This window comes from Amycolatopsis sp. NPDC004625 (assembly GCF_040609695.1).
Lineage (GTDB): Bacteria > Actinomycetota > Actinomycetes > Mycobacteriales > Pseudonocardiaceae > Amycolatopsis.
Genome location: NZ_JBEXKX010000008.1, coordinates 102734 through 212126, shown reverse-complemented (window position 1 = coordinate 212126; position 109393 = coordinate 102734). Strand labels below are relative to the sequence as shown.

113 protein-coding genes, 2 tRNA genes and 1 riboswitch (1 of these 116 only partly in view) are annotated in these 109393 nt (G+C 71.6%); of the genes, 61 read left to right on the top strand and 54 right to left on the bottom strand.

Annotated elements, in window-relative coordinates; translation table 11 throughout:
- On the bottom strand, positions 1–672 hold the 5' portion of the coding sequence (locus ABZW17_RS12110; RefSeq protein ID WP_354812423.1) for a DUF2064 domain-containing protein. Its footprint begins 12 nt before the window's first position; the window shows 672 of its 684 coding nt (coding positions 1–672); it begins with the start codon at positions 670–672; its stop codon lies beyond the left edge, outside the window.
- Complete coding sequence (locus tag ABZW17_RS12105) at positions 669–1313, bottom strand: glycosyltransferase family 2 protein (protein WP_354812531.1); 645 nt, start codon at positions 1311–1313, stop codon at positions 669–671. The genes ABZW17_RS12110 and ABZW17_RS12105 overlap by 4 nt, the downstream gene beginning before the upstream one ends.
- Positions 1314–1472: 159 nt before the next feature.
- Here ABZW17_RS12105 and ABZW17_RS12100 point away from each other — a divergent pair, with 159 nt between their 5' ends.
- Genes ABZW17_RS12100 through ABZW17_RS12090 form a run of 3 tightly spaced genes read left to right on the top strand, consistent with a single transcriptional unit; the run spans position 1473 to position 4628 of the window.
- Positions 1473–2870 (top strand): hypothetical protein, encoded by a 1398-nt coding sequence (locus ABZW17_RS12100; protein WP_354812421.1) that lies wholly within the window; start codon positions 1473–1475, stop codon positions 2868–2870.
- 10 nt (positions 2871–2880) lie between these two features.
- Complete coding sequence (locus tag ABZW17_RS12095) at positions 2881–3582, top strand: response regulator transcription factor (RefSeq protein WP_354812419.1); 702 nt, start codon at positions 2881–2883, stop codon at positions 3580–3582.
- Complete coding sequence (locus ABZW17_RS12090) at positions 3579–4628, top strand: HAMP domain-containing sensor histidine kinase (RefSeq protein WP_354812418.1); 1050 nt, start codon at positions 3579–3581, stop codon at positions 4626–4628. The genes ABZW17_RS12095 and ABZW17_RS12090 overlap by 4 nt, the downstream gene beginning before the upstream one ends.
- On the opposite strand, the gene ABZW17_RS12085 is transcribed toward ABZW17_RS12090, so the two are convergent.
- Positions 4625–4924, bottom strand: coding sequence for a hypothetical protein (locus tag ABZW17_RS12085; protein WP_354812416.1), 300 nt, complete (start codon positions 4922–4924; stop codon positions 4625–4627). The two genes, ABZW17_RS12090 and ABZW17_RS12085, sit on opposite strands and share 4 nt — an antisense overlap.
- 32 nt (positions 4925–4956) lie before the next feature.
- Between ABZW17_RS12085 and ABZW17_RS12080 the strand changes: the two genes are divergently transcribed.
- On the top strand, positions 4957–5097 hold the full coding sequence (locus tag ABZW17_RS12080) for a hypothetical protein (protein ID WP_354812414.1): 141 nt from the start codon (positions 4957–4959) through the stop codon (positions 5095–5097).
- 172 nt (positions 5098–5269) lie between these two features.
- On the opposite strand, the gene ABZW17_RS12075 is transcribed toward ABZW17_RS12080, so the two are convergent.
- The gene (locus ABZW17_RS12075; RefSeq protein WP_354812412.1) at positions 5270–6331 is read right to left on the bottom strand and encodes an NAD-dependent epimerase/dehydratase family protein; all 1062 of its coding nucleotides are present in this window, start codon (positions 6329–6331) and stop codon (positions 5270–5272) included.
- Positions 6332–6454: 123 nt separating this feature from the next.
- Between ABZW17_RS12075 and ABZW17_RS12070 the strand changes: the two genes are divergently transcribed.
- Together ABZW17_RS12070 and ABZW17_RS12065 are read left to right on the top strand one after the other, a co-directional pair.
- On the top strand, positions 6455–6955 hold the full coding sequence (locus ABZW17_RS12070) for a MogA/MoaB family molybdenum cofactor biosynthesis protein (RefSeq protein ID WP_072476233.1): 501 nt from the start codon (positions 6455–6457) through the stop codon (positions 6953–6955).
- Between the two features lie 141 nt (positions 6956–7096).
- On the top strand, positions 7097–7267 hold the full coding sequence (locus tag ABZW17_RS12065; protein ID WP_354812410.1) for a hypothetical protein: 171 nt from the start codon (positions 7097–7099) through the stop codon (positions 7265–7267).
- A gap of 6 nt (positions 7268–7273) precedes the next feature.
- Here the strand turns inward: ABZW17_RS12065 and mscL are convergent, their stop codons facing one another.
- From mscL to ABZW17_RS12045, 4 genes are all read right to left on the bottom strand, one after another.
- Positions 7274–7687, bottom strand: coding sequence for a large-conductance mechanosensitive channel protein MscL (mscL, locus tag ABZW17_RS12060; RefSeq protein WP_354812408.1), 414 nt, complete (start codon positions 7685–7687; stop codon positions 7274–7276).
- Positions 7688–7744: 57 nt separating this feature from the next.
- Positions 7745–8362, bottom strand: coding sequence for an SAF domain-containing protein (locus ABZW17_RS12055; RefSeq protein ID WP_354812406.1), 618 nt, complete (start codon positions 8360–8362; stop codon positions 7745–7747).
- A 130-nt stretch (positions 8363–8492) separates the two neighbouring features.
- The gene (locus ABZW17_RS12050; protein WP_354812404.1) at positions 8493–8792 is read right to left on the bottom strand and encodes an FmdB family zinc ribbon protein; all 300 of its coding nucleotides are present in this window, start codon (positions 8790–8792) and stop codon (positions 8493–8495) included.
- A gap of 86 nt (positions 8793–8878) precedes the next feature.
- A complete protein-coding gene (locus tag ABZW17_RS12045) occupies positions 8879–9469 on the bottom strand; it encodes a 5-formyltetrahydrofolate cyclo-ligase (RefSeq protein ID WP_354812402.1) in 591 nt (196 codons plus the stop codon).
- 24 nt (positions 9470–9493) lie between these two features.
- Here ABZW17_RS12045 and ABZW17_RS12040 point away from each other — a divergent pair, with 24 nt between their 5' ends.
- The 8 genes from ABZW17_RS12040 (at position 9494) to vanX (ending at position 16324) form a co-directional block, all read left to right on the top strand.
- Positions 9494–10399 carry a UTP--glucose-1-phosphate uridylyltransferase gene (locus tag ABZW17_RS12040; RefSeq protein ID WP_354812400.1) on the top strand — a complete coding sequence of 302 codons (906 nt, stop codon included), beginning with the start codon at positions 9494–9496 and terminating at the stop codon, positions 10397–10399.
- The gene (gene glp, locus ABZW17_RS12035) at positions 10396–11673 is read left to right on the top strand and encodes a gephyrin-like molybdotransferase Glp (RefSeq protein ID WP_354812398.1); all 1278 of its coding nucleotides are present in this window, start codon (positions 10396–10398) and stop codon (positions 11671–11673) included. Before ABZW17_RS12040 ends, glp begins: the two co-directional genes overlap by 4 nt.
- On the top strand, positions 11673–12341 hold the full coding sequence (locus tag ABZW17_RS12030) for a GNAT family protein (RefSeq protein WP_354812396.1): 669 nt from the start codon (positions 11673–11675) through the stop codon (positions 12339–12341). The genes glp and ABZW17_RS12030 overlap by 1 nt, the downstream gene beginning before the upstream one ends.
- 163 nt (positions 12342–12504) lie before the next feature.
- Positions 12505–13329 carry a gephyrin-like molybdotransferase receptor GlpR gene (gene glpR / locus ABZW17_RS12025; protein ID WP_354812394.1) on the top strand — a complete coding sequence of 275 codons (825 nt, stop codon included), beginning with the start codon at positions 12505–12507 and terminating at the stop codon, positions 13327–13329.
- A 54-nt stretch (positions 13330–13383) separates the two neighbouring features.
- A tRNA-Ala gene (locus ABZW17_RS12020) sits at positions 13384–13456 on the top strand.
- A gap of 258 nt (positions 13457–13714) precedes the next feature.
- Entirely contained in the window at positions 13715–14719 is a 1005-nt protein-coding gene (locus ABZW17_RS12015) for an NAD(P)-dependent oxidoreductase (protein WP_354812392.1), read from the top strand.
- Positions 14712–15719 (top strand): D-alanine--(R)-lactate ligase, encoded by a 1008-nt coding sequence (gene vanA / locus ABZW17_RS12010; protein WP_354812390.1) that lies wholly within the window; start codon positions 14712–14714, stop codon positions 15717–15719. Before ABZW17_RS12015 ends, vanA begins: the two co-directional genes overlap by 8 nt.
- The gene (gene vanX, locus ABZW17_RS12005) at positions 15716–16324 is read left to right on the top strand and encodes a D-Ala-D-Ala dipeptidase VanX (RefSeq protein WP_354812388.1); all 609 of its coding nucleotides are present in this window, start codon (positions 15716–15718) and stop codon (positions 16322–16324) included. Before vanA ends, vanX begins: the two co-directional genes overlap by 4 nt.
- Here vanX and ABZW17_RS12000 read toward each other — a convergent pair.
- Complete coding sequence (locus ABZW17_RS12000; protein WP_354812386.1) at positions 16321–17394, bottom strand: HAMP domain-containing sensor histidine kinase; 1074 nt, start codon at positions 17392–17394, stop codon at positions 16321–16323. The genes vanX and ABZW17_RS12000 overlap by 4 nt on opposite strands.
- Positions 17387–18064, bottom strand: a complete 678-nt coding sequence (locus tag ABZW17_RS11995; RefSeq protein ID WP_354812384.1) for a response regulator transcription factor — start codon at positions 18062–18064, stop codon at positions 17387–17389. Before ABZW17_RS11995 ends, ABZW17_RS12000 begins: the two co-directional genes overlap by 8 nt.
- Positions 18065–18151: 87 nt before the next feature.
- Between ABZW17_RS11995 and ABZW17_RS11990 the strand changes: the two genes are divergently transcribed.
- On the top strand, positions 18152–18622 hold the full coding sequence (locus ABZW17_RS11990; protein ID WP_354812382.1) for a M15 family metallopeptidase: 471 nt from the start codon (positions 18152–18154) through the stop codon (positions 18620–18622).
- Between the two features lie 3 nt (positions 18623–18625).
- On the opposite strand, the gene ABZW17_RS11985 is transcribed toward ABZW17_RS11990, so the two are convergent.
- The 3 genes from ABZW17_RS11985 to ABZW17_RS11975 all read right to left on the bottom strand — a co-directional run bounded on the left by ABZW17_RS11985 (position 18626) and on the right by ABZW17_RS11975 (position 22054).
- Positions 18626–19618, bottom strand: a complete 993-nt coding sequence (locus ABZW17_RS11985; protein ID WP_354812380.1) for a LuxR C-terminal-related transcriptional regulator — start codon at positions 19616–19618, stop codon at positions 18626–18628.
- Between the two features lie 133 nt (positions 19619–19751).
- Positions 19752–20738 carry an alpha/beta hydrolase gene (locus ABZW17_RS11980; protein ID WP_354812378.1) on the bottom strand — a complete coding sequence of 329 codons (987 nt, stop codon included), beginning with the start codon at positions 20736–20738 and terminating at the stop codon, positions 19752–19754.
- A gap of 17 nt (positions 20739–20755) precedes the next feature.
- Entirely contained in the window at positions 20756–22054 is a 1299-nt protein-coding gene (locus ABZW17_RS11975) for a cytochrome P450 (RefSeq protein ID WP_354812376.1), read from the bottom strand.
- A gap of 254 nt (positions 22055–22308) precedes the next feature.
- Here ABZW17_RS11975 and ABZW17_RS11970 point away from each other — a divergent pair, with 254 nt between their 5' ends.
- The gene (locus ABZW17_RS11970; protein ID WP_354812529.1) at positions 22309–23052 is read left to right on the top strand and encodes an SAM-dependent methyltransferase; all 744 of its coding nucleotides are present in this window, start codon (positions 22309–22311) and stop codon (positions 23050–23052) included.
- A gap of 20 nt (positions 23053–23072) precedes the next feature.
- Positions 23073–25190 carry an EAL domain-containing protein gene (locus tag ABZW17_RS11965; protein ID WP_354812374.1) on the top strand — a complete coding sequence of 706 codons (2118 nt, stop codon included), beginning with the start codon at positions 23073–23075 and terminating at the stop codon, positions 25188–25190.
- Here the strand turns inward: ABZW17_RS11965 and ABZW17_RS11960 are convergent.
- The 5 genes from ABZW17_RS11960 to ABZW17_RS11940 form a co-directional block, all read right to left on the bottom strand.
- Positions 25133–26044 carry a DMT family transporter gene (locus tag ABZW17_RS11960; RefSeq protein ID WP_354812372.1) on the bottom strand — a complete coding sequence of 304 codons (912 nt, stop codon included), beginning with the start codon at positions 26042–26044 and terminating at the stop codon, positions 25133–25135. The two genes, ABZW17_RS11965 and ABZW17_RS11960, sit on opposite strands and share 58 nt — an antisense overlap.
- 68 nt (positions 26045–26112) lie before the next feature.
- Entirely contained in the window at positions 26113–26850 is a 738-nt protein-coding gene (locus ABZW17_RS11955) for a Long-chain-fatty-acid--CoA ligase (RefSeq protein ID WP_354812370.1), read from the bottom strand.
- A 53-nt stretch (positions 26851–26903) separates the two neighbouring features.
- Positions 26904–27623 (bottom strand): DUF2786 domain-containing protein, encoded by a 720-nt coding sequence (locus tag ABZW17_RS11950; protein ID WP_354812368.1) that lies wholly within the window; start codon positions 27621–27623, stop codon positions 26904–26906.
- A gap of 193 nt (positions 27624–27816) precedes the next feature.
- A complete protein-coding gene (locus ABZW17_RS11945; RefSeq protein ID WP_354812366.1) occupies positions 27817–28374 on the bottom strand; it encodes a TetR/AcrR family transcriptional regulator in 558 nt (185 codons plus the stop codon).
- Complete coding sequence (locus ABZW17_RS11940) at positions 28353–29150, bottom strand: SGNH/GDSL hydrolase family protein (RefSeq protein ID WP_354812364.1); 798 nt, start codon at positions 29148–29150, stop codon at positions 28353–28355. Before ABZW17_RS11940 ends, ABZW17_RS11945 begins: the two co-directional genes overlap by 22 nt.
- A gap of 141 nt (positions 29151–29291) precedes the next feature.
- Here ABZW17_RS11940 and ABZW17_RS11935 point away from each other — a divergent pair, with 141 nt between their 5' ends.
- The gene (locus tag ABZW17_RS11935) at positions 29292–30266 is read left to right on the top strand and encodes an NAD(P)H-dependent oxidoreductase (protein ID WP_354812362.1); all 975 of its coding nucleotides are present in this window, start codon (positions 29292–29294) and stop codon (positions 30264–30266) included.
- A 4-nt stretch (positions 30267–30270) separates the two neighbouring features.
- Here ABZW17_RS11935 and ABZW17_RS11930 read toward each other — a convergent pair whose 3' ends face one another.
- Positions 30271–31743: a GAF domain-containing protein gene (locus tag ABZW17_RS11930; RefSeq protein WP_354812360.1), complete on the bottom strand. Its 1473-nt coding sequence runs from the start codon at positions 31741–31743 to the stop codon at positions 30271–30273.
- A 105-nt stretch (positions 31744–31848) separates the two neighbouring features.
- On the opposite strand from ABZW17_RS11930, the gene ABZW17_RS11925 reads away from it, so the two are divergent.
- Both ABZW17_RS11925 and ABZW17_RS11920 read left to right on the top strand, forming a co-directional pair.
- Positions 31849–33372, top strand: a complete 1524-nt coding sequence (locus ABZW17_RS11925) for an aldehyde dehydrogenase family protein (protein WP_354812358.1) — start codon at positions 31849–31851, stop codon at positions 33370–33372.
- The gene (locus ABZW17_RS11920) at positions 33372–33740 is read left to right on the top strand and encodes a DUF779 domain-containing protein (protein ID WP_354812356.1); all 369 of its coding nucleotides are present in this window, start codon (positions 33372–33374) and stop codon (positions 33738–33740) included. The genes ABZW17_RS11925 and ABZW17_RS11920 overlap by 1 nt, the downstream gene beginning before the upstream one ends.
- Here the strand turns inward: ABZW17_RS11920 and ABZW17_RS11915 are convergent.
- Entirely contained in the window at positions 33709–35067 is a 1359-nt protein-coding gene (locus ABZW17_RS11915; RefSeq protein ID WP_354812354.1) for a M20 family metallopeptidase, read from the bottom strand. The two genes, ABZW17_RS11920 and ABZW17_RS11915, sit on opposite strands and share 32 nt — an antisense overlap.
- 54 nt (positions 35068–35121) lie before the next feature.
- Between ABZW17_RS11915 and ABZW17_RS11910 the strand changes: the two genes are divergently transcribed.
- Positions 35122–35805, top strand: coding sequence for an MOSC domain-containing protein (locus tag ABZW17_RS11910; RefSeq protein WP_354812352.1), 684 nt, complete (start codon positions 35122–35124; stop codon positions 35803–35805).
- On the top strand, positions 35795–36385 hold the full coding sequence (locus ABZW17_RS11905) for a TetR/AcrR family transcriptional regulator (RefSeq protein ID WP_354812350.1): 591 nt from the start codon (positions 35795–35797) through the stop codon (positions 36383–36385). Before ABZW17_RS11910 ends, ABZW17_RS11905 begins: the two co-directional genes overlap by 11 nt.
- Positions 36386–36428: 43 nt before the next feature.
- Here the strand turns inward: ABZW17_RS11905 and ABZW17_RS11900 are convergent, their stop codons facing one another.
- Both ABZW17_RS11900 and ABZW17_RS11895 read right to left on the bottom strand, forming a co-directional pair.
- Complete coding sequence (locus ABZW17_RS11900; RefSeq protein WP_354812348.1) at positions 36429–37994, bottom strand: beta-N-acetylhexosaminidase; 1566 nt, start codon at positions 37992–37994, stop codon at positions 36429–36431.
- Positions 37995–38059: 65 nt separating this feature from the next.
- The gene (locus ABZW17_RS11895; protein ID WP_354812346.1) at positions 38060–39928 is read right to left on the bottom strand and encodes a propionyl-CoA synthetase; all 1869 of its coding nucleotides are present in this window, start codon (positions 39926–39928) and stop codon (positions 38060–38062) included.
- Between the two features lie 184 nt (positions 39929–40112).
- Between ABZW17_RS11895 and ABZW17_RS11890 the strand changes: the two genes are divergently transcribed.
- On the top strand, positions 40113–41867 hold the full coding sequence (locus tag ABZW17_RS11890) for a serine/threonine-protein kinase (protein ID WP_354812344.1): 1755 nt from the start codon (positions 40113–40115) through the stop codon (positions 41865–41867).
- Here ABZW17_RS11890 and ABZW17_RS11885 read toward each other — a convergent pair.
- The gene (locus ABZW17_RS11885; RefSeq protein WP_354812342.1) at positions 41864–42433 is read right to left on the bottom strand and encodes a methyltransferase domain-containing protein; all 570 of its coding nucleotides are present in this window, start codon (positions 42431–42433) and stop codon (positions 41864–41866) included. The genes ABZW17_RS11890 and ABZW17_RS11885 overlap by 4 nt on opposite strands.
- A 76-nt stretch (positions 42434–42509) precedes the next feature.
- On the opposite strand from ABZW17_RS11885, the gene ABZW17_RS11880 reads away from it, so the two are divergent.
- Entirely contained in the window at positions 42510–43223 is a 714-nt protein-coding gene (locus ABZW17_RS11880) for a helix-turn-helix transcriptional regulator (protein ID WP_354812527.1), read from the top strand.
- Positions 43224–43356: 133 nt separating this feature from the next.
- Positions 43357–43683: a transposase gene (locus ABZW17_RS11875; RefSeq protein WP_354812340.1), complete on the top strand. Its 327-nt coding sequence runs from the start codon at positions 43357–43359 to the stop codon at positions 43681–43683.
- Positions 43684–43692: 9 nt separating this feature from the next.
- On the opposite strand, the gene ABZW17_RS11870 is transcribed toward ABZW17_RS11875, so the two are convergent.
- The gene (locus ABZW17_RS11870; RefSeq protein ID WP_354812338.1) at positions 43693–45261 is read right to left on the bottom strand and encodes a phospholipid carrier-dependent glycosyltransferase; all 1569 of its coding nucleotides are present in this window, start codon (positions 45259–45261) and stop codon (positions 43693–43695) included.
- A 67-nt stretch (positions 45262–45328) separates the two neighbouring features.
- Here ABZW17_RS11870 and rsmI point away from each other — a divergent pair, with 67 nt between their 5' ends.
- A complete protein-coding gene (gene rsmI, locus ABZW17_RS11865; RefSeq protein ID WP_354812336.1) occupies positions 45329–46165 on the top strand; it encodes a 16S rRNA (cytidine(1402)-2'-O)-methyltransferase in 837 nt (278 codons plus the stop codon).
- Here the strand turns inward: rsmI and ABZW17_RS11860 are convergent.
- Positions 46158–46691: a QsdR family transcriptional regulator gene (locus ABZW17_RS11860; protein WP_354812334.1), complete on the bottom strand. Its 534-nt coding sequence runs from the start codon at positions 46689–46691 to the stop codon at positions 46158–46160. The genes rsmI and ABZW17_RS11860 overlap by 8 nt on opposite strands.
- 42 nt (positions 46692–46733) lie before the next feature.
- On the opposite strand from ABZW17_RS11860, the gene ABZW17_RS11855 reads away from it, so the two are divergent.
- The gene (locus ABZW17_RS11855) at positions 46734–47690 is read left to right on the top strand and encodes a zinc-binding dehydrogenase (RefSeq protein ID WP_354812332.1); all 957 of its coding nucleotides are present in this window, start codon (positions 46734–46736) and stop codon (positions 47688–47690) included.
- 41 nt (positions 47691–47731) lie between these two features.
- Here ABZW17_RS11855 and ABZW17_RS11850 read toward each other — a convergent pair whose 3' ends face one another.
- From ABZW17_RS11850 to ABZW17_RS11830, 5 genes are all read right to left on the bottom strand, one after another.
- Positions 47732–48976 carry an aminodeoxychorismate synthase component I gene (locus ABZW17_RS11850; RefSeq protein WP_354812330.1) on the bottom strand — a complete coding sequence of 415 codons (1245 nt, stop codon included), beginning with the start codon at positions 48974–48976 and terminating at the stop codon, positions 47732–47734.
- Between the two features lie 19 nt (positions 48977–48995).
- Positions 48996–49610: a GH25 family lysozyme gene (locus ABZW17_RS11845; RefSeq protein ID WP_354812328.1), complete on the bottom strand. Its 615-nt coding sequence runs from the start codon at positions 49608–49610 to the stop codon at positions 48996–48998.
- Between the two features lie 79 nt (positions 49611–49689).
- Positions 49690–50454, bottom strand: a complete 765-nt coding sequence (locus ABZW17_RS11840; protein WP_354812326.1) for an ABC transporter permease — start codon at positions 50452–50454, stop codon at positions 49690–49692.
- Positions 50444–51421 carry an ATP-binding cassette domain-containing protein gene (locus tag ABZW17_RS11835; protein ID WP_354812324.1) on the bottom strand — a complete coding sequence of 326 codons (978 nt, stop codon included), beginning with the start codon at positions 51419–51421 and terminating at the stop codon, positions 50444–50446. Before ABZW17_RS11835 ends, ABZW17_RS11840 begins: the two co-directional genes overlap by 11 nt.
- A gap of 82 nt (positions 51422–51503) precedes the next feature.
- A complete protein-coding gene (locus ABZW17_RS11830) occupies positions 51504–52094 on the bottom strand; it encodes a PadR family transcriptional regulator (protein ID WP_354812322.1) in 591 nt (196 codons plus the stop codon).
- A 53-nt stretch (positions 52095–52147) separates the two neighbouring features.
- On the opposite strand from ABZW17_RS11830, the gene metG reads away from it, so the two are divergent.
- From metG to ABZW17_RS11785, 9 genes are all read left to right on the top strand, one after another.
- Positions 52148–53944, top strand: a complete 1797-nt coding sequence (metG, locus tag ABZW17_RS11825; protein ID WP_354812320.1) for a methionine--tRNA ligase — start codon at positions 52148–52150, stop codon at positions 53942–53944.
- 10 nt (positions 53945–53954) lie between these two features.
- Complete coding sequence (locus ABZW17_RS11820) at positions 53955–54791, top strand: TatD family hydrolase (protein ID WP_354812318.1); 837 nt, start codon at positions 53955–53957, stop codon at positions 54789–54791.
- 209 nt (positions 54792–55000) lie between these two features.
- Positions 55001–56425, top strand: coding sequence for a transglycosylase family protein (locus ABZW17_RS11815; protein ID WP_354812316.1), 1425 nt, complete (start codon positions 55001–55003; stop codon positions 56423–56425).
- Between the two features lie 166 nt (positions 56426–56591).
- Complete coding sequence (rsmA, locus tag ABZW17_RS11810) at positions 56592–57428, top strand: 16S rRNA (adenine(1518)-N(6)/adenine(1519)-N(6))-dimethyltransferase RsmA (protein ID WP_354812314.1); 837 nt, start codon at positions 56592–56594, stop codon at positions 57426–57428.
- Between the two features lie 125 nt (positions 57429–57553).
- Positions 57554–57644, top strand: a riboswitch (SAM riboswitch).
- Positions 57645–57853: 209 nt separating this feature from the next.
- Complete coding sequence (locus ABZW17_RS11805) at positions 57854–58867, top strand: ATP-binding cassette domain-containing protein (protein WP_354812312.1); 1014 nt, start codon at positions 57854–57856, stop codon at positions 58865–58867.
- Positions 58868–58937: 70 nt separating this feature from the next.
- Positions 58938–59900: a 4-(cytidine 5'-diphospho)-2-C-methyl-D-erythritol kinase gene (locus tag ABZW17_RS11800; protein ID WP_354812310.1), complete on the top strand. Its 963-nt coding sequence runs from the start codon at positions 58938–58940 to the stop codon at positions 59898–59900.
- Positions 59897–60304: an ASCH domain-containing protein gene (locus ABZW17_RS11795; RefSeq protein WP_354812308.1), complete on the top strand. Its 408-nt coding sequence runs from the start codon at positions 59897–59899 to the stop codon at positions 60302–60304. Before ABZW17_RS11800 ends, ABZW17_RS11795 begins: the two co-directional genes overlap by 4 nt.
- 4 nt (positions 60305–60308) lie before the next feature.
- Positions 60309–62072: an ABC-F family ATP-binding cassette domain-containing protein gene (locus ABZW17_RS11790; protein WP_354812306.1), complete on the top strand. Its 1764-nt coding sequence runs from the start codon at positions 60309–60311 to the stop codon at positions 62070–62072.
- 56 nt (positions 62073–62128) lie between these two features.
- The gene (locus ABZW17_RS11785; RefSeq protein ID WP_354812304.1) at positions 62129–63817 is read left to right on the top strand and encodes a fatty acyl-AMP ligase; all 1689 of its coding nucleotides are present in this window, start codon (positions 62129–62131) and stop codon (positions 63815–63817) included.
- Positions 63818–63857: 40 nt separating this feature from the next.
- Here the strand turns inward: ABZW17_RS11785 and ABZW17_RS11780 are convergent, their stop codons facing one another.
- From ABZW17_RS11780 to ABZW17_RS11765, 4 genes are all read right to left on the bottom strand, one after another.
- Positions 63858–64217, bottom strand: a complete 360-nt coding sequence (locus tag ABZW17_RS11780; protein WP_354812302.1) for a DivIVA domain-containing protein — start codon at positions 64215–64217, stop codon at positions 63858–63860.
- Between the two features lie 191 nt (positions 64218–64408).
- Positions 64409–64726, bottom strand: coding sequence for a DivIVA domain-containing protein (locus ABZW17_RS11775; RefSeq protein ID WP_354812300.1), 318 nt, complete (start codon positions 64724–64726; stop codon positions 64409–64411).
- 20 nt (positions 64727–64746) lie between these two features.
- Positions 64747–65340 (bottom strand): aminoacyl-tRNA hydrolase, encoded by a 594-nt coding sequence (gene pth / locus ABZW17_RS11770; protein ID WP_354812298.1) that lies wholly within the window; start codon positions 65338–65340, stop codon positions 64747–64749.
- A gap of 65 nt (positions 65341–65405) precedes the next feature.
- Complete coding sequence (locus tag ABZW17_RS11765) at positions 65406–66005, bottom strand: 50S ribosomal protein L25/general stress protein Ctc (RefSeq protein ID WP_354812296.1); 600 nt, start codon at positions 66003–66005, stop codon at positions 65406–65408.
- A gap of 331 nt (positions 66006–66336) precedes the next feature.
- On the opposite strand from ABZW17_RS11765, the gene ABZW17_RS11760 reads away from it, so the two are divergent.
- On the top strand, positions 66337–67455 hold the full coding sequence (locus tag ABZW17_RS11760) for a hypothetical protein (RefSeq protein WP_354812294.1): 1119 nt from the start codon (positions 66337–66339) through the stop codon (positions 67453–67455).
- 99 nt (positions 67456–67554) lie between these two features.
- A complete protein-coding gene (locus ABZW17_RS11755; protein WP_354812292.1) occupies positions 67555–68196 on the top strand; it encodes an NAD(P)H-binding protein in 642 nt (213 codons plus the stop codon).
- Here ABZW17_RS11755 and ABZW17_RS11750 read toward each other — a convergent pair.
- The 5 genes from ABZW17_RS11750 to ABZW17_RS11730 form a co-directional block, all read right to left on the bottom strand.
- The gene (locus ABZW17_RS11750; protein WP_354812291.1) at positions 68190–69056 is read right to left on the bottom strand and encodes a TIGR03621 family F420-dependent LLM class oxidoreductase; all 867 of its coding nucleotides are present in this window, start codon (positions 69054–69056) and stop codon (positions 68190–68192) included. The genes ABZW17_RS11755 and ABZW17_RS11750 overlap by 7 nt on opposite strands.
- Before the next feature lie 108 nt (positions 69057–69164).
- Positions 69165–70145 carry a ribose-phosphate diphosphokinase gene (locus ABZW17_RS11745; protein ID WP_354812290.1) on the bottom strand — a complete coding sequence of 327 codons (981 nt, stop codon included), beginning with the start codon at positions 70143–70145 and terminating at the stop codon, positions 69165–69167.
- Positions 70142–71614, bottom strand: a complete 1473-nt coding sequence (glmU, locus tag ABZW17_RS11740; RefSeq protein WP_354812289.1) for a bifunctional UDP-N-acetylglucosamine diphosphorylase/glucosamine-1-phosphate N-acetyltransferase GlmU — start codon at positions 71612–71614, stop codon at positions 70142–70144. The genes ABZW17_RS11745 and glmU overlap by 4 nt, the downstream gene beginning before the upstream one ends.
- Positions 71615–71662: 48 nt before the next feature.
- Positions 71663–73417: a GGDEF domain-containing protein gene (locus ABZW17_RS11735; RefSeq protein WP_354812287.1), complete on the bottom strand. Its 1755-nt coding sequence runs from the start codon at positions 73415–73417 to the stop codon at positions 71663–71665.
- 37 nt (positions 73418–73454) lie between these two features.
- Positions 73455–73526 (bottom strand) — tRNA-Gln (locus tag ABZW17_RS11730).
- Positions 73527–73732: 206 nt separating this feature from the next.
- Here ABZW17_RS11730 and ABZW17_RS11725 point away from each other — a divergent pair.
- The 3 genes from ABZW17_RS11725 to ABZW17_RS11715 all read left to right on the top strand — a co-directional run bounded on the left by ABZW17_RS11725 (position 73733) and on the right by ABZW17_RS11715 (position 76282).
- Complete coding sequence (locus tag ABZW17_RS11725) at positions 73733–74698, top strand: acyl-CoA desaturase (RefSeq protein ID WP_354812525.1); 966 nt, start codon at positions 73733–73735, stop codon at positions 74696–74698.
- A gap of 92 nt (positions 74699–74790) precedes the next feature.
- A complete protein-coding gene (locus ABZW17_RS11720) occupies positions 74791–75384 on the top strand; it encodes a TetR/AcrR family transcriptional regulator (protein ID WP_003062116.1) in 594 nt (197 codons plus the stop codon).
- Between the two features lie 4 nt (positions 75385–75388).
- On the top strand, positions 75389–76282 hold the full coding sequence (locus ABZW17_RS11715) for a GNAT family N-acetyltransferase (RefSeq protein ID WP_354812285.1): 894 nt from the start codon (positions 75389–75391) through the stop codon (positions 76280–76282).
- A 15-nt stretch (positions 76283–76297) separates the two neighbouring features.
- Here ABZW17_RS11715 and ABZW17_RS11710 read toward each other — a convergent pair whose 3' ends face one another.
- The 3 genes from ABZW17_RS11710 to ABZW17_RS11700 are packed head-to-tail and all read right to left on the bottom strand — an operon-like array spanning position 76298 to position 77626.
- Positions 76298–76690 (bottom strand): NUDIX domain-containing protein, encoded by a 393-nt coding sequence (locus ABZW17_RS11710; protein WP_354812283.1) that lies wholly within the window; start codon positions 76688–76690, stop codon positions 76298–76300.
- A 43-nt stretch (positions 76691–76733) separates the two neighbouring features.
- Complete coding sequence (locus ABZW17_RS11705; RefSeq protein WP_354812281.1) at positions 76734–77126, bottom strand: NUDIX domain-containing protein; 393 nt, start codon at positions 77124–77126, stop codon at positions 76734–76736.
- Positions 77123–77626, bottom strand: a complete 504-nt coding sequence (locus tag ABZW17_RS11700) for an isochorismatase family protein (protein WP_354812279.1) — start codon at positions 77624–77626, stop codon at positions 77123–77125. Before ABZW17_RS11700 ends, ABZW17_RS11705 begins: the two co-directional genes overlap by 4 nt.
- Before the next feature lie 30 nt (positions 77627–77656).
- Between ABZW17_RS11700 and ABZW17_RS11695 the strand changes: the two genes are divergently transcribed.
- Positions 77657–78385: an SDR family oxidoreductase gene (locus ABZW17_RS11695; RefSeq protein WP_354812277.1), complete on the top strand. Its 729-nt coding sequence runs from the start codon at positions 77657–77659 to the stop codon at positions 78383–78385.
- Between the two features lie 216 nt (positions 78386–78601).
- Here the strand turns inward: ABZW17_RS11695 and ABZW17_RS11690 are convergent, their stop codons facing one another.
- From ABZW17_RS11690 to ABZW17_RS11680, 3 genes are all read right to left on the bottom strand, one after another.
- Positions 78602–79783 carry a PQQ-dependent sugar dehydrogenase gene (locus tag ABZW17_RS11690; RefSeq protein ID WP_354812275.1) on the bottom strand — a complete coding sequence of 394 codons (1182 nt, stop codon included), beginning with the start codon at positions 79781–79783 and terminating at the stop codon, positions 78602–78604.
- A gap of 162 nt (positions 79784–79945) precedes the next feature.
- Positions 79946–80602 carry a response regulator transcription factor gene (locus ABZW17_RS11685; protein ID WP_354812273.1) on the bottom strand — a complete coding sequence of 219 codons (657 nt, stop codon included), beginning with the start codon at positions 80600–80602 and terminating at the stop codon, positions 79946–79948.
- Entirely contained in the window at positions 80599–81702 is a 1104-nt protein-coding gene (locus ABZW17_RS11680) for a histidine kinase (RefSeq protein WP_354812523.1), read from the bottom strand. The genes ABZW17_RS11685 and ABZW17_RS11680 overlap by 4 nt, the downstream gene beginning before the upstream one ends.
- 148 nt (positions 81703–81850) lie before the next feature.
- Here ABZW17_RS11680 and ABZW17_RS11675 point away from each other — a divergent pair, with 148 nt between their 5' ends.
- Together ABZW17_RS11675 and ABZW17_RS11670 are read left to right on the top strand one after the other, a co-directional pair.
- On the top strand, positions 81851–82447 hold the full coding sequence (locus ABZW17_RS11675; RefSeq protein WP_354812272.1) for a methyltransferase domain-containing protein: 597 nt from the start codon (positions 81851–81853) through the stop codon (positions 82445–82447).
- Positions 82419–82922, top strand: coding sequence for a DedA family protein (locus ABZW17_RS11670; RefSeq protein ID WP_354812270.1), 504 nt, complete (start codon positions 82419–82421; stop codon positions 82920–82922). The genes ABZW17_RS11675 and ABZW17_RS11670 overlap by 29 nt, the downstream gene beginning before the upstream one ends.
- Here ABZW17_RS11670 and ABZW17_RS11665 read toward each other — a convergent pair.
- Positions 82898–83671 (bottom strand): helix-turn-helix transcriptional regulator, encoded by a 774-nt coding sequence (locus ABZW17_RS11665; protein WP_354812268.1) that lies wholly within the window; start codon positions 83669–83671, stop codon positions 82898–82900. The two genes, ABZW17_RS11670 and ABZW17_RS11665, sit on opposite strands and share 25 nt — an antisense overlap.
- Positions 83672–83745: 74 nt before the next feature.
- Between ABZW17_RS11665 and ABZW17_RS11660 the strand changes: the two genes are divergently transcribed.
- Entirely contained in the window at positions 83746–84663 is a 918-nt protein-coding gene (locus ABZW17_RS11660) for an LLM class flavin-dependent oxidoreductase (protein WP_354812266.1), read from the top strand.
- Between the two features lie 121 nt (positions 84664–84784).
- Positions 84785–88339 (top strand): transcription-repair coupling factor, encoded by a 3555-nt coding sequence (mfd, locus tag ABZW17_RS11655; RefSeq protein WP_354812521.1) that lies wholly within the window; start codon positions 84785–84787, stop codon positions 88337–88339.
- 60 nt (positions 88340–88399) lie between these two features.
- Here mfd and ABZW17_RS11650 read toward each other — a convergent pair whose 3' ends face one another.
- Entirely contained in the window at positions 88400–88807 is a 408-nt protein-coding gene (locus tag ABZW17_RS11650) for a hypothetical protein (protein WP_354812264.1), read from the bottom strand.
- Between the two features lie 76 nt (positions 88808–88883).
- On the opposite strand from ABZW17_RS11650, the gene ABZW17_RS11645 reads away from it, so the two are divergent.
- The 7 genes from ABZW17_RS11645 to ABZW17_RS11615 are packed head-to-tail and all read left to right on the top strand — an operon-like array spanning position 88884 to position 94996.
- Positions 88884–89945: a SurA N-terminal domain-containing protein gene (locus ABZW17_RS11645; RefSeq protein WP_354812262.1), complete on the top strand. Its 1062-nt coding sequence runs from the start codon at positions 88884–88886 to the stop codon at positions 89943–89945.
- Positions 89942–90874: a MazG family protein gene (locus tag ABZW17_RS11640; protein ID WP_354812260.1), complete on the top strand. Its 933-nt coding sequence runs from the start codon at positions 89942–89944 to the stop codon at positions 90872–90874. The genes ABZW17_RS11645 and ABZW17_RS11640 overlap by 4 nt, the downstream gene beginning before the upstream one ends.
- A 54-nt stretch (positions 90875–90928) precedes the next feature.
- On the top strand, positions 90929–91486 hold the full coding sequence (locus ABZW17_RS11635) for an RNA polymerase sigma factor (protein WP_354812258.1): 558 nt from the start codon (positions 90929–90931) through the stop codon (positions 91484–91486).
- Positions 91483–92259 (top strand): zf-HC2 domain-containing protein, encoded by a 777-nt coding sequence (locus ABZW17_RS11630; protein ID WP_354812256.1) that lies wholly within the window; start codon positions 91483–91485, stop codon positions 92257–92259. The genes ABZW17_RS11635 and ABZW17_RS11630 overlap by 4 nt, the downstream gene beginning before the upstream one ends.
- Positions 92260–92277: 18 nt before the next feature.
- The gene (locus ABZW17_RS11625) at positions 92278–93081 is read left to right on the top strand and encodes an ABC transporter ATP-binding protein (RefSeq protein WP_354812254.1); all 804 of its coding nucleotides are present in this window, start codon (positions 92278–92280) and stop codon (positions 93079–93081) included.
- Complete coding sequence (locus ABZW17_RS11620) at positions 93078–94436, top strand: hypothetical protein (protein ID WP_354812252.1); 1359 nt, start codon at positions 93078–93080, stop codon at positions 94434–94436. Before ABZW17_RS11625 ends, ABZW17_RS11620 begins: the two co-directional genes overlap by 4 nt.
- Positions 94433–94996 carry a hypothetical protein gene (locus tag ABZW17_RS11615; protein ID WP_354812250.1) on the top strand — a complete coding sequence of 188 codons (564 nt, stop codon included), beginning with the start codon at positions 94433–94435 and terminating at the stop codon, positions 94994–94996. The genes ABZW17_RS11620 and ABZW17_RS11615 overlap by 4 nt, the downstream gene beginning before the upstream one ends.
- 7 nt (positions 94997–95003) lie before the next feature.
- Here the strand turns inward: ABZW17_RS11615 and ABZW17_RS11610 are convergent, their stop codons facing one another.
- The 6 genes from ABZW17_RS11610 to efeU form a co-directional block, all read right to left on the bottom strand.
- A complete protein-coding gene (locus tag ABZW17_RS11610; protein ID WP_354812248.1) occupies positions 95004–95438 on the bottom strand; it encodes a PPOX class F420-dependent oxidoreductase in 435 nt (144 codons plus the stop codon).
- 17 nt (positions 95439–95455) lie between these two features.
- Positions 95456–96538, bottom strand: coding sequence for an SGNH/GDSL hydrolase family protein (locus tag ABZW17_RS11605; protein ID WP_354812519.1), 1083 nt, complete (start codon positions 96536–96538; stop codon positions 95456–95458).
- Positions 96535–97104 carry a WHG domain-containing protein gene (locus ABZW17_RS11600; protein WP_354812246.1) on the bottom strand — a complete coding sequence of 190 codons (570 nt, stop codon included), beginning with the start codon at positions 97102–97104 and terminating at the stop codon, positions 96535–96537. Before ABZW17_RS11600 ends, ABZW17_RS11605 begins: the two co-directional genes overlap by 4 nt.
- A gap of 62 nt (positions 97105–97166) precedes the next feature.
- Complete coding sequence (gene efeB, locus ABZW17_RS11595) at positions 97167–98426, bottom strand: iron uptake transporter deferrochelatase/peroxidase subunit (protein ID WP_354812244.1); 1260 nt, start codon at positions 98424–98426, stop codon at positions 97167–97169.
- Positions 98423–99559, bottom strand: coding sequence for an iron uptake system protein EfeO (gene efeO / locus ABZW17_RS11590; RefSeq protein WP_354812242.1), 1137 nt, complete (start codon positions 99557–99559; stop codon positions 98423–98425). The genes efeB and efeO overlap by 4 nt, the downstream gene beginning before the upstream one ends.
- Positions 99556–100401 carry an iron uptake transporter permease EfeU gene (gene efeU, locus ABZW17_RS11585; protein ID WP_354812240.1) on the bottom strand — a complete coding sequence of 282 codons (846 nt, stop codon included), beginning with the start codon at positions 100399–100401 and terminating at the stop codon, positions 99556–99558. Before efeU ends, efeO begins: the two co-directional genes overlap by 4 nt.
- Before the next feature lie 370 nt (positions 100402–100771).
- Between efeU and ABZW17_RS11580 the strand changes: the two genes are divergently transcribed.
- Entirely contained in the window at positions 100772–101518 is a 747-nt protein-coding gene (locus ABZW17_RS11580; RefSeq protein WP_354812517.1) for a murein transglycosylase, read from the top strand.
- Between the two features lie 222 nt (positions 101519–101740).
- Here ABZW17_RS11580 and ABZW17_RS11575 read toward each other — a convergent pair whose 3' ends face one another.
- Positions 101741–102145, bottom strand: a complete 405-nt coding sequence (locus tag ABZW17_RS11575) for a tetratricopeptide repeat protein (RefSeq protein WP_354812238.1) — start codon at positions 102143–102145, stop codon at positions 101741–101743.
- 72 nt (positions 102146–102217) lie between these two features.
- Between ABZW17_RS11575 and ABZW17_RS11570 the strand changes: the two genes are divergently transcribed.
- The 7 genes from ABZW17_RS11570 (at position 102218) to ABZW17_RS11540 (ending at position 109331) form a co-directional block, all read left to right on the top strand.
- Positions 102218–102679 carry a VOC family protein gene (locus ABZW17_RS11570; protein ID WP_354812236.1) on the top strand — a complete coding sequence of 154 codons (462 nt, stop codon included), beginning with the start codon at positions 102218–102220 and terminating at the stop codon, positions 102677–102679.
- Positions 102680–102739: 60 nt separating this feature from the next.
- Positions 102740–104026, top strand: a complete 1287-nt coding sequence (gene eno / locus ABZW17_RS11565) for a phosphopyruvate hydratase (protein WP_354812234.1) — start codon at positions 102740–102742, stop codon at positions 104024–104026.
- Positions 104027–104268: 242 nt separating this feature from the next.
- Positions 104269–104631, top strand: coding sequence for a septum formation initiator family protein (locus ABZW17_RS11560; RefSeq protein ID WP_354812515.1), 363 nt, complete (start codon positions 104269–104271; stop codon positions 104629–104631).
- Positions 104632–104659: 28 nt separating this feature from the next.
- A complete protein-coding gene (locus ABZW17_RS11555) occupies positions 104660–105169 on the top strand; it encodes a DUF501 domain-containing protein (RefSeq protein ID WP_354812232.1) in 510 nt (169 codons plus the stop codon).
- Positions 105170–105311: 142 nt separating this feature from the next.
- Positions 105312–106478: a lytic transglycosylase domain-containing protein gene (locus ABZW17_RS11550; RefSeq protein WP_354812230.1), complete on the top strand. Its 1167-nt coding sequence runs from the start codon at positions 105312–105314 to the stop codon at positions 106476–106478.
- 9 nt (positions 106479–106487) lie between these two features.
- Positions 106488–107441: a Ppx/GppA phosphatase family protein gene (locus ABZW17_RS11545; RefSeq protein WP_354812228.1), complete on the top strand. Its 954-nt coding sequence runs from the start codon at positions 106488–106490 to the stop codon at positions 107439–107441.
- A gap of 264 nt (positions 107442–107705) precedes the next feature.
- The gene (locus ABZW17_RS11540) at positions 107706–109331 is read left to right on the top strand and encodes an ABC transporter substrate-binding protein (protein WP_354812226.1); all 1626 of its coding nucleotides are present in this window, start codon (positions 107706–107708) and stop codon (positions 109329–109331) included.
- Positions 109332–109393 lie beyond the last annotated feature (62 nt).

Genomic DNA, 109393 nt, shown 5'->3' with positions numbered 1-109393 from the left:
CCGTCCGCCGACCGCCGCAACGGCGTGCGCGAACCGGCCACCCGGGCACGCCGCCGCCACCGCACGGGCTTCGGCCATGGTGTCCACATCGGACAGACAAGCCGCCCGCTGTGGCCGCAACCCGCACGCGGTGAGGGCGGCGTGGGTGCGTTCGCCGGTGTCGTCGCGGGACATCGGGACGTCCGCGAGGACCTGCGCGTGCCGCGGATCCGCGAGGCCCAGGACCCACCAGCCGCCGTCCACGGCCGGTCCCAGCACCGAATCGTGGCTGCCGCGCAGGACAGGTGCGGCCGCCGCGGCGAGGGACACCGGCGTGACCTGCGGGGTGTCCATGCCGATCTGGAGGATCGGCAGGCCCGCGTGCAGCGCGGCGGCGTCCGCGTGGGCGTTCGCCAGCCGGGCGCCGAAGTCCCGGCCACGCTGCGGGACGACGTTGACCCGCTGCAGCGCCGTCCCGAGTTCGACCCCCCGGGCGGCGGCGCCGAGGTCGCCGGTCAGCGCGACGACGGGCACGGCGCCGGGGACCGCGCAGACGGCGTCGAGCGTGTCGAGCAGGGCGGCGGCGGCGATCTCGGCCGCCTCGGCCGGCGTCGCGGGCGGGCAGAGCCGGGTCTTGGCCAGCCCCGGGACCGGCGCCTTGGCCACCACGAGCAGGACGAAGGGAGAGGTCATCGGGCCAGCACCCGCCCGAAGTCGCGGACCGCGCGCAGCGTGCCCCGTGCCGACCCGGACACCTTCGACCTCGTGCCCTTGGCCCGCTCGCCGTAGCGGACGTCGAACTCGCGGACCTCCCAGCCGGCGCGCTGGGCCTTGATCAGCAGCTCCAAGGGGTAACCGAACGCCCGGTCGGCAACGCCCAGCCGGAGCAGCGCCCGCCGGTCCGCGGCACGCAGGGGCGCGATGTCGTGCACCGGCAGCCCACGGCTGCGCAACAGCAGCGCCAGCACGGCGTTGCCCGCTCGCGCGTGCCACGGCCACACCCCCGGGCTGGCCGGCACCCGGCGTCCGACGGCCAGGTCCGCGCAGTGCTCGACCGCGCTCACCAGCTGCGGCAGGTCGGCGAGGTCCAGGGACCCATCGGCGTCGGCGAAGCACACGATGTCCGCGGTGGCGGCCTCCAGGCCCGCGTGCACGGCTGCGCCGTAGCCACGACGCGGTTCGTGGACCACCTTCGCGCCGAGCGAGGCCGCCACTTCGGGTGAGCCGTCGGCCGAACCGTTGTCGACCACGATCGCGCGGTAGCCCGGCGGCAGCCCGGCCAGCACACCGGGGAGGGCGGCCGCTTCGTCGAGGCAGGGCAGGACGACGTCCACTTCTGAGTCAGTCACGGCGCCGACCGTAAGACCGCTCGTAATGCCACAGAACCCTTGTGGGGCTTACCGAATCATGACATCCGGCGAGTTCTTACCGCGTCGTTACGGCTCCCGTTCCGGGGGCGCGGGCCGCCGCCGGCGGACCTAGGGTGGGCGGCGATGAGCGAGCCGAACCCGGCAGCCCGGCTCGCCGAGCCGCCTGCCCGCGAACCAGCAGCCCCGGTCTCCGGCCGCCGCGCCGACCTCCTCGCCGTGGCGGCCGCCGCGGCGCTCGTCGCCGCGGCCACCGCCGTCGGGCTGTACTACAACCGGCCGAACTCCGGCGTGGTCATCTTCGTTTCCTCGCCGCCGTTGTTCGCCGACTGGCTGCCGCACGTCGGGCCAGGCTCGGTGTTCGCCGTGCTCGTCGCGATCGCGGTCGTGCTGCACGGTCCGACCCTGGCCGCGCGCCTGCCGTGGCGGGGCGCGCTCGCCGCCGGCTACCTCGCCTCGCTCACCTGGATCTTTTCGCTGGCCATGGTCGACGGCTGGGCCCGCGGGTTCGCCGGCCACCTCGCCATCCCGCAGGAGTACCTCCACGAGGTTCCCGGGATCACCGACATCCCGCGGATGCTGCGCGAGTTCTCCTCCCGCATCCTCGACTTCCAGCCGAACTCCTGGACGACGCACGTGTCCGGGCACCCGCCGGGCGCGACGCTCGTCTTCGTCTGGCTGGACCGGCTCGGCCTGCACGGCGGCGCGTGGGCGGCCACGGCCGTCGTGCTCGTCGGCAGCCTGGTCGCGGTGGCCGTGCCGGCCACGGTCGCCCTGCTCGGCCGGCCCGAGGTGGCGCGCGAGGTGCTGCCGTTCGCCGTCCTCACCCCCGGCGCGGTGTGGATCGGCGTGTCCGCGGACGGCCTGTTCGCCGGCGTGACCGCCACCGGGCTGGCCCTGCTCGCGCTGTCGGCAACGGGGTTCGCCCGCGGCCGCCGGTACGCCGTTCCGGCCGGGCTGGCCGCCGGCCTCCTGCTCGGCTTCGGCATCTTCCTGTCCTACGGCCTGGTGCTGCTGGGCGTGCTCGCGCTGGCCGTCGCCGTCCTCGGCAGGCAGTGGCGGGCGGCGGCGCTCGCAATCGCCGCGGCGCTGGCCGTCGTGGGCGTCTTCGCCCGGGCCGGTTTCTGGTGGCTCGACGGCTACCACCTGGTCGTCGAGCGCTACTACCAGGGCGTCGCGCTGGTCCGGCCGTACTCGTACTGGGTGTGGGCCGACCTCGCCGCGGTCACCGTCGCCCTCGGCCCCGCGGTGGTGGCCGCCGTCCGGCGGGGACTGGGCTCCTCCCCGCGCCGGGCCCTGCTCACCGACCCGGTGCTCCTGCTCGGCCTCGCCGCCCTGGCCGCCATTCTCTTCGCCGACGTCTCGGGCCTGTCGAAGGCCGAGACCGAACGGATCTGGCTACCGTTCGGGGCGTGGTTGCTGCCGATGACGGCGTTGCTGCCGCGGCCCGGGCGCCGGTGGTGGCTGGCCGCGCAAGCGGTGACGGCCCTGGCCGTCAACCACCTGCTGCTGACGGGCTGGTGAGGGAGACGTGATGGACGAACAGGCCGGGCGGGTGCTCGTGGTGGACGACGACGAGACGGTCCGCGACGTCGTCCGCCGCTACCTCGAGGTGGCCGGGTTCACCGTCGACATGGCCGGCGACGGCGGCGAAGGACTGGCGAAGTTCGCCGCCCACGAGCCCGACCTGGTCGTCCTCGACGTCATGATGCCGGGGATCAACGGCCTCGAGGTGTGCCGGCGGCTGCGCCAGGTGAGCCAGGTCCCGATCGTCATGCTGACCGCACTCGGCGAGGAGGAGAACCGCATCGCCGGGCTCCAGCTCGGCGCCGACGACTACGTGACGAAACCCTTCAGCCCCAAGGAACTCGCCCTCCGCGTGGCGTCGGTGCTGCGCCGCGCCCGGATGCCCCGCCCGGAGCCGGCCGCCGCGGAACTCGTGGACGGCACCCTGCGCCTGCAGATGAAGGCGCGGACCGCGACCCTCGGCGGCCGCGAACTGCCGCTCACCACGCGGGAGTTCGACCTGCTGGCGTTCTTCCTCGCCCACCCCGGCGTCGCCTACTCGCGCGCGGACCTGCTCGAGAAGGTGTGGAGCTGGGACTTCGGCGACCAGTCCACAGTGACCGTCCACGTGCGACGGCTCCGCGAGAAGATCGAGCGCAACCCGGCCAAGCCGACCCGGGTGGCGACCGTGTGGGGTGTCGGCTACCGCTACGACCGGGAGCAGTCGTGATCGGCTCTGGCGAACCCTTCGCGGAGATGCTGTCGCATCTCTGGCACATCCTGCCGCTGGCCCTGCTGTTCTCGCTGCCGGTCGCGGCACTGGGCGGCGTGTCGCTGTACTACCTGCGCCGCGGTTCGCTGGCCACCACGCTGACGGTGCTGGTGCTGATCCCGGTGCTCGCCACGCTGGTCGGCGTCCTGGGCATCAGCGGGTTCATGTTCACCCCGGCGCTGACCACGATGCTGCTGGTCTGCCTGCTCGTCGCGCTGGTCACCGTGCCCGCGGCCATCATCCTCGGCCGGGCCATCGCCCGCCGCAGCGTGTGGGAACGGGAGGCGCGCGAGCGGGAACGCGCCGCCGAGGCGTCGCGGCGCGAGCTGGTCGCCTGGATCAGCCACGACCTGCGCAGCCCCCTGGCCGGCATCCAGGCGATGGCCGAGGCACTGGCCGACGGCGTGGTGTCCGAACGCGCCGAGGTCGCGGACTACGCCCAGCGGATCAGCGGCGAGACCCAGCGCCTGTCCGCGATGGTCGGCGACCTGTTCGAACTCTCGCGGATCACCGCGGGCGCCTTGGAGCTCACGATGTCCGCGGTGCCGCTGCGGGACGTGGTGAGCGACGCCGTCGCCGCCCAGGCGCCGGTCGCCTACCGCAAGCGGGTGCGCGTGCTCGCCAGCGCGTCGACCTGGCCGGTGGTGACCGGCAGCGACCCGGAACTGGCCCGGATCGTGCGGAACCTGGTGTCCAACGCGATCCGCCACACCCCACCGGACGGGACGGTCGCCGTGCAGATCGGCGTGGACGGCGACGAGGCCCTGCTCGCCGTCGACGACTCCTGCGGCGGCATCCCGGACGACGAGATCACCCGGGTGTTCGACGTCGCCTTCCGGGGGACGCAGGCCCGGACACCGGAGCGCAGTGGGACGACCAGCGGTGGCGGGCTCGGGCTGGCCATCGCGAAGGGGCTGGTCGAGGCGCACCGGGGGCGGATCGGGGTGCACAACCACGGGCCGGGGTGCCGGTTCGAGGTGCGGCTGCCGCTCGCGATGCCCTAGGCGAGTGACCTCAAAGCCAGAGGAGCAGGGTGGTTGATCGTGCTTCGGTAGGAGGTGGCGGTCTTGTCGAAGCGGGTGGCGATGGCACGGAATTGCTCTAGTCGGTTGAAGCAGTGCTCGACGACGTTGCGGCGCCGGTAGGCGACACGGCCGAAGGCCGGTGGGCGGCCGCCGGCCCGGCCCCGGCGCAGCCGGTGGGCTCGTTGGTCCCGGCGTTCGGGAATCGTCGCCGGGATGTGCCGTCGGCACAGGTAGGAACCGATGGCCCGGCTGGAACAGCCCTTGTCCGCCAGCACCGGGACCGGGGTGGCGGAACTCGATACCCGCCATGACCGCGGTGAACTGGGTGCTGTCGTTGATGTTGCCGCCGGTCAGCACCACCGACAGCGGCCGTCCGTGGCCGTCCGTGGCCGTCGCAGGCCAGGTGGATCTTGGTGGTGAGTTCGCCGGGGACCGGCCGATGGCATGATCACCTGGCTCGCTGTGCCCGCGCGGCAGGATCTGTTCGCCCCCGGTGTGGGACGCGGTCCTGGGGCGGGCGCCGACGGCGTGCCGATGCGCCCGCACGATGCTGGAATCGACCGAGACCTCCCGGTGCTCACGGCGATCTGCGACCACGACGGCGCGTGCCGCCGGGGTGGTCAGGGTGAGACGGGTGCCCGGAGTTCGGCCGTGGCGAAGTCGGCGATGCCCTCTGCGAACCCGACCTGTGCGGTGAACCCGAGCAGGTTGCGGGCGCGGGCGGGGTCGGCCACCACGTGGCGGACGTCGGCCGGGCGGGCGCCGCCGATGATCTGGGGGGCCGGGCCTTGGCTGGCTCGGGACAGCTCCGCGGCCAGGTCGCCCACCGTGTGCGGGGTGCCGGAGCAGATGTTCACCGGGGTGATGTCGGCTTCCGGGCCTTCGGTGTGCAGGGCCAGGACGTTCGCCCGCGCCACGTCGTGGACGTGGATGAAGTCGCGCTGCTGGCGGCCGTCCTCCAGGACGCGGGGTGCCTCGCCTCGGGCCAGTGCCGAACGGAACAGGGATGCCACGCCGGCGTACGGCGTGTTCTGGGGCATCCGCGGGCCGTAGACGTTGTGGTAGCGCATCGCCCACACGCTGCCGCCCGTCTGCCGCGCCCAGGCGCCCGCCAGGTGTTCCTGGGCCAGCTTCGTCGCCGCGTACGTGCTGCGGGGGTTCAGCGGCGCGTCCTCCGGCACCAGCTGCCAGCTCAGCTCCGCCTCGCAGGACGGGCAGCGCGGCTCGAACCGGCCTGCGTCCACATCGGACCGGCGGCGGGGTGACGGCGCCACGACGCCGTCGTCCGGGCACGCGTACCGGCCTTCGCCGTAGACGACCATCGAGGACGCCAGTACCAGTTTGCGCACGCCGGCCGCGTGCATGCCGGCCAGGAGCACCGCCGTGCCGTAGTCGTTGTGCAGGGCGTACGACGGCGCGTCCGACGGGTCGACGCCGTGCCCGACCACCGCGGCCTGGTGGCAGACCGCGTCGGCGCCGTCCAGCAGCTCCGCGACGATCTCCGCGTCCGTGACGTCGCCGCGCAGGAATCGGTGCCTGCCGGTGTACGGCGGCGGGGTGCGGGACCCGTGGGCCGTCTGGAGGAGGTTGTCCAGCACCACGACCTCGTCGCCGCCGTCGGCCAGGAGATCGGCGATGTGGGACCCGATGAACCCGGCTCCGCCGGTGACCAGTACGCGCACACCGGCCACGCTAGGGGCGCCGGCCCGGGTCCGCTCACGGCCGGGACGGCACGTCACGGAATCGTCAGAACTCACCCGGCACCTCCCGGCGCCCGGCCGCCGAAACCGGCTACGGTGGGCGCCATGGAACGGAGTGCACAACGGCTGGGCCGGGCCCTCGTGGTCATCGTGGACGATCGCGTGGCGCACGGCGAGCACGAGGACACCAGCGGCCCGTTGGTCACGGAGCTGCTCGAAGAAGCGGGCTTCATCGTCGACGGTGTCGTGGTCGTCGAGGCCGAGACCGCGGGTATCCGCAACGCGCTCAACACCGCCGTGATCGGCGGCGCCGATCTGGTGATCACCGTCGGCGGGACCGGTGTGCTGCCGCGTGACCGCACGCCCGACGCCACCGCCGGTGTGCTCGACCGGCCCATCCCGGGCATCAGCGAGGCCATCCGCGCCTCCGGGCTGGCCGCCGGAGCCGTGGACGCGGGCATCTCGCGCGGGCTGGCCGGAGTGTCCGGCAGCACGCTCGTGGTCAACCTCGCCGGGTCGCGGTCGGCGGTGCGCGACGGGATGGCGACGCTGACGTCGCTGGTGCCGCACGTGATCGACGAGCTTTCGGGCCTCGAAGAGGTTTGATCTTCGTTTTGCCGGGCCGGGGTGGCGGATTTCGCCGCTCCCGGCCCGTGGCGTGCCTGGGACAATCCGAGGGGCCTTCGGATCGGGTTGTCGACGTTCACTGTGGAGTTGTCAAAGAACACGCCGTGGGACACTGGGGGCATGCCGGGCGAACAGCGCAAACCCCAGACCAGTGAGCAGCGCCGCCGGGCGGACGAGATCTTCGGGGACGTCCTGCCCGAGACGACCTCCGACGAACGCGATCCGGAGCGGCGCACCGGTCTCCCGGACGACTGGTACCGGGAGAACCGGCCACCGCACCACGACCGCTGACCGCCGTCAGCCGCGGTTTTCGTCGCGCTGGTTCTGGGCCCGCAGCAGGTCGCGGATCTCGATCAGCAGCTCGACGTCCGTCGGCTCCGACGGGCCCGGCTCCTGGCCGCGCTTGCGGCGGTCCTGCACCTTCTTGACCGGCAGCACGATCACGAAGTAGACCACCGCCGCGACCAGCACGAAGTTGATTGCCGCGTTGATGACGCCGCCGAAGTCCAGGAACGTCGCCTTGTTGTTGTCGAAGATCTGGTAACCCAGGCCGTTCGCCGCGTCCGTGCCGCCGATCGTGCTGATCAGGGGCTTGATCAGGCCATTGGTGAACGCCGTGACGATCGCCGTGAACGCCGAGCCGATGACCACCGCCACGGCGAGGTCGACGACGTTGCCGCGCATCAGGAAGTCCTTGAAACCTTTGAACACCTTGATCTCCTCACGAACCGGGAAGGGGACGCCGCTGCCCGTCTCGGCGGGCGCGGGCTAGCGGAGAGTAACCGTTACCGGACGCTCCAGTGAAATCGCCGCCACCCTCGTCGCGGTCGCTTCCGGCAGCCGCAGCAGCACCAACGCCCCTTTGGCCGTGGTCGGCTCCTGGTGCCCGACCCCCACCACCGTGGCCCCGCCGGCCAGCACCGACGCCGGCGCTCCCGGCTCCGGTGCGGCCACGACGTCGACGCGCCGGCCGGGGCCCAGCAGTTCGGCGACGCCCGCGTCGGCCAGCCGGACCGGCACGGTCGCCGTCCCGGGATCACCCGGCGCGGGGATGGCCGCCAGCCGGACGTCGGTCAGCGGTTCGCCGGCCCGGACGGCGCCCGCCAGCAGGCGCCCGTCGACGGCGTCGAGGGAGCTCAACACGCCCGTGGGACGTGCTTGATCGGGGAGGTCGGCCAGCCGGACGTCGGCAGCGCGCAGCGTCGCGCCGGAAGGGAGGTCGTGGGCCGCGAGGACGGTCGGGGCGCCTCGCGCGGAGCCGGGGTTGATGACCAGCACCGCACCGGTCAGCAGCAGGCAGGCGGCGAGCCAGCGGCGGATCAGCCGCGTCCGCCGGCCGTGCAGCCGGGTGAGATCGGGTAGGCGGAACTTCGCCAGGACGTCCACGGTGCCCCCTCGGTCGGATCGAGTGCGACGCCGCGCCGCACAAGATCGACGTTAGGGAAGCCGGACGGGCCGCCGGAAGGGCCTCGTCCGGCATCTGTGGACAACCGGGGTGTTGTGGATAACTCGGGCCTCAGGAGGCCGCGGCGGCCGTCTTCGTCGTGCTCGAGGAGGAAGATGCCGCGCTCGTGTCCGACTTCGACTCCGTCTTGGTCTCGGTCTTCGCCGGGGTCGCGGCGGTGCTCGACTTGCTCGAGTCGCGCGAGTCGGTGCGGTAGAACCCGCTTCCCTTGAAGACGACGCCGACCGAGCTGAAGACCTTGCGCAGCGCCCCGGAGCACTGCGGGCACACGGTCAGGCTGGGGTCCGAGAACGACTGCACGGCTTCGAACCGGTGGTCGCATTCTTTGCAGGCGTACTGGTACGTAGGCACTGACGGCTCCTTTGCTGGCACTCATCCGACTTGAGTGCCAACCCGATTGTGCGGGAAAACCTTCCCCGAAAGCAATTCCTGGTTGCTCACACCGGCAGTTCGACCACGCCTCGACCGGGCGTCAAGGCCCCGGTCATGCGCACGTCGTGCGCTTCCCCGGGCAGCCGTTCCACCAGTTCTTCGTCCCGGACGACCGCCACCAGCGCGGCGCCGGCCGAGGCGAAGACCAGCGAGCGATCGTAGTGACCCGCGCCGCGCCCGAGCCGGACGCCCCGGTGATCCACGGCCAGCGCGGGCACCAGCACCAGCTCCGCCGCGCCCACGGCGTCCGCACCCAGGCGTTTCCCACCCGGTTCGCGGATGCCGCGGAACCGGCTGGGCACCAGATCGGCCTCGCCCGCGTACTCGGCCCACTCGAGCGGATCCGTCCGCGAAAGGATCACGGGCAGCAGCACCCGCGCGCCGCCGGCCACCAGCGCGTCGACGAGCGCCGTCGTGCCCGGTTCCGTGCCGAACGGGAGGTAGGCGCACACGGTCTTCGCTGTGACCTTCGACACCGCCTCGACCAGCGCCGACGCCTCCCGCGCGTGGGATTCGGCAGCCTGGTCCGCCCGTGCGCGCAGCAGCCGGTCGCGCCACTCCGTCTTGCTCAGGTGCTCATTGCCCAGCGCATGCATGACCTCACGTTAGGCTTTGCGCCCATGACGGGCGCCGCAACCTCCCAGACGTTCAGAACCGCCATCGTGCCTGCCGCCGGCCTCGGGACACGGTTCCTCCCGGCGACGAAGGCCGTGCCCAAGGAGCTCCTGCCGGTGGTGGACACCCCCGGTATCGAGCTGGTCGCGGCCGAGGCCGCCGCCGCCGGCGCGGAACGCCTGGTCATCGTGACCTCACCGGGCAAGGACGCCGTCGTCCGCTACTTCGAGAAGCAGCCGGAGCTGGAGCAGAACCTCGAGGCCAAGGGCAAGACCGACCTGCTCGAGAAGGTTCGCCGCGGCTCCGATCTGCTCGCCGTCGAAACCGCCATCCAGGAGCAGGCCCTCGGCCTCGGCCACGCCGTCGCGCAGGCCGAACCGAACCTGCGCCCGGACGACGAAGCCGTCGCCGTGCTGCTCCCGGACGACCTGGTGCTCCCCACCGGCGTGCTCGAAAAGATGAGCGCGGTCCGCGCCGAGTTCGGCGGCAGCGTGCTCTGCGCCTTCGACATCCCGAAGGCCGAGATCTCGCCGTACGGCGTCTTCGACGTCAGCGACACCGAAGATGACGACGTCAAGCGCGTGCACGGGATGGTCGAGAAGCCGAAGCCGGAGGACGCGCCGTCGACCTACGCCGCGGCCGGCCGGTACCTGCTCGACCGGGCGATCTTCGACGCGCTCAAGCGCATCACCCCGGGCAGCGGCGGCGAGCTGCAGCTGACCGACGCGGTCGCGCTGCTGATCACCGAAGGACACCCGGTGCACGTCGTCGTCCACCGCGGTGGACGCCACGACCTGGGGAATCCGGGTGGTTTCCTGCGCGCCGCGGTCGATTTCGCGCTGGAAACGCCCGAGTACGGTCCATCTTTACGGGCGTGGCTGACGGAACGGATCGGGACAGAGCGCCCATGACGGAATCCCTCGACGCGGCGCGGCCCGAGGTGGCCGAGGAGGAGGCCGAGTTCCGCTCGGTCGACGCGCAGATCGCGATGACGCTGGACGCGGCCGTCCGGCCCCAGCCGGTGCGGGTGGCGATCTCCGAGGCCCAGGGCCTGCTCTGCGCCGAGGAGGTGGTCGCCGAGCACGCGCTGCCCGGGTTCGACCAGGCCGCGATCGACGGGTACGCCGTGCGCAGCGTCGACGTCCGCAACGCCGGGCAGGAGCCGGTGCAGCTGCCGGTCGTCGGGGAGATCGCGGCGGGTTCACGCCAGCCGCGGCGGCTCCAGCCCGGCCAGGCCGTGCGCGTCGACACCGGCGCGCCGCTGCCGACGCTGGCCGACGCCGTCGTCCCGCTCGCCTACACCGACGGGCACCAGGCCAAGGTCACCGTGCACCGGTCGGTGCCGTCGGCGGGGTACGTCCGGCGGGCGGGCGAGGACGTGCAGATCGGCGACGTCGCGGTGCGCCGCGGCGACACGATCGGCTCGGCCCAGGTGGGCCTGCTGGCCGCGGTCGGGCGGGCGAAGGTCCTCGTCTACCCGCGGCCGCGGGTGTCGATCGTGTCGGTCGGCGACGAGCTGGTCGACATCGACCGGACGCCGTCGGTCGGGCAGGTCTACGACGTCAACTCCTACGCGCTGTCCGCGGCCGCCCGGGACGCGGGCGCCGAGGTCAGCCGGGTCGGCATCGTGGCGAGCGAGCCGAAGCGGCTGCGGGAGGTCGTCGAGGGCCGCCTGCTGATGTCGGAGATCGTCGTGGTCGCGGGCGGCGCCGGGGGCGCCACCGGCGACGAGGTCCACGCCGCGCTGTCCGACCTCGGCCGGATCGACATGACGCGGGTGGCGATGCACCCCGGCTCGGTGCAGGGGTTCGGCCGGCTCGGCCCCGACTCGGTGCCGACGTTCCTCATCCCGGGCAATCCGATGAGCGCGCTGGTGGTGTTCGAGGTGCTGGTGCGGCCGCTGATCCGGGCGGCGCGCGGGACGCGCAACCCGCACCGGCGGATCGTCGGCGCGCGGCTGCTGTCGCCGATCACCTCGACCGAGGGCCGGCGCGGGTTCCTGCGCGGCCAGCTGCTGCGCGACGAGGCCAACGGCGAATACCTCGTCCAGCCGCTCGGCCAGTCCGGAGCGCACCTGCTCGCGTCGCTGGCCGAGGCGAACTGCCTGATCAACGTCCCGGAAGAACTGACCGAGGTGGCCGCGGGCGACCAGGTCCAGGTCACTTTCCTGGCCCAACGGGCCTGATGAACTCCGTGTCGGGCGTGTCCTACCCGGTCGAGAGCCGGCACCCGGGCTGGCCGGCGCGGCTCGGCCCGCTGCGCGTGCCCGCGGGCGAGGTCGCGGTCCGGCCGGTCTGGCTGCGCGACGCCGGCGAGTGGAGCCGGATCCGGCTCCGGGACCGCGCGCACCTCGAAATGTGGGAACCCACCGGCGTCGGCCCGTGGCCCGAACGCAACGCCTTCTGGTCGTGGCCGTCGCAGTGGGCGGCACTGCGCTCGCTCGCTCGGCGTGGTCAGTGCCTGCCGTTCACGATCACCCTGGACGGTCGTCTCGCGGGCCAGATCACTGTGGGTAACGTCATCCGGGCGTCGCTCCGGTCGGCCTGGATCGGCTACTGGGTGTCGTCCGACGTAGTCCGCGGCGGGGTGGCGACGGCCGCCGTCGCGCTCGTGACCGACCACGCCTTCACTTCGGGCGGGCTGCACCGGCTGGAGGCCACGGTGCGCCCGGAAAACGCCGCCAGCCTGCGGGTTCTCACCAAGGCGGGCTATCGGCAAGAGGGCTTGTTCGAGCGCTACCTGGACGTTGCGGGGGCCTGGCGCGACCACTACTGCTTCGCCGTCACGCGCGAAGAGACGGGCGCCGGGCTGGTGTCGCGGCTGGTGGCCGCGGGCCGAGCCGACTACGCCTGACCGTGATTACCCACCCGGGTCAGTAGCTGCGTTACCACATGCTGTGAGTTTCACCTAATCCGGTGAGCCTTTTCCGTGATCGAACCCGGCGAGTCTGCGCCCGATCTGTTACTCCTGTGACTAACGTGATTTCTGGTGGAAGGATCGGGGGAGGTGACGGGAGATGCCCAGCTCCGTGATCATCGTCGCGCTCGCCGCGGCATGGCTCGTCGTACTCGTGCCCATGGTCGCGCGACGGCGGCAGCAGGTCGCGAGAACGGCCGACTCGGCGCTCGCGGCCAGGGTCGTGCGCAGTGGACGCAACGAGGACCGGGAGGAATTCGCCATGTCCGACGACCTCGGGAAGTCCCGGCCTTCGGTCGAGGACGACCTGGCCGAGCTGGAGGCCGAGCTCGAACTCGACGACGACCACGGCGAACAGGAGCCTGACCCGGACCCGCTCCCGCAGCCGAAGCACGGCTCACGGGCCGAGCGCGACCGGCCCGGCTACCGGCCCGGCCGCGGCGGCTTCGACCCGGAAGCCGCCGAGATCGCGGCCCGCGCGAAGTACGGCTTCCGGCAGCGCATCGTGGTCATCCTGCTGGTCATCGCGGTGGCCACCGGCCTCATCGCCGGCTTCGTCGTCCCGATGGCCTGGTGGGGCCACGGCGTGGTCGACGTCGTCCTCGTCGGCTACCTCGTCTACCTGCGCCGCCAGGTGCGCATCGAAGAGGAGATCCGGCAGCGCCGGCTCGCCCGCTTCAACGGCACCCGCGCGCCTCGCCGCCCGTCCGCTCCCGCGCCCGCGGTGCCGGACGAGGACCACGAGCCGGAGGAAGAGGTCGACGTCGTCGAGCCGGTCCGCCGCGAGGTGGTCGAGCGCCGCCCGTCCCCGACATCCCGCGTCCGCCGCAGCGCGGTCGTCGTCGACCTGGACGACGAGGACCCGGCGTTCGAGGAACTCGACGAGCCCGGGACCGGCCCGTACCGCCGCGCGGTCGGCGAGTGACCCCCCGGTTCGATGTGCTCGTAGGGCACTGCTAAGCTCTACGAGCACAACCAAGGGGCTGTAGCGCAGTTGGTAGCGCGTCTCGTTCGCATCGAGAAGGTCAGGGGTTCGATTCCCCTCAGCTCCACTCGCTTCGCAGGAGAGCCCTGTTTGCCCTTCAGGCAAACGGGGCTCTTCTCGTTGTGTCTCTTGGGGGTCGGACCCCCAAGCCCCCGCCAGGGGGCTCCGCCCCCTGGACCCCCGATCGTGGTTGCGTTTTGGTTGGCCGTCCACTTTGGAGTGGGCGGCCTTTTTGGTGTCGCTGGGTTACTGGCGGGTAGCTTGTTGCTGGTGTATCGGGAACTTGATACGGGTGGGCAACGTCGTTCTCGGTTGGATCCCTGGCATGGTCCAAAGCGAACCTGTGGGAACCCTTGGTCGTCGTGGGGCTGTCTTGGCCGGTGTTGCTGTCTATGGGTGTGGGGGTGATGAGGCCGCCTTGGTTCGTGAGGTGGCTTCTCGGCTTGGGGTTCGGGTCACCGTTACCGAAGATGCCCTGTGTGAGGGCAATGTTGGGGCTGCCGGCTGGGCTCGGTGTGTCAGTGTTGGGCACAAGGCCTCTGTCTCCGCCGCTGTTCTTCGGGGGCTTGCCCGAGTTGGGGTTCGGTACCTCTCCACTCGGAGCGTGGGGGTTGATCACATTGATGTCGCCTGTGCTGCTCAGGTTGGGATCTCCGTGGGGAATGTTGCCTACTCTCCGGACAGCGTTGCCGACTACACCCTGATGTTGATGCTCATGGCCTTCCGGGATGTCAAGGCCGTGCTCCGGCGGGCTGAGGCCGGGGACTTTCGGCTTGGGGCTCGGGGGAAAGAACTGCGGGATCTTACCGTGGGGGTTGTCGGGACCGGGCGGATCGGGTCCGCTGTTGTGGAACGGTTGCGGGCCTTTGGAGGGCGCGTTGTTGCCTTTGACAGCTCTCCTCGGGCTGCCGTTGACTACGTGCCCCTTGATGAACTGCTTCGGGTCAGTGACATTGTCACGCTTCATGCGCCGCTCACCGATGAGACTTGGCATCTTCTTGATCGGCGGCGGCTTGGGCTTGTGAAGGCCGGTGCTTTTGTTGTCAACACCGGGCGTGGGGCGCTCATTGACACCGATGCTCTTGTCTCCGCGCTGGAGAGTGGGCGGTTGGGTGGGGCCGCCTTGGATGTTCTCGAGGGGGAAGAGGGCGTCTTCTACTCCGACTGCCGGGGTAAGGACCTGGGAAGCCGGCTAGGGCGGTTGCAAGGGCTCCCGAATGTTCTTGTCACTCCGCACATTGCCTACTACACCGATCGTGCCCTGCGGGACACCGTCGAAAACTCGATTCTCAACTGCCTTGACTTCGAAAGTGGGGCTCTGCATGGGTAAGCTCAAGGTCGGGATTCTGTTCGGGGGGCGCTCCGAGGAACATCCCGTCTCCGTGAAATCCGCGCAGGCGGTTGCGCGGCATCTTGACGCCGAACGGTACGAACCCGTCTGGGTCGGGGTCGCCCGGGATGGGGCCTGGAAACTCTGCGATGGGCCCGACGCCGGTTGGGAAGACGGCCGGGAGGTCGTTCTGGGGCGGCGGCTGCTCGTTCTTGATGATGGGAAGTACGAAAGCGTCGAGCTGGATGTTGTTCTGCCCGTTCTGCACGGCAAGCTCGGGGAAGATGGGGCCGTTCAGGGCCTGCTCGAACTGTCCGGGATTCCCTACGCCGGTTGTGATGTGCAGAGTTCCGCTCTGTGCATGGACAAATCTCTCGCGTACGTCGTCGCGCGGAGTGCGGGGATTGGGACGCCGGACTTCTGGGTTGTCGGGGAGGACGTCGATCCGAAGCAGTTCAGCTATCCCGTCTTCGTCAAGCCTGCTCGTTCGGGGTCGTCGTTCGGGGTCAGCAAGGTTTCCGGCGAGGAAGAACTGGTGGGCGCGGTGAGAGGCGCTGCGCATTATGACGACAAGGTTCTCGTCGAGGCGGCCGTCGTCGGGAGTGAGGTCGGGTGTGCCGTGCTCGGGAACGGCTCCGACCTCTTCGTCGGGGAGGTGGACCGGATCGCCCTGTCGCACGGGTTCTTCCGGATCCACCAGGAAGACTCGCCCGAAACCGGCTCGGAGAACTCGACGCCCATCGTTCCCGCCGACGTCCCGGCCGAGACACGGCTACTGGTCCAGGAAACCGCCAAGGCCATCTACCGCGCACTCGGGTGCCGGGGGCTCGCCCGGGTCGACATGTTCCTCAAGGACGATGGGACCGTGGCGCTCAACGAGGTCAACACGCTGCCCGGCCTCACCTCCTACAGCCGGTACCCCCGGATGATGGCCGCCGCCGGGGTGTCGCTGTCCGACCTGATCGACCGGGTCGTCTCGCTGGCCGTGAGGGGCCGATGAACGACGACTTCGCCTTCGTCGACGAGCTCGTCCCCCGGATCCGGTGGGACGCCAAGTACGCCACCTGGGACAACTTCACCGGGAAGCCCGTCGACGGCTACCTCGTCAACCGGATCGCCGGCACGACCACCCTGTGCGCCGCCCTCGCCGAAGCGCAGGAAAAGGCCGCCTCCCTCGGGTTCGGGCTGCTGCTCTGGGACGGCTACCGGCCGCGACGCGCCGTCGAGTGCTTCCTGCGGTGGGTGGACCAGCCCGAAGACGGCCGGACGAAGCTGTGGCACTACCCGAACCTCGATCGCGCCGCGATGTTCGCCAAGGGGTACGTCGCGATGAAGTCCGGGCACAGCCGCGGCAGCACCGTCGACCTCACCCTCTACCACCTCGTCACCGGCGAACTCGCCTCGATGGGCGGCGGCCACGACCTGATGGACCCGATCTCGCACCACGGCGCCCGCGGTGTCTCCGGGCTCGACGCCGGGAACCGCCGGTACCTGCGGTCCATCATGGAGGACTGCGGGTTCGCCGCCTACGAGCGCGAGTGGTGGCACTACCGCCTCGAGGACGAGCCCTACCCGGACACCTACTTCGACTTCCCCGTCGGCTAGCCCGCCGGCAGCCGGACGGTCACCCGGAGGCCGCCCGACGGGAGGGGCGTCAGCGTGAGCGTTCCGTCGTGCGCCTGCGTGATGCTCTGGACGATCGCCAGGCCGAGGCCCACCCCGGCGTGGTCCGCGCGGATGCGTTCGGTGCCGCGCTGGAACGGCTCCGTCAGGGTCGACACCAGCTGCGGCGGCAGCGGCTCGCCCGTGTTCTCCACCGTCAGCACGACCGACCTGCCGCGGACGGTCGTCGTCAGGTGCACCACCCCCGACGGGACGTTGTGGACGATCGCGTTGTGCAGCAGGTTCGTGGTCAGCTGCAGCAGGAGCGCCTCCGAACCGATGGCCGGGGCCAGCTCGCCGGACGTCTCGATCGTGACGCCGTGCTTCTCCGCCAGGGGCAGCAGCGTTTCGGCCGCTTCCTCCACGGTCAGGGACAGGTCGACGCGGTCGCGGCGGAACGACCGCTGGTCGGCCCGGCTGAGCAGCAGCAGCGCCTCGGTGAGGCGGATCGCCCGGGTGTTGACGACGTGCAGGCGTTCGTCGAGCTCGTCCGTCGGGCGGTTCGGGTCGTTGCGGGCGACGTCGAGGAGGCTCTGCGTGATCGCCAGCGGTGTGCGCAGCTCGTGGGACGCGTTGGCCGCGAAGCGCCGCTGCTCGGCGACGTGCGCTTCGAGGCGGGCGAGCATCGTGTCGAACGCGTCGGCCAGTTCGCGGAACTCGTCCGTGCGGCCCGGGAGGCGGACGCGGTGGGCGAGCGAGCCGGTCGCGGCCAGGCGGGTGGCGTCGGTGATCCGGGTCAGCGGGGCGAGCATCCGCCCCGCCAGCAGCCACCCGCCGAGCAGGCCGAACACCAGCAGGAAGACGATCACCGCGGCCATGAACGGCACGAAGGCGCGCACCAGGACCGACCGGTTGATCCAGAAGTTGCCGTCGGTGCGGATCCAGCCGCTGGGCAGGAAGTACAGGTAGAAGGCCAGCACGGCGCCCATGAGCAGGATGCCCGCGAGCATCACGAACCCGGCGTAGCTCAGGGTGAGCTTGAGCCGGGCGCTCGGCCCGGGCGCCCTATCCACGCCGCTCGCCGCCGGTGTCGATGCGGTAGCCGACGCCCGGCACGGTCGCGATGATGCCGGGCTCACCGAGGCGCTTGCGCAGGACCGAGACCGTGATGCGCACGGCGTTGGTGAACGGGTCCGCGTTCTCGTCCCACGCCCGCTCCAGCAGCTCCTCGGCGCTGATCACCCCGCCTTCGGCCGCGACGAGCACCTCGAGCACGGCGAACTGCTTCCTGGTCAGCGCCACGTACCGGCCGTCGCGGTAGACCTCGCGGCGGAACGGGTCCAGGCGCAGGCCCGCGAGCTCGCGCACCGGCGGCCGGCTGTGGGCGCGCCGGCGGTCGAGGGCCCGCAGCCGGAGCACCAGTTCCCGCAGCTCGAACGGCTTCGTCAGGTAGTCGTCGGCGCCGAGCTCGAAGCCGGACGCCTTGTCGTCGAGCCGGTCGGCCGCGGTGAGCATCAGGATCGGCGTGCCGCGGCCGGAGGCGACGATGCGGGCGGCGACCTCGTCGCCGGACGGGCCGGGGATGTCCCGGTCGAGGACGGCGATGTCGTAGCTGGTGACGCTCAGCAGCTCCAGTGCGGTGTCGCCGTCGCCGGCGATGTCCGCCGCGATCGCCTCCAGCCGGAGGCCGTCGCGGATGGCGTCGGCCAGGTAGGGCTCGTCCTCGACGATCAGCACACGCACGCTCCCGATGCTACGAGCCGCGCCCTATCGCCGGCGTATCGGAAAGCGCAGACGAGGGGGCAACACCGCGCGGCCTTGACTGCCGCTATGAGCATGACCGTCCTCGGCCCGGAACACGGCGCGCTGCCGGACGGCGCCTCGGTTTCCGACGACGCCTGCCCCGCCGTGGCCCGCCTCGATCCCGCCCTGCTCGGCGCCCTCCGCCGGGCCGCCGCGGACGCCGCGGCCGACGGCGTCCGGTTCGTCGTCAACGGCGGCTGGCGATCCCGCGCCTACCAGGAGCACCTGCGCCGCCGAGCGGTCGCGAAGTACGGCTCCGAGCAGGAAGCGGCCCGCTGGGTGACGACGCCCGACACGTCCGCGCACGTGCAGGGGAAGGCCGTCGACGTCGGGCCCGCCGAGGCGCGGGCGTGGCTTTCCGAGCACGGCGCAAGGTACGGGTTGTGCCGGATCTACCGCAACGAACCCTGGCACTACGAGCTGCGTCCGGACGCCGTCGAGCACGGCTGCCCGCCCATGTACGCCGACCCCTCGCACGACCCGCGGACGCGGCGGTGAGCGTCACCGGGCCAGGTGCTTGCGGACGTCCTCGGCCACGGCGGCCCGTCCGCTCATCCGGTACTTGGCCAGGATGCCGCGGACGTGGCTCTTCACCGTGTGCAGGCTGACGCCGAGTTCGCGCGCGATCTGGTCGTTCGGCAGGTCGTTGCCGAGCAGCACGGCGACACCCTGCTCGGCCGCGGTGAGCGACCGGAAGCGTTCCTCCGGGCCGTTGTCGATGTTGAGGGTCAGCTCCATGAGGTCGGACTGCAGCTGCTGGCAGTCGGTGACGATGCGCTGCAGAGCCTCCCTCAGCGTCGCCGGATCGGGTGAGGGCAGCGCGTCCTGCGCTCGCTGTCGCACGTCCGCCACGCGCGAGGACAGGAACTCGACGATGTGGTCGGCGGTCACCAGCTGCGGTGTTCCGGCGACGCCGGCCGGCAACCGGCGGAGCGCGTCCAGGTCCTCCGCCTCCTTGGTCAGCACGCGGGCGACCAGGTCGGCCAGCCATTCGAACGCGCGCACGGAGTTGTCGTCGAACGTGTCCGCCTCGTAGCTCTGCATCGACATCATGCCGAACACCACCGGCTCGCCGTCGGGCCCGCGGCGGAACAGCGGGGTGGTGACGGCGTCGGCGGACGCCCGGCGCGTGTCCCCGGCGGGGACGCCGGCGTGCAGGGCGGCGCCGCTGTCGTACTGCATCCGGTAGGTCTGGCGGTGCTTGAGCAGCCAGGCGGCCTGGCCGTGCGGCCCGTAGATGTGCGACTCCGGGTCGGTGAACAGGCCGCTGTCGTAGCCGTAGGGGTAGCGGACCCGGTTGGCGCCGTGGAAGAAGCCGACGTAGAAGTGGTCGAGCGGCACGATCTTGCTCATCACCGCGCGGGCGTAGTCGTAGAGCCCGTAGTGGTCGGTGCGGTAGTTGGCGTCGATCTTGTGGAACGCCTCCCGCAGGATCAGCGTCGTCTCGGCGTCCACCCGGAGCCGGGCGGGCGGTCCCGATTCGGCCGGCGGCATCCCCACCTCATCCTCCGGCGCACGGGCCGCGGCGGCCGGCTCGCTCCGCGAGCGATGGAGGAACCCGCCCTCCCGCTGTCAGTGTTGACGGGCGAGAGGACGGGGAGGAGCGGCCATGGAGACCCATTGACAGTCAGGAAAGCGTCTTCAGCCAGCTGGTCACCACCGCGTAGTACGTCGGCGCGTTGGGGGCGTAGTTGATCGCGTGGCCGTAGCCGTTGAGGATGTACGTCTGCAGCGGCCCGCCGAAGAACGGGGCTTCCGACGCGCGCAGGGCCTCCGGGGACGAGCAGTCGCTGCCCAGCGTTCCGCAGAAGTGCGGGTCGTTGCCGACCACCAGCAGCACCGGGACCGTGATCTGCTGGGACGCCGGGGTGACCACCGTGGTCAGGGTCAGGCTGTCCACGGCTTCGGTGGCCGCGAAGACGTCCTTTGTGGACTCGTCGTAGGCGATCGCGCCCGCGTCGTAGGGACCCGGGGTGTGGAAGGCGGTGTAGCGCGTTCCCGGGTCCGTCGTCAGGTAGCCCGCGTCGAGGCCGCGGGGGGCCAGGGCCGGGTCCAGCGGGGCCGGGATCATCTGGGCCAGCACCGGGATCACCGTGATCAGGTTCATCCGGTGCGTCATGCCGGTGACCAGGACGCCGTCGACGTCGTGGTAGCGGCCCGCTTCGATCATCGCCATCGCCGCCCCGATCGAGTGGCCGCCGACGACCACCTTCGCGAAGCGGGCGTGGATCGACTGGATCACCTGGTGCGCCGCCACCGCCTGGGCGGACGCGCTCAGCAGCGTGCTCAGCGGCTTCGAGCTGCTGCCCGTGCCGAGCCGGTCCAGGGCCAGCGTCGCGATGCCCGCCTGGTTCGCGGCCAGGCGGAACGACCGGATCTCCGGCGTGTAGCCGATGTCCCAGTAGGTCGCGTTGTACGTGCCGCCGGGGATCAGCACCACCACCGTCGACGCGCCGGGCGGGGCGCACAGGCGGCCGTGCATCGTCTGCGGGAGCAGGGCCACCGTGACCGGGACGGAGAGGTCCTCGCACGTCGTCGCCGCGACGGCCGGGACCGGATTCAGGAACGCCGCCAGCAGCAGGAAAACGGCAGCACAAAGACGGAGACGGAACACGGGGGAAGGACCTCCAGCTAGCGGGGGACTGCCGTCATCGGCAGGCGGTCGGGGTAGGCGGCGGAGGTGAACTTCACGCGCACCGGCCGGCCCGGGACGGGGACCAGCCGCCACCGCGCGGCCACCGTGGCCACCGTGATGACGATTTCGTTCTGGGCGAAGCGGTTTCCGATGCACTGCCGGGTGCCCGCCCCGAACGGGACGAACGCGCCCTTCGGCACCGCGGCCGCCCGGTCCGGCGCCCAGCGGCCGGGATCGAACCGGTCCGGGTCGGGGAACGACGCGGGGTCGTGGTGCAGCGCGTGCGGGCTGACGATCACCTCGGCACCCGCCGGCAGCCGCACGCCACCGAGGTCGACCTCGGTCAGGGTCCGGCGCATCAGCATCCAGAGCGGGTACAGCCGCAGCACCTCGTCGACCACCTGCCGGACGTAGGTGAGCCGGGTGAGGTCGTCGACGGTGACCGGGCGGCCGCCCAGCACCTCGTCGACCTCGGCGTGCACCCGCGCCTCGACGTCCGGGTGCCGGCCGAGCTCGTGGAACGTCCAGGCCAGGGCCAGTGCGGTCGTCTCGATGCCCGCGGTGAGCAGGGTGAGCACCTCGTCCCGCGCCTGCTCGTCGGTCATGCCGGCCAGCAGCAACGTCGAAAGCAGGTCGCCGTGGTCGATGCCCTCGCGCCGCCAGTCGCGGATCACCTCGAGCACGATTCCCTGCATCCGGCCGATCGCCTCGTCGAACCGGCGGTTCCCGGGCACCGGAAGCTTTTCGACGAACTTCGGCGACAACGCGCGAATCATTCCCTGCTGGATGATGACGTAAATCGACCGGCGGGCTTCTTCGATCGCCGCCTTTCCCAGGTCGGTGGAAAACAGCGCCTCGCCGACGATCGTCACGGCCAGGCTCTGCATGTCCTCGTCGATCTCCCGCACCTCGCCGGCCTGCCACGCGCCGGCCAGGTCCGCCGCCGCGCGCCGCATGATGTCCGCGTAGGCGGCCAGGCGGTCGCGGTGGAACGCCGGCTGCATCAGCCGCCGTTGCCGAAGGTGGAAATCGCCGTTCGAAAGCACCAAGCCATTTCCGACGAACGGCCGGAACTTGTCGAACATCGCCCCCTTGCGGAACTTCGGCCCCTCCGTGACCAGCACTTCGTGGGCCAGCCGCGGGCTGGCGACGAAGTGGACGGGCGCCGGGCCGAGCCGGAGTTCGACGATCTCGCCGTGCTCGTGCAATGCGTCGGTGAATGCGAAGCGTTGCCGCAGCAGTGCCGGAGTGTGCCCGAGAAAAGGCCACCGGCCCGGTGCGACCGGGACGCTCATGCGGACTCCTCGTTGCGCCATTGTGTGGATTTCCCAAGGAGACGGCCCACGGTAGGCGCGTTCAGTCGAACGGGACAGTGCCCGATCGGGTGGTGTGCACTCACGCGGATGGCGCAGTAGCCGGACCGCGGGGAATCGCTAAGCTCTTTCCGATCCGACGTAACGAGAAGGTGTTCTTCGTGACCCGATCACCGGAATGGGTTCCACCGGGTGTCGATATCTCCGTGCCGAGTATCGCGCGCACTTACGACTTCATGCTCGGCGGCGGCCACAACTTCGCCGTCGATCGCGCGGTCGGCGAGCAGATCGAGCGCGTGATGCCCGGCCTGCGCGACTCCGCGCGCGTGAACCGGGCGTTCCTCGGGCGGGCGGTGCGGTACATGACGGCCCACGGGATCCGGCAGTTCCTCGACATCGGGTCCGGCATCCCGACGGTGGCGAACGTCCACGAGGTGGCCCAGGCGCAGGACCCGGGGTGCCGGGTGGTGTACGTCGACCGCGACCCGGTGGCGGTCGCGCACAGCGAACTGATGCTCGCGGGCAACGACCGCGCGGCCGTCGTGCAGGCCGACATGCGGGACCCGGAGAAGATCCTGGACGCCCCGCAGGTGCACGGGCTGCTCGACCTCGACGAACCGATCGGGTTGCTGATGCTGCTGATGCTGCACTGGGTTCCGGACGAGTCCGAACCGCTCGAGCTCGTCGGCCGCTACCGCGCGGCGCTGGCGCCCGGCAGTTTCCTCGCGCTCACCCACGTCACCGGGGACCACCAGGGCGAAAACCTCGGCGAAGCCACCGAAGTGATCAAGGAAAGCCGCAGTCCGGATCAGGTGACCCTGCGGACGCACGCCGAGATTTCGACGTTGTTCACCGGTTTCGAACTCGTCGAACCCGGCCTGGTCGGCTGCGGGGAATGGCGGCCGGCCGGCCCGGCGGACATCGCCGACGCCGCGGCGATGAACATGCTGGTTTACGCCGGAATCGGCCGCAAGAACTGAGCGGGCACCCCGAAATGCCGATGACCGACCACCAGCCGGAACAGTCCGCCGTTCCCGATCCGGAACGCGGGCGGTCCCTGCTCGCCCGGAAATGGGCGTACCTGCTCAGCGGCGTGACGGTCGTGTCGCTGAGCCGGGAGGAGCTCGACGAAGAACTGCGCGGCCTGCTCGACACGTTGTGCGAGGCGCTTTGCCGCCCTTCGGCGGACACGGTCCCGGCCGAGCGGATCGGCGCGCGGCTGGTCGCGCTCGGCTACGTCGGCGAGCCCGGGCTGCGGTGCACGCTCGACGTCCTCGGCAAGGGCCTGCCCGCGTTGCCCGAACTGCGGGCGGCGGAGCGGGCCACCGAGCGGATCGTGCCGGCGCTGGGCGCGCTGTCCTGCGGTTTCCTGCTCGCGCACGAGCGCAACGTCCTCGACCAGCAGGAGATCATGCACCTTTCGCTGCTGAAGGCGGTGCGGGACGCCCAGTGGAACCTCAAGCAGAGCGAAGCGCGCTTCGACGAGGTCGTGACGTCGTCGGCGAGCGGCATCGCGGTCGTCGCCCTGAACGGCCGGATCGTGCGCGCCAACGCGGCGCTGGCCGAGATGCTCGGGCACCCGTCCGGCGAGCTGACCGGTTCGGTGCTCTACGACGTCGTCCACCCCGAGTCCGTCGACGTCCTGCGCGACGCGATGCTGGCGCTGCTGGACGGCGGCAAGGAACGGATCCGGCAGACGCAGCGGCTGCTGCGCCGGGACGGCGACGTCGTCCGCATCTCGCTCACGGCGTCGCTGCTGCGCGACGCCGAAGACCAGCCGGCCCACTTCGTCGTCGTGATCGAGGACGGCACCGAGCTGATGCTGCTGCAGGGCGAGCTCAGCCGGCAGGCGCTGCACGACGTGCTCACCGGGCTGCCGAACCGGCAGTACTTCGGCACCCACCTGGAGACGGCGTTGCGGCGCGCGGACCCGGCGTACGGTGTCACGCTGTTCCACGTCGACCTCGACGCGTTCGGCATGGTCTGCAACAGCCTCGGCCGCCGCGTCGGCGAGCAGCTGCTGGTGCACTTCGCGCAGCGGCTGAAGGCGGTGATGTCGCGGGAAAACGCGATGATCGCGCGGTTCCACAGCGACGAGTTCGGCATCCTGGTCGAGAACACCGCGACGACCCCCGACATCGACACCATCGTGCGCGCGATCAACGACGAGCTCGCCGAGCCGTTCTTCGTCGACGGGCACGGGCTGGCGCTGTCGGCCAGCGCCGGCGTGGTGCACCGGCCGGCGAAGGGCATCGACCCGCTCGAGCTGCTGCGCCAGGCGGACCAGACGCTGCGGCGCGCCAAGGCCCGGCGGCGCGGCCAGTGGAAGATGTTCGACCGGGACGCCGACGCGCACGACCGGCAGACGCAGGCTCGGGCCGTCGGGATGGCCGGCGCGTGGGAACACGGCGAGATCGGCGTGCGGTACCGGCCGGTGGCGCGGCTGGCGGACGGCGGGCTCGCCGGCGTCGAAGCCCGCCTGCACTGGGACCGGCCGGAGGACACGGCGCTGTCGCACGAATGCTGTGTCGAGCTCGCCGAGTCGACCGGGCTGATCCTGCCGCTCGGGGACTGGCTGCTGCGCGCGGCGGGCCGCCAGGGCGAATGGTGGCGGCAGCGCGCGGGGTTCGGCCTGCCGATGGTCGCCGGCCTGACCGGGCACCAGGTGTCGGACGACGCGCTCGGGACGCGCGTGACGCGGCTGCTGGCCGACACCGGGCTGCCGCCGGAGCAGCTGCTGGTCGGCGTCCCGGTCGGCGCGCTGCCGGTGGCCGGCGTCATCGAGAACGTCACCGCGCTGGCCGACCTCGGCGTGCGGGTGATGCTCGACGAGTTCGGGCTGGGGCCGGACGACCTGCGGGCGGTGGAGGACCTGCCGGTGGACATCGTGCGCGTCGACCGGCGGCTCGCCGAGTGGCAGGCGTGGTCGGACTCGACGTTCCTCGGGGCCCTGGTGCCGCTGGTCCGGCGGGTCGGCGCGACGCTGGTCGTCGACGGGATCCACACCGAAGAGCAGGCGGACTGGTGGCGCACGGCCGGCGCCGAGCTGGCGACGGGCGACTACTTCGGCGTCGCCAGGCCACCGGCCGAGCTCGCCGGGCAGTTCGCGGGCACCTGAGGCTGCCACCGCGTCAGCCCGACGGCGACCAGGACGACGGCCATGCCGCCGACGACCCGGGGCGTCAGCGGTTCGCCGAGGAAGAGCGCGCCGAGCCCGACCGACACCACGGGCAGCAGGTAGCCGACGGTCGCCGCGGCGGTCGGGCCTTCGTCGGCGATGATGCGGTAGTTGAGGTAGAAGGTGATCCCGGTCCCGAAGACGCCGAGGATGAGCACGGCGACGACGGCGGTGAGCGTCAGGTGCGGCGCCGCTTGCGCGACCGGCAGCGCGAGGGCGGTCAGGGCAGTGGCGGTCATGAGCTGCGCGGCCGAGAGCGCGAGCGGGGCGCCGTCCGGCGGCAGTTTCCTTGCCATGTAAGCGAAAGCGATGGCGTAACTGAGGCCGGCGCCGAGCAGGGCGAGCGCGCCGGTGCTCAGCAGGCCGGATTGCTGCCACGGCGCGAAGATGACGACGATGCCGGCGAAGCCGAGGACCAGCCCGAGCAGCCTGACGGGGGTGAGCCGGCGTTCGGTGCCGAGGGTGACGCCGATCAGCAGCGACCACAACGGGGTCGTGGCGTTCATGACGCCGGCGACCCCGGAGTCGACGGTGCGCTCGCCGATGCCGAAGAGCGCGAAGGGCAGGGCGTTGCAGAAGAACGCGGCGACGACGAGCCGGGCCCAGGTACCGCGGTCGCGCGGGAGCCGTTGCCGGGCGGCGAAGGCCAGGACGAGGAGGGTGAGCGCGCCGAGGGCGCAGCGGACGAGCGTCAGGTGGACCGGGCTGAGGCCGGTCAGGGCCAGCTTGATCCAGAGGAAGCCGGAGCCCCAGAGGAGGGCGAGGACCGCGATTCGCACGACGTTTCCGCTCACGGAATCCACGGTGCCGCAGCGGTCCTATCAGAACAAGTGAAGATAACTGGACGGATCGTTAAGCAGTCCTACATCGGGTGGTCCATCCAGACGTTCGGTTCGACGTACGTCGCCGTGTCGTACTCGGTCGACGCGTACACCGGGGCGATCGCGCCCGGGACGATGTTCTCGCCGTCCTGCAGCTTCGCGCCCGTCCAGTCGTGCCAATCCGCCAGCGAACCCGCCAGTGTCACCGCGAACGGGCACACCTTCACCACCCGCGCGCCCAGGCGCTCGTGGGTGCGCAGCCAGCGGTCGGCCAGCAGGCCGTCGGGACGGCGACGAGCCGCGTACTCCGGCATCGGGGTCTTCGGCTCGGCCTCCTTGCCGATCGGGCGGACCGACACGATCAGCTTGCGCAGCCCCGTTTCCGCCGCCCGGGCCTTCAACGCCGTCAACATCGGTGCCGCCAGCCCGGTGCCGCGCAGGTGCGGGGCGATCACGACTTCCAGCGCGCACAACGCGTTCGGCGCGCGGCCGTCGATGATGTCGTGGGCCGCCCACTCGATGGCCTGGTCCCAGCCGTGGTCCGGGAGCTCCGTGCGGTCCGGGGCCGGGAACGCCAGCGGGACCGCCAGCGCCCGGGCCATCGGGGTGCCGTCGTCGTCCACCGCGATCAGGAAGTACCGCGCCCACCGGCGCCGGAACCGTTCGCCGGTGATCATGCGGCCACTGGCGCCCTGGTAGATGAACGGGCCGCCGACGTCGCCGAGGCTCAGCGCGGGGTCGAGCAGGTCCGGGCGGGTGGCAAGATCGACAACGCGCATCCGCCCAGTGAAGCGAAAAGCTCAGGCGCGGGATAGCGGCATCCGGGCGACCTTCAGCGCAACGCCTTGGTGCGGCGGGTGATCGCCGACGGGTCGAGGTTGGCGCGGGTGCCGGCGTCGTGGCCGTCGAGGTAGCCGCTGCCGGACAGCCGGCGGGGGGTGGCCGCGCGCAGGTCGCCGTACTCGGTGTCGAACGCGTGCTGGACCATCTGCGCGCGGTCGCGGACCACCAGCTCCGCCGACCGCACGCCGGGCGCCGCCGTGCGGACCGCCTCCTGCTCCGCGTGCGTGAGCCGCTCGTGGACCGCGCGGGCGAAACCGTGCAGCCACGTGCGCCGGTACGCGGCCAGGGATTCGCCGGGGAAGAGCCCGCCCGGGCGGACGCGCGTGAGCTGCGTGCTCGCCTGCAGCAGCAGGCTGGTGAACAGCAGCTCCACCCGCCCGAGGTCGGACCGGTAGCCGAACACGGTGACGCTGTCGACCTTCTGGCCGTAGCGGTGCAGCAGCGTCCGGCAGCGCAGCGGGTACGCGACCGAGGTGAGCAGGCTCGCCTTGTCACGGCTGTACGGGTCGTTCATCGGGATCTTCAGCGTGCCGATCTCGTCGGCGGCCGCACCGGACGCGGCGAGCATCGCCTGGTCGATGCCGTACCGCGCGACGAGCTCGGCGGCCTTCTGGTTGTAAGCCTCGGCTTCCGCCTCGGTGACCGCCGGGTCTTCGGCCTTCGCCAGCAGCTTGCGGATGCGCTCGAGCTGCGGGTCTGACTCGGTCATGCCGAGAGGGTATTCGATCACGTGTTCGGGCGCGCGGTCCGGGTCGGCGTGTCGGCCTGGACACTGGAGACAGGGTGACGATCGAACGCTCCGACCCGCTGTCGGCCGACGAGGCCACTGCCGGGGACGGGGGCCGAGGCGCTCGGCTTCCGGCCGGTGCGGACGATCGTGCGGCAGGACCTCGGCTCGCTCCTCAGGCCAGGTACGCGTCGAGCGTGACGGCCAGCGCCGCTTCGGGGGACGGTGCGAAGCTCGCGCCCGCCAGGCCGCCCCACAGCCACAGCTGGGCGAGGCCGTGCAGTGCCGCCCACAGTGATGCCGCGACGAGCCGCAGGTCGGCGCCCGATCGGGCGAGCGGTGTCGGGACCGCCGCCACCAGTACGGCAAACGTGTCGAACACCGCGCTCGCCGCCGCCGAGAGGGCCGGGTCGTCCGCGTCGACGAGGTCGCGGCGGAACATCAGCTCGAACATCGCCGGGTTGGTCAGTGCGAAGTCGAGGTAGCTGTGGCAGGCCGCGGTGAGCCGCTCCCGCGGTGACGTCTCCGGCAGCGTCTCCCGGCGGGCGAGCAGGGCGGCGTACCCGCGGGTCGCGACCGCGGACAGGAGCTCGGCGCGGCCCGAGAAGTGCCGCAGCGGTGCGCCGTGCGAGACACCGGCGGCCTTCGCGATGCCGCGCAGCGTCACCGCGTCGACGCCTTCCTCGGCGAGGAGCTCGGACGCGGTGTCGATCAGACGCTGCCGGGTGCCCATGCCTCGTCCAGGGGCACCGGGAGCAGGTCGGGGCGCTTCGGGAGGAAGCCGTCGCCGGGCTGGCGGCCGATCAGCCGGTTGCGGGTGCGCGTCACGGCGACCGGCAGCACCTCCCGCAGCAGCCACTGCAGGTCGGCGCGCCGGCTGCCGGGGGCCGCGGTGCCGGGCAGCGGGGCGAGCCAGGCGGGGTCGTGGCCGAGGCCGAGCCGGGCGAGGACGTACGCGGCGAGCCGGCGGTGGCCGTGCTCGGAGAGGTGGAGCCGGTCGGCGCCGAAGTACCGCGAATCGGTGACCGCCGGGTCCGGCCACAGGTCGATGAGCTGGGCCCCGTAGCTGACGGCGGCCTCGCGGATGGCTTCGTTGAGCGCGACGATCCGCGGCCGCATCCGGCTGCCCAGCGGCATCCGGCGGGAGACGTCGCTGAGGGTGAAGGTGACGACCACCGGCGAGATCTCGGTGCAGGCGCGGATGGCGGCGTCGACGCGGCGGGCGACGGTCCGCGCGTCCCAGTCGCGGCTCATGACGTCGTTGCCGCCGCCGAAGAGCGCGACGAGGTCGGGTTCGAGCCGCGTCGCCGCCGGGATCTGCTCGGGCACGATCTGGTCGAGCCGCCGTCCGCGGACGGCGAGGTTGGCGTAGCGGAAGCCGGGTTCGCCCTCGGCCAGCCGCGCGGCGACGAAGTCGGCCCAGCCGCGGTAGCAGCGTTGATCCGGGTACGGGTCGTCGAGTCCCTCGGCGCAGCTGTCGCCGAGGACGACGAAACGGTGGTAGTTCATTCCGGTCTCCGTAACCCGTGGTTCACCTTGTGGACACTGTCTATCAAACTTCTGTAGACGGTGTCTACTTCGGCCGCCTCACACTTCCGCGGGCTGCTTCGTCGTACTGGCCGGAACCGACCGAACAGGGGAGAAACGACGATGAAGATCGGAATCGTGCTCGGCAGCACCCGCCCCGGCCGCGTGGGCGACCAGGTGGCCCGCTGGGTCCACGCCCGGGCCGTGGACCGGCTGGACGCCGAATACGCGCTGGTCGACCTGCGCGACCACCCGCTGCCCCACCTCGAAGAGCCGCCCGGGTTCTCGGGGAGCTACCAGGACGAACGCACCCGGGAGTGGGCCGCGACCGTCGCCGCGTGCGACGGGTTCGTGTTCGTCACGCCCGAGTACAACCACTCCGTGCCCGGCGTGCTCAAGAACGCCCTGGACCACGTGCACGTCGAGTGGAACGGCAAGGCGGCCGGGTTCGTCTCGTACGGCGGCGTCGGGGGCGCCCGCTCGGTCGAGCAGCTGCGGCTCGTCTGCGGCGCCCTGCAGCTGGCCGACGTGGCCCCGCAGGTCACGCTCCCGCTGGCGACCGAATTCGCGGACCGCACCGAGTTCAAACCGGGCGCTCACCAGCTCGACGCGCTGGACCTGGTGCTCGACCACGTCGTCGCCTGGAGCGCCGCGCTCACGGCGTTGCGCCGCGGGGACGCCGAAGCCGCGATCCGGCAGCGGCTCGACGCGATCGTCGACGGGCTCCGGAACAAGGACCTCGAAACCCTGCGGCGCAGCTACGCCCCGGACGTCGTCTCCTTCGACGTCGAACCGCCGCTGCAGCACGTGGGAGTCGAGGCGAAGCTGGAGAACTGGGCGAAGGTGTTCACGCTCTTCGAAAAGGTGGACTACGAGCTGCGCGACCTGACCGTCGCCGTCAGCGGGGACCTCGCCGTCGGGCACGGCTTCGGGCGGGTCAGCGGCACCCTGAAGGACGGCGTCGTGACCGACGGCATGTGGGTCCGGGCCACCTTCGTCCTCCGGGACACCCGCGACGGCTGGGTGATCGTCCACGACCAGGCGTCCGTGCCGTTCGACTTCGCGACCGGCCGGGGGATGACCGAGCTGACGCCCTGACCGCTCAGGCGAGCCGCGCGCGGTGGGCCGTCACGGCGGCCCGCCGCGGGTCGGCCGGCGGGAGCGTGCGCAGCAGCGCGTCGAGCACCGCGAAGTCGTCGACGCCGCAGGCCGTCTCCCAGAACGACCACAGCACGGCCGGGTCGCCGCTGTTCAGCGCCACCTGGCGCACCTGCGCGGTCAGCGTCTCGCGCTCTTCGCGGATCGCCGGCGCCTCGGACTCCGGCAGCAGCGGCCCGCGGAAGTCGCGCAGGGCACCGGCCGGTGCGCCCGACCGCAGCGCCGTGCGGGCGCGGAGGAAGTCGGCGTCGACGTCGGCGGCCAGGCGGTACGGGCGCGTCTGCACCACCGACGCGCCCAGCTGCGAACGCAGCCGGTGGATCTCCGCCCGGACCGTCACCGGGTTGCCCGTCTCGCCGTAGAGCTGCAGCGCCAGCCGGTCCGCCGAGAGGCCGTTCGGGTGCAGGGCGAGCAGCGTCAGGATCTCCGCGTGGCGCAACGTCAACGGAACCTCGCGACCGTCCACAGTGGTCGAATGGGTGCCGTCGGCCAAGTACTCCAGGCGCAGCCGGGCGCGGTGGGTTCCCGGGGACGCCGACAGCCGCAGCAGGTAGCCCTCGGCCAGCGGCTCGACCGTGGCGAGGCGGCCGTCGGGCAGCGCGATCGTCCCGCCGCCGCGTCGGATGTCCACAGTGGACGGAAGGGTGCACGCCTCCGCGGCGAGCACCCGGCCGGCCGCCGACAGCAGCGCGCCCGGGCGGCCGCGCAGCGCTTCCAGGTGCGGCATGTTGAGCCGCCGCAGCCGCTCGTCGCGGACCGCCAGCTGGGCGCGCAGCTGCCCTTCGGCGAGCTGCGCCGTCGCCGTGACCAGCGAAATCATCGCCGGGTGGACCGTGCGCAACGGGCCGCTGACGTCGATCGACCCCAGCAGTACGCCGGTCTCGGGGTCGCGCACCGGCGCCGCCGCGCACGTCCACGTGTGGTAGCGCCGGACCAGGTGCTCGGCCGAGTGGATCTGCACCGGCTCGCCGGTGGCCAGCGCCGTGCCCATGGCGTTCGTGCCGATCGCCGCCTCGCTCCAGCGGGTGCCTTCGGTGAGGCCGACGCGGTCGCCGCGCAGCAGCTGGCCCGCCGCGCCCTCGCGCCAGAGGATCAGGCCGTCGGCGTCGGTCACGATCATCACGTGCTCGGCGTCGTCGGCGATGCTGACCAGCATCTGCCGCAGCACCGGCAGCACGGGCGCCAGCGGGTGGGCCTCCCGCAGCGCGGCCAGCACGTCGGCGTCGTACACGAACGGGGCCTCGCCCGCGTCCGGGTCGACGTGCGCGGCGAGCGAGCGGTCCCAGGAAGCCGAGACCACGGAGCGTGGCGAACGCGGGCCGGGCACGCCGGCCAGCACCGCCTCGCGGACGCGCTCCAGCAGCCGCGCGTACGACTCGGGGTCGCGCAGCAGCTCCGGTTCGGGCGCCTCTGCCACGTTCTCCAGCGTAGAGACCCAGCTCACGGCGGTGCAACGCGCTTGCAACGTTGCCGGACCTACCTTCGCGGCAGTCCGTCACACCGAGCAACGAGGCAGGCAGCGATGGTCCAGTACGCCGCACCGAACACCGAAGGCAGCGTCGTCAGCTACGAAACGCGCTACGACCACTACATCGGCGGCGAGTACGTCCCGCCCGCGAGCGGCCAGTACTTCGAGAACCCGACGCCCGTCACCGGCAGGACCTTCTGCGAAATCGCCCGCGGCAACGCCGAGGACGTCGAGAAGGCGCTCGACGCCGCGCACGGCGCCGCGCCGGCGTGGGGCCGGACCTCGCCCGAGGAACGCGCGAACACCCTGCTGAAGATCGCCGACCGGATGGAGCAGCACCTCGAAGCGATCGCGGTCGCCGAGGCGTGGGAGAACGGCAAGGCCGTCCGCGAGACCCTCGCCGCCGACATCCCCCTCGCGATCGACCACTTCCGCTACTTCGCCGGCGCGCTGCGCGCCCAGGAGGGCGGCATCTCGCAGGTCGACGAGAACACCGTCGCGTACCACTTCCACGAGCCGCTCGGCGTGGTCGCGCAGATCATCCCGTGGAACTTCCCGATCCTGATGGCGGTCTGGAAGCTCGCCCCGGCGCTGGCCGCGGGCAACGCGATCGTGCTCAAGCCGGCCGAACAGACCCCGGCGTCGATCCACCTGCTGTTCTCGATCATCGGCGACCTGATCCCGCCGGGCGTGGTCAACATCGTCAACGGCTTCGGCGTCGAGGCGGGCAAGCCGCTGGCCTCCAGCAACCGCGTCCGCAAGGTCGCCTTCACCGGTGAGACGACGACCGGCCGGCTGATCCTGCAGTACGCCAGCGAAAACATCATCCCGGTGACCGTCGAGCTGGGCGGCAAGAGCCCGAACATCTTCTTCGCCGACGTCGCCGCGCAGAACGACGACTTCTACAACAAGGCGCAGGAAGGTTTCGCACTCTTCGCGCTCAACCAGGGCGAGGTCTGCACCTGCCCGTCGCGGGCGCTGATCCAGTCCGGCATCTACGACAGGTTCCTCGGCGACGGCGTCGAGCGTGTCCGCAAGATCAAGCAGGGCCACCCGCTCGACACCGAGACGATGATCGGCGCGCAGGCGTCCAACGACCAGCTCGAGAAGATCCTGTCCTACATCGACATCGGCAAGCAGGAAGGCGCCGAGATCCTCACCGGCGGCGTGCGGTCCGACCTCGGCGGCGAGCTGTCCGGCGGCTACTACGTCGAGCCGACCGTGTTCGCGGGCGACAACAAGATGCGGATCTTCCAGGAGGAGATCTTCGGCCCGGTCGTGTCGGTGGCGAAGTTCGACGACTACGCCGACGCCATCAAGATCGCCAACGACACGCTGTACGGCCTCGGCGCCGGGGTCTGGTCGCGGGACGGCAACACCGCCTACCGCGCCGGGCGCGACATCCAGGCGGGCCGCGTCTGGGTGAACAACTACCACGCCTACCCGGCGCACGCGGCCTTCGGCGGCTACAAGGCCTCCGGCATCGGCCGCGAGAACCACAAGATGATGCTGGACCACTACCAGCAGACGAAGAACATGCTGGTCTCCTACTCCGACCAGGCGCTCGGATTCTTCTGATGACGCAGCGCGTGGACCTGACGCCGGCTGCCGCGGACCTCCTGCGGCAGCTGGTGTCGCGCCACGGGCCGGTGATGTTCCACCAGTCCGGTGGCTGCTGCGACGGCAGCGCCCCGATGTGCTACCCGGCCGGGGAGTTCAAGACCGGCGTGTCGGACGTGCGCCTCGGCTCGCTGGAGGTCGACGGCATCGAGGACGTGCCGGTGTGGATGTCGGGGCCGCAGTTCGAGTACTGGAAGCACACGCACCTGACGATCGACGTCGTGCCCGGCCGCGGCAGCGGGTTTTCGCTGGAGGCGCCCGAAGGCGTGCGGTTCCTGATCCGCTCGCGGCTGCTCACCGACGAGGAGTCGGCGGCGCTGAACTGAAGGCGTCGAACAGGGCCGTGGCGAGCACCAGCCCGTCCCGGGCGACCGGGGCGAGCAGGTGCTCGTCCGGCGCGTGCTGCCGGCAACCCGGGTAGGAGTGCGGCAGCCACAGCGTCGCCAGCCCGAGGACGTCGGTGAACACGTGGTTGGGCAGCCCGCCGCCGAAGCTGGGCAGCAGGGCCACCGGCCGGTCGGCGACGGCGTCCAAAGTGGACTTCGCCCAGCTCGCCCACGGGTTGTCGACCGGGGTCCGGCTCGCGCGGAAGGCGGCTTCGGTGCGCACCGACACCATCGGGAACCCGTGCTCCGCCAGGTGTTTCCGGATCGCCGGGGCGATCCCGTCGACGTCGGTCCCCGCCACGTACCGCAGCTGCAGCACCGCTCGGGCGCGGCCGGGGATCGCGTTGACCGGCCGGTCGACGTCCGCGGCGCCGAGCGAAAGCACCTCCAGGGTGTTCCAGCCGTAGAGGCGCTCGGCGGGCGTCAGCCGGTGATCGCCCCAGGTGGGGTCCGGGACCTCGACCACGACGTCCGCCAGTGCCGCGCGCACCGATCCCGGCAGCTCCGGCGGCAGCAGCTCCGGGAGCCGGATGCGGCCGTGGCCGTCGACCAGGCTCGCGATCGCGGCGGCCAGCGTGGTGGCCGGGTTGCGGAGGATGCCGCCCCAGTTCCCGGAGTGGCGCCCGCCCGGGCGCAGGTCGACGTCCAGGTCGATCCGGACGCCGCCGCGGGCGCCGAGGAACACCGTCGGCGTCGCCGCGTCGAGGCGCGGACCGTCCGAGGCGATCAGGACGTCCGCCGCCAGCAGGTCCTGCTCCTGCCCGGCGAACTCCGTGAGCCCCGGTGACCCGATCTCTTCGCCGGTTTCGAACAGGAACTTGAGGTTGAAGCCCAAACGGCCGCGCTCGGCCAGGACGAGCCGCAACGCCGTCAGGTTGATCAGGTGCTGGCCCTTGTTGTCGGCCGTCCCGCGGCCGTACCAGTGGTCGCCCTCCGCGGTGAGCGTCCACGGGCCGCGGCCGTCACCCCATTCGCCGGCCTCCCCGACGACGTCGGCGTGGCCGTAGCAGAGCAGTGTCGGCAGGTCCGGGCCCTCGGTGCGGACGCCGACGAGGAAGGGACCGCCCGTGGGGTCGGGATTGGCGTGCTGGGTGACCTCGCAGCCCAGGCCGGTCAAGGCCGGGGTGAGCACCTCGTCGAAGTACGCCTGGATGGCGGCGCGGCCTTCGGGGGCGTCGCTGACCGTGGGGTAGGCGACCAGCCGGGCCAGTTCGGTGAACAGCGCACCGGAGTCGACGTGGGCGCGGGCCGTGCCGGACAGATCCATGACCGCCAGCTTAGAGGCGGGAAACTTTACGAACGGTCGTGCTATCTTCGGGGCATGCACGTCGACAGCGTTTACGTGGGGGAACCGAGCGTCCTGGGGTACCGGCGGGAGCAGCCGGTGCTCAGCGCCATCACCAAGGCGCGGGTGAGTGAGCCGGAGCTGAAGCTGACCGAGCTGAACCTCGACGGCGACCGGCAGGCCGACCTGACCGTGCACGGCGGGGTCGACAAGGCGGTTTACGTCTACCCGGCCGAGCACTACGCCGCCTGGCGCGAGGACGGCTTCGACGCCGTGGTGGCCGACTTCGGGGAGAACGTGTCGCTGAGCGGGGTCACCGAGGACGACGTCCGGATCGGGGACGTCTGGGCCTGGGGTGACGCGCTCGTGCAGGTCTCGCAGCCGCGGTCGCCGTGCTTCAAGCTGGCCATGAAGACCGGGCGCAAGGACGTCACGCCGCTGATGATCGACTCCGGCCGCAGCGGCTGGTACCTGCGCGTGCTGCGGCCGGGCACGGTGCCGACGGCCGGCGCGATCGAGCTGGTCGAGCGCGCGGACGGGCCGACGGTCGCCGAGGTGTACGTGGTGTCCTTCGCGAACTACGGGCAGCTGCCGGAGGAGAAGGTCGAAGCGGCGCTCGACTTCGCCGAGCGCGTCCTCTCGGCCCCGGCGCTCTCGGCGTCGTGGGGCACCGGGGTCAGGTCCACTGTGGACCGCTGGCGGGCGCGGCGTGCCGGGTGACGGCCGGCTCGCCCGCGGCGACGCGACCCGCCGCCTGGTGCTGCGCCGGGCAGTCGACGTCGCGTCGGTCGACGGCCTGGACGGGCTGTCCCTCGGCCGGCTGGCCACCGAGCTGGAGCTGAGCAAGAGCGGCGTGTTCGCGCTGTTCGGGTCCAAGGAGGAGCTGCAGCTCGCGACGATCGAGGCGGCTCTCACGATCTTCCGGTCGCACGTCGTGACGCCGGCTTCGGCGGTTCCGCCGGGGTTGCCGCGGCTGCGCGCGATCTGCGAGAACTGGCTGGACTACTCGGAACGGCGGGTGTTCCCGGGCGGCTGCTTCTTCTTCAACGTCGGCGCGGAGTTCGACGCGCGTCCGGGCCGGGTGCACGACGCCGTGGCTTCCGCGAGCGGCTCGTTCGCCGGGTTCATCCGCGAGGCCTGCCGGGACGCCGTCTCGCTCGGCCACCTCGACGCGGACCCGGAAGTCCTGGCGTTCGAACTGCACGCCCTCGGCCGCGCGGCCAACGCGGACGCGGTCCTGAACGGCGGCACACAGGCCTACACCTTGGCCAGACGAGCGATCGGCGCCAGGCTGTCGTGAGTGGTAAGGCGGGTTAGAACCCGCCTTACCACTCACGACGGGCCTAGCGCCAGTCGACCTGCGGGGAGCGGTAGAAGTCGATGCCCTGCAGCGCCCAGCGCGGAGCCTGCTTCGCCAGCCGGAGGCGGTAGGCGTCCCAGTTGTGCGTCGACCGGGGGCTCCAGCCGATCTCCGCGATGCCCGGCAGGCGCGGGAACGCCATGTACTCGATGTCGTTGCTGGTCCGGATCGTCTCCGTCCACAGCGGCGCCTCGACGCCCGCGACCTGGCTCTCGCCGACGCCGGTCACCAGCGACGCCGGATCCCAGTTGTAGCCGTCGCGAACCTCGACCAAAGCGGCCCAGTCCTGGCCGAGCGGCGTCGACTCGTCGTACTTCATGTCCAGGTACGCGTAGTTCGCCGGCGACATCAGGATCTTGCTGCCCCGTGCGGCCGCCGCCGCGACCGAGGCGTTGTCGCCGCCGAAGTCCCAGTACTGCGGGACCGCCGACGCCGGCGGGTCCGACTTCGCGATCTCGTGCCAGCCGGTGACCTTCTTGCCGTACTTGGCGACGATCGGCTGCACCTTCTTCTCGAACGCGATGTAGTCCGCGGGCGGCGTCGAGTGGGCCTCGTCGCCGCCGATGTGCAGGTACGGGCCGGGGGTGAGGGCCGCCAGCTCGCGGACGACGTCTTCGACGAACCTGTACGTGATCGGCGAGGAGATGCACAGCGAGCTGTAGCCGACCTCGGTGTCCGTGCGCACCGGCACGGCCTTGCCGTCGCAGTTCAGCTCCGCGTACGTCGACTGCGCCGCGTTCGTGTGGCCCGGCATGTCGATCTCCGGGATCACCGTGATGTGCCGCGAAGCCGCGTACGCGACGATGTCCTTATACTGCGCCTGCGTGTAGTAGCCGCCCGGGTCGCCGTCGACCGCGGTCTTGCCGCCGACGGTCGCCAGCTTCGGCCAGCTCTTGATCTCGATCCGCCAGCCCTGGTCGTCGGCCAGGTGCAGGTGCAGCGTGTTGACCTTGTACTGGGCGATCTGGTCGATGTACAGCTTCACCTGGTCCGGGCGGAAGAAGTGCCGGGCGACGTCGAGCATCGCGCCGCGCTCGCCGAAGCGCGGGTAGTCGAGGACCGTGCCGCCGGCGACGGTCCACGTCCGGTGCTGGACGCGGGTGGCCTCGATCGCCGACGGCAGCAGCTGCCGCAGCGTCTGCACGCCTTCGAAGAGCCCGTCGGCGGTGTTGGCCTTCAGCGTGACGCCGTCGCGGGTGACCTTCAGCTGGTAACCCTCGGTGCCGATCCGAGCGTCGTGGCCGAGCTGCAGGGCGATCGCGGGCAGGCCGGCGGCGTGCGGCACGACCGGCAGCGGGTAGCCGGTGGCCGGGCGGAGCAGGCCGCGCATGTAGTCCGCGACCTGGCCGGCGCCGCGGTCGGCGGTGATCACGGTGAGCGGCGTGAGCCGGAAGCCTCCGTGCGGATCGGCCTTCGCCGAGACGGGCACCGGGACGACGTCGGTCACGCTGCGTTCGGGGGCGGCCGGCGCCGCCACCGCCGCGGCGGGGACGGCGACCGCCGCGAGACTCACGACAGCCGCGGTCAGGACGGCTCTGGACAAGTGCATCGGGGCACCTCCGGTCGGGGACTCCCTCCAAAGGTACAGACCAGCCGGAGCATTTGGAACAGTCCTTAACGAAGGGCCTGCCGGATGGCTTCCAGCACGGCCGGGTCCTCGATCGTGGAGGGCACCGCCTCGTCGCGGCCGTCGGCGATCGCGCGCATGGTCTTGCGGAGGATCTTGCCGGACCGCGTCTTCGGCAGCGCGTCCACAATGGACACATCGCGGAACGCGGCCACCGGCCCGATGTCCCGGCGGACCAGCGCCACGAGCTCCTCGCGCAGCTGCTCCGGCGGGATGTCCGCGCCCGCCTTGAGGACGACGAACCCGCGCGGCAGCTGGCCCTTCAGCTGGTCGGCCACCCCGATCACGGCGCACTCGGCGACCGCCGGGTGCGAGGCCAGCACGGCCTCCATCGACCCGGTGGACAGCCGGTGCCCGGCGACGTTGATGACGTCGTCGGTCCGGCCCATGACGAACAGGTAGCCGTCCTCGTCGAAGTACCCGGAGTCGCCGGTCAGGTAGAAGCCTTCGTAGCGCGAGAGATAGGCCTCGCGGTACCGCTCGTCCGCGCCCCACAGCGTCGGCAGCGAGCCCGGCGGCAGCGGCAGCTTCACCGTGATGGCGCCTTCGCGCCCGGCCGGCAGCTCCTCGCCCGCCTGGTCGAGGATGCGGACGTCCCAGCCCGGGACGGGCTTGGTCGCGGACCCGGCCTTCACGTCCATCGGTTCCAGCCCGCGCGGGTTGGCGGCGATCGGCCAGCCGGTTTCGGTCTGCCACCAGTGGTCGACCACCGGGACGCCGAGTTTCTCGTGCGCCCAGTGGTAGGTCTCCGGGTCGAGGCGTTCCCCCGCCATGAACAGCGTCCGGAACTGCTTCAGGTCGTGTTTTTCGAGCTCCCGCGCGTCCGGGTCGACCTTCTTGACGGCCCGCAGCGCGGTCGGGGCGGTGAACAGCGCCTGGACGCCGTGCTCGGCGATGACCCGCCAGAACGCGCCCGCGTCCGGCGTGCCGACGGGCTTGCCCTCGTACATGACCGTGGTCGCGCCGACCAGCAGCGGCGCGTACACGATGTAGGAGTGCCCGACGACCCAGCCGACGTCGGACGCCGTCCACCAGACGTCGCCGGCGTGGACGTCGTAGACCGCCTCCATCGAGTAGGCGAGGGCGACCGCGTGGCCGCCGGTGTCGCGGACGACGCCCTTCGGCTTCCCGGTCGTCCCGGACGTGTAGAGGATGTACAGCGGATCGGTGGCCGCGACCGGCACCGGGTCGGCCGGGTCGGCGCCCGCCGCCAGCTCGCGCCAGTCGAGGTGAGCACCGGCCGCGGCCGGTGCCTGCTCGCGCTGGAGCATGACGACGTGGTCGGGCTGGTGCTCGGTCAGGCCCAGGGCGGCTTCGATGATCGGCTGGTACTCGACCACCCGCGTCGGCTCGATGCCGCAGGACGCGGCCAGGATCACCTTCGGCTTCGCGTCCTCGATCCGCGCCGCGAGCTCCTTCGGCGCGAACCCGCCGAAGACCACCGAGTGCACCGCGCCGATCCGCGCGCAGGCCAGCATGGCGATCGCGGCCTCCGGCACCATCGGCAGGTAGACGATCACCCGGTCACCCTTCGTGACCCCCAGCGAGCTCAGCGCGCCCGCGAAGCGCGCGACGGTGTCCCGCAGCTCTTCGTAGGTGTACGTGCGTTGCCGTCCGGTCACGGGAGAGTCCCAGATCAGCGCGGCCTGGCCGCCCCGGCCGGCCTCGACGTGCCGGTCGAGCGCGTTGTAGGAGGTGTTCAGCTCGGCGTCCGGGAACCACCGGTAGAAGGGCGGGTTCGTGGCGTCCAGGGCCCGTTCCGGCGCCTTGGTCCAGCTGATCGACCCGGCCGCGGCCAGCCAGAACGCGTCCGGCTCGGCCAGGCTGCGCCGGTAGGCTTCGGAGTACGCGCCCATTCCCGCTCCTTCGCGTCGGACCTTCCGCCGGTGCCCATCATGGCGCGGGAGCGGCGGTCGTGCCGGATTCGTCCGGCGGAAAGACCCGGCAACCTCCCGCAGCCCGGGAGCGTCCTAAGCTGGACCGCGGGAATTCACCGCGTGACGGTGCGAAGTGAACACGGACAGTGAGGGGAGCCCGGCGGTGAACGGACTCGCGAGCGCGTTGCTCTCGCTAGCCCATTCCTTGTTCGGCCCGGGCTTCTGCCCCGGCGACTGGGTTTGGGCCACGAGTGCGGCCGGCGCGCTCGTCGCGCTGATCCCGCCGGCCGGCGCGGTCGCCGTGTCGATCGTCCGGAAGGGCACGGGCAACCGCTACGACGCCACGACCCTGTCGGTGTTCGGCGCGATCGGCCTGTTCAGCGCGCTGGTCATGCCGTGGCTGCTGTCGAACGGCGTGTCGGGGGTCTACCGGGCGGCGTTCGCGGGCCAGAAGTCCGGCCTGAACCGGACCGAGCTGGATTCGCTCAACGGCGTCGGCGGCTGCTGGGTCACCGGCAGCCAGACGAAGTACCTCGGCGGCGGCCAGACCGTCTACGACGTGCTGTTCGCCAAGAACGGCAGCGACCTCCCGTTCATCGTCTACCTGCCCGCGTTCGTCGTGCTGGGCGCCGGCTCCCTGTTCTTCGTGATGCTGCAGGGCCGGACGGCCTTCCGCCGCGGTCCGAAGTGGCCGTCGCGGTTCTTCTGGATCCCGTTCGCCGCGCTGCTCGTGTTCAGCGTCGGCATGGAGGCGAACACCGCGCTGCACTTCTGGCTCGGGTTCCTGCCGTTCAGCGTGCTGGGCCTGATCCCGGTCGCGATGGTCGGCCCGCCGCCGTGGTCGGTGATCAACCGCTCCGACCGGGCGGACGAGCCGCCGCCGCGCCGCGAGCCCGAGCCGCACCGGCAGCCGTCGCAGGTCCAGCCGCGCCCGACCCCGCCGCCGCCTCCGCCGCCCCCGGTCAACCGGCCGTACCCGAAGACGGCGCTGGCGTCGGCCCCCGAGCCGCCGCCGATGGCCGGCGCGCTGGCCGCGGCCCCGGGCCCGGTCCCGCCGCCGCCCGGGTCGCGCAACGCCGGCGGCAGCCGCTACCGCCGCGTCAAGCAGCTCGGCGCGGGCGGGTTCGGCACGGTCTGGCAGGCCGTCGACACCCAGCTGAACCGCACGGTCGCGCTGAAGATCGCGCACGCGCCGGACCGCGACACCGCCGAGCGCATGCAGCGCGAGGCCCGCGCGCTCGCCGTGGTCAGCCACCCGAACTGCGTCAAGGTGTACGACCTGGCCGAGGAGCCGGACGGCCTGGCGCTGGTGATGGAGTACCTGGAGGGCCGTCCGCTGGCCGAGCTGGTCGACGGCCAGGGACCGCTCGACGACGTCGCCGCCGGGCGCCTGTGGGCGACGATGGCGGGCGCACTCGCCGCGGCCCACGACAAGGGCGTCCTCCACCGCGACATCAAGCCGTCGAACATCGTCCTCGACCCGAGCGGCCTGGCCCACCTGATCGACTTCGGCATCGCCCGCAGCCAGGGCGACTCCAAGATGACGGCCACCGGGATGATGATCGGCACGCCCGACTTCGTCGCCCCGGAACAGGCGATGGGCTCCCCGGCCTCCCCGGCGTCCGACGCGTGGCAGCTGGCCGCGACGATCAGCTACGCGCTGTCGGGCCAGCCGCCGCGAGGCACCCGCGAGACACCGATGGCGGCATTGATGGCGGCAGCCCGGGCCGAGCCGGTGTCACGCCTGCCGCAGCGAAGCGCGCACGCGCGTCTGCTGGCGGCGTCCCTGGACCCGGAGCCGCGCCGCCGTCCGACGTTGAACGCGGTGCGGCGCGAGGTCGAGGGATGGCTGTCGCGGGCGGGCAAGTCCGCGGACGGCCCGGTGACCCGGGTGGTGCCCCGCCAGCACCACCGCTAGCCGGGTTTGACCGCCGAGAAGGTCACCAGCTCCTTCGGCCGGACGTCGATCTCGGCCTGCTCGAAGCCCGCCTTTTCCAGGCGGGCCGGGAGGGTGGCCGCGTCGAGGACGTTCATCGTGTCGCCGATGTGCTTGAGGCGGAAGCGGAAGTTGAGCTGGGCGTCGAAGCCGCAGTAGGTGCCGCCCGGGCGCAGGACGCGGGCGGCCTCCGCGAAGATCGCGTCCTGCAGCGCCACCGTCGGGACGTGGTGCAGCATCGTGAAGCACGTGACGGCGGAAAACCGGCCGTCCTCGAACGGCATCCGCGCGCCGCTGCCCTCGACGACCTCGGCGCGGTCGCCGAACTTCGCCCGCAGCAGCTCGGTCGACGCCGGGTCGATCTCCAGGACCGTCAGCCGGGGGACGACGTCGAGCAGCACCTTCGTCGTGGCGCCGAAGCCGGGCCCGATCTCGAGCACGTCGTCGCCCAGGCCGAACCGGGTCAGCCAGGGCGTCAGCCGTTCTTCGATCTTGACGGCCCACTTCGCGGAGCTGCAGATCCTGCGGTGGATGAGGTTCATCGGCATGATGTCGACGGTAGGGAGCCCACGCGGTGACCGATAGCCGATATGCTGCCAACTGATGTCGCCAAACAGCCAAGCCATGCTGCTCGGCGCGTTCGACGTCCCGGCCGGCACCTGGTTCCCCTGGCACGAACACCCGTCCCACCAGCTGGTCTGGTCGGCGCGTGGGGTCGTCGCGGTCAAAGCGGGGGACGCGGGCTGGGTGCTGCCGCCGACGCGCGCCCTCTGGATGCCGGCCGGCGTCCGGCACCGCACCGGCGCGCTCGGCCGGGCGCAGCTGCGCGGCATCTACGCCGACCCGGCGCAGTCGCCGGTGTCCTGGCCGGAACCGCGGATGGTCGCCGTCCGGCCGCTGCTGCGGGAGCTGTTGGAGTACCTGACCGGCGAGGGCGTCGCGCCGCCCGCCCGGCTGCGTGCCGAAGCTGTCGCTTTCGACCTGCTCGAACCCCTCGACGTGGTGCCCATCGTGGTGCCGTCGCCGTCGGACCCGCGCGCCCTCGACGTGGCGACGGCCGTGCTCGCGAACCCGGCCGACCCGCGGACCCTCGCCGAATTCGGCCGGGACGTCGGCGCCGCCGAACGCACCCTGGCGCGCATCTTCGTCCGCGAGTGCCGGATGCCGTTCGGGACCTGGCGCACACAGGTGCGGCTGCGTGCGTCCCTGCCACTGCTGGCCGAGAGCACGCCGCTGGAGACGGTGGCCTACCGCGTCGGGTACAGCTCGGCGAGCGCGTTCGTCGCCGCGTTCCGGCGGGCCGTCGGGGTCACGCCGGGCGCCTACTTCGCGGGCTAGGGCCAGTCTTCAAAGTGGGTGACGGCGACCTGCGTTGATCTTCGGTTGTGGTGGGCAGGCATGAGCTGACTGATGAGCAGTGGCAGGCGATTGAGCCGTTGCTTCCGGTGTCGGGGGCGAAGGGCGTCCGCGGGTGGATGACCGGCGGCAACGTCAACGACTGCACCCTGTTCACGCAGGTCATGGCTATTCCAGCCGCGCCATCCGCACCTACCTGCGTCGGCGGCACATTCCGGCGACCATTCCCGAACGCCGAGACCAGCAGGCCAACCGCCTGCGCCGCGGCCGGGCCGGTGGCCGCCCACCGGCCTTCGACCGGGTCGCCTACCGGCGCCGCACCATCGTCGAACGCTGCTTCAACCGCCTCAACCAGTTCCGCGCCATCGCCACCCGATTCGACAAGACCGCCACGTCCTACCAAGGCATGATCGACCTCGCCACGTTGCTCATCTGGCTTTGAGGACAGGCCCTAGCGCCAGGACGGCAGCCAGCGCTCGGCCTCCCACTGGCCGTTCGTGATCGCGATGCCGTTCAGGATCGGCCACAGCCAGGCGAAGTTCGCCACCACCAGCCCGACGTACAGCGACACGACGAGCAGACCGGTGCCGCGTCTTTCGAACCCGCGCCTCGCGCCGCCGAGGATCTGGCCCAGGCACAGGGTCAGTCCCAGCACCAGGAACGCCGCCAGCGGGGTCGCGTAGAAGAAGTACATCTGGCGGTCGATGTTGGTGAACCAGAAGACGTACCCGCCGAGGTAGCCGACCAGCACGGCCGCGTAGCGCCAGTCCGCGCGGAAGATCGAGCGCCAGGCCGCCCAGCCGAGCATCGGGATCGCCAGCCACCACATGGCCGGCGTGCCGATCAGCATCGTCGCGCTGATGCAGCGGGCCTCGCCGCAGCCGGTGACGTCGCCGTTGTAGCTGTAGAGCATCGGGCGCAGCCCCATCGGCCACGTCCACGGCTTCGACTCCCACGGGTGCGGGTTGTCCTTGGGCGTGACCAGGGTTTCGTGGAAGTGCAGGACGTTGCCGGTGTAGTCGCCGAGCGAGCGCAGCGCGGGCGGCACCCACGACCAGAAGCCCGGCGCGATGTCCTTGATCTCGGTGTAGTGCCGGTCGGTGGCGGTTTCGCTGGCGAACCAGGCCCAGTACGCGGCGAAGTACATCAGGAACGGGATGACCAGGATCGCCCACAGCGCGGGCAGCACGTCCCGGCGGATCGTGCCCAGCCAGGGCCGTTCGACGCCGGCCGCGCGCCGCGCCGCGACGTCGAAGCCGACGCTGAGCAGCCCGAACGCGACGATGTAGTACAGCGCCGACCACTTGACGCCGAAGGTGAGCCCGATCATCAGCCCGGTCGCGAACCGCCACCAGCGGAAACCGAGCTTGGGACCCCACACGGACTCGTTGACCCAGCCCTCGCGGACCGCCGTCGCGAGCCGTTCGCGCACCTGGTCGCGGTCGACGAGCAGGCAGGCGAACGCGGCCAGCACGAACAGCGCGATGAAGATGTCGAGCATGCCCATCCGCGACTGCAGGTGCAGGACGCCGTCGCTGATCACCAGGATGCCGGCGATCGCGCCGAGCAGCGTCGAGCGCGTGAGGCGGCGGGCGACGCGCACGACCAGCAGCACCATCAGCGTGCCGGCCAGCGCGGGCATGATGCGCCAGCCCCAGCCGTTGTAGCCGAACAGCCATTCGCCGATCGCGATCAGCTGCTTCGCCAGCGGCGGGTGGACGACCAGCTCGTAGCCGTAGTTGTCCTCGTAACCGCCGTTGCGCAGCACCTGCCAGGCCTGCGGCACGTAGTGCTTCTCGTCGAAGACCGGGCTGCCCTTGTCGGTCGGGACGCCGAGGTTCTGCAGCCGGACGATGCCGCCGATCACGGTCAGCACGAGGGTGACGACCCAGCCGCGGAGCCGGTCCGCCGGCATGCCTCGGCCGAGCAGGGTCAGTTCGCGGTCGGTGGGCGGCCGGAGCGCCTCGACCGGGTCCGGCCGGACGCTTTCGTCGTCGGGACGGGTCAGCACGGCGGTCACGGGGCGATCCTACGGGCGGGACAGGGCGTCCGTCGTCCGGATCCGCTGATCAGCCTAGGCTGACGGGGTGACTTCGGGCCGCTTGATCCTCGCCGCCACCCCGCTCGGCGACGTCCGGGACGCTTCCCGGCGCCTGGCGTCGGCCCTCGCCGAAGCCGACGTCATCGCGGCCGAGGACACCCGGCGGCTGCGCTCGCTGGCCTCGGCGCTGGAGGTGACCCCGCGCGGGCGGGTGGTGAGCTTCTACGAGGACGTCGAGTCGGCGCGCCTGCCGAAGCTGCTGGAGGCGTTGCACGCGGGCGAGACGGTGGTCCTGGTGACGGACGCCGGCATGCCGAGCGTGTCCGACCCGGGGTTCCGCCTGGTGGCGGCGTGTGTGGCGGAGTCGCTGCCGGTGACCTGCCTGCCCGGCCCCTCCGCGGTGACGACGGCGCTCGCCTTGTCCGGGTTGCCGTGCGACCGGTTCTGCTTCGAGGGGTTCGCACCCCGGAAGCCGGGCGAGCGGACCCGCTGGCTGACGTCGTTGCGCGACGAGCCCCGGACGGCGGTGTTCTTCGAGTCCCCGCACCGGCTCGGGTCGTTGCTGGCGGACGCGGTGTCGGTGCTGGGCGAATCGCGGCAGGCGGCGGTGTGCCGTGAGCTGACGAAGACGTACGAAGAGGTGAAGCGGGGGACGCTCGCTGAGCTGGCTTCGTGGGCCTCGGAGGGGGTCCGCGGCGAGATCACGGTGGTGCTGGCGGGGGCGGCGCCGCGGGCGGTTTCGGTGGCGGACCTGGTGGACGAGGTCTCGGCGCGGGTGGCGTCGGGGGAGCGGTTGAAGTCGGCGGCGGCGGAGGTCGCCGAGGCGGCAGGGGTGTCGAAGAAGGAGCTCTACGACGCCGTGCTGGCCGCGCGGGTCAAGTGAGCAGTGCCGTGACCGCGGCGTGCGCCTTGGCCGCGTCCGGCGCGTCCCCCGTGATCACGTCCGTGTACACGAACGCCTCGCCGATCCGCACCAGCAGGTAAGCCAGGTCCGGCACCGGCAGCGGCGGGACCAGCCGCCCGGCCGCGACCTCTCCCGCCAGCAACGTCACCAGCTTCTCCGTCGTCCGCTGCTGGCACACGCTCGCCTTCGTCGTCAGCAGCCGCAACGCCCGCTCCGGCTCGCGGCGCAGGAAGTCGCGGAACGGCGGCGAGTCGTTCGCGAACCGGACGTACCCGCTCACGAAGTCCGCCACCCCCGCGGCGCCGCGGCCGACGCACGCCGGCCAGAGGCGGGCGATCGTGACCTCCGAGAGGGACCACAGGATCTCGGCCAGCAGCCGGTCGCGGCTGCCGGTACGGCGGTGCAGGGTGGCCCGGCTGATCGACAGCTCCTGCGCCAGCTCGCCCATGTCGAGCCGGCGGCCGGAGAGGAACCACTCACGGGCCACCTCGAACTCCTGAGACATATGTCAGAATGTCTCACAACCACGACCGAGAGGGAACGCGACATGCGCGCAGTGCAGGTGACCGAGTTCGGCGGACCCGAGGTGCTCACGCCGGTCGAACTGCCCGATCCGGTGGCCGGCCCCGGTGAGGTCCTGATCGACGTGGACCGCATCGGCGTCAACTACGCCGACACCCACCAGGCCGAGAACAGCTACCTCGCGCCGTCGCAGCTGCCGCTCGTGCCCGGCGGCGAGGTCGTGGGCACCCACGACGGCCGGCGCGTCGTCGCTCTGCTCAACGGTGGGGGCGGGTACGCCGAGAAGGCCGTCGCACCGCAGGCCACGACGTTCCCGCTGCCCGACGGCATCGACGACCTGACCGCGCTGTCCATGCTGGTCCAGGGCACGACCGCCTGGGTCCTGCTCCGGAAGAACGCCCACCTGGCCGAAGGCGAGTCGGTCGTCGTGCACGCCGCCGCCGGTGGGGTCGGGACCGTGGCCGTCCAGCTCGCCAAGGCGTGGGGCGCCGGGCGGGTCATCGCCACCGCGAGCAGCGAAGAGAAGCGCGCGCTCGCCCTCGAACTCGGCGCCGACGTGGCCATCGACTCCCGCGCGGAGGACATGACGGCCGCGCTGCTCGAAGCGAACGGCGGCCGTCGCGTCGACGTCGTCCTCGACATGGTCGGCGGGACGACGACCGACCAGAGCATCGCGGCGCTGGCCCCGTTCGGGCGTCTCGCGTTCTACGGCATGGCGGGCCGCGAGAACCCGAAGCCGGTGGAGCTGCGCAACGTCCTCGGCCACAGCACGACGATCAGCGGCATGTGGCTGCCGCACGTGTTCCGCCTGCCCGGCAACGTCTTCGGCACCGCCCTGACCGAGCTGTTCGACCTGGTCCGGGCGGGCCGCCTCAAGGCGATCCCGGGTGGCGAGTACGCCCTCTCGGACGCCCGCGGCGCGCACGAGGCCCTGCGCTCCCGCAAGACCGTCGGCAAGCTCCTGCTCGACCCCGCCAAGTAGCCCTCGTGAGTGGTAAGGCGGGTTCTAACCCGCCTTACCACTCACGAGCCGGCCAGCAGGGTTTCGAGGGGGGCGGCTTTGTGGAGGCACTCCTGCCACTCCGCCTCCGGGTCCGAATCCGCCGTGATGCCGCCGCCGACGCCGAGGGAAATGCGGCCCGACGCGATCTCGAACGTCCGGATCGCCACGTTCAGCTCCAGCCCCGCCACCGGCGACACCAGGCCGATCGCGCCCGTGTACACCCCGCGCCCGGCCGGTTCCAGCGCCGCGATCAGGTCCAGTGCGCGGATCTTCGGCGCGCCCGTCACCGAACCCGGCGGGAACGTCGCGGCCAGCAGCTCGGCGTCCGAAACCGTCGGGCGCAGCACCCCGGTCACCGTCGAATCCAGGTGCCACACCCCGGGCGCCGGGCGGACCCGCAGCAGGGACGGCACCGTCACCGAGCCCACCTCGCAGACCCGGCCGAGGTCGTTGCGCACCAGGTCGGTGATCATCACGTTCTCCGCGACGTCCTTTGCGGACCGACGCAGCAGCCGGGCGTTCCCGTCGTCGGCCGGGCCGCGGCGGGGCAGCGTCCCCTTGATCGGCGTCGACCGCACCGCGCGCCCGTGCCGGGCCAGGAACAGCTCCGGCGAAAACGACACCACCGATCCCCAGTCGCCGGACAAGCAGGCGGCGCGACGCGGGGACAGCGAAGAAACCCCGGCGGCGAACAACGCGGCGGGCGAGCCGGAGAAGGGCCCGGTGAACCGGCTGCAGATGTTGGCCTGGAACAGTTCGCCCGCCTCGATCGCGTGCACGCACGCCTTCACCGCGTCCCGGTGTTCCGACGGCAGCGGCCGCCGCAGCGGTCCCGCAGTCCACGAAAGCGGTGGCGCGGGCGAAGCCAGCAGTGACTCCATTGTGGACACCGACGGGCCGCCGCCGTCGAGGGACTCCAGGTGGCAGACGCCCGAAGCGGACCACCGCAGCACGTGGTCCGCCCAGCCCCAGGCGGACGCGGGCAGCGCGCCGGTCCGGCCCGACGGGTCCGCCGAGTCGTACGCCAGGTAGCCGAACCAGCCGCCGCCGATCACCTCGGGTGCGGCGTCGATCTCCGGTGGGAAGGACGGCAGCGCCGACGGGGAGACGGCAAGGGATGGCGCGATCACCGCCCGGGCGGAAAACCAGTCACCCGAAAGCATGGCGGGCGGCGGCAGGCCGCGGGCCGCGGCGTGGTGGGCCAGCACCGAGAAGGCGTGCGACGGTGTCACGTCCGTCCGGAGTGGCCTGCTCGTCACGCGCATGGCGACATACCACCACACGTCAGAGCAGCAGGTCGCCCAATGTGAACGGGTACACGACGGCGTTCTGCTCCACCGGCCCGGCGATGCCGGGGACGTCCGGGGTGTACGCGTGCTGGTGCACGCCGAGCCGCGAGTGGAACCAGCCCGGCCGCCCGGGGATGCCGTTGTGCCGGATCAGCCACAGCACGACCTCGCTGTCGGCCCAGCGGTCCGGGTGCAGCCGGTGCGCCCAGCAGTCGTGGTCGGCGTACACCAGCACCCGCTCGATGCGCGCCGCGTGCCGCACGTGCTTGATCCACGCCTTGACGAACCGGTCGTCGACGCTCGGCGCCGCCACCTCCAGGGCCGGTGCGAGCGAGCCGGGGGCGAACGCGCCGAGCCGGCTGGCCGTCCGCACGAAGAAGTCCGCCTGGTCGTGGACCGCGCCGGGCCGCGCGTAGTGCCGTCCGCCGGCGTGCAGCCCGGCCTCCTGCGCGCCGGCCAGGTTGCGCTCCGCCGCGGAATTGCTCCAGTTGACGTTCTCGCTGATCGTCACCGACACGAACCGGGTCTGCGCGGCGCGGACGGCCTGCCAGTCGGAGACGCGCTCGCGGTGCGACAGCGAGATGCCGAGTTCACTCTCCGGCTCTGTCACTGTCCGCCCCCGGCACGTCGGTGGAGAGCACACCATACGTCGCCGGAGGCGGACCCGCAGTGAACACGCGCCCGGTTGATCAGGCGTTTTCCTTCTGGAACGTCCGTGTTCCCCACCACACCGACACCACGGCCATCACCAGCACCACGACACTGCCCGTGAACAGGGCGTCCATCGTGAAGTCGCCGCGGAAGGTGTTCCGCTCGACGTCGACGACGTGCCGGAACGGGTTGATCTGCGAGATCCGGTACAGCCACGCCGGCGCGGCCCCGGACGTGATCGGCAGCAGGATCCCGGAAAGCAGCAGCAGCGGGATGAGCACCGCGTTGAGCAGGGCGGGGAAGGTCTCCTCGCTCTTCAGGGTCAGCGCCAGCGCGTACGAGCACGACGCCAGCGACACCGCCAGCAGGAACACGATGACCAGGCTCAGCAGGACGCCGCCGACCGGCGCGTCCAGGTCGAAGGCCAGGTAGGCCAGCGCGATGATCAGCAGGGCCTGGACCACCGCCTGCAGCGCGCTGGCCAGCACCTTGCCCAGCAGCAGCGCGACCCGGCTGACCGGCGTCACCCGGAACCGCTCGACCACGCCGGAGCGGTACTCGGCCAGCAGCCCGAACCCGACGAACGAGCTGCCGAACAGCGCCAGCTGGGCGATGAGCGCCGGGGTGAGCAGCATCCAGCCGTCCACTTCGGACATACCCTGGGCCTGCACGGCCCGGACCATCAGCGGGCCGAACAGGAACAGGTACAGCAGCGGCTGCATGATCCCGATCAGCACCCACGTCGGGTTGCGCAGCGCCGCCGTCATTTCGCGGCGGAAGATCAGCCAGGTGTCACGCAGCACGGGTGCCCTCCTCCGCTTCCCGCAGCGACCGCCCGGTCAGGGTCAGGAAAACGTCGTCGAGCGTCGGCCGGTGCACCTGGACCGACAGCATGGGGATGCTCTTCGCGTCCAGCGCGCGCAGCAGCTCCGGCAGCGCGACGTCGCCGCGCGGCACCCGGAACCGGACCTCGCCGCCGTCGGCGGACAGCTCCTGGGCGCCGGTGAGCCGCCCGGCGATTTCGGCGGCGTCCGCGCCCTGCTCCGGGGCGACGCCCACCTCGACGCGGTCGCCGTTGACGCGCGCCTTCAGCGCGTCCGGCGTGCCTTCGGCGACGATCCGGCCGTCGTCGATGACGATCAGCCGGTCCGACAGCGCGTCGGCTTCGTCGAGGTAGTGGGTCGTCAGGAAGACCGTGACGCCCTGCTCGGCGCGCAGCCGGCGGATGTGCTCCCACAGGTTGGCCCGGCTCTGCGGGTCGAGGCCGGTCGACGGCTCGTCGAAGAACACCAGGCCGGGCGCGTGGATCAGGCCGAGCGCGATGTCGAGCCGCCGCCGCTGCCCGCCGGACAGCGTCTTGGTCAGCCGCTGGTCCAGGCCGGTCAGGTCGAGCTGTTCGGCGAGTTCGGCGCCGCGCGCGATCGCGTCGGCCTTGCTCATCCGGTAGAGCCGGCCCTGCAGCTCCAGCTCGTCGGCGACCTTGCTTTCGGGGGCGGTGCCGCCGCCCTGGGCGACGTAGCCGATGCGCCTGCGCACGCCCAGCGGGTCGGACAGCAGGTCGCAGCCGCCGACGGTCGCGGTGCCCGCGGTCGGCTTCAGCAGCGTGGTCAGCATGCGCAGCGTGGTCGTCTTCCCGGCGCCGTTCGGCCCGAGGAAGCCGACCAGCTCGCCCGCCTCGACGTCGAGGTCGACGCCCTTCACCGCGTGGACTTCACCCCCGTTGCGGCCCTTGCGGCGGAACCGCCGCTCGAGACCGCGTGCCGTGATCATGGGATCCCCTCTCGAAAAGTAGTCAAGCTTGACTAGTTGAGGCGCACAGCGTGCCCGAGAAGGATGCGCTGGTCAAACTTGATTACTCGGCGGGAGGCTCGCCGAAGGCCCGGCCCGGATCGTCGGCCATCACGTACTCGCCCGCTTCCAGCCGGGCGATCAGGTTCCGGAGCCAGTCCAGGCTCGCCGCCGAGATCTGGGCCCACAGCCCGAACAACTCGGTGATGTGCGCGGGCTGCCCCCACTCGGAACCCTCGTCGATGAGCAGCCCCGCCCGCCGCACCTCGGCTTCGAGGTGGACGAGCCGCTGGTTCAGCATGCCGATCACCCGCTTGCGGGGCAGCGCGGTCATCAGCGAGATCGCGGCGGACAGCTCGGGGTGACCGACCTCGGGATCGGACAGGGCCGTGCCCAGCAGCAGGTGGAACTCGCGGTCACCGTCCTCGGTCACGCGGTAGGCGATCCGGTCCGGGCCGCCCTCGCCCGGCTCGACGTCGACCTGTTCCAGCAGATCCTCGGCCGTCATCTTCTTCAGGGCGTGGTAGATCGATCCGGGCTGGACGTTGGCCCACTTGTCCGCCGACCAGGTCAGCAGCTCGCGCCGCACCTGGTAGCCGTGCGCGCGGCCGTACATCCGTACCACCCCGAGCACGAGCAGCCGTGTCGCCGACAACCGGGGCCTCCCTCCCGACAAAGCGCGTGACGCCCTCCGTAGGCTAATAAGGTATGAGCACCCCTGTGTTGACCGCGGTGGCCTGGCCCTACGCCAACGGCCCCCGCCACATCGGCCACGTGTCCGGATTCGGCGTCCCGTCCGACGTCTTCTCCCGCTACCAGCGAATGGCCGGCAACCGGGTGCTCATGGTGTCCGGCACCGACGAACACGGCACCCCGATCACCGTCCAGGCGGACAACGAGAACGCCACCCCGCAGGAGACGGCGGACAAGTACACCCGGCAGATCGGCACCGACCTGCAGGGCCTCGGCCTCTCCTACGACCTGTTCACCCGGACCACGACCGGCAACCACGCCGAGGTGACGCAGCAGATCTTCCTGGCGCTGCACCGCAACGGCTACGTCGTGCCCAAGACCACGCGCGGCGCGATCAGCCCGTCCACCGGCCGCACGCTGCCCGACCGCTACGTCGAGGGCACCTGCCCGATCTGCGGGTTCGACGGCGCGCGCGGCGACCAGTGCGACAACTGCGGCAACCAGCTCGACGCCGCGGAGCTGATCAACCCGAAGTCGCGGATCAACGGCGAGACGCCGAAGTTCGTCGAGACCGAGCACTACTTCCTCGACCTGCCGGCGTTCACCAAGACCCTCGGCGACTGGCTGGGCACCAAGAACGACTGGCGCCCGAACGTCCTCAACTTCACCAAGAACCTGATCGACGACATGCGGCCCCGGCCGATCACCCGCGACCTCGACTGGGGCGTCAAGATCCCCCTCGACGGCTGGCGCGACCAGCCGCTGAAGCGGTTCTACGTCTGGTTCGACGCGGTGATCGGGTACTTCTCGGCCAGCGTCGAATGGGCGCGGCGCTCCGGCAACCCGGACGCGTGGCAGGAGTGGTGGAACAACGCCGACGCCCGGTCGTACTACTTCATGGGCAAGGACAACATCACCTTCCACGCCCAGATCTGGCCGGCGCTGCTGTTCGGGCACAACGGCGAGGGCGACAAGGGCGGCGAGGCGGGCAAGTACGGCAAGCTGCACCTGCCGGACGAGATCGTCTCCAGCGAGTTCCTCACCATGAGCGGTTCGAAGTTCTCGACCTCGCGCGGGCGCGTGATCTACGTCGAGGACTTCCTGCGCGACTTCGGCCCGGACACGCTGCGGTACTTCATCTCGGTCGCCGGCCCGGAGACCCAGGACACCGACTTCACCTGGGACGAGTTCGTCCGCCGGACCAACTTCGAGCTGGCCAACGAGTGGGGCAACCTGGTCAACCGGTCCATCTCGATGGCGCACAAGAACGTCGGCGCCATCCCGCGTCCGGAGGCCCCGACGGCGGCCGACGAGGACCTCAAGGCGTTGTCGCGCAAGGCGTTCGACACCGCGGGCGCGCACCTGGCCCGGTCCCGGTTCAAGCTGGCGGCGGCCGAGGCGATGAAGGTCGTCACCGCGGCGAACAAGTACATCTCCGACCAGGAGCCGTGGAAGCTCAAGGACGACCCCACGCGGCGCGACACCGTGCTGCACACCGCGCTGCAGGTCGTCTCGGACGCCAACACGCTGCTGACGCCGTTCCTGCCGCACTCGGCCCAGAAGGTGCACGAGGCCCTCGGCGGCACCGGCGTCTGGGCCGCCCAGCCGGAGCTGCGCGAGGTCGACGACCTGGACATCGCCGGCCGGGTCAACCCGATCCTCACCGGCGACTACGCGGGCGAGCAGGCGAAGTGGGAGTCGACGCCGATCGAGGTCGGCAAGCCCCTGCAGAAGCCGTCGCCGCTGTTCACCAAGCTCGACCCGGCGCTGGGTGAAACCGGCCCGGAGTGGGCGCCGATCACCAAGGAGTAAGAGGTAGTGCATGGGTGACGAGAAGCGCGAGCTGCCGCCTGTCCCGGACAGGCTCCCGGTGTCGGTGGTGGACGCGCACACCCATCTCGACGCGTGCGGCGCGGTCACCGCGGCCGATGTCACGGCCATGGTCGACCGCGCCGAGCGCGCTGGCGTCGCCCGCGTCGTCACGGTCGCGGACGACCTCGCCTCGGCCCGCTGGGCCGCGGAGGCCACCACCTGGGACAACCGGGTGTGGGCCGCCGTCGCCATCCACCCGACCCGGACCAAGGAGTTCGGCGAGGCCGAGCGGGCCGAGATCGAGCGGCTGGCCGGGCACGAGCGCGTGGTCGCCGTCGGCGAGACCGGCCTCGACTACTACTGGGACTACTCGCCCCGCGACGCCCAGCAGGAGGCGTTCCGCTGGCACATCGACCTCGCGAAGCGGCTCGGCAAGCCGCTGATGATCCACGACCGCGAGGCCCACGACGACGTGTTGCGCATCCTGGCCGAAGAGGGTGCGCCGAATGCCGTAATTTTCCACTGCTTTTCCGGCGACGCGGAAATGGCCCGCAAGTGCGTCGACGCGGGCTTTGTCCTTTCCTTCGCGGGAACGGTGACGTTCAAGAACGCGAAGGGGCTCCACGAGGCGGCCCGGCTCTGCCCGCCCGGGCAGTACCTCGTCGAGACCGACGCGCCGTTTCTGACCCCCCACCCGTTCCGTGGGCGGCCGAACGAGCCGTACGGCGCTGCCTACACCGTCCGTCACCTCGCGACGCTCAGGGGCGAAGCTGTCCACGAAGTCGCCGAATCGGTCCGGACCACCGCCGAGCGGGTGTACCGACTCCCCAGCGTCACCTGGGGTTGAACGCATTGCGACAACAGGGTTCCCGGCTCGGCCACCTGATGGAGTGACGGGGATCACGACACTCCGGGGGGTGTTTGCGCAACCCGCCGCGACCCGTTACTGTCCCGTGATCGTGCCGGTCGGACCTGCGCTCAGCAGTTGCCGAACGTCACGCCCAGTCGTAGAGACGGCGCCCCCGACCGTCGTCTCGTGAAAGGGAACGATCCCCGGTGACAGGTAGCAGACAGGCTGGAGCGCGCTCCGCCGTCCTCGAACGCAGTCATTTCGAGGACACGGCATACGGCCAGCTCGACTTCTCCGACGACCCGAACATCACGCAGCAGGACATCCTGGCCGCGCTCGGCCCGGACGCCGACGCGATGATGGCCGAGATCGACGTCGACGTCGACGAGCTGATCCGGCTCATCAACGCCGAGACGACGTACCTGCCGCCGATCGTCATCCCGGACGGCCTCGAGGAGGACCGCACCGCTTCCCCCGAAGCGCGTCGTGCGGCTCTGGACGAGGGCCTCCGCCAGACCACGAAGGTCTGGAAGCGCCGGTTCCTCAAGGGCGCCGTCCTCAGCGTCATGATCAGCGTCGCCGGCGGCGGCGCGGCCGCGCTGGCGATGAACAAGAGCATCACCGTCGACGTCGACGGCCACCAGCAGACCGTGCACTCCTTCGGCGGCACTGTCGGCGAGGTGCTCGAAGACGCGGGCCTGTCCGTCGGCGAGCACGACTCGCTGTCCCCCTCCCCGCAGGCGGAGGTCGGCGACGGCGGTGTCATCAAGCTCGAGCGCGGCCGCCAGCTGAAGATGATCGTCGACGGCACCGAGCGCACCTCCTGGGTCCGCGCGACGCACCTCGGCGACGCCCTGAGCCAGCTCGGCATGGCCGAGACGGACAAGGCCGGCACGTGGATGTCGATGCCGAAGGACGGCGAGCTGCCCCTGCAGGGCGCCACCGTCGAGATCAAGACCCTGAAGAACATCACCCTGTACGACGGCGCCAACGCGCCGAAGCAGGTGAAGACGACCGCGGTCACGACGAAGGAGTTCCTGGGCGAGTACAAGCTCACCCTGGGCCCGGAGGACGCCGCCGAGGGTGGTCTGGACGTCAAGCTGACCGACGGCGCCGAGGTGCACATCAGCCGCACCGGCGTCTCGACGGTCACCCAGAAGGAGAGCATCGACCCGCCCGAGCAGCGCGTCGACGACCCGGACCTGGACAAGGGCAAGACCAGCGTCGAAGACCCGGGCACGCCCGGCGAGAAGATGGTGACCTACAAGGTCACGCAGAAGAACGGCAAAGAGGTCGGGCGGGAGACCGTCTCCGAGCAGGTCATCACCCAGCCGAAGCCGAAGATCATCCACGTCGGGACGAAGAAGGCCCCGACGCCGGACATCGGCGACGGCTCGGCGTGGGACCGCATCGCGCAGTGCGAGTCGGGCGGCAACTGGGCCACCAACACCGGCAACGGCTACTACGGCGGCCTCCAGTTCGACAAGCAGACCTGGAACGCCTACGGCGGCTCCCAGTACGCGGCCCTGCCGAACCAGGCCTCCCGCGAGCAGCAGATCGCGGTGGCGGAGAAGGTCCGCGACGCCCGCGGCGGCTACGGCGCCTGGCCCGTCTGCGGCAAGAAGGCCTGACACCCTTTCCGAACGGCCCCCGTCCCACTCAGGGACGGGGGCCGTCTCGCGTTGGGTGGTCTGCCGCGGCGGTCGTGAGTGGTAAGGCGGGTTCTAACCCGCCTTATCACTCACGACTACTTGCACCGAGCGGACCGGGGCGGAGCACGATGGGTAGGCTCGTCCGGTGGTTGAACTGCTGGGACCTGCCGAGATCCGGGGGCTGGCGGCCGAACTCGACGTTCGGCCGACCAAGAAGCTCGGGCAGAACTTCGTGCACGATCCCAACACCGTCCGCCGGATCGTCGAGCTGGCGGGCGTCTCCGCCGGTGACGTCGTCCTCGAGGTCGGACCCGGGCTCGGTTCGCTGACGCTCGGGCTGCTCGCCACCGGCGCGCGCGTCGTCGCCGTCGAGATCGACCCCAAGCTCGCCGAGCGGCTCCCGAAGACCGTCGCCGAGCGGGGTCCGGAAGCCGCGGAACGGCTGACCGTCGTCGGGGCCGATGCCCTGCGCGTCACCCGCGGAGAACTGGGCGAGCCGACCGCGCTCGTCGCCAACCTGCCCTACAACGTCGCCGTGCCGGTCGTGCTGCATCTGCTCGCCGAGGTGCCGTCGCTGAAGAGCGGGCTTGTCATGGTCCAGACCGAGGTCGCCGACCGGATGGCCGCCGGCCCCGGCAGCCGGATCTACGGCGTGCCGAGCGTCAAGCTCGCCTGGTACGGCCCCGCACGCAAGGTCGCCGCCGTGCCACGCTCGGTGTTCTGGCCCGTGCCGAACGTCGATTCCGCGCTCGTCGCGTTCGAACGCGGCGAAACGACGGCGTCCGCGGACCGGGACCTCCTCTTCGGCCTGGTGGACGCGGCCTTCTCACAGCGCAGGAAGACCCTCCGCGCCGCGCTCGCGGGCTGGGCGGGCTCGGCCGAGCGGGCCGGCGAGCTGCTGACGGCCGCCGGGATCGACCCGAAAACCCGGGGCGAGCAGCTGGACGTGCACGCCTTCGCCCGGATCGCCGCCGCGCGTTGAGCATCCACAGTGGAGGCGTGAAAATACGCCCCCGTCGCCCGTGATCCCGTCATCCGGACACCGCCACTCGTGTGATCTGGGCCAACAGGCTTGCGTTCGCTCCTCGGGATCGGTTTTACTCAGTACGTCCATCCCGAGCGACTGAGAGACCTGGCTCGCCGAAGTCGCAGCAACCACCCTCCACAGGGCAGGTGCTACCGCCAGGACCGATGGAGGCCGTTTTCGATGAAGAGGGTAGCTCGCCCCCTGCTCCTGACCAGGCGTCGCGTAGTCGACGAAGGCCGCCGCTCCGTGACCGCATGTCGACGCTCCCGCTGAGCTTGTCCTAGCCGGTCCACCTCTTCTTCACGCACCGTCCCAATCGGACGGACTTCGCTTGCGGCCGGGCGCCCCCGCGCGGGTGCGCCCCGTTTTCTGGAGCCTTCGTGATCACCGTCGAAAACCTGTCCAAATCCTTTGCCACCAACGGAAATTCGGTCCTCGCCCTGCGGGACGTGAGCGTCGACGTCCAGGCCGGCTCACTGTTCGGCGTGGTCGGCCCGGCCGGGTCCGGCAAGTCCGTCCTCGCCCGGTGCATCGCGCTGCAGGAGCGCCCCGACCGCGGTGTCGTGCGGCTCGACGGCCTCAACACCGGCACCCTCGACGGCCGCCGCCTCCGCGAAATCCGCCGTCAGCTCGGCGTGGTGTCCACGAAACCGGAGCTGATCGCCGAGCGCACCATCGCCGGCAACATCGCCTCCCCGCTCGAGCAGCTCGGCGTCGACGGCCCGCAGCGCCGCAGCCGGGTCGGCTCGCTGCTCGACCTCGTCGGCCTGACCCCGCGTGCCGCGCAGCGCCCCGGTGAACTGACCGTCGGCCAGCTCCGCCGCGTCGCGGTCGCGAAGGCTCTGGCGGCGGCGCCCGCCGTGCTGCTCGCCGACGACCCGACCGCCGGTGTCGACCCGGAGGAGGCCGGCGCGGTGCTCACCGTCCTCGACCGGGCCCGGTCCGAGCTCGGGGTCACGGTCGTCGTCACGACGCCGGACGCGGGCGTGGTCCGCCGGGTCTGCGACGACGTCGCGGTGCTGGAGGACGGCACCGTCGTCGAGCGCGGCTCGGTGCTCGACCTGATCTCCGACCCCGCCAGCCGCACCGCGCAGGCGCTCCTGCCGGCCATCGAGACCACCCGCTCGCAGACGGCGCGCTACGACCGCTCGGCGGACGTCGTGCTGGTCGGCTTCGCCTCGGTGGGCGCGCTGCTGCCCGAGGCCGCGGGCCGGTTCGACGTCGAGTTCGCCACCATCGGCGGCGGCCTGACCCGCATCGGCGACACCCCGGTCGGCCGCTTCCGCCTGGGTGTCCGCGGCGAGCGGGCCGACGCGGCCCTGGCCTGGGTCGCCGAGCGCGGCGGCCACGTGACGCACACCGCGCGTGGCCCGCAGGGTGTCGCCGCCGCCTGACCCCCGGCTGGTCACCGCCCCGATGCGCAGGTCGCATCGGGGCGTTTCCGCGGGCACGTAGGCTGGTCGGGTGCTCGCCGTAGTTCCGCCCCCAGTCACCGTCCGGGTCCCGGCCAAGGTCAACCTGCACCTTTCGGTCGACGACCTGCGCGAAGACGGTTACCACGAGCTGGTCACCGTGTTCCAGGCGCTGTCGCTGACCGACGAGGTGACCGTCGCGGTCACCGAAGAGCCCGGCATCGAGGTCTACGGCGAGGGGGAGGGCGCGGTCCCGACCGGCCCGGAGAACCTGGCCTGGCGGGCCGTCGAGGCGCTGGCCGCGCACGTCGGCCGCACCGGCGACCCGAAGGTGCGGGTGGTGCTGCGCAAGGGCATCCCGGTGGCCGGCGGCATGGCGGGCGGCAGCGCCGACGCGGCGGCGACGCTGGTCGGGCTCGCTTCGCTCTGGAACCTCGACGTCACGCGCGACGAGCTGGCCGAGATCGCTGCCGGCCTGGGCAGCGACGTCCCGTTCGCGCTCTACGGCGGCACCGCGCTGGGCACCGGCCGCGGCGAGCAGCTGGTCCCGGTGCTGTCGCGGCACACGTTCCACTGGGTGCTGGCGTTCGACGCCGAAGGGCTGTCGACGCCGAAGGTCTTCGGCGAGCTGGACCGCTTGCGCGCGGCGGGCAACCCGCCCCGGATCGGTTCGCACACGCCGGTCGTCGAGGCGCTGGCCTCGGGTGATCCGCGGCAGCTGGCCCTGCTGCTGGGCAACGACCTGCAGGCGGCGGCGGTTTCGCTGCGGCCGGACCTGCGCCGCACGCTGCGGGCGGGGGTGAACGCGGGCGCCCTGGCGGGCACGGTGTCCGGCTCCGGCCCGACGTGCGCGTTCCTCTGCGAGGACGGGCAGTCGGCGGTGGAGGTGGCGGCCGAGCTGTCGGGCGCGGGGGTGTGCCGGACGGTCCGCGTGGCCCACGGCCCGGTCCCCGGCGCGCGGGTGGTCGGCGGGGACGACGCGCCACGCCCGGCGCCGCCGCGGGTGCACGCGTGAAGCACGCCGAGTTCGCGTTCCCGGGGCCGTTGCGCGACAAACTGGTCGCGGCGATCCTGGCCGGGGAGAAGACGACGACCTCGGCCCTGCTCGCGGAATACGAGCGGGCCGGCGAAGCGTTGCCTGCGGTGGGTGAGGGGGAACTGGTGCTCGATTCCGCCGGCGCCGGGGTCGCGGTCATCGAAACCGTCGGGGTGCGTGTGCTCCCACTGTCCGAAGTGGACCTGGAGCACGCGGTCGGCGAAGGCGAGGGCTTCACGAGCGTCGCCGAGTGGCGCGCGGAGCACGAGAAGTTCTGGCAGGGCGCGGAGGTGCGCGCCGTACTGGAGGATCCGGAATTCACCGTGGACGACACGACCACCATCGTGGCGACCCGTTTCATCATTGTGGAAAGGATCGGCTGAGCGGATGGCCAACCTGGTCAACCTGGAAGCGGTGAGCAAGTCCTACGGGATTCGCCCGCTGCTGGACGGCGTCTCCCTCGGCGTCGCGGCCGGGCAGCGCATCGGTGTCGTCGGCCTCAACGGTGGCGGCAAGACCACGCTGCTGGAAGTCCTTTCCGGACTCGCGGAGCCGGATTCCGGGCGGGTGAGCCATGTTCGCGACCTGCGGATGGCCGTGGTCACCCAGCGCACGGAGCTCCCGGACGGCAGCACGGTCGGCGACGTCGTCCTCGAACGCTACGGCGCCGAGCACGAATGGGCCGCCGACGCCCGCGTTCGCTCCATTGTGGACGGTCTGGGCATCACGGCGATCGGCCTGGACACGCCGACGGCGAACCTGTCCGGTGGCGAGCGGCGCCGGGTCTCGCTGGCCGCGGCGCTGACCGGCGAGCTCGACCTCGTCGTGCTCGACGAGCCGACCAACCACCTGGACGTCGAAGGTGTCCGCTGGCTCGCCGACCACCTGCTGGCCCGGAAGATCGCCGTCGTGGTCGTCACGCACGACCGGTGGTTCCTCGACACCGTCGCCACCCTGACGTGGGAGGTCGCGAACGGCCGCGTCGAGCAGTACGAAGGTGGTTACGCCGACTGGATCTTCGCGCGCGCCGAGCGGGCGCGGCTGGCCGCGACGGCCGAGGAGAAGCGGCAGAACCTGGCCCGCAAGGAGCTGGCGTGGCTGCGCCGCGGCCCGCAGGCGCGCTCGTCGAAGCCGCGCTACCGCGTCGAAGCGGCGGAAGCGCTGATCGCCGACGTCCCGCCGCCGCGTGATTCCGTGGAGCTGCAGGCGTTCGCGAAGCGGCGGCTCGGGAAGACCGTGCTGGAGCTGGAAGACACGACGTACCAGGTCGGCGACCGGACGCTGCTCGACCACGTCACCTGGCGGGTCGGCCCGGGCGACCGGATCGGCCTGGTCGGGGTCAACGGCTCGGGCAAGACGTCGCTGCTCAAGCTGCTCGGCGGCGACGTCGAGGGCTCGACCGGCCGCCGGATCGAGGGCAAGACGGTCGCGCTCGCGCACCTGCGCCAGGAGCTCGACGACCTGCCCGGCGACCTGCGCGTGCTGCAGGCGATCGAGCAGGTGGCCGGGCGCGTGGTGTTCGGCAAGCAGGAGATGACGGCGTCGCAGCTGGGCGAGAAGCTCGGCTTCCCGCAGGCCCGCCAGTGGACCCCGGTCGGCGACCTGTCGGGTGGCGAGCGGCGCCGGCTCCAGCTGTGCCGGCTGCTGATGGCCGAGCCGAACGTGCTGCTGCTCGACGAGCCGACGAACGACCTGGACATCGACACGCTCCAGCAGCTGGAGGACCTCCTCGACGGCTGGCCGGGCACGATGGTGGTGGTGTCCCACGACCGTTACCTGGTGGAGCGGGTGTGCGACACGATCGTCGCGCTCTTCGGCGACGGCCGCATCACCCACCTTCCGGGCGGCATCGAGGAGTACCTGAACCGCCGCGCGGCCGCGGTGGACGTGGCGGGCCCGGCGCCTTCGGTGGAGAAGGTGGAGGCGAAGAAGTCGGCGGCGGACCTGCGCGCGGCCCAGAAAGAGCTCGGGCGGCTGGAACGCAAGCTCGACCAGCTGCACGCGAAGGAGGAGAAGCTCCACGCATCGCTGCTGGCGGCGGCGACGGACCCGGCGAAGCTGATGGCGCTGAACGCGGAGCTGAAGGGCGTGCAGGGCGAGATCGAAGACGTCGAAGGGCGCTGGCTGGAGACGTCCGAGCTGCTGGAATGACCCCCGTTTCCGCGTTGCTCGGCGGATGTTGACGTCCAGACAGTAATGTTCCGGCCATGAGCAGGTTCGTGGACACGCTCGTCGCCACCGCGACGCAGCGGGGGCAGCAGCGCGGCATGGTCACCGGGGAGCCGAAGGAGCCGGTCCGGCGGACCTGGGCCGACGTGCACGGCGAAGCGCGGCGGATTGCCGGTGGCCTCGTGGCGGCGGGATTCCGGCCGGGCACGGCCGTCGGCGTGCTGGCTGCCGCGCCGGTGCTGATCGCGCCGACCGTGCAGGCCGTGTGGCTGGCCGGGGGCAGCGTCACCATGCTGCACCAGCCGACGCCGCGCACCGATCTCGCCGAGTGGGCCGAGGACACCGTGCGGGTGCTCGGGATGATCGGCTCCGACCTCGTGCTGCTGGGCGAGCCCTTCGACCAGCTCGCGCCCGTCCTCGAGCAGAAGGGGATCGGGTTCGAGCTGATCACCGAGCTCGCCGGGGCCGAGCCGCTCGCCGACGTCGTCGTCACCGACGAGGGCGACACCGCGCTGCTGCAGCTCACCAGCGGCTCGACCGCCGACCCCAAGGCCGTGCGGATCACCTACGGGAACCTGTACTCCAACGTCAAGGCCATGGTCGAGCGCGCCGAGTTCGACTTCGACACCGACGTCATGGTGTCCTGGCTGCCGACGTTCCACGACATGGGGATGGTCGGCTTCCTGACCGTCCCCATGACCTTCGGTGTCGAGCTGGTCAAGATCACGCCGGTCGAGTTCCTTTCGGGCCCGTTGATCTGGCCCGAGCTGATCACCAAGTACCACGGCACCACGACCGCGGCGCCGAACTTCGCGTACGCCATCGTCGGGCGCCGGATGGCCCGCGTCGACGAAGACGACGCCTACGACCTCTCGAAGCTGCGCATCGCGCTGAACGGCGCCGAGCCCGTCGACGAGACCGCCGTCCGGACCTTCGTGGACGCCGGCGCGCGGTTCAAGATGCCCGCCGAGTGCGTCTTCCCGGCCTACGGCATGGCGGAAGCGACGCTCGCCGTGTCGTTCGCGCCGCTGTTCACCGGGCTCACCCTCGACGTCGTCGAAGCCGACGCGCTGGAGGCGGAAAACCGCGCGGTGCCGGTGCCCGAGGGCGACCCGCGGCGCGGCACCGACAGCGTCCGGTCGTTCGCGCTGCTCGGCCGGCCCCTCGACGGGCTGGAGGCCGAGATCGTCAACGAGGCCGGCGAGCGCGCCGGGGAGCGCGAGGTCGGCGAGATCCGGCTGCGCGGCGAGGCCGTGACGCCCGGCTACCTGACCATGGACGGCCCGGTCGCGACCCAGGACGACGAAGGCTGGCTCGACACCGGCGACCTCGGCTACCTGATCGACGGCCAGATCGTCATCTGCGGCCGCCGCAAGGACGTCATCATCATGGGCGGCCGCAACCTGTACCCGACGGACATCGAGCGCGCGGCGACGTCGGTCGAGGGCGTGCGCGCGGGCAACGCGGTGGCGGTCCGGCTGGACGCCGGCAGCCGCCGCGAGCGGTTCGCGGTGGTCGTGGAGTCGAAGCTGGCGGGCGACGCCGAGGCGGAGAAGGCCCTGATGAAGCAGGTGTCGGCGCGGGTTCGCGACGCCGTCGACATGCGCCCGTACGCGGTGGTCGTGCTCCCGGCGGGGAGCCTGCCGAAGACGCCGTCGGGCAAGGTCAAGCGCGCGGCGACGGCGGTCCAGTTCGCGGACAGGATCTCGAAGAACGCCGACGCCTGACGCGCTCCGGCGGCGGGCCGGCCGGCCCGCCGCCGGAAGGTCAGCGTTGCTGGACGCGGACCGCGCGGACCGTCGGCGGCGGGGTGGCGCGTTCGGCCGTGGCCTCCGGGGCCGTGCGGGCGCCCGGGAGGTCCGGGGCCTGGCCGGTGCGGGCGGCGAGCTGGTCCTCCACCGTGTCGAGGAATTCGTCGACTTCGCGTTCGTCGTAGCCGCGCTTGCCGATCAGCGGCTTCGCGAACATCACGTGGTGCACTTCGGCGGCGGTGAGGTCGTCCTCGTCGGCGAGCGTCTTGGCGATCCGCCGGACGAACGCGTCGACCTCGTGCTTCGCGTAACCACGGCGGCCGACCGGGGCGTTACCGAAAGTGACCTCGGCGAGGTCTTCGGCGGTGAACGACATGGAACTCTCCGATTCCGGGGTAGGGCTGGTGCGAACTCCCGTACACCGTCCTAACGCCTGGACAGGTTCCCCCGGAAGGGGCGACCCCGAAGCTCACCCCGACGGGCGGCCGTGCGCCCGCCTTCGGGTGAAGCAGAACTACGGTGCGGGGTGTGGCCGGGTTCACACCCGGCTCGTCCCCGAAAACCCCGTCAGCTGCGCCCGAACCACTTCCGCGGGCCCTGCGGGCGCTCCTCCTCGGCCGCCGCCGGCCGCGGGTTGCGCAGCGCGATCAGCGCCGCCTCGGCCTCGTCGAGGAACAGGTCGACCTGGGCCTGGTCGTAGCTGCGCATGCCGACCGGCATGATCGTGAACTCGACGTAGTGGATGTCGTCGGGGGTGAGGATGTTGCGCCCGGCCAGCGCCTCCGCGACGAGGTCGAGGAACGCGTCCACCTCGTCCTCGTTGTAGCCGCGGCGGCCGAACCGGGGCTTGCCGAAGGCGATCGCCCGGACTTCCTCGGGGGTCATGGCTTCACCTTCCGCCCATCTCAGCCCGCGTGGAAGGCGTTCTGCGCGGCCGCGAGGCCGGTGCCCACCAGCGCCTCGGTCGCGTCCGCGCAGCGATCCACCTCGAACGGGAGTTCCTTGCGCTCGACCGTCGAAAAGTCCTTCAGCACGAAGTCCGCCGGGTCCTGCCGGCCGGGCGGGCGGCCGATGCCGAACCGCACCCGGTAGTAGTCGCGGGTGCCCAGCGACTTCGTGATCGAGCGGAGGCCGTTGTGGCCGTTGTCGCCGCCGCCGAACTTCAGCTTCAGGGCGCCGAAGTCGACGTCGAGCTCGTCGTGCACCACGACGACACCGGACGGCGCCACCTTGTAGAACTTCGCCGCGCCCACCACCGGTCCGCCGGAGAGGTTCATGTACGAACGCGGCTTCACCAGCACCACCCGGCGCCCGGCCAAGCGTCCCTCGAGCACCTCGCCGCCGGACTTGTGCGTCTTGAACTTGCCGCCGACGCGGGCGGCGAGCTCGTCCAGCACCATGAACCCGACGTTGTGCCGGTTACCGGCGTACTGGGGCCCGGGATTGCCGAGGCCGGCGAGCAAGATCAGCTCGCCGGCCCCGGGCACATCTTCGGTCATACGAAAAAGGTAACAGTGGAGCGAAGCTCCTCCGTTGAGGGTGGTGGCGGGGAGGAAGGCGGAGGCTATTCGGCGTCTTCGGCCGACTCTTCGCCCGCCTCGGCCTCGTCGCCGGTCTCTTCACGCTGCGGCTCGTTGACAGCCACGACGAGCGACTCGGGGTCGGTGACCAGGGTGGCGCCCTTCGGCAGCTCGACCTGGCCGGCCAGCACCTGGGAACCGATCTCGAGGCCCTCGATCGAGACCTCGAACTGCTCCGGGATGTGCAGCGCCTCGACCTCGACCTGCAGGGTGTCGACGTCCTGGTTGACCAGGCCGCCCGGGCCGGGGTTGCCGGTGACGACGACGGGGACGTCGACGACGATCTTCTCGCCGCGCTTCACGACCAGCAGGTCGACGTGCTCGATGTAGTTCTTCAGCGGGTGGACCACGATGGTCTTGGTCAGGGCCAGCTCGACCGAGCCCTCCAGGTCCAGCGTGATGACGGCGTTCGAGCCGTTCTCGCGCACGACGCGGGCGAACTCGATCGCGGGCAGCGCGAAGTGCCGCGGGTCCGACCCGTGGCCGTAGAGGACGGCGGGGATCTTGCCGGCGCGACGCGTGCGGCGCGCGGCGCCCTTGCCGAACTCGGTGCGCGGCTCGACGGACAGACGTACCTCGGACACGGTGTTGCACTCCTTCAAATCAAAGACAGCATGCTGCGGCGGGGAGAGCCGATGTGTGTTCTGTTCAAGGAAGTTTCGGCGGCGAGTTTCCGGGCGTGCACGACGACGGGGGCTACTCGAGCCGCCGCGTCGATCACGCCGGGCACCCCAGAAGGGCCCCGCCTCGCCGAGACAACCTCAAGAGTGTAAACCAACCTCATCACGGTGGGTTGCGGCGGGTGCCCGGCCCAGGCTAGAACCCTCCTGGACCCCGGTACGTGACGACACAAATCCGGTGGCGGGACGACGCCGGCCGAGGTGTGCTCGGGTAGCGGGAAAGCAGGGGGCGTTGATGCGGGCTCGACGGAGCGGGGTGGCAGCCGCGGTGCTGCTGCTGGGCGGGTTGCTGGCCGGCTGCCAGGTGGCGGTCGCCGGCACCGCCGGTATCTCCGCGGCCGACCAGGCGACGGCGGACCGGCGCGTCGAGCAGCGCGCCGCGGTCGACGCGGCCCTGACCGCGCTCGGCCAGGCGCCCGCGGTGGCGCTGAAGGCCACCGTCAAGGGCGCCGACCAGCAGTTCCGGGTGACCCGCGGCGGCTACGCCGTCGGCGCGCTGCCGCTGGAAGGCCGTGTCGTCCAGGTGACGGCCGCCGCCGCGCAGTTCTACCTGCAGGCCGACGCCGACTACTGGAAGGCGCACGCCGTCGACGAGGGCACGCAGTTCGGCACGAGCTGGGTGCGGTCGCTCGGCTCCGAACTGCCCTTCGACCCGGCGGCCCGGTTCGCGCCGCCGGCGCTGGCCGAGGGGCTGCGCAAGGCGCTGGCCGGGCTCGACCGGATGGGCGAGCCGGTCAAGGCGAAGCTCCCGGACGGCACCGAGGTCTACCAGCTCGGCGCGGCCCCGAGCGTCCTGCGGGTCACCACGGCCAAGCCGAACCGTGTGGTCAGCTTCGCGCCGGTGCTGCTCGACCCGCAGAACGGGCCGAAGTACGGCGCCGAGTTCCAGGTCGCCCCGCTCACCGGCGACGCGCTGAAGGCGTTCCGCACCGACCTCGACAACACCGTCGGCGGCCTCGGCCAGCCGTTCGAAGGGCTGGTGCAGGCGAGCGCCGTCGTCACCAACGACAACCTCGACTGCAAGGACTTCGTCGGTTCCTGCACGACGACGGTCGACGTCTCCAACAGCGTGGTCGGCTCGCCGGCCTCGGGTGAGAAGAGCGTCGTGCACATCACCCTCACGGTCGAAGTCAGCGCCGAGGCGCTCGGCGCGCAGACGTGCACGGCGGCCGGGGACGCGGAGCCGTACAAGACGATCAAGCTGTCCTGCGCGGTGAAGTTCAAGCTGCCCAACCGCACGGCCAGCTACCAGGTGCTGTCCAAGCCGAACGCGACGGCGGAGGTCCGCGCGGGCCTCGACGTGAACGCCGTCAAGCAGAAGGTCGCGGCGGAGTTCGCCGGCCTCGGCGGCTGACCTGGACACCTACCCCCAGGTGTGTTGCTCCCGTTGAAGTAGGTGATCTTCCGTTCCTAGCATCGGCTGCGCACAGCCGAGACGACGACAGGAGCGGACATGGCCAAGCTGGTGGTTTTCGGGGGGACCGGGTACGCCGGGGGCAGGATCGGCGCCGAGGCGCTGCGGCGCGGGCACGAGGTGGTCGGCGTCGCGCGCAACGCCGGCTCCGCGCCCGAAGGCGTCGACGAGCGGCAGGGTTCGCTGCACGACGAGGAGTTCGTGGCGGCGCTGGCGAAGGACGCCGACGTGTTCGTGGTGGCCACCCCGGCCCGCGCGATCGACGGCAGGAAGCTGATCGACGCCGTGCCGTCGCTGGCCCGGATCGCGCGCGAGAACGGCGTCCGGCTGTCGTTCGTCGGCGGCGCGGCGAGCCTGCTGGTCGCCGAGGGCGGCCCGCGGCTGTTCGACACCCCGGAGTTCCCGGACGAGTACAAGGACGAGGCCGGCAGCCACGCCGAGGTGCTCGGCCTGCTGCGCGAGCAGCCCGCGGACCTCGACTGGTTCTACGTCAGCCCCGCCGCCGAGTTCGGGGCCTGGATCCCCGGCGAGCGCCGTGGCGAGTTCCGCGTCGGCGGCGACGTCCTGCTGACCGACGAGAACGGCAGGTCCCACATCGGCGGCGACGACTTCGCGATCGCCTACGTCGACGAGATCGAACAGCCGAAGCACCGCCGCGCGCGGTTCACCGTGGCCTACTGAAGTTCGCGGATCACCGGCGCGAAGGTCTCGAGGGCTGCTTCGAAGACCGTGATGTACGAAAAGCCGTAGCGTTCTCGCCGCTGTTCGAGCTGTCCGGCGATCTCCTCGACGCTGCCCAGCAGCAGCTGTGGCGCGTCGAGGAGCTCCCGGGCGTCGGCGACGGCACTGCGTTCGGTCAGCTCGTGCCAGTGCTCGGCGGCCTTCTCCCGGTCGTCGGTGATCTCGACGAGCTGGACCAGCATGTTGTATTCGAGGTCGCGGCTCGCCTTCGTCCGGAAGTACGCGACGCGCTCATCCACGGCTTCGGCGTTGTCGAGCTTGAAGGTGCCCGGCGGCTTGCCGGGCTGCTGTCGCAGGCCGGCGAAGCCGACGGCGTCCGCGTGCTCCGCGGCCAGGTCGAGCACGCCGTCGCTGTTGCCCGCGATGAGCAGGCGGGGCATCGGGATGCCCTCGTCCTCGAAGTGTTTCCGCAGGTAGCCGACGCTCTCACCGAGATACTCGATGCGCTCCGACGCCTTCTGCCAGGGCAGGCCGGCGGCGTCGAACTCGGCTTTCATGTGCCCGGCGCCGAGGCCCAGTTCGAGCCGTCCGTCGAGCAGCGTGGCCGTCGTGGACGCTTCGCGCGCGAAGAGCGCGAGGTTGTAGAAGGGCACGTTGGAGACGAGGGTGCCCAGCCGCGGCCGTTCGGTGACGGCGGCGGCCATGGCCAGCACCGGGAACGGCGCGAACAAGCCGGTGCCCAGGTGGTCGGGCACGGTGATGACGTCGTAGCCGAGTTCCTCGGCGCGCCGGCACTTCGCGATCCACTCGTCGCGGCTGCCGACGCCGCGGAGGGTGACGCCGAACCTGAAGTTCCCCATCCCGGCACGCTAGCGCCGCGCGGCACCGCGCAGACCGGCTTTCGCGCCCGGCGGAAAAGCTCGTGAGTGTTTAGGGCGGTTAGAACCGCCCTAAACACTCACGAGCGGTCAGGCGTTGCCGTCGAACAGCGACGTCACCGAGCCGTCTTCGAAGACCTGCTGGATGGCCTCGGCCAGCATCGGCGCGATCGACAGGACCGTCAGCCCCTCGAAGCGCTTCTCCTCGGGGATCGGCAGCGAGTTCGTCACGATGACCTCGCGCGCCTTGCACTGCGAGAGCCGCTCGGTCGCCGGGTCGGACAGGATGCCGTGCGTGGTCGCGATGACGACGTCGGCCGCGCCCTCGTCGATCAGGGCCTCGGTGGCCTTCACGATCGTGCCGCCGGTGTCGATCATGTCGTCGATCAGCACGCAGAGCTTGCCCTCGACCTTGCCGACCACGCGGTTGGCGACGGCCTGGTTCGGCTTGTCCGGGTCGCGCGTCTTGTGGATGAACGCGATCGGCCGGTCGCCCAGCGTCTGCGCCCACTTCTCGGCCAGCCGCACGCGGCCCGAGTCCGGCGAGACGACGGTGATGTCGGCGTTGCCGTAGGTGGCCTTGATGTGGTCGGCCAGCACGGTCTGCGCCATCAGGTGGTCGACCGGGCCGTCGAAGAAGCCCTGGATCTGCGCGGTGTGCAGGTCGACGGTCATGATCCGGTCGGCGCCCGCGGTCTTGAACAGGTCCGCGATCAGCCGCGCCGAGATCGGCTCGCGGCCCTTGTGCTTCTTGTCCTGGCGCGCGTACGGGTAGAACGGCATCACCACGGTGATCCGCTTCGCGCTCGCCCGCTTGAGCGCGTCCACCATGATCAGCTGCTCCATCACGTACTCGTTGATGGGCGTGGTGTGCGCCTGGATGACGAAGGCGTCGGTGCCGCGGACGGACTCCTCGAACCGGACGAACAGCTCGCCGTTGGCGAACGTGTGCGCCGTCTGCGGGGTGATCGTCACGTTGAGGTGCTGGGCCACCTCTTCGGCGAGCTCCTTGTGCGCGCGTCCGGAGAAGAGCATCAGGTTCTTCTTCGGCGTGCCTTGCTTCGGACTCATGCTGGCGACTCCCCGTCGGTTCCTGCTGCTGAATCGGCGTCGAGGGCGGCCTGGGCCGCCTCCGCCGCGGGCGTACCCGGCCTGCGCCGGATCGCCCAGCCTTCGATGTTGCGCTGCGGCGGCGCCGACACCGCGAGTGTGCCCGGCGGGACGTCCTCGCGGATCACGGCACCTGCCCCACTGTAAGCGCCGTCACCGATGTGCACCGGGGCGACGAAGGTGTTGTCCGCGCCCAACCGGACATAGGACCCGATAACGGTCCGGTGCTTGTTCACCCCGTCGTAGTTCACGAACACGCTGGAGCACCCGATGTTGCTGTGCTCGCCGATCGTGGCGTCACCCACGTAGGTCAGGTGGGGCACCTTCGTACCGGCCCCGATCTCGGCCGCCTTCGTCTCGACGAACGCGCCCAGCTTCGCCTTCACGCCCAGCTTGGTGCCCGGCCGCAGGTAGGTGAACGGGCCGACGTTGACGCCGTCGCCGAGCTCCGAGTCCGAGCCGTGCACCCGGACCACCGAGGCGCCCGCGCCGATCTTGACGTCCGTGAGCGTGCTGTCCGGCCCGACCGTGCTGCCCTCGCCGACCGACGTCGTGCCCTTGAGCTGCACGCCGGGCTGGATGACGACGTCGCGGGAGAGCGTCACGCCGGCGTCGATCCAGGTCGTGGCCGGGTCGACGATCGTGACGCCCTCGCGCTGCCAGCGCTGCACGATCCGGCGGTTGAGCTCGGCGCCGAGCGCCGACAGCTGCACGCGGTCGTTGACGCCTTCGGTCAGCCACGGGTCGTCGACGACCAGCGCGCCGACGTGCAGCCCGTCGCCGTTCGCGATGCCGAGGACGTCGGTGAGGTAGAGCTCGCCCTGCGCGTTGTCGGTCGAGAGGCGCGAAAGGCCGTCGCGCAGCACCGCGGCGTCGAAGGCGTAGACGCCCGAGTTGATCTCGGTGATCTCCGCCTGCTCCGGGGTGGCGTCCTTGTGCTCGACGATCCCGGTGACCTTGCCGGCGCCGTCGCGCACGATCCGGCCGTAGCCGGCCGGGTCGGCGACCACCGAGGTGAGCACGGTGACGGCGTTCTTCGCCTCGGTGTGCTCGTCGAGCAGCGCGCCGAGGGTGGCGGTGTCGAGCAGCGGGACGTCGCCGTAGCTGACGAGCACGGTGCCGGTGAGGTCGGCGGGCAGCGTGGCGAGCGCGCAGGACACGGCGTGGCCGGTGCCCTTCTGCTGGTCCTGCACCGCGGTGCCGACGGAACGGCCGAGGGCGGTCGCGACCGCGCCCAGCTGTTCGCCGACCGCTTCGCGGCCGTGCCCGACGACCACCACGAGGTGTTCGGGGTCCAGTCCGGCGGCCGCCCGGACGGCGTGCTCGACGAGGGGCCGCCCGGCGATCGGGTGCAGCACCTTGGGCGTCGCGGAACGCATGCGGGTGCCTTCACCCGCGGCCAGGATCAACGTGCTCAGCGGGCCGGTCAACGGCGCTCCCAACGGTTACCAAGAGATGGCTTCTGTCGGGCTCCGATCCTAACTGTGGTCTTCGGCGTCCCACGCGGGGTCGGTCGGTGGTGCCTCGGTCGCCCATGCTCCAGCGGGGTCGGCGGCCATCGAGTTGGCCGACGCCACCTGGTTGCCGCCGCCGCGTTTGGCCTGGTACATCGCCGCGTCCGCGCGGGCGAGGACCTGCTCGCCGCGTTCCTGCGGCCGCAGCGAGACGAGCCCGATCGACAGCGTGACCCCGTGCGACAGGTGGTGCGGCAGGTTCGCGACCGACTTCACCGCGCGCCCGAGCGCCATCTTCGCCGCCGACGCCGGCGTGCCCGGGAGCAGGACGATGAACTCGTCGCCGCCGTAGCGGGCCACGAGGTCGTCGCCGCGCAGCGCGTCACGCAGGGTGCTCGCGACGACACGCAGCACGTTGTCGCCTTCGGCGTGGGACTGCTTGTCGTTGACGCCCTTGAACCCGTCGAGGTCGACCAGGGCGACCGCGAGCGGCTGGGCGTCGGCCGAGGAGGCGAGCTGGCGCAGCTTCTCGTCCAGCGCGCGCCGGTTCGGCAGGCCGGTGAGCGGGTCCTGCAGGGCCTGCTGGGTGATCGCGCCGTGCTCGGCGGAGAGCCGTTCGTGCTCGCGGCGGGCGTTCAGCGTGGCGATCTGCGACTCGCGCAGGCTCCACATCTCCGACTCGAGGCGCCGCGCGTAGTCGATCAGCGACTCGCTCGCGCCGGACGCGTAGTCCGGGCTCGTGTCGAGCCGGGCCAGCTCGCGGGCGATGTTCAGCCGCATCGACGGCTGCGAGGTGTCGTCCGAGATCGATTGACGCGTCTCGCGCAGCACCGAGAGGGCCTCTTCGCGCCGGCCCTCCTTGTCCAGGCAGCGGGCCAGCGCGATCGCGACGATCTCCCGGTCGTGCCCGAACGCGCGCTCGGTGTGGAGCTTCTCCAGCCGGTCGATGTGCTCGGCGCCGGGCTGGTTCAGCGCCGGCGCCGCCGCCAGGACGCCGACCTGGTCGATCGCCGCGACGTTCGCCTTGCGCGGGAACAGCGACTCGGCGAACGGCCCTTCGGCGGCCGCCCCCATCGAGGCCGCGGTGCGGAACTTCTCGGCGCTCTCGTCGTACTCGTCGATGCGCTCCAGCCGCAGGCCCCAGCCGAGCAGCATCTTGATCCGGTTGATCAGCTGCAGGGCGATGTCGTGCGGGCTCGCGCTCTCGCGGATCGCCGCCGCGGCCCGGCCGATCACCTCTTCGGCCGCTTCGTAGACGCCGAGCTGGTTGAGCACCAGCCAGCAGTCGATCAGCGTCGAGGACAGCAGCCGGTTCCAGGCGCGCAGCCCGACCTGCCGGTCCGGGATGGCCGAGTCGTCCAGGATGGCCAGCGCCCGGGCGATCTCGGTGAGCGCGGCGTCCTCCTGCGCGGCGGCCACGAGCCGGCGCCCGCGCAGGGCGTGCGCGTCGGCGCGCAGCAGGGCGATGCCGTGGCGCCGGGTGTGCGCGAGCATCTCGTCGAGCCGGGGCTCGGCCTCCGCGGCCAGGCCCTTGGTGGCCAGCCGGGCGAGGGCGGACGAGCGCAGCAGCTGGGCCACGAGCAGCGGCTCGCCGCGGCGCTGGGTCTCGTCGAGCAGCTCGTCCATCATCGCGACGATCTCGAGCTGCTGGGTGTATTCGTGCCGCTGGACGGCGGCGCCCAGTTCCCGCGCGCGCCCGACCAGCCAGGCGTCGGACATTTCGGCCAGCGCGGGCCGCCTGGCCGTGACCGGGTCGGTCGCCTCGTCGGTCAGCGCCAACCTCCCGGTGTCGTGGGTTTGCCGGTTCCTTCTGCTGCTCCGCCGCCAGGATTCGAACCTGAACTGTCAGAACCAAAATCTGAAGTGCTGCCGATTACACTACGGCGGATCGATCCTGGTCAGGATAGCGACGATCGGGTGTCGTCCGCGCGGGGGATGCGTTAGGCGCCCGCGGGCCGGGTACCCGCTCCGCGGGACAGGAGTGTGCGTTCCGGCACTCCCCAGCCGCCCGAACCTCCTGTACCGTAACCTACGGCATCGTAGGTTAGGGCGCCCTTGGTAGGAAGTGTGCCCGTGTAGGGAGAAGTGAAGCGTATGACGGCCACGCTCGACCGTTCTCAGCCCACGGGGGAGCCGCCGGCTCCCAAGGGGCCCAAACCTGTCATCGACGGCACGCGCGGCATCGGCGTGCAGCTGTCGGTCTACTTCGGCGTGATCGCCCCGCTGGTGGCCCTCCTGGTCGCGGTGCCGTTCGCGTGGGGCTGGGGACTGAGCTGGGTCGACGTCGGCATCTTCGTGGTGTTCTACGCGATCAGCGGGCTCGGCATCACGGTGTCGTACCACCGCTACTTCACGCACGGTTCGTTCAAGGCCAAGCCGTGGCTGCGCGTGGTCATGGCCATCGCGGGCAGCATCGCCCTGCAGGGCCCGGTGATCACCTGGGTCGCCGACCACCGCCGTCACCACGCGTTCTCCGACCGCGACGGCGACCCGCACTCGCCGTGGGCGTTCGGCACCTCGCCGTGGGCCATCGCCAAGGGCTTCTGGCACGCGCACATGGGCTGGCTGTTCGAGCGCGACCAGACCAACGCCGAGCGGTTCGCCCCGGACCTGGTGAAGGACCCGGCGATCAAGAAGGTCGACGACCTGTTCTGGCTGTGGTCGCTGGTCAGCCTCCTGCTGCCGGCGCTGCTGGGCGGGCTCATCTCGTGGTCGCTGTGGGGCGCGGTCACCGCGTTCTTCTGGGCCGGGCTGGTGCGCATCTGCGTGCTGCACCACGTGACCTGGTCGGTCAACTCGATCTGCCACATGATCGGCGAGCGCCCGTTCGCCGCCCGTGACAAGTCGGCGAACTTCTGGCCGCTGGCGATCTTCTCGTTCGGCGAGTCGTGGCACAACCTGCACCACGCCGACCCGACGTCGGCCCGCCACGGCGTGAAGCGCGGTCAGATCGACATCTCCGCGCGGCTGATCTGGATCTTCGAAAAGTTCGGCTGGGTGCACGACGTCCGCTGGCCGACGCCGCAGCGCTTGGCCCGTATCGCCACCGAAAAAGGCTAGTCAACTAGGCTGATCAGGTGGCGGGGAGACGACGTTCGAAGCGTGAGCAGGTCACCGGGGCGCGTCCGGCCGCCCCGGTGACCCGGGTCCGGATGACCGGCACCGAGCGGCGTCAGCAGCTGCTGAACGTGGCCAGGGCGCTGTTCGCCGAGAAGGGCTTCGACGGGACGTCGATCGAAGAGATCGCCCACCGCGCCAACGTGTCGAAACCCGTGGTGTACGAGCACTTCGGCGGCAAAGAAGGCATCTACGCGGTGGTCGTCGACCGCGAAACGCAGCTGCTGCTCGACAGGATGGTTTCGACCCTCCACGGCGGGCACCCGCGCGCGATGCTGGAGCAGGCGGCGACGGCCCTGCTGTCCTACGTCGAGGACTCCCACGACGGCTTCCGCATCCTGGTCCGCGACTCCCCGGTGGCGAGTTCCACGGGGACGTTTTCGACGGTGCTGAACGACATCGCGAGCCAGGTCGAGCACATCCTGGCCCAGCAGTTCGCGGCCCGCGGCTACGACGAGAAGCTGGCGGCGCTGTACGCGCAGGCGCTGGTCGGGATGGTCGCGCTGACCGGCCAGTGGTGGCTGGACGCGCGCAAGCCGAAGCGCGACGAGGTGGCCGCGCACCTGGTCAACCTGGCCTGGAACGGGCTGTCCCACCTGGAGCACAAGCCGAAGCTGCGGCTGGGTTAGCCCGGTGTCCGTCGAGGACCTGAAGCTCATGCAGGGGCTGGCCCAGCGGCTCACCGCCACCCACCCGGAGCTGGTCAACAGCGACGCGTCGTTCGGCGAACTGGCCTGGAACTGGGGCCGGGCCCGCGGCGAAGGCGAGCGGCGGCGGTGGTTTTCCGGCGGGGAGCTCGTCGCGTGGGGCCGGGCCGAGCTGCCGCGGCGGGTCCGGCGCAACGACGGCTCGGTCAAGGACATCACCGGCGCGTACCTGGCCTACCAGGTGCACCCGCAGCACGCGGAGCTGGTCGACGAGGTGATCGCCTGGTACGACGAGACGGCGGCGGGTCTCGAGCGCACGGTGCTGCCGTCGGCGGCCGACGCGTTCGCCCTGCGACGCTGGGCGGCGCACGGCTACGAGCCCGACGCCCCCGGCGCGTGGTCGCAGCTGAACGAGCGCGACCTCACCGACGTGCCCCGGCCGTCGTTGCCGGCCGGGTTTTCCTTCCGCACCGCCGCGGAGGTCCCGCCGGAAGCCGTGGTGCAGGCGCACGTGGACGCGTGGGCGCCGACGTCGTACACGGACGCGTCGTACGAGGGGGTGCGGCAGGCGCCGGGATACCGCGGTGACCTGCACGTCCTGGTGGAAGCGCCGGACGGCACGATGGCGTGTTCGGCGATCATGTGGTTCGACGAGCGGAACGGGACGGTCGAGTTCGAGCCGGTCGGCACGCACCCGGGCTACCGGCGCCAGGGCCTGGCCCGGGCGATGCTGCTGCACGGGATGCGCCTGGCGTTGGCGGCGGGCGCCCGCCACGCGACGGTCGCGTGCATGGGCGAGCCGGCCCCGGCGCGGGAGTTGTACTACGGGGTGGGGTTCCGGGCGTTTTCGCGGGACGCGCCGCTCGTCAAACGGCGCTGAGCGCCCGGACGTTCGTCACGGCAGCTGCCCAGTGGCGTGGAGGTGGTCGAAGATGAGCTGGTCGACCGCGGAAACCCGGTCGCGGTCGGCGTACCCGAGCCAGGCGAGCTCGTCGATCTCGCTGCTCGCCTCCAGGGTTCCGCGGTAGCCGGCGGTGTAGCAGGTCATCCGCACCAGCGTGCCCGCGGCGTGGCCGTGTGCCTGCGCTTCGAAGGTGCCGGCCGCGGCGATCGAGCCCGCGGTGATCTCGACGCCCAGCTCCTCGCGGATCTCGCGGACCAGCGTCTCGGCGTCGGTCTCGCCCGGCTCGCGCTTGCCGCCGGGGAGGTAGTAAACGTCCTTGCCGCGCGAGCGCGTGCTGAGGATCCGGCCGTCCACCAGGTGCAGCCAGGCGATCTTGTCGATCACCGCGCCCTTACCCGCAGCTCTCCGCCGGGCGCCCGGACGTTCGTCACGGCAGCTGCCCCGCGGCGTGGAGGTGGTCGAAGATCAGCTGGGCCACCAGCGAAACCCGGTCCCGGTCGGCGTAGCCCAGCCACGCGATCTCTTCGATCTCCGCGCACGCCCGCGGTTCCCCGCGGAACTGCGCCGCGTAAGCCGTCGTGTGCACGACCGTGCCCTCCGCGTGTCCGTGTGCCTGGCCCTCGAACGTGCCCGCCGGCGTGATCGAGTCCGGGATGATCTCGACGCCCAGCTCCTCGCGGATCTCGCGGACCAGCGTCTCGGCGTCGGTCTCGCCCGGCTCGCGCTTGCCGCCGGGCAGGTAGAACCGGTCCTTTCCGCGCGAGCGGGCGGCCAGGACGCGGCCGTCCACCACGTGGATCCAGGCGATCTTGTCGATCACGCCAGGGCCGCCACGGCCTCGTCCGTCGTCACGACCGTGCCCAGCCGCGGGAAGATCTTCGTGATCGCGTTCTCGTGCGAGATCTCGGACAGCGCCGTCATCGCGTCGGACACCGCGACCGTGTCGTAGCCGTGGTCGGAGGCCGCGCGCAGGGTCGACTCGACGCCGAACTCCGTTGCGATGCCGCCGAACACCACCGTGCGGACGCCCGCTCCGCGCAGGTGCTCGTCGAGGCCGGTGCCGGCGAACCCGCCGATCGTGTACTTCGTGACGATCTTGTCGTCGTCGGGTTCGAAGACCAGTTCGTTGCCCGGCGGGTTGTCCGGCCGCGACACCTGCACGATCACCACCGGTGCGCCGGCCTTGCGGAACGCGTCCCGCAGGCGCAGGGCGTTCGCGACGACTTCCTCGCCGGTGTACGGCGTGGTCGGCAACGCCACGATCCGCGCCTGCAGGTCGATCAGGACGAGCGCGGACGTGGCCGGGTCGATCTCGGTCATGCCCCGATCCTAGGCACTAGGGTCGGAGGCATGGGGAACAACAGGGAAATCGTGGTGACGGGCGGCGGCACGGGCATCGGCTACGCCGTGGCGGCGGCCTTCGCGGGGGCCGGCGAGCGCGTCACGATCACCGGGCGCCGCGAGAAAGTGCTGACCGAAGCGGCGACGTTGGCGGGCGCGCGGCCCGTCGTGTTCGACGCCGCCGATCCGGCGGCCGTCGAGGCCGCACTGGCGGAGTTGCCGGAACGCGTCGACGTGCTCGTCAACAACGCCGGCGGCAACACGGACTTCGTCGACGGTGGCGGCGAAGAGGGCCTGGCCGGCTTCGCGGCCGCGTTCGAACGGAACCTCCGGTCCAATGTGGTCAGTGCCGCGCTGGTGACGCACGCGCTGCGCGACCGCCTCGCCGACGGGGCGCGGATCATCACCGTCGGCTCGATCGCCGCGCACACCGGCGCCGGGTCCTACGGTGCCGCGAAGGCCGCCGTCGAAGCGTGGAACGTCAGTGTGGCCCGGGAGTTCGGGCCGCGCGGGATCACCGCGAACGTCGTCGCGCCGGGGTTGGTCGGGGACACCGAGTTCTTCCACGGACAGCTGAGCGACCGCCGTCGCGAATGGCTGGTCGGCAACACGATGAACAAGCGTCCCGGCACGCCGGAAGACGTCGTCGCCGTGGTGACGTTCTTGGCGAGCCCCGCCGCCGGGCACGTCACCGGGCAGGTGGTGCACGTCAACGGCGGGGCTCACCTGGGCAAATAGCAGCTTCGTCGTGACGCGGCTGGATGCCGGTCCCCGGGCGCCAGGTCGGCGATGGCGTCCGGGGACCGGCGCGGTGCTGCCGCGGGAACGCTTTCTTCGGACCGCGTCCAACACGCGTCGGGGGCGGGCGAAAACTCTTGGCTCGTACCATGTTCCGCGCTGCGCCACCCGGGCGGAAGTGTCCACGGCACCTTCGCGGCCGTGTTTTTCGCATGGTCAGGCGGGCGTGACCTTCAGCAGCTTGTCGTTCGTCCCGTCCGAGGTGGTCACGTACAGGGCGCCGTCCGGGCCGCTGCGGACCGCGCGCAGGCGGCCGAACTTGTCGTCGAACTCCGGCGGCAGTGTGACGTCGAGGACCTTGCCCGCCGGGTCCAGGTGGTACAGCAGCAGTTTCTGCCCCTTGAGCGCGACCACGACGAGCGCGCCGTCGTTCGGGCCCCACTGCGCGCCGGTCAGGAACGCGTCGCCGCTGATCGCCTCGGTGATCTTCCCGGACGTCCACAGTGGACTCACCGCGTCCGGGAACCGCTTGAGGTCGGTCATCGGCACGCTCTCGTCGTAACTGGTGTCGGTGCCGCCCTTCGACGGGTCCCAGCCGTAGTTGGCGCCCGGCTTCAGCAGGTTGACCTCGTCGTCGAACGTCGGCCCGTGCTCGGCGGTGATCACCTGGCCGCTGCCCGGCCGGATCGCCACGCCCTGGACGTTGCGGTGGCCGTAGGTGTAGACCAGTCGCTCGTGCGGGTCGTTCGACGTGATGAACGGGTTGTCCGGCAACGGCTTCCCGGTCTTCGCGTCCAGCCGCAGCACCTTGCCGCCGAGGGAGTGGCGGTCCTGCGAGATCGACGCGCGGGCGGTGTCGCCGGTGCCGACCAGCAGCGCGCCGTCCGGGGCGAACGTCGGGCGGCAACCGGAGTGCCGGCCGCTGGGGTTCACCGGCAGCCCGGTGAGCAGGTCCTTCACCTTGGTCGCGCTGGTGCCGTCCTCGGCGAGCCGCCAGGTGACCAGCCGGATGTCGACGGCCTTGCCGCCCTCCTGGTGGTCCTGGCAGGTGATGAACTCGCGGCTGGTGCTGAAGTCCGGGCTGACGACCATGCCGAGCAGCCCGCCTTCGCCCTGCACGAGGACGTCGGAGAAGTCGGCGCGCACCTCGGCCGCCTTGCCGTCGCGGACCAGCGCGAGCTTGCCGGGCCGCTGCGGGACGAGGATGCCGCCGTCGGGCAGGAACCCGACGTCCCAGCCGTGTTCCAGCCCGGCGGTCACGGTCTCGACCTTGAACTTCCCGGACGCGGCGGCCGGCGTGGCCGCGGGCGGGACGCTCTGCACGGGTTCGCTCGCCGCTCCCGAACAGCCCAGGACCAGCAGGGACACCACAACGATGAGACCCAGCGCACGCCGCATACGGCTCATCCTGCCATCAAGCGGTGAAATCGCCGTTCGACGCCGCGCGCGTGAGGAAGGCCAGGCCCGTCGCCGGGGAGGAAGTGCCCGGCGCCGGGGACCAGGTCCACGGTGGCGCCCGCCGCTTCGAGCCGCCGTTTCGTCGCCGAAGACGGGGAGCGATCAGGACCCGGGTCGCACCAGGCCGGACTCGTAGGCGAACACGACCGCGTGCACCCGGTCACGCAGCCGCAGCTTGCTCAGGATCCGCCCGACGTGCGTTTTCACGGTCGTCTCGCCGATGTACAGCTTCGCGGCGATCTCGCCGTTGGACAGCCCGCGCGCGACGAGGCCCAGGACGTCCTTCTCGCGTTCGGTGAGCGCGCCGAGCTTCTCGACGTCCACGGGATCGCGGTCGTCGGCGAGGTACCGGTCGAGCAGCCGCCGGGTGACCGACGGCGAGACCATCGAATCGCCCCGCAGCACCCCCCGGATCGCCACGAGCATCTCGTCCGACGGTGCGTCCTTCACCAGGAAGCCACTGGCCCCGCCCCGCAGCGCGGCGTAGGCGTACTCGTCGAGGTCGAAGGTGGTGATGATGAGGACGCGCACGTCCGGCAGCTCGGCGCAGATCCGCGCGGTCGCGGTGACGCCGTCGAGCACCGGCATCCGGACGTCCATCAGCACCAGGTCGGGCCGCAGCTCCCGCGCGAGGGCGATGGCTTCTTCGCCGTTGGCGGCTTCGCCGGCGACGACGAGGTCGTCCTGGCTTTCGACGATCATCCGCAGGCCGACGCGGACCAGCTGCTGGTCGTCGCAGAGGAGGATGCGGGTGGTCATGACGCCACCACCAACGTCGCGCGCACCCGGTACCCGCCTCCGGGGAGCGGGCCGGTCGTCAGCTCGCCGTGGTACATGTCGACGCGCTGGCGCATGCCGGCCAGCCCGCGACCCGAGGAGGGGAGGGCCGGGGAGGGTGGGGCGTGGCCGCCCGTGTTCGTCACCTCGATCCGGACCTCCGGGGGCTCGAACGCGACGCCGACGTGGCCGGTGGCGTCGGCGGGGGCGTGCTTGATCATGTTGGTCAGTGCCTCCTGGACGATCCGGTACGCCTGCAGCGCGGCGCTCGCCGGCAGGGCGCCCGGGTCGCCGGTCACGTCGAGCGCCACCCGGCGCCCGGACTGGTCGACGAGCTCGCGCAGTTCGGCGAGCGTCGGCTGGGGACTGCGCGCCGCCTGGCCGGCGTGCAGGACTTCGAGGAGCCGGCGCAGCTCGGCGAGCGCGTCGCGGCCGGTGTGGACGATCGTGTCGAGCGTGCGGTCGACGGCCTCGGGGTCGCGGTGCCGGGCGAGCTTCGCGCCCTCGGCGTTCAGCACGATCACGCTCATGCTGTGCGCCAGGACGTCGTGCAGCTCGCGGGCGATCCGGGTGCGCTCCTCGGCGACCGCCGCGCGGGTCTGGGCGTCGTCGCGCTTCCGCTCTTCGGCGCTCAGCTCCTCCTGTTTGCGGAAGAACTCCCCGAGCGCCCACGCCGCGAGGTGCAGCGGCAGGATGCCGAGCACCGTGAACGTCGGGTTGATCGACTCCGGGACGTAGAGGGCGACCCACTGGACACCCAGCACGACGATCGCCACCGCGACCACCGCGGCGAACCACCGGTCCCGCCGCTTCACGAGGTTGAACAGCACGACCGCCATGGCCAGCTCGGTGCGGCCGCGGTCGTACGCCCAGACGTCGTTGAGGTACACCGCCGCCGCCCCGGCGATGACCAGCACCGCGACCGTGCGCGGGAACCGCCGCCGCACCAGCAGCGGGAGCAGGAACAGCATCGGGAACGCGCGCGTGGTCCACGGCTGCTCGCCGGACCAGCTCGGCGCGAGGAAGACGAACACGCCGTACAGCGGGAGGTCCACTGTCCAGCGGTGCCGGCGCACCCACATCACGAGTCGTTCCACACCTGCGAACGTAATGCCGGGACCGCGTCCGGGGCGTCCTTCTTCCGGATTCTCCGTGTCCTCCTCCGGGAGGACACGGAGAGTCCGCGCCGGCGGATTCGCGGCCACCCCGGCCGTTCCTAGCGTCGGGGCCATGTCGATCACCAGGGAATTCCTCCGCCACCCGGTCCTGACCGGCGCGATCGCGCCGAGCTCGCCGCGGCTGGCCGAAGAGATGACGGCGGGCCTCGGCCTGGAGCGCGCGTCGCGGGTCGCCGAGCTCGGTCCGGGCACCGGCGTGTTCACCGAAGCAGTTCTCGAGCTGCTTCGCCCCGAAGCACGGCTGACGGCCGTCGAGATCAACCCGCGTTTCGCCGAGTCCTTGAGCAAGCGCTTTCCGCAGGTCGACGTCCGCACGGGCTCGGCGGAACACCTGGCTCTCGACGGTGTCGACGTCGTCGTCTCCGGTCTGCCGTGGACGGCCATGACGGCGGCCCGGCAGCAGCGCATCCTCGACGCGGTCACCGCGGCCCTGGCCCCGAACGGCCGGTTCACGACGTTCGCGTACGCCCACGCGGCCTGGACACCGCCCGCGCGCCGCTTCGCCGCGTCGCTGCGAAGCCGGTTCGCCGTCGTGGAGCGGACTTCGGTCGTCTGGGGCAACCTGCCGCCCGCGTTCGTCTACCGCGCGGCGCTGCCGGTGGCCGTGGGAAGGGCCCGGCGTGGACAGCCTGCTGCGGCCTCTGCTTGACGCGCCCCCGGTGGTCGTCTACCTGGTCTGCGCGCTGGTGATCACCGCGGAAACCGCGCTGCTGCCGGGAATCGTGCTGCCGACGCTCTCGACGTTGCTGCTGATGGGTTTCCTCGCCGAGCGCGGCACGCTCAACCTCGGGCTCGCTTGGGCGGTGGCCGTGGCGTCGGCCGTCCTCGGTGATCAGCTCGCGTACTTCGAGGGACGCCACTGGGGGCCGCGGCTGCGCGGTTCCCGGCTGGCGCGGCGCATCGGCGAGCACCGCTGGGACCGCGCGGAATCGGCGGTCGCGCGCCACGGCGTCCCGGCGGTGATCGCGGGCCGCTGCCTGGCGGGCGTCCGGACGCTGGTGCCGCGCGTCGCGGGCTCGGCGGCGATGCCGTACCGCCGGTTCGCGGCGGGCAGCCTCGCGGCGGCGACGCTGTGGGCGAGCGCGGAGCTGCTGGTGGGTCAGGCGACGGCGCTGGTGCTCTGAAGCCGCTCCGCGGTCTCGGCGTCCGCGGGCAGGAACGTCTCCAGCTTCAGCTCCGACACGGTGACGTCGGCCGGCGTGGCGAACGTCGTGATCGCGGTGATCAGGCGCAGTTCGCCGGCCGACGTCGACAGCCGGACCGGCACCGCGAACCCCAGGTGCTCCGGGCCGGGCGGGGCGGCGGGCGGCAGGTACCCCTCGAGCTCGGCGAGCTGCGCGGCCAGCCGTTCGTCCGGGGTCCGGGCCAGGTCGTTGCGGAGGCGCTCGAGGATGTGCCGCGCCCAGTCGTCGAGGTTGTGTACCCGCGGCGCCATGCCCTCCGGGTGCAACGCCAGCCGCAGCGTGTCGACCGGTTCGCGCAGCAGTTCCGGCGCGACCCCCTCGGTGAGCAGCCGGAACCCGTCGTTCGCGGCGACCAGCACGCCGTACCGGTCGACGACGAGCGCGGGGTAGGGGCGGTGGCCGTCGAGCAGCCGCCGCAGGCCGTCGAGCACCGGCGCGATCGCGGGGTCGCCGAGCCGCGTTTCGGGGTACGTCGGCGCGTAGCCGGCCGCGTGCAGCAGGCCGTTGCGTTCGCGCAGGGGCAGTTCGAGGGACTCGGCGACGCGCAGGACCATGCCGCGGCCGGGCACCGAACGCCCGCTCTCCATGAAGCTGACGTGCCGTTGCGTCGTGCCCGCGCGCAGCGCCAGGTCGAGCTGGCTGAGCCGCCGCCGGGTGCGCCAGTCCTTGAGCGCCGTTCCGAAGTCCACGGGTCCATCCTGCTCGGGGCGTCCATTCCCCGCGGGGAATTGAGCGCATACCCCGGTCCGGCGACGCTTCGGCCATGACGAACTACGGCTTGGTCGTCCCGACCTACCAGCCCATCCTCGACGCCGGGCGGACCGCGCCCGAGCTGGTCGACACCGCCGTCTCCGCCGAGGAACTCGGCCTCGATTCGGTCTGGGTCGGCGACACCCTCGCGCGGGCACCGCTCGACGCGCTCGCGGTGTTGTCCGCCTTCGCCGCCCGCACGTCGCGGGTGACGCTGGGGACGTCGGCGCTGCTCCCGGCCCTGCGGAACCCGATCCTGACGGCGAACCAGCTGCTTTCCCTGGATCTGCTGAGTGCCGGCCGCCTCACGGTGGCGGTCGGGGCCGGGTTCGCCGGCCGCAGCGAGCCGGAGTTCGCGTTCGCGGGGGTTCCGTGGGAGCGCCGTCGGGCCCGGCTGGACGACATCGTGGCGTTGTGGCGGGCGATCTGGCGCGGGGAGACCGCTTTTCACGGCGAAGTCCTGCACCACGACTCGCTGCCGGTGTTCCCGGCCCCGGCCCGGCCGGGTGGCCCGCCGGTGTGGCTGGCGGCGTACACGCCGGGCGCGCTGGAGCGGGTGGGCCGGCTGTACGACGGCTGGCTGCCGTACCCGCCGGACCCCGTGGACTACGGAGCGGGCCTGGCCCGGATCCGGGCGACGGCGTCACGCCCGGTGACGCCTGCGCTGTTCGCGACGGTGCTGGTGGAGGACGACCCGGTGCGCGGGAGCGAGCTGCTGGAGGCGTACTGCCTGGCGAACTACGGGCGGCCGGCGGCGTTCGTGCAGGGGATCCAGATGCAGGTGAGCGGGAGTGCCGCGGAGGTGGCCGCGCAACTGCGGAAGTACGAAGGGGCGGAGCACTTCCTGCTGCGGATCGCGAGCACGGACCCGAAGGTGTTCGACGAGCAGCTGCCGCGGGTGGCGGAGGTGGTGCGCATCCTCCGGTCGTGAGCCTGCCGCGGCCCTCGTGAGTGAGAAACCGGGTTAGAACACTGTTTCTCACTCACGACCAGCGGTGATCGGAAACTTGTCGGGGGTGGCACGTAGGCTGGGACCCGTGACCGACGCTCCACTGTCCGGACTCCTCACCGCCATCCTTCCCGACCCGGCCCTGCGCGGCGTGGTCGAGCGGGCCGGTGCGCCGCTGCTCGAGCTGCAGGGCCCGATCGCCGCCCGGCAGCTCGTCGCCGCCGCGCTCGCGGCCGATGACGGCGCCGGCAAGCCCGTGCTCGCCGTCACCGCCACCGGCCGCGAGGCCGACGAGCTGACCGCGTCCCTCGGCGCCCTCCTCGGCAAGGCCAGAGTCGCCGACTTCCCCAGCTGGGAGACCCTGCCGCACGAGCGCCTCTCGCCCCGCGCGGACACCGTCGGCCGCCGGCTCGAGGTGCTGCACCGGCTGAAGACCGGGGACGACGGCCTCCGTGTCGTCGTCGCCACCGTCCGCAGCCTCATCCAGCCCATGGCGCCCGGCCTCGGCTCGCTCGCCCCGGTCGACCTCGTCGTGGGTGAGGAACAAAGTTTCGAGGGCCTCCTCGAACGGCTCGTCGAGCTGGCCTACACCCGCGTCGACATGGTCGAGAAGCGCGGCGAGTTCGCCGTGCGCGGGGGCATCCTCGACCTGTTCGGGCCCACCGCGCAGCACCCCGTCCGGGTGGAGTTCTGGGGCGACGAGGTCAGCGAGATCCGCGCGTTCGCCGTCTCCGACCAGCGGTCGCTGCCCGGCGAGATCCCGCGGGTCGCCGCGCCGCCGTGCCGCGAGCTGCTGCTCACCCAGCCGGTCAAGGAGAAGGCCGCGGAGCTGGCGAAGACGTACGAAGCCGACGCGCACCTGGCCGAGATGCTCACCAAGCTCGCCGACGGCATCCCGGTCGAGGGCATGGAGGCGCTCATCCCGGTGCTCTGCGAAGGCGAGCTCGAGCTGCTCACCGACGCGATGCCGGCCGGCGCCCACGTCGTGCTCACCGACCCCGAAAAGATCCGCGCCCGCGCCGCCGACCTCGTCCGCACCGGCCAGGAGTTCCTGGAAGCCTCCTGGACGACGGCCGCGGCGGGCGGGCAGGCGCCGATCGACCTCGGCGCGTCGGCCTACCGCGGGCTCGACGAGATCGCGTCCCACGCGCAGGACACCAAGCGCGCCTGGTGGACGCTCACCCAGCTGACCAGCGAAGACCCCGACGTCTACCGCGTCTCGATCGAGGCCGCGCCGGCGTACCGCGGCGAACTCGAGCGCGCGATGGCGGACCTGCGGGCGCACACGGCCTCGGGCGGCACGGCGGTGCTCGTCGTCGCCGGCCAGGGCACCGCCGCGCGCGCGGTCGAGCAGCTCACCGGCGCCGACGTCCCGGCCACCCAGGCCGGCGACGGGCTGGCCAAGCCGCCGGCCGCGGGCATGGTCACGGTCACCTGCGGCGGCCTCACCGACGGGTTCGTCTCGCCCGAGCGCGCCCTGGTCGTGCTCAGCGAAGCGGACCTCACCGGCCGCGGCGCGGGCGCCGGAACGTCCACAAAGGACCTGAACACGAAGATGCCGTCCCGGCGGCGCAACGCGGTCGACCCGCTGGCCCTGAAGGCCGGCGACTACGTGGTGCACGACCAGCACGGCATCGGCCGGTTCGTCGAGATGGTCCAGCGGACGGTCGCCGGCGCCACCCGCGAGTACCTCCTGCTGGAGTACGCGTCGTCCAAGCGCGGCCACCCGGGTGACCGGTTGTTCGTGCCCACCGACCAGCTCGACGAGGTCTCCCGCTACGTCGGCGGCGAGCTGCCCACGCTCAACAAGCTGGGCGGCTCGGACTGGAAGAACACCAAGGCCAAGGCCAAGAAGGCGGTCAAGGAGATCGCCGCGGAGCTGGTGCAGCTGTACGCGGCGCGCCAGGCGGCGCCCGGGCACGCGTTCGGCTCGGACACGCCGTGGCAGGGCGAGCTGGAAGACGCCTTCCCGTTCACCGAGACGAACGACCAGCTCGCCGCGATCGACGAGGTCAAGGCGGACATGGAACGCGGCGTCCCGATGGACCGCGTGATCTGCGGCGACGTCGGCTACGGCAAGACGGAGATCGCCGTGCGGGCCGCGTTCAAGGCGGTGCAGGACGGCAAGCAGGTCGCGGTCCTGGTGCCGACGACGCTGCTCGCCCAGCAGCACCTGAACACCTTCCACGAACGCATGCGCTCGTTCCCGGTGACGATCAAGGGCCTGTCCCGCTTCACGAACAAGGCGGAGTCGGACGCCATCCTGGAGCAGCTCGCCGCGGGCGAGGTCGACATCGTCATCGGCACGCACCGGTTGTTGCAGACCGGCATCCGCTACAAGGACCTCGGCCTGGTGATCGTCGACGAGGAGCAGCGGTTCGGCGTCGAGCACAAGGAACACATCAAGGCCCTGCGCACGCACGTCGACGTGCTGACGATGTCGGCGACGCCGATCCCGCGCACGCTGGAGATGTCGCTGGCCGGCATCCGCGAGATGTCGACGATCCTGACCCCGCCGGAGGACCGGCACCCGATCCTGACCTACGTCGGCGCGTACGACGACAAGCAGGTCGGCGCGGCCATCCGCCGTGAGCTGCTGCGCGACGGCCAGGTGTTCTACGTCCACAACCGGGTTTCCTCGATCGAGAAGGCCGCGCGGCGGATCCGCGAGCTGGTGCCGGAGGCGCGGGTCGTCACCGCGCACGGCCAGATGAACGAGGAAAAGCTCGAGAAGATCATCCAGGGTTTCTGGGAGAACGAGTACGACGTCCTGGTGTGCACCACGATCGTCGAGACCGGCCTCGACATTTCGAACGCCAACACGCTCTTGGTCGAGCGCGGCGACCTGCTGGGCCTGGCCCAGCTGCACCAGCTGCGCGGGCGCGTCGGGCGTGGGCGCGAGCGCGGGTACGCGTACTTCCTGTACCCGCCGGAAGCGCCGCTGACGGAGACCGCGCACGACCGCCTCGCGACGATCGCCCAGAACACGGAACTCGGCGCGGGCATGGCGGTCGCGATGAAGGACCTCGAGATCCGCGGCGCGGGGAACATCCTGGGTGCGGAGCAGTCGGGGCACATCGCGGGCGTCGGGTTCGATCTCTACGTGCGGTTGGTCGGCGAAGCGGTCGACGCGTTCCGGCGGCACGCGGGCGCGGAGCCTTCCGAAGAGGAAGAACTGGCGGAAGTCCGCGTGGATCTCCCGATCGACGCCCACATCCCGCACGACTACGTGCCGGGCGAGCGGCTGCGCCTGGAGGCGTACCGCAAGATCGCCGCGGCACCGGACACCGAGGGCCTGGACGCGGTCCGCGAGGAGCTGATCGACCGCTACGGCCAGCCGCCGGCGCCGGTGAACCGGCTGCTGGCGGTGGCGAAGTTCCGGCACACGTGCCGCGAGGCGGGCGTGACGGAGGTGGCGGTCCAGGGCACCACGATCCGGTTCGCGCCGCTGCCGCTGCTGGATTCGCAGATGGTGCGGTTGAAGCGGCTGTACCCGAAGGCGGTGTACAAGGCGGTGACGAACACGGTGTCGGTGCCGAAGCCGACCGAGGGCCCGGCCGGCGGGCGGATCGGCGCGCCGACGCTGCGGGACGAAGAGCTGCTGGAGTGGTGCACGAAGCTGCTGGTCCAGCTGACGAAGAAGCCCGCGGCGGTCTAGCAGCGGCCGGTCGTGAGTGGTAAGGCGCGTTAGAACCCGCCTTACCACTCACGACCGGCGTCAGCCGACTTCGCTGAACATCGGCGGCAGCGCCGCCGCCAACCCCATCCGCACCGACTCCACCGGCACCGGGACCGCCCCGGCGCCGGACATCGGCAGCGGCCGGGGCTTTCGCGGCATTCGCGAGCCCGAACCGCCGCCCCTGCCCGGGTACACCAGCAACCCCCGCGCCGGGTCCGGGACCGCGTCGAGCGCTGCCGTCACGACCGGCAGCCCGCGGAACGCGTCCCGGCGCTCCTCCGTTGCGAACTCGATTTCGAGCACCACACCCCACCGGTGCTCGTGCCAAACCCACTGCTCGGCGCCGTTCGTCAGCGCCGCTTCGGTGAGGGCGTCCCCGTGAGCCAGGCGCCACTGCGAAGCCGAATGCTCCCCGTCAAACACCTCGATGGTCAGCCAATGGTCCATATGTCGACATTACCGCCGCCGCGACCCCATGGGTGTTGCGTTTCGGGGGCGATGGTGTGAGAGGGTATGCGCTGTGATGCGGATCATCGGGCGCCCTCGCGCGCTGGTCGGGGTCGTTGCCGGTGCTCTTCTGCTCGCCGGGTGCGGGTCGGGCCCCAGCCAGGTCGGTGCCGCCGCCGTCATCGGTGATCGCACGATCTCCATCGACCAGGTGCAGGACCTGATCACCAAGGCCGTCCGCGAACAGCCGTACGCGCAGAAGCTGGCCACTGAGCACAAGCTCGACCTCGTCGGGCGGGCTGTCGTCAGTCAGCTGGTCGTGCACGAGCTCATCACCAAGGCCGCCGAAAAGCAGGGCATCACGCCCAACTACGCGCAGATCGACGCCCAGCTGGCGAAGGACCCCCTGAACAGCCCGATCCCCGCCGACGCGAGCAACGAAGCCCAGGCGGTCAGCCAGGTCGTCGCCCGCACGCGCGACCACCGCGAGGAACTGACCGACACCTTCCTCGCGCAGGCGCTGGCCGACAAGACCGTGCCGAACTCCTCGGTCACCTTCGACTACACCTCCGTCGGCCTGGTGCCGGACGCCGCCACCGGCTCCGCGGTCGAGGGGCCCGCCGCGAAGACCGCCGCCTTCGACCTCGCCCGGCAGTTCGCCGCCGACCCCGCCGCCGGGACCAAGCGCATCGGCGCCGACGTCCAGTACCTGGCCGCGCTGCGGCAGCGGGCCACCCAGATGGGCCAGGGCGCCGAATCGATCCCGCCGTTCGCCGGGGTCGGCGAGGCGCTGCCGGCGGCCCAGGCCGGCGCGCTGGCCGCCGGGCCCCTCTTCGGTTCGCCGGTCGGCTCGACCGTGGTCTTCCCATTCCCGAACAACCAGGGCGCCTGGTTCGTCGGCGTGGTCCGGCAGCGCACCGACAAGCCCGTCGCCACCGAGCAGGCCCCGGAGCTCGACGCCGCCACGAAGACCGCGGCCGGGATGCGGCAGGCACAGCCGCTGTTCGACGAGCTCGGCGTGCGGATCAACAAGCGGTACGGCGTGTGGGACGTGGTCGCCATGTCCGTCGTCCCGAACGAGGACGCCGCGCAGGGCATCGTGCTGTCCCCGGGTGGTTCCGGTCGTACCCAGCAGTGAGCGCGGGGGTCGTCGTGGTCGTCCGCGGGGCGACGCTGCCCGGCGCGGCGCTCAAGCTCCTGCGTGACGCCGACGCCGTCTACGCGGCCACGGACGTCGACCCGGCCGCGTTCGGCGTCCCGCCCGTCACCGAGGCGCCTTCGCTGGTCGACGTCGTGCTGCTCGCCGGGTCCCGGGACGAGCCGGCGGCGGCGCTGTTGATCGCGACCGGCGCGGACGTCATCGAGACGCCGGTGCCGCCGCTGGTCGAGGCCGCCGACGTGATGGACCGGCTGCGCTCGCCGGGCGGCTGCCCGTGGGACGCGGTGCAGACCCACGATTCGCTGCGCCAGTACCTGGTCGAGGAGACCTACGAACTGCTCGACGCCATCGAGGAAGGCGACCGCGAAGCGCTGCGCGAGGAGCTCGGCGACGTCCTGCTGCAGGTGCTCTTCCACGCGCGCGTCGCGGCCGAGGACGCCGACGACCCGTTCGGCATCGACGACGTCGCCGCCGGGCTGGTCGCGAAGCTGGTCGGCCGGCACCCGAACGTCTTCGCCGACGAGGGCCACGTGCACACGGTCGAGCACCAGAACGTGCGCTGGGAAGAGCTGAAGCAGCACGAGAAGCAGCGTCGGTCCATTGTGGACGGCGTGGCGCTCGGCCAGCCCGCGGTCGCGCTGGCGGGCAAGCTGGGTCAGCGCTCCGGGCGCGCGGGCATCCCGCTCGACCTCTTCCCCGAAGGGGTCGCGGCCGCCGCGCAGCTGTTCCGCATCGCGGCCACCGCGCGCCGCGCGGGCGCCGACCCCGAGGTCGAACTCCGGGCGCTGGCGAAGCAGTTCGCGAAGGACATCCGAGCCGCCGAGCAGGCCGCCCGCGACGCCGGGCTCGAGCCGACGACGCTGGAGGCGGACGGCTGGCGGAAGTTCTGGCCCTCGCGTTGCGTGTGACGCAGCACACAACCGGGTGAGAACCGGTTCCGCTCGCCCGGCGTCTTGCCCGGTGTGAAGCAGACGTCACTGGAGGACGCCGACGAGGAGCGCCTCGTCCGGCGCACGGCCCGGGGCGACCGCGCGGCGTTCGAGGAGCTCTACCGCCGCACGTCGCCCTGGCTCGCCGTGCGCCTGCGCCGCCGGTGCGCGGACGAGCAGATCGTCGCCGAGGTCATGCAGGAGACGTTCCTGGCCGTCTGGCGGGCCGCGGGGTCGTTCGCCGGGGCGGCCGCGGGCGGGAGCGCGGTCGGCTGGCTGTGGACGATCGCCGCGCGCCGGCTGGTCGACGCGTTCCGGCGCCGGGCGCACCACGCGCAGCCGCCGCCGGAGGTGGTGCTCGACGTCGCCCCCGCGGCGGCCGCCGAGGACGAGCTGCTGGCGGCGACCATCGGCGACGAGGTCGGGACCGCGCTGCGCGACCTCGCACCGGAGCTGCGTGCGGTGCTGCAGGCGATGGTGCTCGACGGGCTGAGCGTCCGCGAAACCGCCGTCCTGCTGGGGCTGCCGGAAGGAACCGTCAAGACCCGCGCCCGCCGGGCGCGGATCGCGATGCGGGAGGCACTGTCATGACCCACGCACCGGACCGGCTCATCGCCGCGTACGTGGCCGGTGGCGAACTCCCCGCTGACGAGCTGTGGGGCCTCGAAGCCCACCTGGAGGGGTGCGCGCGGTGCCGGGCGCGGCTCGCCGCGGTGGCGCCCGTGCAGCCGGTGGTCGACGTCGTCTGGTCCCGGCTGTCGGTGGAGCTGCCGCCGCAACCGGCCCGGCGCCGCCGCCGGTGGTTCGGCACCTGGGTGACCCCGGCGATGGCGCCGTGGCTGGCCATGGTCCTGGCGGTCACGGCGGTCGCGATCCTGCTGGACCGGGTGTGGCGCGTGGCGCTCGACGTCACGACGGTGCAGCTGTTCGCCCCGGTGCTGCCGGTGCTCGGCGTCGCGGCGTCGTGGGCGCGGGGGCTCGACCCGGCCTACGAGGTCGTCACGGCCACCCCGCGGGCGGGGCTCTACCTGGTCGTCCGGCGGACGGTGGCGGTGCTCGCCGTCGTCCTGCCGGGGCTGGCGGTGGCGGGCCGGCTGACCGGCACCGCACCGGCGCTCTGGCTGCTGCCGAGCCTGGCCTGCACCACCGGCACGCTCGCGCTCGGCGGGCTGATCGGCATCACCCGGGCGGCGTACGCGCTGGTCGCGGTGTGGCTGGCGATCATCGTGCTGCCGTCGTTCGCCCACCAGGGGCACGCGCTCGACACCCGCGCGCTGCCGGTGTGGGCCGGGATCTTCGCGGTGACCACGGCGGTCGTCGCCCTGCGCGGGCCGGCGTTCGGCCGGCTCGGCGCACGTCAATGACCTTGTGAGGGAGGAAGCATGCGAGCAGTGGGGGCCGCGGAGGTCGCACCGGCGACGTACGCCTGGGAAATCCAGGCGGCGGGGCTGAAGGTGCGGGTGGGGCGGCGGAAGATGGCCGTGGACGGGCTCGACCTGTCGCTCGGCAAGGGCGTCCACGGGCTGCTGGGCCCGAACGGCGCGGGCAAGACGACGCTGATCCGCGCGCTGGCCACGGTGCTGCGGCCGGTTTCGGGTGACCTGACGCTCCTGGGCACGTCGGCCGGCGCGCAGTCCGGCCGGCGCGAGCTGCGCCGCCGGATCGGGTACCTGCCGCAGAACTTCGGGTTCTACAAGCGGTTCACGGTCCGGGAGTTCGTCGAGTACCTGGCCTGGCTGAAGGAGATGTCCAAAGAGGACATTCCGGGGGCGGTCCAGCGCGCGGTGGAGCGGGTGGGCCTGGCCGACCGCGCGGACGACCGGCTGAAGACGTTGTCCGGCGGCATGATCCGCCGGGTGGGCATCGCCCAGGCGATCGTCAACGACCCGGACATCCTCCTGCTCGACGAGCCGACGGCGGGCCTGGACCCGGCCCAGCGCGTCCGGTTCCGCGAGCTGGTCCAGCAGCTGGGCCGCGACTCGTGCGTGCTGATCTCGACGCACCTGGTGGAGGACGTGGCGACGGCGTGCCAGGACGTGGTGCTGTTCGCCGAGGGCAGGCTGGTGTTCCAGGGGACGCCGGAAGCACTGGCCGAGGCGGGCACCTCCGACGACGTCGGCGACAGCCCGATCGAGCGGGGCTATTCGGCCCTGCTGAAGCACGAGCCGGGCCGGGGGACGTGGTGATCTTCCGCATCGAACTCCGGCGCTCGATCGCGCCCTGGGCCGCACTGGCGCTGCTCGCCTTCGCGCTCGGCTTCCTCTTCCTCCTGTCCGGTCCCTGGTGGAAGGTGCCGGCGCCGTGGACCGCGCAGACCACCACGACCGCCCTCTGGGTGCGGTTCCTCCTCCAGTTCCTCTGGCCCGTCGTGGTCGGGGCCGGGGCGATCCAGGGCATGCGCGACAGCCGGTCCGGCGTGACCGAGCTGCTCGCCACCACCCCGCGGCCGCACTGGCATCGGGCACTGCGGCTGGCCGGCGCCGTCGGGGCGCTCACCGGGCTGGCCTACCTGCTCGTCTTCGCGGTCGGTCTCGGCGAAGTCCTCGCCCACGGCGGGTTCGTTTCGCCCGCCTTCGTGCCCGTCCTGCTGATCGGGGTCCTCGGTGTCGTCGCCGGGGGCTGGGCCGGGATGGCCGTCGGACGGCTGCTCCCGCACCCGCTGACCGCGCCCGGCCTCGCCGTGCTGACCCTCGTCGGGACCACCCTCTGCTGGATGGCGCTCGAACCCGACCTGGACGCCGGTCTGCCGCGCCGGCTCGGTCCGCTCGCGCCCGCGCTCGCCGAGCCGCGCGGGGCCATGGTGACCACCACGGTGTCGCTCGACGTCGGCCAGGCCGTGTGGTTCGGCGGCCTCGCCGTCACGGCGTTCCTGCTGCTGTCGGCCGGTTCCACCCGGGCACGGCTGCTGAGCCTGCTACCGCTCGTCGCCGGGGTGGCCATCGCCCTGCCGCTGTTTCCCGCCGCGCCCGAAGCGGCTCTCACCGCCGACAGCCACGCCGCCCGGAAGGTCTGCGACGGGCCCGTCTGCGTGGCGGCCCTCCATCGGGACCGGCTGGCTGCGTTGAACGGCCCGGCGCGCGAAGCACTCGCCATGCTCGCGAAGCTGCCCGGAGCGCCGACGCGGGTCGAGGAGCAGGTTGCGCCCGACTCCGTCACCGAGCCCCCTCGGCGTGACGCGGACGTCGTCTACCTCGACTTCCAGCGCAACGACAAGCTGCTCACCGCGGACGCCGCCGGCCTGCGGGCCGCCGTGCTCTCCGGTGCGGGGGTGCCCTCCTGCGAGCGGCCGAGCACCGCCAGCGTGTCCGACATGGGCGCGCGGATGATCGCGGCCGCGTACTTCAGCGGGGAACTCACGCCCCTTCCCGAGTACACCAGCCGCTGGTTCGCGACCCGGGCGGCCCCGATCGAACGAGCCTGGGACCAGTTCCGCGCCCTGCCCGCCGACGTCCGGTTCGCGCGGATCGTCGCCCTGCGGCAGGTGCTGCTGACCTGTCACGGCGAGCCGCTCGACACGCTGGTGCCGGGAGCCCTCCGGTGAGGGGGCTGACGCTGTACGCCCGATCGCGGCAGGTGCCGGCCGCGTTCGCCGCCCTCCTCGTCGTGACGGCCACGGTCTGGTTCCCGGGGCGGGACGTGTGGAACGTCGCCCTGGTCTCCCTGGCCCTGACCGCCGGGATCGCGGTGACGGCGACCGGGCTCAGCGGCCAGGACGCCGACCTCGACCGGACCGCCGCCCGGCCGTGGCCGGTCCGGCGGTTCGCGCACCTGGCGCTGCTCGCCGCCGCGGCCGGTGCGCTGGTGCTGGGGGTGCAGGAACTGGGCCCGTCCACGGTCGCACTGGCGGTCGTCGTGCGTGACGCGGCCGGCCTGGCGGGCCTGGCCGGCCTCGCCGTCACGGCCGCCGGGGGCCACTTCGGCTGGACGCTGCCGCTGGCCTGGTGCGCGATCAGCCCGTTCGTCCCGAACGACGCCTCGACGGCGAGCCGGGTCGTGGCGTGGCTGCTGCAGCCCGCGGGAACGGCGGCCGCCACCTGGACCGCGGTGGTCCTGGCGGTGACGGGCGCGGTGACCTACACCGCCTGGGGCGGCCGCCGGTGATCCCCGGTCAGACGTTGCGGATGTTCAGCACCAGTTCGTAGGGCTCCTGGTCCCAGCCTTCGACCCCGAAGGCGAGGATGCGTTCGGGGCGGATGCGGATCAGGGCGTCGTCGAAGTGGTCCTTCGGGACGTGGTCGTAGTGCTTCTCCGGGAAGTCGACGCCGACCAGCGCTTCGGCGTGGCCCCGGATCTCCAGGCACCGCACCCGCCACGGGTTCGTCGAGGGGACGTCGTCGACGACGAAGGCGACCTGGTCGTTCGCTTCGATGTTGCGGTACTTCTTGCTGTCGCGCAGCTTGCGCCCGGTCACGTCGATGCTCTTCTCGTCCGGGTTGTACCGGAAGCCGACCGGATTCACCTGGAGGGTCCCGTTCGGCTGCTGGGTCGCGAGGCGGCCGATCTGCTGGGCGGCGAGGTAGGCGATCTCTGTTTCGGTGAACATTCACGAAGTGTCGAACTTCAAGTTCCCTTGAAGTCAAGCACCCGCGCGGCGAACCGCGCGCCGATCCGGCGGTGGGCCGCCGGGCACGGGTGCAGGTCGTCCGGCAGTGGCAGGTCCGCGAAGTCCGGTTCGCCGTAAAGGTTCCGGCCGTCCAGGTAGCTCAGGTGCACATCCGACGCCTGCCGCTGCGCCACGATCCGGGCCAGCTCCGCCCGGATCACCTCCAGGGTCAGCTTGCCCGCCGCGCGCTCGGCCGGGTCGCCGGTCGCGCGGAACCGGACCTCGCCGCGGGCCAGTGCCTCGTGGTCGAAGTCGCCCGGCCCCGGCGTTTGCTCGTGAATCGGGCAGTACAGCGGGGACACGACGACGAGCGGGGTGTCCGGGTGGCCCTCGCGGATCGTGTCGAGGAACCCGTGCACCGCGGGCCCGAACGCGCGCAGCCGCATCAGGTCGGCGTTGACCACGTTGATGCCGAGCTTGACGCTGACGACGTCGGCGGGCGTGTCGCGCAGCGCCCGCGCGGTGAACGGGTCGAGCAGCGCGTTGCCGCTGAAACCGAGGTTCACCAGGTCGACGCCGGCCGAAAGCGCGGCCAGCGCGGTCCACGTCGTCGACGGGCTCGCCGCGTTCGAGCCGTGGCTGATCGAGCTGCCGTGGTGCAGCCACACCCGGTCCGCCCGTGGCGCGGGCGAAACCGGCGCGTCGGTGCGCAAGGCGGCCAACGTCGTCAGTTCGTTGTGCGGCAACCAGATCTCGACGTCCTTGTCGTGCCCGGGAAGGTTCGCGAACCGGACACCGGCGGGTGCGGTTGCCTGGGCGGCGAGCTGGCCGTCGACCAGCAGGTCGTAAACGCCGTCGGGCCGTGGCGGCGCACCCGGGTACTCGACCTTCGCCGGCAGCGTGTCGAGTTCGATCACGCGCGCCCTCGTGCGGAACCGCAGCCGGACGCCGGCGGGCTGCGCCTCGGCGATGGCGAGCCGCGGGTCGGTGTTCTGCGCCCGCGCGCGGGCCGGCAGCCGGTGCGGCACCAGGCCGCGTCCGGTGCGTTCGAGTTCGAGGGCACCGCGGACGAGCTCCGCGGTCAGCGGGACGTCGATCACGGGCGTGGCCAATCCTGCAGGAGGGTGTCGAGGGCGGCGAGGATGCGGACCCAGCTTTCGGGGGCGGCGGGCGAGCTGTGGTCGAACCCGCCCTGGGCTTCGAGGCTGACGAACCCGTGGAAGACGCTGCCGAGCAGCCGCACGGCGTGCGTCTCGTCCGGCCCGGCCAGGTCGTAGCCGCGGAGGATCGCGCGCAGCATTTCGGCGTGCCGGGGGCCGGCGCTCGCGGCCGCGGTCGCCGGGTCCAGCCGCAGCTGGGCGGCGGCGTACCGGCCCGGGTGTTCGCGGGCGTAGTCGCGGTAGACGTCGGCGAAGGCGACGAGCGCGTCCCGCCCGGCCCGGCCCGCGAGCGCGGCGGCGGCCCGGCCGGCGAGCTCGTCGAGCGCCAGCAGCGCCACCTTCACCCGCAGGTCGTGGGCGTTCTTGACGTGCGAATACAGGCTGGCGACCTGGACGCCGAGCCGCCGGGCCAGCTCCGACGGCGTCAGCCGGTCGAAGCCCGCCTCGTCGGCCAGCTCCGCGGCGGCGCGCACCACGCGTTCCGTGGTCAGTCCGGCTCGAACCATCATCCTTCTCCCTGTTGCCTAAAGCCAGGGTAGATCAACCTAAAGGCTTTAGGCAATCGGGGTCAGGAGAAGAGGGCGTCCGCCCAGCTCGACTCGCGCGTCACACCCGGCGGGACCGCGAAGTGCGCCGACCCGGTGTGCTGGACGTACTCCATCATCGCGTCCTTCGACGACAGCGCCTGCTGCATCGGCACGTACTGCTTGCGGGTGTCGCGGTTGAACGCCAGGAAGAACAGCCCCGCTTCGAGGTGTCCGACGCCGTCCGAACCGTCGACGAAGTTGTAGCCGCGGCGCAGGATCCGGACACCGTTGAGCGCCTGGTGCGAGGCCAGCCGGACGTGCGCGTCCGCCGGAATCAGCTTCTCGCCGCCCGCGCCGCCGACGTCGAGGTCCAGCTCGTCGAACTCCGCGGTCTGGCCCAGCGGGGCGCCGGTGCCCTTGGTGCGGCCGATGATCTTCTCCTGGCCGTCGAGGGTCTCGCGGTCCCACGTCTCGATGTGCATCCGGATCCGGCGCGCCACCAGGTACGAGCCGCCGGCCATCCAGGCCGGCCCGTCGGCCGCGGTGGCCCACACCTGGTCGGCCAGCACGTCGGGTTCCTCGGCCTTGATGTTGTTCGTGCCGTCCTTGAAGCCGAACAGGTTCCGCGGCGTCTGCTGTTCGCGCGAAGTCGACGAGCTGCGGCCGAAGCCGAGCTGCGACCAGCGGACCTCGGTGACGCCGAAGCCGAGCCGGACCAGGTTGCGGACCGCGTGCACCGCCACCTGCGGGTCGTCCGCGCAGGCCTGGATGCACAGGTCGCCGCCGCTGCGGGCCGGGTCGAGCTTGTCCTTCGGGAACAGCGGCAGGTCGATCAGCTGCGGCGGCCGCTTGCCCGCCAGGCCGAACCGGCCGTCGAACAGCGACGGCCCGAAGCCGATGGTCAGCGTCAGGTTCGACGGCGGCAGGTCGAGCGCCTCGCCGGTGTCGCCGGGCGGGGCGTACGCGCCGCTGCCGACCGCGCCGCCCGCCACGACCTCCTGGCCCGCCGTCATCCGGCGGGCCGCGTCGGTCCACGTCTTCAGCAGCTGCCGCAGCTTCTCGCGGTCTTTCGTCGTGACGTCGAGGGCGGCGAAGTGCAGGTTGGCCTGCGCCGGGGTCGAGATGCCGGCCTGGTGCTCGCCGTGGAAGGCGACGGTGTTCGTCGCCGCCTCGGCGTTGCCGCTCGTCGCCTTGTCGATCCCGATGCCGGCGGCGGCCCCGGCCCCGGCCAGCGCGACACCCGCACCGGCCAGGCCGAAGAGCTTCCGCCGCGAGACGCGCGTGCCCTCTGTCGACGTCACTTCGACACGACCTCCGCAACCTTGCTCAGCGGTTCGCTCAGCGCGTCGACGGCCGAAGCGAACTCCTTGACCTGGTCCTGGGAAAGATCGGTATAGGACTTGAAGCCGTCACCGGAACGCTGCTTGTCGAGCAGGCCCTGCACGTTCGCGAACTCCTTGTCCAAGGTGGACACCAGCGCGGCGTCCTTGGCCTGCAGGACCGGCCGCAGCGCTGTGATCGCGCCCTTCGAACCGTCCAGGTTGGCCTGGAAGTCCCAGAGGTCGGTGTGCGAGAAGGCTTCTTCCTCGCCGGTGATCTTGCCGGTGGCGACCTCGTCGAGCAGGCCCTTGGCGCCGTTCGCGAGGTCCAAAGCGGACAGTTCGAGCGTCTTGGTCTTGGTGACCAGGTCCTTGACGTCGGTCACCAGCTTGTCGGCGATCTGGCCGCTGTCGGGCTGCAGGCCGGTCTTGAAGAGGTCCTTCTCCAGCCGGTGGAAGCCGGTGAACTGCTGGTTCGGCTCGAGGTCGGCTTCGCGGACGTCGATGGCCGGGTCGAGGTCGCCGAACTTCTCGGCGACCGGCTCGATCCGCTCGTAGTAGGTGCGGGTGCGGGCGTACGCGGCCTTCGCCTCGTCGACCTTGCCGGCCTTCACGAGGTCGGCGAACTTGACCGTCTCGTCCTGCAGCGCCGAGGTGTTGTTCGCGATGTAGTCGGCGTAGCTCCTGGTGGCCTGCGCCTTCTGGGCGTTGCTGTCGTTCTGCTTCGCGACGCCGCCGGTGACGGTGAAGTCGCCGCGGATGCCGGTGCCGGACATCCCCGGCTTGCACGCGGTCTGGTACTTGCCGGCGTCGGCGACCTCGACGATCAGCCGCCGGTTGAGCCCGGGCGCGATGTTCTCGACCTCGCCCATGATCCGGTCGCCCTCGGCGTAGAGGTAGAACTCGGTGACCTTGGTGCCCTTGTTGGTGATCTCGAAGGTCACGTTGCCGGCGCCGGCCGTGGTCGCGGAGACCTCGCACGCGGTGTCGGACGCGGCGACCTTGATCGGGCCGCCGGCCGCCGCGGGCTGGCTCTTGCTGTCGCACGCGGCCAGCGTCACCAGCACGGCGGCGCCGGCCAGCACGGCCAGCGAGGGGGTCTTGCGCACGGTCACTCCTTCGAGGCGGCCGCGGCGGCGGGCGCCGGCGCGGTCTTCTTGCTGGGCTTGAGGAACAGCGGCAGCACGACGGCGACGTAGGCGACCCAGGCGACGGCCTGCAGGACGGTCGTCTGCTGCGAGTAGTTGAAGATGCCCTTCAGCAGGGCGCCGTACCAGGACGTCTCGGGCAGCGTGGCCGAGGCGTCGAAGGCCAGGGTGTCGATGCCCGGCAGGAAGGCGGCCTCCTGCAGGTCGTGGAGGCCGTAGCCGAGCACGCCCGCGGCGACGAACACCAGCAGGACGCCGGTGATCGTGAAGAACTTCGACAGGTTGAAGCGGACCGCGCCCTTGTACAGCAGCCAGGCGAGCACGACGGCCGCGGCGATGCCGATGGCGAAGCCGATCAGCGGCTGGACGGTGTCCGACTGCGCGGCCTGCACGGTCGAGTAGAAGAACACCGCGGTCTCGAGCCCTTCGCGCCCGACCGCGAGGAACGACAGCAGCAGCACGGCCGCCGGCCCGACGTTCAGGGCGTCGTCCATCTTCCCGCGCAGCTCGGCGGCGATGCTCTTCGACGCCTTGCGCATCCAGAAGATCATCGCGGTGACGAACCCGACGGCGACGATCGACAGGCTGCCGCCGAGCAGCTCCTGGTGTTCGAAGGTCAGCTGGTGGGTCGTGAAGGTGAGGATCGCGCCGACGGCGACCGACAGCAGCACCGCGGCGCCGACGCCCGGCCAGACCCAGCGCAGCGCGTGCCGCCGCTCGGTCTTGACCAGGAAGGCCACCAGGATGCTGACGACCAGCGCCGCTTCCAGGCCTTCGCGCAGCCCGATCAGCGCGCTCGAGAACAACACCGGTCCGCCTCCCTGAGTTTCTGCTTCCGAGATGGTTTTAGGTAAGGCTCACCTGTAAGTCCAGTGCCCGGTCGTCCGCTCGAAACGATGCAATCGGGCAAAAGGGACACCGACGCGAAGTTAGGTTAGGGTAACCGCAGGTCAGGGGCCTGCGCGTCGACTCGATAACGAATTCTGTGATTTCGCAGGCAGTCGGCCTGGGTTTACCCTTAGCTTGTCTGGTCAGGCGATCGGGTGACCCCCTTGAGTGGCTCCGTAACCTGTTCGGGTGGCCGATACCGCTCAGCCGACCGTCACGCCTCCGTCGCCGCTGCCTCCGGGCGGCCCGCCCAGGCGGTACGTCGGCCGGATCGCCCTCGCGCTCGGGCTGGTGACCGCCGGCGTGGTCCTCCTGGTGACCATCGGGGTCCGGAACCCGGACGCGCCGGTCGCGTCACCGCCGGTCCAGCCGGCTCTCGCGATTCCCGAACAGCGCCCGCAGCCGGGCGCCGAAGCGCCGCGGGCCGGGCTCGCCGCGCCGGTCGACCGGCCGGAGGTGTCGGATCGGGCCGAACTGGACGCCTGGGCGGCCCGCGTCGCGGGCAAGACGCACGTCCCCGCGCGCGTGCTCTCGGCGTACGGGCGGGCGGAGATGTGGATGCAGCGCCAGAAGCCGACGTGCCACCTCTCGTGGGCGACCCTCGCGGGCATCGGCCGGGTCGAGACCGGACGCGGGGAGTTCGACCTCGCGGCGGTCGGCGCGGACGGCCGGGTGGCGAAGCCGGTGGTCGGCCCGCCGCTCGACGGCTCGCCGGGCGTCCCGGCGGTACACGATTCCGACGGCGGCAAACTCGACGGCGACAAGTCCTGGGACCACCTGATCGGCCCGATGCAGTTCCTGCCGTCGACGTGGAAGAAGTACCAGGAGCGCGCGAACGGCGACGGCGGTACCCCGGACCCGCAGAACGTCGACGACGCGGCCTTCACGGCGGCGCGCTTCCTGTGTTCCGGCGGCGACGACCTGGGCACGCCCTCCGGCTGGTGGCGGGCGATCCTGTTCTACAACCAGGCCGTGACGTACGGCCAGGACGTCTTCAGCGCGGCGGACGCCTACGCGGAGGCGAGCGTCGCGCCCTGATGAGGGTTCAGAGCTCGCGGTCGGCGACGAACGGCGTGACGGCCATCAGCACGAGCAGCAGCAGGCCGGCGTACGCGCCCAGCGTGGCGAAGATCGACATCGTGGTTCCTCCCGGTTTCGGTCTGCAACCAGCTTCGCCGGAGGAGGGGGCCGGGGACATCGGTCGAGGGGCCCGGCCTGATCGGCCGAACGGCTGAGGTGTCCCGGGCCGTTCGGCCCTGGTCAGGGTTCGCGCAGCGCGATGTGCGCCTTGACCTCGCTGATCGCCTCGAGGTACTCCGGCACCGGGTTCATCGCCGACGCGATCCGCAGCTGGCCCAGCGCCTCGACGAACCGGCCGAGCCGCTGCAGCGTGCGGCCCAGGACGAACCGCGCGTAGTGGTCCGTCGGATCGAGCTCCAGCACCCGGGTGAACGCCTCTTCGGCGCGGCGCAGCTGGGCGGAGTGGAAGTACGCGCGCCCGGCCAGCAGGTGCACCGACGGCTTGTCCGTTTCGGACTCCAGCAGGGGCTGCAACGCCTTCAGCGCGTCGAGCGGGCGACGGCGGCCGACCAGCTCTTCGGCCTGACGGAAGGCGTGGAACCGCGACTCCTCGGGAGGCTGCGAAGCAGCTGCGGCGTCCGTCATGGTCACTCCCACGTTACCCCCGGGGAGGGGGATGCACACGCCGCCGAACGGGACGTGATGGACTGTGCCGCCATGAGCAGCGGGTACCGGGGCCTGGCGCCCTACCTCTACTACTCCGACGCCACGGCGGCGCTCGCCTGGCTGACCAGGGCCTTCGGTTTCACCGAGGAGGTCCGGTTCTGCGACGCGGCGGGCGAGGTCTTCCAGGCGACGCTGCGGGCGGGCGACGCGCGGATCCAGATCGCCGGCGTCGGGCCGGGCTACTGGCAGGCCAAGGGCGTCGACGGGCCGGTCGGCCAGCTCAACATCCTCTACGTCGAGGACGTCGACGAGGTGTACGAGCGGATCGAGGCGGCGCTGGGCGAGGAGTGCGAGCTGGAGCCGCCCCAGGACCAGCCCTACGGCGCCCGGGTGTTCACCGTCGCCGACCTCGGCGGCAACAGCTGGACGTTCTGGCAGCAGACGTCCGAGACCGTCGAGCTGCCGCCGGGCTGGCAGGAGGTCCGCGCGGGCGGAGAGTCCTCCAACGGGTGATGTGCGGCGAAGGCTAGGCTGGGCGCGTCATCGCAGGCAAGACGCACCGAGGAGCATGGCGTGGCTCTCATCGAGCAGGTAGGCGCGCGCGAGATTCTGGACTCGCGCGGCAACCCGACGGTCGAGGTGGAGGTGGCTCTCGACGACGGCACCCTGGCGCGGGCCGCGGTCCCTTCGGGGGCGTCGACCGGTGAGCACGAAGCGGTCGAGCTGCGTGACGGCGACACCGGCCGCTACAACGGCAAGGGCGTCGAGCGCGCGGTCGCCGCGGTGCTCGACGAGATCGGCCCGGAGATGGTCGGCATCGAGGCCGTCGACCAGCGGATCGTCGACCAGAAGCTGGTCGACCTCGACGGCACGCCGGCGAAGTCCCGCCTCGGCGCGAACGCCATCCTCGGCGTCTCGCTGGCCGTCGCGAAGGCCGCCGCCGAGTCGGCCGAGCTGGAGCTGTTCCGCTACCTGGGCGGCCCGAACGCGCACGTGCTGCCGGTGCCGATGCTGAACATCCTCAACGGCGGTTCGCACGCCGACAGCAACGTCGACATCCAGGAGTTCATGATCGCGCCGATCGGCGCGGAGACCTTCCGCGAGGCCCTGCGCTGGGGCACCGAGGTCTACCACTCGCTGAAGTCGGTGCTGAAGGGCCGCGGCCTGTCCACCGGTCTGGGCGACGAAGGCGGCTTCGCGCCGAACCTGGCGAACAACCGCGAGGCGCTCGACCTGATCCTGCAGGCCATCGAGAAGGCCGGCTACACCCCGGGCCGCGATGTCGCGCTCGCGCTCGACGTCGCCGCGACGGAGTTCTTCGCCGACGGCGCGTACACCTTCGAGGGCAGCAAGAAGAGCGCGGAGCAGATGTCGGCGTACTACGCCGAGCTGATCCGCGACTACCCGATGGTCTCCGTCGAGGACCCGCTGAGCGAGGACGACTGGGACGGCTGGGTCACCCTGACCGCCGAGATCGGCGAGAAGGTCCAGATCGTCGGCGACGACCTGTTCGTCACCAACCCGGACCGCCTCGAAGAGGGCATCACCCGCCGCGCCGCCAACGCGCTGCTGGTGAAGGTCAACCAGATCGGCACCCTGTCCGAGACGCTCGACGCGATCTCGCTGGCCACGTCGTTCGGCTACAAGTCGATGATGAGCCACCGTTCGGGCGAGACCGAGGACACGTTCATCGCGGACCTGGCGGTCGCCACCGGCGTCGGCCAGATCAAGACCGGTGCCCCGGCCCGCGGCGAGCGGATCGCCAAGTACAACCAGCTGCTGCGCATCGAGGAGACCCTCGGTGACGCCGCCCGGTACGCCGGCGAGCTGGCCTTCCCGCGGTTCAGCGCCGAGGCCTGATGGCGGACCGGGGGAGGACGCGCGGCCGCCGCGGCGGTGGCGGCGGGGCGGCGCGGGTCGGTGGACCCGCGCGGACCCGCCGTCCCGAGGCCGGTCGGGCGGGGAGCCCGGGATCCCGGTCGCCCCGCACGGACGGCACGGCGGCGGCGCGGCGCCGCACCGGCGACGCGGAGACCACCCGGGCCCGGTTGCGCCGGGGCCTGGCGGCGAAGCGCGCGTCGGGCGCCGCGAAGGTGCTCGGCATGTCCACCACCCGCCGCGCGGCGGTGGTGGCGATCGTGGTGTGCGCGCTGGCGTTCACCATCGCCGTGCCCCTGCGCACGTACCTCTCCCAGCGGACCGAGGTCCGCGAACAGCAGGCGCAGCAGGCCCAGCTGCAGCAGGAGGTCGCTCAGCTCCAGGGCCGCAAGGCGGAGCTGAGCGACCCGGCGCAGATCGAGGCGGAGGCCCGGCGGCGGCTGCGGTACGTCAAGCCGGGCGAGACGCCGTACATCGTCCAGCTGCCGGAGGACAAGGCCCCGGACGCGGTCCCGCCGGCGGGCCAGCAGCCGGCCGCGGGCAACTCCTGGTACGAGAACCTCTGGAACCAGGTCTCTTCGGGCTGACCGGAGCCCACGCTCTAACCTGGACCGCGTGAACAGCACGCAGCAGCACCGGTTCGAGCCCGTCACCGAAGCCGACCGCGAAATCATCGCGGAGCAGCTCGGACGGCCGCCGCGAGCGTTGCGGGCCGTCGCCGCCCGGTGCCCGAGCGGGCACCCCTCCGTCGTGCAGACCAGCCCGCGGCTGGAGAACGGCACGCCGTTCCCGACGCTCTACTACCTCACCTGCCCGAAGCTGAACTCGATGATCGGCACCATCGAGGCGTCCGGGATCATGAAGGAGATGACCGAGCGGCTCACCACCGATCCCGAGCTCGCCGCGCAGTACCAGCGCACCCACGAGACTTACCTCGCCGAGCGGGACGCGATCGAGCCGCTCGGGCACCAGGTCACCGCGGGCGGCATGCCCGGCCGTGTCAAGTGCCTGCACGTCCACGTCGCGCACTCGCTCGCCGTCGGGCCCGGCGTGAACCCGTTCGGTGACGAGACGCTCGCCCTGCTTAAGGCCAACGGGTGGCCCTCGGGGGACTGCGCCGCGTAACGCTCGCGCGTGGTGAACAGATAACTGGTCTGGGTGAGCGAAAACCCCGATTCGGGTCTTTCGACGGGGTGAAACCTCGCCTCGGGTACGGCAGGCTGTGTCCCGAGGGTGGCGACCGATCCGGCCAGGAGGGCTCTGAGTCATGCGTGTGCGGCGGCTGCCAGACGCAGTCGGGAGCTACACCCGGCGGTTCGGGATCCGCCACCGCACCGCGTTCCCCCTGGTCACCGGCATCCTCGCGGTCGTCCCGGCGCTGGTCGCCGGCGGTGGCACCCTCGGCTGGCTCGGCGGGACCGGCGACCACACCCGCGACGCCGCGCTCGGCCAGGGCTACGACCCCGGCCACGCCGCCATCCAGCAGATCGCCGTCGACGGCACCCTCCCCGGCGCGCCCACCCCGCTGCCGCTGCCGGCGTACGAGCTCCCCGACGGCCCGCTCGGCATCCCGGCCACCGCGCTGGCCGCGTACAAGAACGCCGCCGACATCCTCGGGCGCGAGCTGCCCGCGTGCCACATCGACTGGGCCCTGATCGCCAGCATCGGCCGGATCGAGTCCAACCACGCGCGCGGCGGGTACGTCGACGCGGCCGGGACCACCCGCGAGCCGATCCTCGGCCCGCAGCTCAACGGCCAGGGCGGGTTCGCCGCGATCCCGGACACCGACCAGGGCCTGCTCGACACGGACCCGGTGTGGGACCGCGCGGTCGGGCCGACCCAGTTCATCCCGGGGACCTGGCGGGCGTACGCCTCCGACGGCAACGGCGACGGCAAGGCCGACCCGAACAACATCTTCGACGCGGCCCTGGCCACCGGCCGGTACCTCTGCTCCGGCGGGTTCGACCTGGCGAAGGCCGACCAGCTGCGCGGGGCGGTCTACCGCTACAACAACTCCGACACCTACGTGAACACGGTCGTCCTCTGGGCGGACGCCTACCGCAACGGGATCATGCAGGTGCCGGACAGCACGGTCCCGATCGGCGCCCCGAACGCGGCCGCGGCCCCGCCCCCGCCGGCGGTCCCGCCGCCGCCGGTCCCGGCGACGACGCCGTCGTCACCGACAACCACGCCGACAAGCCCGGGCCCGACGACGACGCCGTCGAAGCCATGCGCGTCGCCGACGACCACGACGACCACGACGACGGAGATCAGCGTGACCACCGTGCCGTCGCCGACCACCACACCCACCGACCCGACGACCAGCCCCAAGCCGCCGACGACGACACCCACGCCGTCCTGCGGTGCCGTGATCACCTCGGTCAGCACGTCGACCACCTTGACCACGACCACGGTGCCGTCACCCGCCAGTTAGGGTGATCGCATGCCTCGTGTTGCCGCGATCGACTGTGGGACCAACTCCATCCGCCTGCTCGTCGCCGAGCTGACGCCGCGCCACGACGGCACGGTCGACCTGCGCGACCTGCACCGGGAGATGCGGATCGTCCGGCTCGGCCAGGGCGTCGACGCCACCGGCGAGCTGGCCCCCGAGGCGCTCGAACGCACCCGGGCCGCGCTGGCCGACTACACGGCCGCCGCCCGGCGCAAGGGCGCGGAGAAGGTGCGCATGGTGGCCACCTCGGCCACCCGCGACGCCGGGAACCGCGACGACTTCTTCCGCATGACGCGCGAAACCCTCGGCGTCGAGGCCGAAGTGATCAGCGGCGACGAAGAGGCGCGGCTGTCCTTCACCGGCGCGGTCGGCGAGCAGGACCCGGACGACGGCCCGTTCGTCGTGGTCGACGTCGGCGGCGGTTCGACCGAGCTGGTCCTCGGCACCTGGGACGGCCGCCGGGCGGAGGTGCTCGCGGCGAAGTCCGTCGACATCGGCTGCGTCCGCATCACCGAGCGCGCGCTCAAGAGCGACCCGCCGACCGCGGACGAGATCGCGGCGGCCCGCGACCTGGCGGGCAAGGTCCTCACCGAGGCGTTCGACGTCGTCGACGTCGCCCGCGCGAAGACGTGGGTGGGCGTCGCGGGCACGGTGACCACGCTGTCGGCGATCGCGCTGGGCCTGCCGGAGTACGACAGCGAGCGCGTGCACCTGTCCACATTGACCCCGGCGGCCATCGACCGCCTGGCGACCGAGCTGCTGCAGAGCGACCACGCCACCCGCGCGGCCAACCCGGTGATCCACCCGGGACGCGTCGACGTCATCGGCGGCGGCGCGGTAGTGGTCCAGACCCTCGCGGAACAGCTCGCGGCCCGCGGCGGCCCGACGGAGCTGGTGGTCAGCGAGCACGACATCCTCGACGGCATCGCCCTCTCCCTCGCCTGACCGCTCGCCACCACCGCTCGTTCGCCCGACCGACCGTTCGGACGTCCCAAAGGGCTTGTGGCGCAACGGAACCCTGGGTGAGCGGGCGATGACCTGCTGTCCACGCTGGTCCGTCCGGAGCATCCGGTTTGCTACCTTGGTTGTGCTCCAACCAGGTGGTCCTGACGGTCGTCACTGATTTGCAACACCGCAGTCCTGTGATCAGCTTCACCGCCCCCGATAGCGTGCGTCTCACCTTTCGGGCAGACGGAGATGGAGGGGATCATGCGTCCTTCGCGCAGGCTCTGGGGACCCACGGTGGTGATGACCTCGCTGGCGCTCGCGCTCACCGCGTGCGGCGGCGGTTCGGGCAGCTCCACCGGCGCCGGCGGGACGGATCCGGACGGCACCGTCAGCGTCTACGGCACCGAACCGCAGAACGCGCTGGTCCCGACCAACATCAACGACCTGGGTGGCACCAAGGCGATCCAGCCGATGTTCGCCACGCTCGTCGGCTTCAAGGGTGCGGACGCGCAGCCGTTCAACCTGATGGCGGACTCGATCACCACGACCGACTCCAAGGTCTACGACATCAAGATCAAGCAGGGCTGGAAGTTCCACGACGGCACCGAGGTGAAGGCGCACAACTTCATCGACGCCTGGAACTACGGCGCCTACGGGCCGAACGGCCAGCTCAACACCGACTTCTACTCGAACATCCAGGGGTACGCCGACGTCCACCCCGAAGACAAGAACGCCAAGCCGGCCACGGACAAGATGTCCGGGCTGGTCGCGAAGGGCGACTACGAGTTCCAGGTGACGCTCACCGCGCCGTTCTCCGTCTTCGACATCAAGGTCGGCTACCAGGCCTTCGCGCCGCTGCCGGACTCGTTCTTCAAGGACCCCAAGGGCTTCGAGCAGCACCCGATCGGCAACGGCCCGCTGAAGTTCGTGTCGCGTACGCCCAACCAGGACATCAAGCTCACCCGGTTCGACGACTACAAGGGTGACGACAAGGTCAAGTTCAAGAACCTCGACATCAAGATCTACTCCAGCCAGGAGACCGCCTACCAGGACCTGCTGAGCGGGCGGCTCGACTTCATGGAGACGCTGCCGCCGTCGGCCGTCGCGGGCGGGAAGTACAAGAACGACCTGGGCGACCGCCTGGTCACCGGTCACCTGCTCGGGATCAGCACCATCGCCATCCCGTACTACGTGCCCGGGTACAACAACCTCGAGCTGCGCAAGGCCATCGCGATGTCGATCGACCGCGCGCAGATCACCAAGACCGTCATGAACGACACCTACGTGCCGGCCGACGGCTACATCTCGCAGGGCATCCCGGGTTACCGGCCCGGCGTCTGCCAGTTCTGCAAGTACGACCCGGCGGCGGCGAAGGCGGCGTTCCAGAAGTCCGGCTTCCAGGGCAAGCTGACCATCGCGTCCAACGCGGACGGTGGCCGCAAGGAACCGCTCGTCGCGGCGTGCAACAGCATCAAGAACACCCTCGGCGTCGAGTGCGACTTCGTGCCCGCGACCGACTTCGGGCAGTGGCGCAGCATCGTGACCGGCCACAAGCTCACCGGCATGGGCCGGTCGGACTGGTCGGCGGACTACCCGTCCATCGAGGACTTCCTCAACCCGATCTTCAAGACCGGCGGGTCCTCGAACGACTCGACGTACTCGAACCCGAAGGTCGACTCGATCCTCGCCCAGGCGGACGCCACCGCCAACAAGGACGCCGCGGTCAAGCTGTACCAGCAGGCCGAGGACCTGATCGCGCAGGACCTGCCGACGATCCCGGTGTGGGACGAGAAGGGCGTCGCGGCGAAGTCGAAGAACCTCAAGTCGGCGGCCCTGGACTTCCGCCGGATGCCGGACTACCCGTCCATCGAGGTCCTGAAGAAGTAGCAGCCGCTCCCACCACCACCGCCGTCGTGAGTGAGAAACAGTGTTCTAACCCTGTTTCTCAC

What these genes read in the sequence shown, in the direction of transcription:
- ABZW17_RS11780 (WP_354812302.1), bottom strand. Translation starts at nt 64,217, where the DNA reads ATGTCGTTCACCGCCGAAGACCTCGCCGAGGTCACTTTCGGTAACGCC.
- ABZW17_RS11685 (WP_354812273.1), bottom strand. Translation starts at nt 80,602, where the DNA reads ATGACCACCCGCATCCTCCTCTGCGACGACCAGCAGCTGGTCCGCGTC.
- ABZW17_RS11570 (WP_354812236.1), top strand. Translation starts at nt 102,218, where the DNA reads ATGAGCAGCGGGTACCGGGGCCTGGCGCCCTACCTCTACTACTCCGAC.
- ABZW17_RS11935 (WP_354812362.1), top strand. Translation starts at nt 29,292, where the DNA reads ATGAAGATCGGAATCGTGCTCGGCAGCACCCGCCCCGGCCGCGTGGGC.
- ABZW17_RS11950 (WP_354812368.1), bottom strand. Translation starts at nt 27,623, where the DNA reads ATGACCGAGTCAGACCCGCAGCTCGAGCGCATCCGCAAGCTGCTGGCG.
- ABZW17_RS11885 (WP_354812342.1), bottom strand. Translation starts at nt 42,433, where the DNA reads ATGCCGATGAACCTCATCCACCGCAGGATCTGCAGCTCCGCGAAGTGG.
- ABZW17_RS11925 (WP_354812358.1), top strand. Translation starts at nt 31,849, where the DNA reads ATGGTCCAGTACGCCGCACCGAACACCGAAGGCAGCGTCGTCAGCTAC.
- ABZW17_RS11860 (WP_354812334.1), bottom strand. Translation starts at nt 46,691, where the DNA reads ATGTCTCAGGAGTTCGAGGTGGCCCGTGAGTGGTTCCTCTCCGGCCGC.
- ABZW17_RS11650 (WP_354812264.1), bottom strand. Translation starts at nt 88,807, where the DNA reads ATGGACCATTGGCTGACCATCGAGGTGTTTGACGGGGAGCATTCGGCT.
- ABZW17_RS11990 (WP_354812382.1), top strand. Translation starts at nt 18,152, where the DNA reads ATGAGCATGACCGTCCTCGGCCCGGAACACGGCGCGCTGCCGGACGGC.
- ABZW17_RS11625 (WP_354812254.1), top strand. Translation starts at nt 92,278, where the DNA reads ATGCGAGCAGTGGGGGCCGCGGAGGTCGCACCGGCGACGTACGCCTGG.
- ABZW17_RS11755 (WP_354812292.1), top strand. Translation starts at nt 67,555, where the DNA reads ATGGCCAAGCTGGTGGTTTTCGGGGGGACCGGGTACGCCGGGGGCAGG.
- ABZW17_RS11720 (WP_003062116.1), top strand. Translation starts at nt 74,791, where the DNA reads ATGACCGGCACCGAGCGGCGTCAGCAGCTGCTGAACGTGGCCAGGGCG.
- ABZW17_RS12095 (WP_354812419.1), top strand. Translation starts at nt 2,881, where the DNA reads ATGGACGAACAGGCCGGGCGGGTGCTCGTGGTGGACGACGACGAGACG.
- ABZW17_RS11820 (WP_354812318.1), top strand. Translation starts at nt 53,955, where the DNA reads ATGGGTGACGAGAAGCGCGAGCTGCCGCCTGTCCCGGACAGGCTCCCG.
- metG (WP_354812320.1), top strand. Translation starts at nt 52,148, where the DNA reads ATGAGCACCCCTGTGTTGACCGCGGTGGCCTGGCCCTACGCCAACGGC.
- ABZW17_RS11970 (WP_354812529.1), top strand. Translation starts at nt 22,309, where the DNA reads ATGCTCGGCGGCGGCCACAACTTCGCCGTCGATCGCGCGGTCGGCGAG.
- ABZW17_RS12080 (WP_354812414.1), top strand. Translation starts at nt 4,957, where the DNA reads ATGACCGCGGTGAACTGGGTGCTGTCGTTGATGTTGCCGCCGGTCAGC.
- ABZW17_RS11985 (WP_354812380.1), bottom strand. Translation starts at nt 19,618, where the DNA reads ATGCCGCCGGCCGAATCGGGACCGCCCGCCCGGCTCCGGGTGGACGCC.
- ABZW17_RS11575 (WP_354812238.1), bottom strand. Translation starts at nt 102,145, where the DNA reads ATGACGGACGCCGCAGCTGCTTCGCAGCCTCCCGAGGAGTCGCGGTTC.
- glpR (WP_354812394.1), top strand. Translation starts at nt 12,505, where the DNA reads ATGCCCAGCTCCGTGATCATCGTCGCGCTCGCCGCGGCATGGCTCGTC.
- ABZW17_RS11675 (WP_354812272.1), top strand. Translation starts at nt 81,851, where the DNA reads ATGTCGATCACCAGGGAATTCCTCCGCCACCCGGTCCTGACCGGCGCG.
- ABZW17_RS12015 (WP_354812392.1), top strand. Translation starts at nt 13,715, where the DNA reads ATGGTCCAAAGCGAACCTGTGGGAACCCTTGGTCGTCGTGGGGCTGTC.
- ABZW17_RS11955 (WP_354812370.1), bottom strand. Translation starts at nt 26,850, where the DNA reads ATGCGCGTTGTCGATCTTGCCACCCGCCCGGACCTGCTCGACCCCGCG.
- ABZW17_RS12045 (WP_354812402.1), bottom strand. Translation starts at nt 9,469, where the DNA reads ATGCATGCGCTGGGCAATGAGCACCTGAGCAAGACGGAGTGGCGCGAC.
- ABZW17_RS11610 (WP_354812248.1), bottom strand. Translation starts at nt 95,438, where the DNA reads ATGTTCACCGAAACAGAGATCGCCTACCTCGCCGCCCAGCAGATCGGC.
- ABZW17_RS11850 (WP_354812330.1), bottom strand. Translation starts at nt 48,976, where the DNA reads ATGCGCGTGACGAGCAGGCCACTCCGGACGGACGTGACACCGTCGCAC.
- pth (WP_354812298.1), bottom strand. Translation starts at nt 65,340, where the DNA reads ATGACCGAAGATGTGCCCGGGGCCGGCGAGCTGATCTTGCTCGCCGGC.
- ABZW17_RS11775 (WP_354812300.1), bottom strand. Translation starts at nt 64,726, where the DNA reads ATGACCCCCGAGGAAGTCCGGGCGATCGCCTTCGGCAAGCCCCGGTTC.
- ABZW17_RS12030 (WP_354812396.1), top strand. Translation starts at nt 11,673, where the DNA reads ATGAACTCCGTGTCGGGCGTGTCCTACCCGGTCGAGAGCCGGCACCCG.
- ABZW17_RS11975 (WP_354812376.1), bottom strand. Translation starts at nt 22,054, where the DNA reads ATGAGCGTCCCGGTCGCACCGGGCCGGTGGCCTTTTCTCGGGCACACT.
- ABZW17_RS11760 (WP_354812294.1), top strand. Translation starts at nt 66,337, where the DNA reads ATGCGGGCTCGACGGAGCGGGGTGGCAGCCGCGGTGCTGCTGCTGGGC.
- ABZW17_RS11915 (WP_354812354.1), bottom strand. Translation starts at nt 35,067, where the DNA reads ATGGATCTGTCCGGCACGGCCCGCGCCCACGTCGACTCCGGTGCGCTG.
- ABZW17_RS11900 (WP_354812348.1), bottom strand. Translation starts at nt 37,994, where the DNA reads ATGCACTTGTCCAGAGCCGTCCTGACCGCGGCTGTCGTGAGTCTCGCG.
- ABZW17_RS11690 (WP_354812275.1), bottom strand. Translation starts at nt 79,783, where the DNA reads ATGCGGCGTGCGCTGGGTCTCATCGTTGTGGTGTCCCTGCTGGTCCTG.
- ABZW17_RS12070 (WP_072476233.1), top strand. Translation starts at nt 6,455, where the DNA reads ATGGAACGGAGTGCACAACGGCTGGGCCGGGCCCTCGTGGTCATCGTG.
- ABZW17_RS11965 (WP_354812374.1), top strand. Translation starts at nt 23,073, where the DNA reads ATGACCGACCACCAGCCGGAACAGTCCGCCGTTCCCGATCCGGAACGC.
- ABZW17_RS11855 (WP_354812332.1), top strand. Translation starts at nt 46,734, where the DNA reads ATGCGCGCAGTGCAGGTGACCGAGTTCGGCGGACCCGAGGTGCTCACG.
- ABZW17_RS11660 (WP_354812266.1), top strand. Translation starts at nt 83,746, where the DNA reads ATGACGAACTACGGCTTGGTCGTCCCGACCTACCAGCCCATCCTCGAC.
- ABZW17_RS11695 (WP_354812277.1), top strand. Translation starts at nt 77,657, where the DNA reads ATGGGGAACAACAGGGAAATCGTGGTGACGGGCGGCGGCACGGGCATC.
- ABZW17_RS11910 (WP_354812352.1), top strand. Translation starts at nt 35,122, where the DNA reads ATGCACGTCGACAGCGTTTACGTGGGGGAACCGAGCGTCCTGGGGTAC.
- ABZW17_RS12100 (WP_354812421.1), top strand. Translation starts at nt 1,473, where the DNA reads ATGAGCGAGCCGAACCCGGCAGCCCGGCTCGCCGAGCCGCCTGCCCGC.
- ABZW17_RS11680 (WP_354812523.1), bottom strand. Translation starts at nt 81,702, where the DNA reads ATGTGGGTGCGCCGGCACCGCTGGACAGTGGACCTCCCGCTGTACGGC.
- vanX (WP_354812388.1), top strand. Translation starts at nt 15,716, where the DNA reads ATGAACGACGACTTCGCCTTCGTCGACGAGCTCGTCCCCCGGATCCGG.
- ABZW17_RS11630 (WP_354812256.1), top strand. Translation starts at nt 91,483, where the DNA reads ATGACCCACGCACCGGACCGGCTCATCGCCGCGTACGTGGCCGGTGGC.
- ABZW17_RS11700 (WP_354812279.1), bottom strand. Translation starts at nt 77,626, where the DNA reads ATGACCGAGATCGACCCGGCCACGTCCGCGCTCGTCCTGATCGACCTG.
- ABZW17_RS11835 (WP_354812324.1), bottom strand. Translation starts at nt 51,421, where the DNA reads ATGATCACGGCACGCGGTCTCGAGCGGCGGTTCCGCCGCAAGGGCCGC.
- ABZW17_RS11940 (WP_354812364.1), bottom strand. Translation starts at nt 29,150, where the DNA reads ATGAACTACCACCGTTTCGTCGTCCTCGGCGACAGCTGCGCCGAGGGA.
- ABZW17_RS11545 (WP_354812228.1), top strand. Translation starts at nt 106,488, where the DNA reads ATGCCTCGTGTTGCCGCGATCGACTGTGGGACCAACTCCATCCGCCTG.
- ABZW17_RS11790 (WP_354812306.1), top strand. Translation starts at nt 60,309, where the DNA reads ATGGCCAACCTGGTCAACCTGGAAGCGGTGAGCAAGTCCTACGGGATT.
- ABZW17_RS11945 (WP_354812366.1), bottom strand. Translation starts at nt 28,374, where the DNA reads ATGGGCACCCGGCAGCGTCTGATCGACACCGCGTCCGAGCTCCTCGCC.
- ABZW17_RS11895 (WP_354812346.1), bottom strand. Translation starts at nt 39,928, where the DNA reads ATGGGCGCGTACTCCGAAGCCTACCGGCGCAGCCTGGCCGAGCCGGAC.
- ABZW17_RS11725 (WP_354812525.1), top strand. Translation starts at nt 73,733, where the DNA reads ATGACGGCCACGCTCGACCGTTCTCAGCCCACGGGGGAGCCGCCGGCT.
- ABZW17_RS11645 (WP_354812262.1), top strand. Translation starts at nt 88,884, where the DNA reads ATGCGGATCATCGGGCGCCCTCGCGCGCTGGTCGGGGTCGTTGCCGGT.
- ABZW17_RS11880 (WP_354812527.1), top strand. Translation starts at nt 42,510, where the DNA reads ATGCTGCTCGGCGCGTTCGACGTCCCGGCCGGCACCTGGTTCCCCTGG.
- vanA (WP_354812390.1), top strand. Translation starts at nt 14,712, where the DNA reads ATGGGTAAGCTCAAGGTCGGGATTCTGTTCGGGGGGCGCTCCGAGGAA.
- ABZW17_RS11550 (WP_354812230.1), top strand. Translation starts at nt 105,312, where the DNA reads ATGCGTGTGCGGCGGCTGCCAGACGCAGTCGGGAGCTACACCCGGCGG.
- ABZW17_RS12040 (WP_354812400.1), top strand. Translation starts at nt 9,494, where the DNA reads ATGACGGGCGCCGCAACCTCCCAGACGTTCAGAACCGCCATCGTGCCT.
- ABZW17_RS11600 (WP_354812246.1), bottom strand. Translation starts at nt 97,104, where the DNA reads ATGGTTCGAGCCGGACTGACCACGGAACGCGTGGTGCGCGCCGCCGCG.
- ABZW17_RS11920 (WP_354812356.1), top strand. Translation starts at nt 33,372, where the DNA reads ATGACGCAGCGCGTGGACCTGACGCCGGCTGCCGCGGACCTCCTGCGG.
- ABZW17_RS11560 (WP_354812515.1), top strand. Translation starts at nt 104,269, where the DNA reads ATGTCCACCACCCGCCGCGCGGCGGTGGTGGCGATCGTGGTGTGCGCG.
- ABZW17_RS11750 (WP_354812291.1), bottom strand. Translation starts at nt 69,056, where the DNA reads ATGGGGAACTTCAGGTTCGGCGTCACCCTCCGCGGCGTCGGCAGCCGC.
- ABZW17_RS11785 (WP_354812304.1), top strand. Translation starts at nt 62,129, where the DNA reads ATGAGCAGGTTCGTGGACACGCTCGTCGCCACCGCGACGCAGCGGGGG.
- ABZW17_RS11745 (WP_354812290.1), bottom strand. Translation starts at nt 70,145, where the DNA reads ATGAGTCCGAAGCAAGGCACGCCGAAGAAGAACCTGATGCTCTTCTCC.
- ABZW17_RS12065 (WP_354812410.1), top strand. Translation starts at nt 7,097, where the DNA reads ATGCCGGGCGAACAGCGCAAACCCCAGACCAGTGAGCAGCGCCGCCGG.
- glp (WP_354812398.1), top strand. Translation starts at nt 10,396, where the DNA reads ATGACGGAATCCCTCGACGCGGCGCGGCCCGAGGTGGCCGAGGAGGAG.
- ABZW17_RS11540 (WP_354812226.1), top strand. Translation starts at nt 107,706, where the DNA reads ATGCGTCCTTCGCGCAGGCTCTGGGGACCCACGGTGGTGATGACCTCG.